This is a genomic window from Cytobacillus sp. BC1816 (assembly GCF_051353635.1).
Taxonomy (GTDB): Bacteria; Bacillota; Bacilli; order Bacillales; family Cytobacillaceae; genus Cytobacillus; species Cytobacillus oceanisediminis_C.
The window spans coordinates 994,009-1,109,351 of the sequence record NZ_CP195611.1 but is presented as its reverse complement, the minus strand read 5'-3'; the positions used below and the strand labels follow the sequence as shown (position 1 = coordinate 1,109,351).

The 115,343-nt window shown below is 42.0% G+C and carries 117 protein-coding genes and 2 riboswitches (2 of these 119 only partly in view); of the genes, 41 read left to right on the top strand and 76 right to left on the bottom strand.

Annotated features, from left to right (window positions below):
- Positions 1–816, bottom strand: the 5' portion of a protein-coding gene (locus tag ACR42H_RS05875) for a glutathione ABC transporter substrate-binding protein (RefSeq protein ID WP_436376856.1). Its footprint begins 747 nt before the window's first position; only the first 816 of its 1,563 coding nucleotides appear in the window; it begins with the start codon at positions 814–816; its stop codon lies beyond the left edge, outside the window.
- A gap of 293 nt (positions 817–1,109) precedes the next feature.
- On the opposite strand from ACR42H_RS05875, the gene ACR42H_RS05870 reads away from it, so the two are divergent.
- From ACR42H_RS05870 to ACR42H_RS05840, 7 genes are all read left to right on the top strand, one after another.
- Complete coding sequence (locus tag ACR42H_RS05870) at positions 1,110–2,015, top strand: ABC transporter permease (RefSeq protein ID WP_113883170.1); 906 nt, start codon at positions 1,110–1,112, stop codon at positions 2,013–2,015.
- 22 nt (positions 2,016–2,037) lie between these two features.
- Entirely contained in the window at positions 2,038–2,958 is a 921-nt protein-coding gene (gene nikB / locus ACR42H_RS05865) for a nickel ABC transporter permease (protein WP_048010379.1), read from the top strand.
- A gap of 20 nt (positions 2,959–2,978) precedes the next feature.
- Positions 2,979–3,995: an ABC transporter ATP-binding protein gene (locus tag ACR42H_RS05860; protein WP_113883169.1), complete on the top strand. Its 1,017-nt coding sequence runs from the start codon at positions 2,979–2,981 to the stop codon at positions 3,993–3,995.
- Position 3,996: 1 nt separating this feature from the next.
- Positions 3,997–4,992 carry an ABC transporter ATP-binding protein gene (locus ACR42H_RS05855; RefSeq protein ID WP_113883168.1) on the top strand — a complete coding sequence of 332 codons (996 nt, stop codon included), beginning with the start codon at positions 3,997–3,999 and terminating at the stop codon, positions 4,990–4,992.
- A 93-nt stretch (positions 4,993–5,085) separates the two neighbouring features.
- A complete protein-coding gene (locus ACR42H_RS05850) occupies positions 5,086–5,856 on the top strand; it encodes a sensor histidine kinase (protein ID WP_436375060.1) in 771 nt (256 codons plus the stop codon).
- On the top strand, positions 5,853–6,545 hold the full coding sequence (locus ACR42H_RS05845; RefSeq protein ID WP_113883166.1) for a response regulator transcription factor: 693 nt from the start codon (positions 5,853–5,855) through the stop codon (positions 6,543–6,545). The genes ACR42H_RS05850 and ACR42H_RS05845 overlap by 4 nt, the downstream gene beginning before the upstream one ends.
- Positions 6,542–7,855 carry a hypothetical protein gene (locus ACR42H_RS05840; RefSeq protein ID WP_113883165.1) on the top strand — a complete coding sequence of 438 codons (1,314 nt, stop codon included), beginning with the start codon at positions 6,542–6,544 and terminating at the stop codon, positions 7,853–7,855. Before ACR42H_RS05845 ends, ACR42H_RS05840 begins: the two co-directional genes overlap by 4 nt.
- 108 nt (positions 7,856–7,963) lie before the next feature.
- Here ACR42H_RS05840 and ACR42H_RS05835 read toward each other — a convergent pair whose 3' ends face one another.
- From ACR42H_RS05835 to ACR42H_RS05795, 9 genes are all read right to left on the bottom strand, one after another.
- Complete coding sequence (locus ACR42H_RS05835; protein WP_243856194.1) at positions 7,964–8,332, bottom strand: cupin domain-containing protein; 369 nt, start codon at positions 8,330–8,332, stop codon at positions 7,964–7,966.
- Between the two features lie 26 nt (positions 8,333–8,358).
- Complete coding sequence (gene allE, locus ACR42H_RS05830; RefSeq protein ID WP_113883164.1) at positions 8,359–9,123, bottom strand: (S)-ureidoglycine aminohydrolase; 765 nt, start codon at positions 9,121–9,123, stop codon at positions 8,359–8,361.
- Positions 9,124–9,147: 24 nt separating this feature from the next.
- Positions 9,148–10,410, bottom strand: a complete 1,263-nt coding sequence (allC, locus tag ACR42H_RS05825) for an allantoate deiminase (RefSeq protein WP_113883163.1) — start codon at positions 10,408–10,410, stop codon at positions 9,148–9,150.
- A 43-nt stretch (positions 10,411–10,453) separates the two neighbouring features.
- Positions 10,454–11,845 carry an allantoinase AllB gene (allB, locus tag ACR42H_RS05820; protein ID WP_113883235.1) on the bottom strand — a complete coding sequence of 464 codons (1,392 nt, stop codon included), beginning with the start codon at positions 11,843–11,845 and terminating at the stop codon, positions 10,454–10,456.
- Positions 11,846–12,026: 181 nt separating this feature from the next.
- Positions 12,027–13,262: an amidohydrolase gene (locus tag ACR42H_RS05815; RefSeq protein WP_436375056.1), complete on the bottom strand. Its 1,236-nt coding sequence runs from the start codon at positions 13,260–13,262 to the stop codon at positions 12,027–12,029.
- 71 nt (positions 13,263–13,333) lie between these two features.
- The gene (locus ACR42H_RS05810) at positions 13,334–14,899 is read right to left on the bottom strand and encodes a glutathione ABC transporter substrate-binding protein (RefSeq protein WP_436375054.1); all 1,566 of its coding nucleotides are present in this window, start codon (positions 14,897–14,899) and stop codon (positions 13,334–13,336) included.
- Between the two features lie 125 nt (positions 14,900–15,024).
- Positions 15,025–16,503, bottom strand: coding sequence for an amidohydrolase family protein (locus ACR42H_RS05805; RefSeq protein ID WP_436375053.1), 1,479 nt, complete (start codon positions 16,501–16,503; stop codon positions 15,025–15,027).
- Positions 16,500–18,008 (bottom strand): amidohydrolase family protein, encoded by a 1,509-nt coding sequence (locus ACR42H_RS05800; RefSeq protein ID WP_436376854.1) that lies wholly within the window; start codon positions 18,006–18,008, stop codon positions 16,500–16,502. Before ACR42H_RS05800 ends, ACR42H_RS05805 begins: the two co-directional genes overlap by 4 nt.
- Before the next feature lie 130 nt (positions 18,009–18,138).
- Complete coding sequence (locus tag ACR42H_RS05795; protein WP_113883158.1) at positions 18,139–18,504, bottom strand: DUF488 domain-containing protein; 366 nt, start codon at positions 18,502–18,504, stop codon at positions 18,139–18,141.
- A 115-nt stretch (positions 18,505–18,619) separates the two neighbouring features.
- Here ACR42H_RS05795 and ACR42H_RS05790 point away from each other — a divergent pair, with 115 nt between their 5' ends.
- Positions 18,620–18,844: a hypothetical protein gene (locus ACR42H_RS05790; protein WP_113883157.1), complete on the top strand. Its 225-nt coding sequence runs from the start codon at positions 18,620–18,622 to the stop codon at positions 18,842–18,844.
- A 39-nt stretch (positions 18,845–18,883) separates the two neighbouring features.
- On the opposite strand, the gene hemG is transcribed toward ACR42H_RS05790, so the two are convergent.
- The 3 genes from hemG to ACR42H_RS05775 form a co-directional block, all read right to left on the bottom strand.
- Entirely contained in the window at positions 18,884–20,269 is a 1,386-nt protein-coding gene (gene hemG / locus ACR42H_RS05785) for a protoporphyrinogen oxidase (protein ID WP_436375050.1), read from the bottom strand.
- A 138-nt stretch (positions 20,270–20,407) separates the two neighbouring features.
- Complete coding sequence (locus ACR42H_RS05780) at positions 20,408–21,475, bottom strand: C45 family autoproteolytic acyltransferase/hydolase (RefSeq protein WP_436375048.1); 1,068 nt, start codon at positions 21,473–21,475, stop codon at positions 20,408–20,410.
- Between the two features lie 164 nt (positions 21,476–21,639).
- On the bottom strand, positions 21,640–22,656 hold the full coding sequence (locus ACR42H_RS05775) for a DUF1835 domain-containing protein (protein ID WP_436375046.1): 1,017 nt from the start codon (positions 22,654–22,656) through the stop codon (positions 21,640–21,642).
- 145 nt (positions 22,657–22,801) lie between these two features.
- On the opposite strand from ACR42H_RS05775, the gene ACR42H_RS05770 reads away from it, so the two are divergent.
- From ACR42H_RS05770 to ACR42H_RS05755, 4 genes are all read left to right on the top strand, one after another.
- Positions 22,802–23,278, top strand: coding sequence for a glutathione peroxidase (locus ACR42H_RS05770; protein WP_113883153.1), 477 nt, complete (start codon positions 22,802–22,804; stop codon positions 23,276–23,278).
- 25 nt (positions 23,279–23,303) lie between these two features.
- Positions 23,304–23,744 (top strand): MarR family winged helix-turn-helix transcriptional regulator, encoded by a 441-nt coding sequence (locus tag ACR42H_RS05765; RefSeq protein ID WP_113883152.1) that lies wholly within the window; start codon positions 23,304–23,306, stop codon positions 23,742–23,744.
- Between the two features lie 86 nt (positions 23,745–23,830).
- Positions 23,831–24,133, top strand: a complete 303-nt coding sequence (locus tag ACR42H_RS05760; RefSeq protein WP_113883151.1) for a DUF5634 family protein — start codon at positions 23,831–23,833, stop codon at positions 24,131–24,133.
- Positions 24,134–24,227: 94 nt separating this feature from the next.
- Positions 24,228–24,644, top strand: coding sequence for a VOC family protein (locus ACR42H_RS05755; protein WP_436375044.1), 417 nt, complete (start codon positions 24,228–24,230; stop codon positions 24,642–24,644).
- A 41-nt stretch (positions 24,645–24,685) separates the two neighbouring features.
- On the opposite strand, the gene ACR42H_RS05750 is transcribed toward ACR42H_RS05755, so the two are convergent.
- From ACR42H_RS05750 to ACR42H_RS05700, 11 genes are all read right to left on the bottom strand, one after another.
- The gene (locus ACR42H_RS05750) at positions 24,686–25,438 is read right to left on the bottom strand and encodes an AAA family ATPase (protein WP_436375042.1); all 753 of its coding nucleotides are present in this window, start codon (positions 25,436–25,438) and stop codon (positions 24,686–24,688) included.
- Between the two features lie 29 nt (positions 25,439–25,467).
- Positions 25,468–26,301: an SPL family radical SAM protein gene (locus ACR42H_RS05745; RefSeq protein ID WP_436376852.1), complete on the bottom strand. Its 834-nt coding sequence runs from the start codon at positions 26,299–26,301 to the stop codon at positions 25,468–25,470.
- A gap of 580 nt (positions 26,302–26,881) precedes the next feature.
- Complete coding sequence (locus ACR42H_RS05740; RefSeq protein ID WP_436375040.1) at positions 26,882–28,348, bottom strand: protein adenylyltransferase SelO; 1,467 nt, start codon at positions 28,346–28,348, stop codon at positions 26,882–26,884.
- 155 nt (positions 28,349–28,503) lie between these two features.
- On the bottom strand, positions 28,504–28,659 hold the full coding sequence (locus ACR42H_RS05735) for a DUF1540 domain-containing protein (RefSeq protein WP_113883146.1): 156 nt from the start codon (positions 28,657–28,659) through the stop codon (positions 28,504–28,506).
- Between the two features lie 104 nt (positions 28,660–28,763).
- Positions 28,764–29,189 carry a hypothetical protein gene (locus tag ACR42H_RS05730; RefSeq protein ID WP_436375038.1) on the bottom strand — a complete coding sequence of 142 codons (426 nt, stop codon included), beginning with the start codon at positions 29,187–29,189 and terminating at the stop codon, positions 28,764–28,766.
- A 291-nt stretch (positions 29,190–29,480) separates the two neighbouring features.
- A complete protein-coding gene (locus ACR42H_RS05725) occupies positions 29,481–30,449 on the bottom strand; it encodes a tRNA dihydrouridine synthase (protein ID WP_113883143.1) in 969 nt (322 codons plus the stop codon).
- Positions 30,450–30,784: 335 nt separating this feature from the next.
- Positions 30,785–32,164 (bottom strand): 23S rRNA (uracil(1939)-C(5))-methyltransferase RlmD, encoded by a 1,380-nt coding sequence (rlmD, locus tag ACR42H_RS05720; protein ID WP_436375036.1) that lies wholly within the window; start codon positions 32,162–32,164, stop codon positions 30,785–30,787.
- A 19-nt stretch (positions 32,165–32,183) separates the two neighbouring features.
- On the bottom strand, positions 32,184–33,065 hold the full coding sequence (locus ACR42H_RS05715) for a DNA-3-methyladenine glycosylase family protein (protein WP_436375034.1): 882 nt from the start codon (positions 33,063–33,065) through the stop codon (positions 32,184–32,186).
- Positions 33,066–33,319: 254 nt separating this feature from the next.
- The gene (gene pdaA / locus ACR42H_RS05710; RefSeq protein WP_217025742.1) at positions 33,320–34,111 is read right to left on the bottom strand and encodes a delta-lactam-biosynthetic de-N-acetylase; all 792 of its coding nucleotides are present in this window, start codon (positions 34,109–34,111) and stop codon (positions 33,320–33,322) included.
- A 118-nt stretch (positions 34,112–34,229) separates the two neighbouring features.
- Positions 34,230–35,783, bottom strand: coding sequence for a fumarate hydratase (locus tag ACR42H_RS05705; protein WP_436375032.1), 1,554 nt, complete (start codon positions 35,781–35,783; stop codon positions 34,230–34,232).
- A 188-nt stretch (positions 35,784–35,971) separates the two neighbouring features.
- Positions 35,972–36,154: an SE1561 family protein gene (locus tag ACR42H_RS05700; RefSeq protein WP_009335760.1), complete on the bottom strand. Its 183-nt coding sequence runs from the start codon at positions 36,152–36,154 to the stop codon at positions 35,972–35,974.
- Between the two features lie 226 nt (positions 36,155–36,380).
- Here ACR42H_RS05700 and ACR42H_RS05695 point away from each other — a divergent pair, with 226 nt between their 5' ends.
- Positions 36,381–36,848, top strand: a complete 468-nt coding sequence (locus tag ACR42H_RS05695; protein ID WP_436375030.1) for a DUF421 domain-containing protein — start codon at positions 36,381–36,383, stop codon at positions 36,846–36,848.
- Between the two features lie 12 nt (positions 36,849–36,860).
- Here ACR42H_RS05695 and ggt (ACR42H_RS05690) read toward each other — a convergent pair whose 3' ends face one another.
- A complete protein-coding gene (gene ggt / locus ACR42H_RS05690; RefSeq protein WP_436375029.1) occupies positions 36,861–38,567 on the bottom strand; it encodes a gamma-glutamyltransferase in 1,707 nt (568 codons plus the stop codon).
- 142 nt (positions 38,568–38,709) lie between these two features.
- A complete protein-coding gene (locus tag ACR42H_RS05685) occupies positions 38,710–39,339 on the bottom strand; it encodes a hypothetical protein (RefSeq protein WP_436375028.1) in 630 nt (209 codons plus the stop codon).
- Positions 39,340–39,508: 169 nt separating this feature from the next.
- Between ACR42H_RS05685 and yfkAB the strand changes: the two genes are divergently transcribed.
- Positions 39,509–40,624 (top strand): radical SAM/CxCxxxxC motif protein YfkAB, encoded by a 1,116-nt coding sequence (gene yfkAB, locus ACR42H_RS05680; RefSeq protein ID WP_436375026.1) that lies wholly within the window; start codon positions 39,509–39,511, stop codon positions 40,622–40,624.
- Positions 40,625–40,915: 291 nt separating this feature from the next.
- On the opposite strand, the gene ACR42H_RS05675 is transcribed toward yfkAB, so the two are convergent.
- From ACR42H_RS05675 to ACR42H_RS05660, 4 genes are all read right to left on the bottom strand, one after another.
- Complete coding sequence (locus ACR42H_RS05675) at positions 40,916–41,737, bottom strand: YfkD family protein (protein WP_436375024.1); 822 nt, start codon at positions 41,735–41,737, stop codon at positions 40,916–40,918.
- Positions 41,738–42,177: 440 nt separating this feature from the next.
- The gene (gene cax, locus ACR42H_RS05670) at positions 42,178–43,239 is read right to left on the bottom strand and encodes a calcium/proton exchanger (RefSeq protein WP_113883133.1); all 1,062 of its coding nucleotides are present in this window, start codon (positions 43,237–43,239) and stop codon (positions 42,178–42,180) included.
- A 512-nt stretch (positions 43,240–43,751) separates the two neighbouring features.
- Positions 43,752–44,894, bottom strand: a complete 1,143-nt coding sequence (locus ACR42H_RS05665; protein WP_436375022.1) for an acyl-CoA dehydrogenase family protein — start codon at positions 44,892–44,894, stop codon at positions 43,752–43,754.
- Positions 44,895–45,039: 145 nt separating this feature from the next.
- Positions 45,040–45,423, bottom strand: a complete 384-nt coding sequence (locus tag ACR42H_RS05660; protein ID WP_113883131.1) for an OsmC family protein — start codon at positions 45,421–45,423, stop codon at positions 45,040–45,042.
- Between the two features lie 160 nt (positions 45,424–45,583).
- Here ACR42H_RS05660 and ACR42H_RS05655 point away from each other — a divergent pair, with 160 nt between their 5' ends.
- Positions 45,584–46,762, top strand: a complete 1,179-nt coding sequence (locus tag ACR42H_RS05655; RefSeq protein WP_436375020.1) for an MFS transporter — start codon at positions 45,584–45,586, stop codon at positions 46,760–46,762.
- A 364-nt stretch (positions 46,763–47,126) separates the two neighbouring features.
- Complete coding sequence (locus ACR42H_RS05650) at positions 47,127–49,049, top strand: heavy metal translocating P-type ATPase (protein WP_436376850.1); 1,923 nt, start codon at positions 47,127–47,129, stop codon at positions 49,047–49,049.
- 410 nt (positions 49,050–49,459) lie between these two features.
- Here the strand turns inward: ACR42H_RS05650 and ACR42H_RS05645 are convergent, their stop codons facing one another.
- Both ACR42H_RS05645 and ACR42H_RS05640 read right to left on the bottom strand, forming a co-directional pair.
- Positions 49,460–50,284, bottom strand: a complete 825-nt coding sequence (locus ACR42H_RS05645) for a YihY/virulence factor BrkB family protein (RefSeq protein ID WP_436375018.1) — start codon at positions 50,282–50,284, stop codon at positions 49,460–49,462.
- 19 nt (positions 50,285–50,303) lie between these two features.
- Positions 50,304–50,684 carry a YtxH domain-containing protein gene (locus ACR42H_RS05640; RefSeq protein ID WP_113883127.1) on the bottom strand — a complete coding sequence of 127 codons (381 nt, stop codon included), beginning with the start codon at positions 50,682–50,684 and terminating at the stop codon, positions 50,304–50,306.
- Positions 50,685–50,936: 252 nt separating this feature from the next.
- Here ACR42H_RS05640 and ACR42H_RS05635 point away from each other — a divergent pair, with 252 nt between their 5' ends.
- On the top strand, positions 50,937–51,167 hold the full coding sequence (locus ACR42H_RS05635) for a DUF1128 domain-containing protein (RefSeq protein ID WP_113883126.1): 231 nt from the start codon (positions 50,937–50,939) through the stop codon (positions 51,165–51,167).
- Between the two features lie 327 nt (positions 51,168–51,494).
- Here the strand turns inward: ACR42H_RS05635 and ACR42H_RS05630 are convergent, their stop codons facing one another.
- The 4 genes from ACR42H_RS05630 to ACR42H_RS05615 all read right to left on the bottom strand — a co-directional run bounded on the left by ACR42H_RS05630 (position 51,495) and on the right by ACR42H_RS05615 (position 55,170).
- Positions 51,495–52,010 carry a type 1 glutamine amidotransferase domain-containing protein gene (locus ACR42H_RS05630; protein WP_436375016.1) on the bottom strand — a complete coding sequence of 172 codons (516 nt, stop codon included), beginning with the start codon at positions 52,008–52,010 and terminating at the stop codon, positions 51,495–51,497.
- An 84-nt stretch (positions 52,011–52,094) separates the two neighbouring features.
- Positions 52,095–52,844, bottom strand: coding sequence for a trehalose operon repressor (treR, locus tag ACR42H_RS05625; protein ID WP_436375014.1), 750 nt, complete (start codon positions 52,842–52,844; stop codon positions 52,095–52,097).
- A 39-nt stretch (positions 52,845–52,883) separates the two neighbouring features.
- On the bottom strand, positions 52,884–53,858 hold the full coding sequence (locus ACR42H_RS05620) for a class I SAM-dependent methyltransferase (protein WP_436375012.1): 975 nt from the start codon (positions 53,856–53,858) through the stop codon (positions 52,884–52,886).
- A 4-nt stretch (positions 53,859–53,862) separates the two neighbouring features.
- On the bottom strand, positions 53,863–55,170 hold the full coding sequence (locus tag ACR42H_RS05615; protein WP_436375010.1) for an FAD-dependent oxidoreductase: 1,308 nt from the start codon (positions 55,168–55,170) through the stop codon (positions 53,863–53,865).
- A gap of 227 nt (positions 55,171–55,397) precedes the next feature.
- Between ACR42H_RS05615 and mnmH the strand changes: the two genes are divergently transcribed.
- A complete protein-coding gene (gene mnmH / locus ACR42H_RS05610) occupies positions 55,398–56,456 on the top strand; it encodes a tRNA 2-selenouridine(34) synthase MnmH (RefSeq protein WP_436375009.1) in 1,059 nt (352 codons plus the stop codon).
- A gap of 180 nt (positions 56,457–56,636) precedes the next feature.
- Positions 56,637–56,960, top strand: coding sequence for a helix-turn-helix domain-containing protein (locus ACR42H_RS05605; protein WP_436375007.1), 324 nt, complete (start codon positions 56,637–56,639; stop codon positions 56,958–56,960).
- A 325-nt stretch (positions 56,961–57,285) separates the two neighbouring features.
- Here the strand turns inward: ACR42H_RS05605 and ACR42H_RS05600 are convergent, their stop codons facing one another.
- From ACR42H_RS05600 to tapA, 6 genes are all read right to left on the bottom strand, one after another.
- Positions 57,286–57,432: an anti-repressor SinI family protein gene (locus tag ACR42H_RS05600; protein ID WP_436375005.1), complete on the bottom strand. Its 147-nt coding sequence runs from the start codon at positions 57,430–57,432 to the stop codon at positions 57,286–57,288.
- A gap of 30 nt (positions 57,433–57,462) precedes the next feature.
- A riboswitch (cyclic di-GMP riboswitch) is annotated at positions 57,463–57,551 on the bottom strand.
- Between the two features lie 166 nt (positions 57,552–57,717).
- Positions 57,718–57,984 (bottom strand): hypothetical protein, encoded by a 267-nt coding sequence (locus tag ACR42H_RS05595; protein WP_436375003.1) that lies wholly within the window; start codon positions 57,982–57,984, stop codon positions 57,718–57,720.
- Positions 57,985–58,360: 376 nt separating this feature from the next.
- Positions 58,361–59,071, bottom strand: a complete 711-nt coding sequence (locus ACR42H_RS05590) for an LPXTG cell wall anchor domain-containing protein (protein WP_436375001.1) — start codon at positions 59,069–59,071, stop codon at positions 58,361–58,363.
- 71 nt (positions 59,072–59,142) lie between these two features.
- Positions 59,143–59,736: a CalY family protein gene (locus ACR42H_RS05585; RefSeq protein WP_436374999.1), complete on the bottom strand. Its 594-nt coding sequence runs from the start codon at positions 59,734–59,736 to the stop codon at positions 59,143–59,145.
- A gap of 85 nt (positions 59,737–59,821) precedes the next feature.
- A complete protein-coding gene (sipW, locus tag ACR42H_RS05580) occupies positions 59,822–60,400 on the bottom strand; it encodes a signal peptidase I SipW (protein ID WP_436374998.1) in 579 nt (192 codons plus the stop codon).
- Between the two features lies 1 nt (position 60,401).
- Positions 60,402–61,256 (bottom strand): amyloid fiber anchoring/assembly protein TapA, encoded by an 855-nt coding sequence (gene tapA, locus ACR42H_RS05575; RefSeq protein ID WP_436376848.1) that lies wholly within the window; start codon positions 61,254–61,256, stop codon positions 60,402–60,404.
- A gap of 257 nt (positions 61,257–61,513) precedes the next feature.
- Here tapA and ACR42H_RS05570 point away from each other — a divergent pair, with 257 nt between their 5' ends.
- Entirely contained in the window at positions 61,514–61,855 is a 342-nt protein-coding gene (locus tag ACR42H_RS05570; protein WP_113883116.1) for a helix-turn-helix domain-containing protein, read from the top strand.
- Complete coding sequence (locus tag ACR42H_RS05565; RefSeq protein ID WP_436374995.1) at positions 61,856–62,467, top strand: class D sortase; 612 nt, start codon at positions 61,856–61,858, stop codon at positions 62,465–62,467.
- Between the two features lie 215 nt (positions 62,468–62,682).
- Here the strand turns inward: ACR42H_RS05565 and ACR42H_RS05560 are convergent, their stop codons facing one another.
- From ACR42H_RS05560 to ACR42H_RS05550, 3 genes are all read right to left on the bottom strand, one after another.
- Complete coding sequence (locus ACR42H_RS05560) at positions 62,683–63,594, bottom strand: pseudouridine-5'-phosphate glycosidase (RefSeq protein ID WP_436374993.1); 912 nt, start codon at positions 63,592–63,594, stop codon at positions 62,683–62,685.
- A 14-nt stretch (positions 63,595–63,608) separates the two neighbouring features.
- Positions 63,609–64,709, bottom strand: a complete 1,101-nt coding sequence (locus ACR42H_RS05555; RefSeq protein ID WP_395858185.1) for a carbohydrate kinase — start codon at positions 64,707–64,709, stop codon at positions 63,609–63,611.
- 139 nt (positions 64,710–64,848) lie between these two features.
- The gene (locus ACR42H_RS05550; protein WP_436374991.1) at positions 64,849–66,234 is read right to left on the bottom strand and encodes an alanine/glycine:cation symporter family protein; all 1,386 of its coding nucleotides are present in this window, start codon (positions 66,232–66,234) and stop codon (positions 64,849–64,851) included.
- 158 nt (positions 66,235–66,392) lie between these two features.
- Here ACR42H_RS05550 and ACR42H_RS05545 point away from each other — a divergent pair, with 158 nt between their 5' ends.
- Together ACR42H_RS05545 and ACR42H_RS05540 are read left to right on the top strand one after the other, a co-directional pair.
- Complete coding sequence (locus ACR42H_RS05545; RefSeq protein ID WP_436374989.1) at positions 66,393–66,821, top strand: MarR family winged helix-turn-helix transcriptional regulator; 429 nt, start codon at positions 66,393–66,395, stop codon at positions 66,819–66,821.
- 54 nt (positions 66,822–66,875) lie between these two features.
- Positions 66,876–68,072: an MFS transporter gene (locus ACR42H_RS05540; RefSeq protein ID WP_436374987.1), complete on the top strand. Its 1,197-nt coding sequence runs from the start codon at positions 66,876–66,878 to the stop codon at positions 68,070–68,072.
- Positions 68,073–68,380: 308 nt separating this feature from the next.
- Here the strand turns inward: ACR42H_RS05540 and motB are convergent, their stop codons facing one another.
- From motB to ACR42H_RS05510, 6 genes are all read right to left on the bottom strand, one after another.
- Positions 68,381–69,178, bottom strand: a complete 798-nt coding sequence (gene motB, locus ACR42H_RS05535; RefSeq protein WP_113883110.1) for a flagellar motor protein MotB — start codon at positions 69,176–69,178, stop codon at positions 68,381–68,383.
- Positions 69,171–69,965 (bottom strand): flagellar motor stator protein MotA, encoded by a 795-nt coding sequence (gene motA, locus ACR42H_RS05530; protein WP_113883109.1) that lies wholly within the window; start codon positions 69,963–69,965, stop codon positions 69,171–69,173. Before motA ends, motB begins: the two co-directional genes overlap by 8 nt.
- 137 nt (positions 69,966–70,102) lie before the next feature.
- Positions 70,103–70,522, bottom strand: a complete 420-nt coding sequence (locus ACR42H_RS05525; protein ID WP_436374985.1) for a hypothetical protein — start codon at positions 70,520–70,522, stop codon at positions 70,103–70,105.
- Positions 70,523–70,663: 141 nt separating this feature from the next.
- Positions 70,664–71,125, bottom strand: coding sequence for an STAS domain-containing protein (locus ACR42H_RS05520; RefSeq protein ID WP_113883107.1), 462 nt, complete (start codon positions 71,123–71,125; stop codon positions 70,664–70,666).
- Positions 71,126–71,155: 30 nt separating this feature from the next.
- Positions 71,156–71,530, bottom strand: coding sequence for a DnaJ family domain-containing protein (locus ACR42H_RS05515; RefSeq protein WP_436374983.1), 375 nt, complete (start codon positions 71,528–71,530; stop codon positions 71,156–71,158).
- 128 nt (positions 71,531–71,658) lie between these two features.
- A complete protein-coding gene (locus ACR42H_RS05510; RefSeq protein WP_243856192.1) occupies positions 71,659–72,246 on the bottom strand; it encodes a peroxiredoxin in 588 nt (195 codons plus the stop codon).
- Positions 72,247–72,322: 76 nt separating this feature from the next.
- Here ACR42H_RS05510 and ACR42H_RS05505 point away from each other — a divergent pair, with 76 nt between their 5' ends.
- Positions 72,323–72,595 carry a hypothetical protein gene (locus tag ACR42H_RS05505; RefSeq protein WP_436374981.1) on the top strand — a complete coding sequence of 91 codons (273 nt, stop codon included), beginning with the start codon at positions 72,323–72,325 and terminating at the stop codon, positions 72,593–72,595.
- Positions 72,596–72,730: 135 nt separating this feature from the next.
- Here ACR42H_RS05505 and hutH read toward each other — a convergent pair whose 3' ends face one another.
- Positions 72,731–74,224 carry a histidine ammonia-lyase gene (gene hutH / locus ACR42H_RS05500; RefSeq protein WP_436376847.1) on the bottom strand — a complete coding sequence of 498 codons (1,494 nt, stop codon included), beginning with the start codon at positions 74,222–74,224 and terminating at the stop codon, positions 72,731–72,733.
- Between the two features lie 347 nt (positions 74,225–74,571).
- Positions 74,572–75,411 (bottom strand): STAS domain-containing protein, encoded by an 840-nt coding sequence (locus tag ACR42H_RS05495; RefSeq protein ID WP_436374980.1) that lies wholly within the window; start codon positions 75,409–75,411, stop codon positions 74,572–74,574.
- Between the two features lie 201 nt (positions 75,412–75,612).
- Between ACR42H_RS05495 and ACR42H_RS05490 the strand changes: the two genes are divergently transcribed.
- The 4 genes from ACR42H_RS05490 (at position 75,613) to ACR42H_RS05475 (ending at position 81,884) form a co-directional block, all read left to right on the top strand.
- Positions 75,613–77,706 (top strand): DNA topoisomerase 3, encoded by a 2,094-nt coding sequence (locus ACR42H_RS05490; protein WP_436374979.1) that lies wholly within the window; start codon positions 75,613–75,615, stop codon positions 77,704–77,706.
- A 99-nt stretch (positions 77,707–77,805) separates the two neighbouring features.
- Complete coding sequence (locus tag ACR42H_RS05485) at positions 77,806–79,119, top strand: short-chain fatty acid transporter (protein WP_436374978.1); 1,314 nt, start codon at positions 77,806–77,808, stop codon at positions 79,117–79,119.
- Between the two features lie 115 nt (positions 79,120–79,234).
- Positions 79,235–80,515, top strand: coding sequence for an MDR family MFS transporter (locus ACR42H_RS05480; protein WP_113883098.1), 1,281 nt, complete (start codon positions 79,235–79,237; stop codon positions 80,513–80,515).
- Positions 80,516–80,651: 136 nt separating this feature from the next.
- The gene (locus ACR42H_RS05475) at positions 80,652–81,884 is read left to right on the top strand and encodes an aminopeptidase (RefSeq protein WP_436374977.1); all 1,233 of its coding nucleotides are present in this window, start codon (positions 80,652–80,654) and stop codon (positions 81,882–81,884) included.
- 232 nt (positions 81,885–82,116) lie between these two features.
- Here the strand turns inward: ACR42H_RS05475 and ACR42H_RS05470 are convergent, their stop codons facing one another.
- From ACR42H_RS05470 to queF, 4 genes are all read right to left on the bottom strand, one after another.
- On the bottom strand, positions 82,117–83,313 hold the full coding sequence (locus ACR42H_RS05470) for a hypothetical protein (RefSeq protein WP_436374976.1): 1,197 nt from the start codon (positions 83,311–83,313) through the stop codon (positions 82,117–82,119).
- Between the two features lie 272 nt (positions 83,314–83,585).
- On the bottom strand, positions 83,586–85,028 hold the full coding sequence (panF, locus tag ACR42H_RS05465; RefSeq protein ID WP_251156875.1) for a sodium/pantothenate symporter: 1,443 nt from the start codon (positions 85,026–85,028) through the stop codon (positions 83,586–83,588).
- Complete coding sequence (locus tag ACR42H_RS05460) at positions 85,025–85,315, bottom strand: YhdT family protein (protein WP_217033490.1); 291 nt, start codon at positions 85,313–85,315, stop codon at positions 85,025–85,027. The genes panF and ACR42H_RS05460 overlap by 4 nt, the downstream gene beginning before the upstream one ends.
- A gap of 158 nt (positions 85,316–85,473) precedes the next feature.
- Positions 85,474–85,971 carry a preQ(1) synthase gene (gene queF / locus ACR42H_RS05455; protein ID WP_026584082.1) on the bottom strand — a complete coding sequence of 166 codons (498 nt, stop codon included), beginning with the start codon at positions 85,969–85,971 and terminating at the stop codon, positions 85,474–85,476.
- Between the two features lie 110 nt (positions 85,972–86,081).
- A riboswitch (PreQ1 riboswitch) is annotated at positions 86,082–86,127 on the bottom strand.
- Positions 86,128–86,269: 142 nt separating this feature from the next.
- On the opposite strand from queF, the gene mscL reads away from it, so the two are divergent.
- From mscL to ACR42H_RS05440, 3 genes are all read left to right on the top strand, one after another.
- Entirely contained in the window at positions 86,270–86,641 is a 372-nt protein-coding gene (gene mscL, locus ACR42H_RS05450; protein WP_019380280.1) for a large conductance mechanosensitive channel protein MscL, read from the top strand.
- Between the two features lie 70 nt (positions 86,642–86,711).
- The gene (locus ACR42H_RS05445; RefSeq protein WP_009334934.1) at positions 86,712–87,353 is read left to right on the top strand and encodes a Bax inhibitor-1/YccA family protein; all 642 of its coding nucleotides are present in this window, start codon (positions 86,712–86,714) and stop codon (positions 87,351–87,353) included.
- Positions 87,354–87,563: 210 nt separating this feature from the next.
- The gene (locus ACR42H_RS05440; protein ID WP_282142131.1) at positions 87,564–88,010 is read left to right on the top strand and encodes a peroxiredoxin-like family protein; all 447 of its coding nucleotides are present in this window, start codon (positions 87,564–87,566) and stop codon (positions 88,008–88,010) included.
- An 11-nt stretch (positions 88,011–88,021) separates the two neighbouring features.
- On the opposite strand, the gene ACR42H_RS05435 is transcribed toward ACR42H_RS05440, so the two are convergent.
- The gene (locus ACR42H_RS05435; RefSeq protein ID WP_436374975.1) at positions 88,022–88,747 is read right to left on the bottom strand and encodes a 5-formyltetrahydrofolate cyclo-ligase; all 726 of its coding nucleotides are present in this window, start codon (positions 88,745–88,747) and stop codon (positions 88,022–88,024) included.
- Between the two features lie 474 nt (positions 88,748–89,221).
- Here ACR42H_RS05435 and ACR42H_RS05430 point away from each other — a divergent pair, with 474 nt between their 5' ends.
- The 5 genes from ACR42H_RS05430 (at position 89,222) to ACR42H_RS05410 (ending at position 93,273) form a co-directional block, all read left to right on the top strand.
- Positions 89,222–89,986 (top strand): gluconate 2-dehydrogenase subunit 3 family protein, encoded by a 765-nt coding sequence (locus ACR42H_RS05430; RefSeq protein WP_436374974.1) that lies wholly within the window; start codon positions 89,222–89,224, stop codon positions 89,984–89,986.
- A gap of 26 nt (positions 89,987–90,012) precedes the next feature.
- Positions 90,013–91,722, top strand: a complete 1,710-nt coding sequence (locus ACR42H_RS05425; protein ID WP_436374973.1) for a GMC family oxidoreductase — start codon at positions 90,013–90,015, stop codon at positions 91,720–91,722.
- Positions 91,723–91,904: 182 nt separating this feature from the next.
- Entirely contained in the window at positions 91,905–92,123 is a 219-nt protein-coding gene (tatA, locus tag ACR42H_RS05420) for a twin-arginine translocase TatA/TatE family subunit (RefSeq protein ID WP_009334939.1), read from the top strand.
- 14 nt (positions 92,124–92,137) lie between these two features.
- A complete protein-coding gene (tatC, locus tag ACR42H_RS05415) occupies positions 92,138–92,866 on the top strand; it encodes a twin-arginine translocase subunit TatC (RefSeq protein WP_217033478.1) in 729 nt (242 codons plus the stop codon).
- A 65-nt stretch (positions 92,867–92,931) separates the two neighbouring features.
- Positions 92,932–93,273, top strand: a complete 342-nt coding sequence (locus ACR42H_RS05410; RefSeq protein WP_282142136.1) for a DUF3243 domain-containing protein — start codon at positions 92,932–92,934, stop codon at positions 93,271–93,273.
- A 41-nt stretch (positions 93,274–93,314) separates the two neighbouring features.
- Here the strand turns inward: ACR42H_RS05410 and ACR42H_RS05405 are convergent, their stop codons facing one another.
- The 8 genes from ACR42H_RS05405 to ACR42H_RS05370 all read right to left on the bottom strand — a co-directional run bounded on the left by ACR42H_RS05405 (position 93,315) and on the right by ACR42H_RS05370 (position 99,756).
- Complete coding sequence (locus ACR42H_RS05405; RefSeq protein ID WP_436374972.1) at positions 93,315–93,638, bottom strand: hypothetical protein; 324 nt, start codon at positions 93,636–93,638, stop codon at positions 93,315–93,317.
- Between the two features lie 15 nt (positions 93,639–93,653).
- A complete protein-coding gene (locus tag ACR42H_RS05400; protein WP_436374971.1) occupies positions 93,654–94,205 on the bottom strand; it encodes a GNAT family N-acetyltransferase in 552 nt (183 codons plus the stop codon).
- Between the two features lie 179 nt (positions 94,206–94,384).
- The gene (locus tag ACR42H_RS05395) at positions 94,385–95,743 is read right to left on the bottom strand and encodes a TldD/PmbA family protein (protein ID WP_436374970.1); all 1,359 of its coding nucleotides are present in this window, start codon (positions 95,741–95,743) and stop codon (positions 94,385–94,387) included.
- Position 95,744: 1 nt separating this feature from the next.
- On the bottom strand, positions 95,745–97,136 hold the full coding sequence (locus ACR42H_RS05390; protein WP_436374969.1) for a TldD/PmbA family protein: 1,392 nt from the start codon (positions 97,134–97,136) through the stop codon (positions 95,745–95,747).
- A gap of 388 nt (positions 97,137–97,524) precedes the next feature.
- On the bottom strand, positions 97,525–97,647 hold the full coding sequence (locus tag ACR42H_RS05385) for a hypothetical protein (protein ID WP_436374968.1): 123 nt from the start codon (positions 97,645–97,647) through the stop codon (positions 97,525–97,527).
- Positions 97,647–99,158, bottom strand: a complete 1,512-nt coding sequence (cls, locus tag ACR42H_RS05380) for a cardiolipin synthase (RefSeq protein ID WP_282142141.1) — start codon at positions 99,156–99,158, stop codon at positions 97,647–97,649. Before cls ends, ACR42H_RS05385 begins: the two co-directional genes overlap by 1 nt.
- A gap of 163 nt (positions 99,159–99,321) precedes the next feature.
- Positions 99,322–99,495: a hypothetical protein gene (locus ACR42H_RS05375; RefSeq protein WP_436374967.1), complete on the bottom strand. Its 174-nt coding sequence runs from the start codon at positions 99,493–99,495 to the stop codon at positions 99,322–99,324.
- 117 nt (positions 99,496–99,612) lie between these two features.
- Entirely contained in the window at positions 99,613–99,756 is a 144-nt protein-coding gene (locus ACR42H_RS05370) for a hypothetical protein (RefSeq protein WP_019382565.1), read from the bottom strand.
- A 133-nt stretch (positions 99,757–99,889) separates the two neighbouring features.
- Between ACR42H_RS05370 and ACR42H_RS05365 the strand changes: the two genes are divergently transcribed.
- A complete protein-coding gene (locus tag ACR42H_RS05365; protein ID WP_436374966.1) occupies positions 99,890–100,390 on the top strand; it encodes an N-acetyltransferase family protein in 501 nt (166 codons plus the stop codon).
- A 38-nt stretch (positions 100,391–100,428) separates the two neighbouring features.
- Here ACR42H_RS05365 and ACR42H_RS05360 read toward each other — a convergent pair whose 3' ends face one another.
- From ACR42H_RS05360 to ACR42H_RS05345, 4 genes are all read right to left on the bottom strand, one after another.
- Positions 100,429–100,755 (bottom strand): SCP2 sterol-binding domain-containing protein, encoded by a 327-nt coding sequence (locus ACR42H_RS05360; RefSeq protein ID WP_436374965.1) that lies wholly within the window; start codon positions 100,753–100,755, stop codon positions 100,429–100,431.
- 142 nt (positions 100,756–100,897) lie between these two features.
- Complete coding sequence (gene ggt, locus ACR42H_RS05355) at positions 100,898–102,679, bottom strand: gamma-glutamyltransferase (protein WP_436374964.1); 1,782 nt, start codon at positions 102,677–102,679, stop codon at positions 100,898–100,900.
- A 138-nt stretch (positions 102,680–102,817) separates the two neighbouring features.
- Positions 102,818–103,390, bottom strand: a complete 573-nt coding sequence (locus ACR42H_RS05350) for a hydrolase (RefSeq protein ID WP_436374963.1) — start codon at positions 103,388–103,390, stop codon at positions 102,818–102,820.
- A gap of 30 nt (positions 103,391–103,420) precedes the next feature.
- On the bottom strand, positions 103,421–103,933 hold the full coding sequence (locus ACR42H_RS05345; protein ID WP_009334951.1) for an acyl-CoA thioesterase: 513 nt from the start codon (positions 103,931–103,933) through the stop codon (positions 103,421–103,423).
- A gap of 145 nt (positions 103,934–104,078) precedes the next feature.
- On the opposite strand from ACR42H_RS05345, the gene ACR42H_RS05340 reads away from it, so the two are divergent.
- Together ACR42H_RS05340 and ACR42H_RS05335 are read left to right on the top strand one after the other, a co-directional pair.
- Positions 104,079–104,651 (top strand): TetR/AcrR family transcriptional regulator, encoded by a 573-nt coding sequence (locus tag ACR42H_RS05340; RefSeq protein WP_282142148.1) that lies wholly within the window; start codon positions 104,079–104,081, stop codon positions 104,649–104,651.
- 75 nt (positions 104,652–104,726) lie between these two features.
- Positions 104,727–105,677 (top strand): SDR family NAD(P)-dependent oxidoreductase, encoded by a 951-nt coding sequence (locus ACR42H_RS05335; protein ID WP_282142149.1) that lies wholly within the window; start codon positions 104,727–104,729, stop codon positions 105,675–105,677.
- 10 nt (positions 105,678–105,687) lie between these two features.
- On the opposite strand, the gene ACR42H_RS05330 is transcribed toward ACR42H_RS05335, so the two are convergent.
- Positions 105,688–106,626: a magnesium transporter CorA family protein gene (locus ACR42H_RS05330; protein ID WP_282142150.1), complete on the bottom strand. Its 939-nt coding sequence runs from the start codon at positions 106,624–106,626 to the stop codon at positions 105,688–105,690.
- A 197-nt stretch (positions 106,627–106,823) separates the two neighbouring features.
- Here ACR42H_RS05330 and ACR42H_RS05325 point away from each other — a divergent pair, with 197 nt between their 5' ends.
- Both ACR42H_RS05325 and ACR42H_RS05320 read left to right on the top strand, forming a co-directional pair.
- Positions 106,824–107,087 carry a hypothetical protein gene (locus ACR42H_RS05325; RefSeq protein WP_258744172.1) on the top strand — a complete coding sequence of 88 codons (264 nt, stop codon included), beginning with the start codon at positions 106,824–106,826 and terminating at the stop codon, positions 107,085–107,087.
- Positions 107,088–107,145: 58 nt separating this feature from the next.
- Positions 107,146–107,820, top strand: a complete 675-nt coding sequence (locus ACR42H_RS05320; RefSeq protein WP_282142151.1) for a TrkA C-terminal domain-containing protein — start codon at positions 107,146–107,148, stop codon at positions 107,818–107,820.
- Positions 107,821–107,855: 35 nt separating this feature from the next.
- On the opposite strand, the gene ACR42H_RS05315 is transcribed toward ACR42H_RS05320, so the two are convergent.
- From ACR42H_RS05315 to abc-f, 5 genes are all read right to left on the bottom strand, one after another.
- Complete coding sequence (locus ACR42H_RS05315; protein WP_009334957.1) at positions 107,856–109,181, bottom strand: polysaccharide biosynthesis protein; 1,326 nt, start codon at positions 109,179–109,181, stop codon at positions 107,856–107,858.
- Between the two features lie 134 nt (positions 109,182–109,315).
- Positions 109,316–110,683 (bottom strand): YjiH family protein, encoded by a 1,368-nt coding sequence (locus ACR42H_RS05310; RefSeq protein WP_282142153.1) that lies wholly within the window; start codon positions 110,681–110,683, stop codon positions 109,316–109,318.
- A 12-nt stretch (positions 110,684–110,695) separates the two neighbouring features.
- Positions 110,696–112,015, bottom strand: a complete 1,320-nt coding sequence (locus ACR42H_RS05305; RefSeq protein ID WP_282142154.1) for an aspartate aminotransferase family protein — start codon at positions 112,013–112,015, stop codon at positions 110,696–110,698.
- A gap of 86 nt (positions 112,016–112,101) precedes the next feature.
- A complete protein-coding gene (locus ACR42H_RS05300) occupies positions 112,102–113,478 on the bottom strand; it encodes a sigma-54 interaction domain-containing protein (RefSeq protein ID WP_282142155.1) in 1,377 nt (458 codons plus the stop codon).
- Positions 113,479–113,708: 230 nt separating this feature from the next.
- A protein-coding gene (abc-f, locus tag ACR42H_RS05295; protein ID WP_436374962.1) for a ribosomal protection-like ABC-F family protein crosses the window boundary here: on the bottom strand, positions 113,709–115,343 show its 3' portion. Its footprint extends 246 nt past the window's final position; 1,635 of the gene's 1,881 nt are visible here — the last part of the coding sequence; the start codon falls outside the window, past its right edge; its stop codon occupies positions 113,709–113,711.

The window sequence follows — 115,343 nt, the reverse complement described above, 5'->3', positions numbered from 1 at the left end:
CATCGAATCAGAAGCCTCTATACGCTCAATTTCTGTAACAGGCACCTGATCATTAATATGCGCTTCCCCAGTTTCAATCATAGCCAGCCGAGTTGCGTCTTCTGGTACAACCTTAAAAACAACCTCATCAATACTTGGCTGTTTTCCCCAATAGTTTTCATTTTTCTTCAAGGAAATTTCCTGTCCAGTTTTCCAATCTTTAAAAACAAACGGGCCTGTACCAACAGGTTTCTCTGCAAGCGTCTCCTGGTTTTCGGCCAGCGCCTTTGGACTCATGATGCTTCCCTCGCTGCTTGCAAGAATAGAAAGCAGTGGAGCATATGGATAATCAAGCAATAATTGTACTGTGTAGTCATCAATTACTTTTACTTCATTAATCATCGCGAATTTCTCGCGCTGAGGCGATCCAGTGTTTGGATCCAGCAACCGGTCAAAGGTGGCCTTTACAGCTTCAGCGTTAAACGGTGTACCGTCATGAAAGGTTACGCCTTCTTTTAATTTAAACTCCCAGGTCGTATCATCAATGACATTCCATTCTGTTGCCAGCAGCGGCTGAATATTCATATCTTTATCTGGTTCCACTAACGTTTCATATACTTTTTGATAAATAATATTTGCTGAAGGAATGTCTGTTATAAAGTGAGGATCTAATTTTGTTGCATCTGATAAACGGACAACTGTCAAGGTGCCCCCATCCTTTTTACCTTCGGATTCATTGCCGGCTTCCTGCTCTGTTTTTGTTTGTGTAGAACATGCTGTAGACAGCAGCATCATTAAGCTTAGGAAAATCATTAGCATTCCCTTTCGAAAGTGCATTCTATCTTTCTCCATTTTTCTCTCCCCTTTTTCGGTAAATAATTCCAGTAATTATTCAATGTTCACCGTCCCTCCGTAAATGCTTATCTGCATTATAGAAGATGATGCATTTAGATATTTACAGAATATTTACCTTATTTTTAAATATTTTGACAACTGTTTTAAAAAATATTTACTTTACAGGTAATTTTGATAATTTTAACTAAACGTTTGCAATCCACTCTTTCTTTTGAAAGGAGGAAAACTGATTTTCATTTTTTGCTAGTAAAAAAATCTTTTAGGGGGGAAATAAGATGACAGTTCAAGTAAAAACGGAGCAGCCAGATATAGCTGTAAAGACATTGATTGGCGGCACAAAAGAATCTAGAATAAAAGATTTTATTTCTACATTGATCCAAAATAAAGCTGCACTGGCTGGAGCCATTATTATTATTGTTTATCTATTAATGGCGGCATTTGCACCGCTGCTGGCTCCATATAGCCCATACGAAATTGATTTGGAAAATAAGCTGACTCCTCCATCTGCAGACCATTGGATGGGAACAGATGATAAAGGAAGAGATATCTTAAGCAGGATTCTTTATGGTTCCAGGCTATCAATGGGGGTTGGATTTGCTGCTGTGTTATTCGGAGCATTTTTCGGAATTATTTTCGGTCTTGTAGCTGGGTTTTATGGCAAATGGGTTGACACCATTATCATGAGGATGATGGATGTTATGCTTGCATTCCCAGGGATTCTCCTTGCGCTAGCCATTATTGCGGCATTGGGGCCAAGCCTGATTAATGTGACTATAGCAGTAGGAGCTTTTTCTGTACCCTTATTTGCCAGAATCGTCCGCGGATCTACTTTAGAAGTAAAGCGCCTTGAGTATATTGATGCAATCCGATCGCTTGGCGCCTCTGATTTTGTCATTATTTTCAAGCACATTTTCCCGAATATCCTTTCACCCATTATTGTTCAAGGGACTCTGCGATTAGCTACTGCCATTCTGTCAGCAGCTGGATTATCGTTCCTCGGCCTGGGTGCACAGCCGCCTTCACCTGAATGGGGAACCATGCTCAGCAGCGGGAGGGATTTCTTATTCTCCGCACCTTATATCGCCTTATTTCCGGGTCTCGCCATCTCTATTCTAGTTCTTGGGTTTAATATTTTTGGTGATGGCTTACGTGATGCGTTTGACCCCAGGATGAAAAAATAAAAGCTTTGAGGAGGTTACATCTATGCTGATGTTTATATTACGCCGGATTTTACAAACCATCCCGGTTATTATTGGAGTTACTTTTGTTGTCTTCTTCATTATGCAGCTCGTTCCAGGGGATCCTGCAGTACTTCTTGCTGGTGAAGGCGCTTCAAAAGAAACAATTGAAGCTATTCGTGAACAGCTTGGATTAAACCAGCCTTTATATATCCAATACTTCGAATACTTAACAAATGTGTTTAAGGGGGATTTAGGTGTCTCCTTAAAAAATAGCCAGCCTGTTCTTGATGAAATATTGGTAAGACTGCCAATTACTATTGAACTCGCCTTCTTTAGCATCATTATCACAATCGTGCTGGGAATGGCAGCAGGTATTATATCAGCTGTTAAGCCTTATTCATTGACCGATGTCAGCGTCATGCTTGTTGCGCTCTTAGGCATATCACTTCCAAGCTTCTGGTTTGGCCTCATGCTTATGTATTTCTTCTCTGTTAAGCTTCAAATTTTGCCTGTTGCAGGATGGGACAGTCTGCTCCATGTCATCTTGCCGGCTATAACCCTTGGAGCAGGAGGAGCAGCAATTGTCGCAAGGATGACCAGGTCGAGCATGCTTGAAGTTATTCGGCAGGATTATATTCGTACAGCACGTGCAAAAGGGCTTCGCGAGCGAATCATTATTTATAAACATGCACTAAGAAATGCACTGATACCAGTGATTACGGTTGTGGGCCTGCAGTTTGGCGCACTCCTTGGAGGTACCGTATTGGTGGAATCGATCTTTGCTATTAATGGCCTCGGAAGAATGATTGTCGATGCAATTAGAATGCGAGATCTGCCAATGGTCCAGGGAGGAGTATTGTTTGCCTCACTTATTTTCGTAGTTGTGAATTTATTCGTAGATGTCTTTTATCGGTTCTTCAATAAACGCATTGAACTAAATTAAGTTAAGGGTGGTGACAGGATATGAAAGAAAGAAACAAGCCAATACTTGAAGTAAAAGGGTTAAAAACCCATTTCACAACAAAGCGGGGAGTCAGCAAAGCGGTTGATGGCATCGATTTTACACTGCATAAAGGGGAAACGCTGGGAATAGTAGGGGAATCCGGGTGCGGGAAAAGTATGACTTCCCTCTCCATTCTCCGCCTTATTCCTTCTCCTCCGGGAAAAATTGCCGGTGGTTCCGTTCTTTTTAAAGGAAGAGATTTAGTTACAATGCCAGAGGATGAAATGAGAAAAATTCGCGGGAATGAAATATCTATGATTTTTCAGGAGCCTATGACTTCCTTAAATCCTGTAATCCCGGTTGGGGAACAAATTGCAGAAGCTTTGAGGCTGCACCAAAAGATGGGGAAAAAAGCTGCATGGGATAAGTCAGTTGAAATGCTGAAGATGGTTGGAATCCCCTCTCCTGAAAAACGGGCGAAACAAGAGCCATTCCAATTGAGCGGAGGGATGCGCCAGCGTGTCATGATTGCTATGGCTCTTGCATGTACACCTGAGGTATTAATAGCAGATGAGCCAACGACTGCATTGGATGTTACGATTCAAGCACAAATACTGGAGCTGATAAAAGAGCTGCAAACAAAGATAGGAATGGGTGTTATCATGATTACCCACGATTTGGGAGTTGTGGCAGAAACTTGTGATAAGGTAGCCGTAATGTATGCCGGCAATATAGTTGAGCATGCATCTACAGAGCAAATATTTGCTGATCCAAAGCATCCTTATACCCAAGGTTTATTGAACTCATTGCCTAAAATCCATGAAGATCAGGAAGAATTAATTACGATAGATGGCAGTGTCCCCAGCCCTTACAATATGCCTGCCGGATGCCGGTTCGCCTCTAGATGCCCTTATGCGGAAGATATATGTGCTGCACACCAGCCTGATCTTGTTTCCTATTCTGAAGATATTAAAGTAAGATGCTGGAAATACACCGACAAGTGGACTGGCAAAAGAGATAAAGAAGGGGTTGTCTAATATGAACACGACCGCAGAAAAAAATATCATCCTGCAAGTAGATCGATTAAAACAATATTTCCCGGTTAAAAAAGACTCTATATTCAAGCCAAAGGCATATGTAAAGGCTGTAGACGATATTTCATTTGAGCTTTTTGAAGGTGAAACATTAAGTATAGTCGGGGAGTCCGGATGCGGGAAATCAACAACCGGACGTGCAATTTTAAGGCTTGATGAACCTACTGACGGAAAGGTTCTTTATATGGGGAAAAATATTCTAACGTTAAATAAAAAGGATATGAGAAAACTTAGAGGTGATTTACAGGTTATATTTCAAGATCCTTTTGCTTCTCTTAATCCCCGTCAAATGGTGAAGCAAATTTTAAATGAAGCCATGGCCATTCAGAATGTGGTTGAAAAATCAAAGCGAAAGGAAAGAATGCTGGAACTGCTTGGATATGTCGGACTTCCTCCAGAATCACTTGACAGATATCCGCATGAATTTAGCGGCGGCCAGCGCCAGCGTATTGGAATCGCCAGAGCATTGGCCGTTAATCCGAAATTAATCATTTGTGATGAAGCTGTATCTGCCCTGGATGTATCTATCCAGGCACAAATTCTCAATTTATTAAAGAAGCTGCAAAAGCAGTTTAAATTGACCTTTCTTTTTATCTCTCATGACCTAAGTGTCGTCAGGCATATTTCAGACCGGGTAATGGTGATGTATCTGGGAAAAGTGGTCGAGATTGCAGAGAAAAAAGAAATGTTCGACTCTCCTCTTCACCCATATACAAAAGCGCTGCTCTCGTCTATTCCAGTTCCGGATCCAACTTTAAAAAGGGACCGTGTCATATTAAAAGGAGATGTACCATCACCTATTGATCCTCCTGGAGGCTGCAGATTCCATACACGCTGTCCTTTTGCTATAGAAAAATGCAAACAGGAGGAACCTCCCCTTAGGGAGCTGGTTAATAATCACTTTGTAAGCTGTCATATCGCTGAAACTCTTCCAGTTTAATACAAATACCTCTATTTTGTATAAAATGTTATATTAAAAAAGGGATAGGTTATGATACCTCCCTTTTTTAATACTTAAGGAGAAACAAACCGCATGCTGCCTATTGAATCATTCTCCATATACATTATGTTTTGTGTTCTGGTTCCGCTGGCAGGAGCCTTTACCCTGCTATTTTTATTTGTTTTTGAAAAAAGAATTGATTTACTTGAGAAGCAAAAAAGAGAAATAGCGTTAGAAAGTGAATTGCAGACAGCTTTATACAATCAGTTAAACCAGGAAATCCAGCCGCATTTCTTTTTTAATACCCTAAACTCCATCCTGGCTCTAGCCAGGCTGGACCGCAAAGAAGAATTGATACGGTCCATTGAAACCCTTTCAAAACTGCTGAAATTTAAATATCGGACTTTAAATAACTTTATCTCTATTGAAGATGAACTTACTTATGTTAATTACTATCTGGAGATACAAAAAACAAGATTTAGAGATCGGCTTCATTATGAAATTCAATTGGACAGCCACGTGAATAAAGCCATTATCATTCCCTTTTTAATACAAACTATTGTTGAAAATGCTTTTAAGCATGCCTTTGAACGACATATTGGCGAGGCTTTATTAAACATACAAATAATAAAGATCGAATCAGCGATTCATGTTTCAGTGTGGAACAATTCTTTAGAGCGCTATGAAACAAGCCCCCTGGATGGCGGGGTGGGGCTTGAGAATATAAAAAGAAGACTTGAACTATTATTTCCCAATGATGAAACTTCTGTTCAATTAACAGACCAGGCGGATGGAACAACTGTTTTGGCTATATTCCCCCACGTTATTATGTCAGAAAAATTGGAAGGAGATTGGATGCAATGAATATTTTGCTTGTAGATGATGAACTTATAGAATTGGAACAGCTGGAATATCTCATCAAAAAGAAATTTCCCAATTGGATTCTTTATAAGGCTCAGGATGCCTCTCAAGCTCTTCAAATTATTAAGAAGCATGACATCTTTCTTGCTTTCCTCGATATTCAGCTCCCAGGCAAATCAGGCTTAGATTTGGCTATGGAGCTTTCCGCAGCTGGCGATATTGACTTAATCATGGTTACAGCCTATCAAAACTTTGATTATATTCAAAAATCACTCAGGCTTGGGGTAGTTGATTATATAACAAAGCCCGTCATTGAAGAGGAATTAATGAGCGTTTTGCGAAGGTATGAACGAATTGGCAGTTACTCTGAGCAAATTGTTAAAGCTTTGCACATCATTCAAAAGGAATACAATGAAAAACTTACTTTAAATTATTTAGCATCTAAAATTCATATCAATTCAGCTTATTTGAGCAGAAAATTTCATGAGGAAGTCGGAATGGGGTTTTCCGAATATTTAAATGACTTTCGATTAAAACAGGCACAGAAAATGCTGATTGAAAGCCCTGAATTAAGCATTAGCAGTATTTCAGAAAAGTGCGGCTTTAACAGCCAGCACTACTTTAGCCAAATCTTTCGGAAAATGACTGGCCAATCACCAAGGGATTACCGCCTGAAGGAGACTTCACAATGAAGAAAACCGATTTTCAATACTATATTGGAGGGGCATTCCAGCTGGGAATCGGTTTTGGTGTTGTGAGTCTTTTGTCCAGATGGGTAACAGGCAATACCATTCTTTCATCGCCTGAAACATTAATAAAGTATGGGCTAACCGGAGGAATCGGCTATTCCCTTATGGGGGCTCTCTCACTCATTTTATTTGGAATATTAGCAAAAAAGATTCGAGATCGGTTTCATGACCATCAAACGATAGGTGATGTATTGCGCGAAAGATTGACCCCACGCGGCTACTGGTTCATGATCTCTATTCTTCTCGTGATTAGTATCCATTCTATATTTGTTCAAGCTATGGGGGCAGGAATTCTAATGCACATGATTTTTCCCCTGCCTGTTTTTTCTGGTATGGTTTTCTTCTTATTGTTTTGTTTTTTTATTGGGGGAGCAGGAGGCATGCAAAGAATCCATCAGCTTGCAGGCATTAATGTCGTGCTCATATTCAGCGCTGTCATCATCATCCCTGTTTACTTTTATATCCAGGAAGGTGTATATCCTGTTTATGAAGGCATTAAATTATATCATCCATATATCCTTTACGTTAAAAACACGGAAGCTATTTTGTTTATATTCACAGCTATTTTAATTGGTTTTGGACAAGTGATTATTGATCGTGCCTCATGGCAAAGAGTTTTTATTATAAAAAAAGAAAAGCTGAGAATTACGTTTACATTAGCGGGCTTAATATGGGCAACTATTCCTCTTGCATTATCATCATTGATCATGATTATTATTTTTGGAAGAAGCTATGATTCCATATATTCTTTGTTATTTGAGTTAATTGGAAAAATCAATTCAACTTTGCTTATTGTTTTATTTGTCCTGTTTTGCTTCAGTGCCATTTCATCAGCAATTAGTGCAGAATTACATGCTGTTGTCACATTAATCATTAAAAATATCGTCGGGATGCTTCGCCCACTCACCAATAAAGAGAAATGGGGATTCACCTATCTGTTTTCCGGAGCCATGTGTTTATTATTACTTGTTATCGTTAGTATCCTGCCTCCATCCCCTATCGAACTGCTGTTTTTTTTCGGTAATACTTATGCTTCCATGATCGCTCCAATGCTGTATATTATACTTGGCAGTAAAACCTTGCCTGCCCTTATTCCCCTTGCATCTATTATTGGGACTGCCGGGGGGTTTGCAGCTTTGCCTATTATGGAAAATCTTCTTGCGATTTGGATCAGCTTTACCCTGTCCTGCTTAATTTGCTTAGGTTATTTCATTTACAATATATTAAGAACGAAGCTGAGTGCCAAAGTTTAGCCGGGGTGCTTATTTTGATGAATAAATTGTGTTCAATAAAGCATATCGCCCTCTTCCATAAAATCCGGCTGAGAGCGATATGCTTTTTATAAAACTAAAGCCCGCAAGTTAATATCTTGTTATATCCATTGGCAAAGAACCTGCTGCAAATCCAACAAATAAAAACCTGCCCTGCCCGGTATTGCGCATTCCATGAATCTGATTAGGCTTAGCAAGGATCACCATGCCTTTACTTATTTGAATTTCATTCTCCAAGTCAGGAAAGTAGATTCCTGTTCCCTCCATACAAACCCACATATCATCTACATTTGAGTGAGAATGCAAGTATACCTCCTGTCCTGGTTCCAGACACCAAACAGCTCCTACTGTTTTATCAGTTTCATAAAAATAGTTCTTTTGCGGTTTCTCAGGATCAAACTTTGCTATTTTATCGATTTCAAAGACTCTTTCTTCCATAATCTTCTGTATGTTTGGCACCGCTATCTCTCCTCTCCTGTAATTTTTTATAGTTCTGCGTCCCGATTGCAATCTTTTGAGTAGACATATGTTAAATTTTCTCGCCCTACAGCATACGCGGCCTGGTGAACATAAGGGCCCATGAAAATATAATCGCCTTTTTTGACTGGGATCCACTTATTATCAAGATTATACATCCCTTCCCCGGAAAGGATATATGCTCCGTGTTCCTGAACATGTGTTTCAATAAACGGGTGGCTCGCAGCAGGATCGAATGAAAGGATATGGAAATTCATATCAAAATCTAAATCCGCAGGCAATAGATCTTTAATGTTTACATTATGCATATCATCGTAGTTCCTGAATTCTATACTATTTGCATGTCCTGATATAACCCAGGGCTTCCGCCCTTCAAGAGGGCGATATTTCTGTTTGTATAAAAAGAGCTTAGAATCCCCATCATTCATATTTTCCAAATACATTTTCACTCCCGGCGGACAATAAAGGTATCCGCTTTCCTCTAAGATAAATTCTTTTTCATCTGCAGAAGCTTTTATTTTCCCCTCTAGTATGTAAACAAATGTCTGCACATCCTCCTGTCCGCCAAAGCCTTCTTTATTTCCTCCTTCTTTTTTCATTGTCACATAATAGTCGACAAAGCTTGCCCCAAGCTTAGGAGAACCTAAAATCGAAATAAGGCAATGATGAAATCCAGGAATAACATTGTTCACTAATCCCTCAGGTGCAAGTAAAGCATATTTTCCATGTTCTATTACAGATCTGCTTGATAATAAATCTTTTGGATAGCCCATTTATAACTCTCCTTTTCATTGATATTATTTATAAGCCAGTTCATATAAAGTGCTGATCAGCGCTTTAACTCCCTCAGCTAAATCAGCAGGCGCAGTATATTCACCAGGGTTATGGCTAATGCCCTTTTCGCTCGGCACAAATAGCATAGCCGCCGGAATGGACGGTGCAAAAATTTGTGCATCATGGCCTGCACCACTATGCATTACTTTATAGCTCAAATTTTTTTCCTTGCATTTCTTTTCAATCAATTCCGTAATTTCAGGATCCATTGGGACCGGATCCGTATCAAGCCATTTTTTAATGACCGTTTCAACCCCATGCTCTCGTGATATATCATTTATGTTTTCTATAAATCTTTCAGTAAAATGGAACATCGTATTTTTATCAATATGGCGCAGGTCTAAAGTAAACGCAGCTTTTCCCGGCACCACATTTGCAATGTTGGGTGAAATATCAATCCTCCCAACGGTTGCTACCAGCGGGTCACCATATTGCTCTGCCATATTAAGTGTTTCATGTATCATTTGGCTGGCAGCATATACAGCATCCTTGCGATATCCCATGGGTGTTGTTCCAGCATGATTGGCTTGACCTTTTACTTCAATTGTAAAACGTCTTTGCCCAACGATGCATTTCACAATACCAACAGACTTTTTCTCCGTTTCAAGGACATTTCCCTGTTCGACGTGGATTTCCACGAATACCTTCAAATCCTGCCGCGGAGATTTGGTTTCATCCTTAAAGGTGAATCCCGCCTCACTGATGGCGTCAGAAAAAATTACTCCATTTGAATCTGCAAGATTTTCAACATCCTTTTTATAAGCGCCTCCTGCAATATTCTTTGAACCCCAAAAGCAATAAGGAAATCTGCTTCCTTCTTCTTCTGCCAGTGAAACAATCTCGAGATTGCGTTTTGGAGTCCCATATTGATCTTTTAAATAAATTAAAGCCAGTATCCCAGCTACAATGCCAAATTGCCCGTCAAACAGCCCGCCATTTTTCACGGTATCTACATGGGACCCAGTTAAAACGGTCTCTGTCTGATTAACTCCCTTTACTATTCCACTCAGATTTCCCACTTCATCAAACTTTACTTCCAAACCCTCAGCTTCCATCCAACTCTTCAAAGCTTGCTGAGTATCCGTCCATTGCTTAGAGTATAAAAGACGGGTAATTCCTCCTTCCGGATCTTTTGCAAATGAACCCAGCCATTCAAGCCTGTTCACAATATGTTTTGCTAAATTTTCATATTCAAGTTTCCCCTGCAAATTGATTAAGTCTGTCATCCCGATTTCCCCTATCTATAATCTTTCTGCGGACTTTTTGATTTCAGATCATATTCATAGTTGACCTGCCATTTTTTAACTTAAGGGCTTTTCCGAGAGGTTTCCCAACAATCCCCTGATCCAAATCATATACAATCTTGCCGCGGACAAGGGTTTTGGTTATCCGGCAATTAATCATCCTTCCAATGTATGGGCTATGCTTATGCCGATAATATAGGCCTTCCTCCTCAACAACATAGGAACGATTAGCATCAATTAAGATGATATCAGCATCCATTGATACTGCTATTTCTCCTTTATTGGGAATGTTAAAACGTTCAGCGGGATTAGAAGAAATCATCCTTGCAAAATGAGTGATTGGCAGCTTTCTTTTCAAAACCGCTTCATCAAACATTAAATCAACGCTATTTTGACACCCTGTGATTCCTCCCCACACTTCGAAAAAATTATTTGAAGAACTATACTTCATTTCAGGCGGACATGGTGAGTGATCAGATGTTAACATATCAATCTTGCCTTCTATTAACTTTTCCCAAAGCTTTTCTTGATCCTCTATACTTCGCAGCGGAGGAGAGCATTTGGCAGCCGGGCCAATTTTTTCGAGCTGTTCAGATGATATCGTAAAATAATGAGGACAGGATTCAAGGGAAACATCCTGACCCGAGCTTCTGGCCTTCATAATTTCTTCTACTGCTTCTGCGGTGCTAATGTGTACAAAATGAATAGGGCACTTCGTTTCTTTTCCAAAATAAAGAGCGCGTTTCACTGCTTCAACCTCTGTTAAAACAGGCCGTGAAAAGACATAATCTGCGGCAGCTGTCCTGCCCTGTGCTTTTAACTCTTCCCCTAACCGATCGGTAATTTGGGCATTTTCCGCATGAATCGATAAAATTTGGCCCAGTTCAGCAATTTTTTTCATCCCCGCAAAAAGGGTATAATCATCCACATTAGAAAAATCATCGGGATTATCTGTTCCACAAGTGGACATAAAGCATTTATAGGCGATAACTCCATCATCTGAAAGCTCTTCAAGTCTTTCAAGATTGCCTGGAACAAGTCCGCCATAAAATGCATAATCAATATAATTTTTCCCCTTGGCTGCTTCTGCTTTTAATTGCAGTGTATTCCTGTCAATCGTAGCCGGAAGGGCATTCAAGGGCATATCCGCATAGCATGTAGTTCCTCCTGCTGCCAGTGCTTTAGTTCCAGTTATAAACCCTTCCCACTCTGTTCGGCCAGGCTCACAAATATGCACATGAGTATCGATCATTCCAGGCATGACATATTGATCAGAGGCATCGATAATCTGCTCAGCTTCATGATCAATGGTTTCCGCAATCGCTGCAATTTTTCCATTTATAATGGCAATATCATTCTTAACTACCTCGTTTTTAAGAACCACTTTGCCGCCTTTTATTAACAAATCATATATCATCGCATTTCCCCCGTTACTTTTAATCTTATTCTGTATTTCGAGGAACCTCATTAACTGATTTATTAAATTGTATAAAAAAATCCAACTATTTTTTTCGGATTCCTTTACTAATTTTTTAGCTTTCTTTACTTCTTCAATTTTTTTGAATTTAAATGAAGACAATAACCAGAGACTGATCTAATCACTCTCTTTTCATCCCTTCTTTATCGCAAACTAAATTCCCCTTGTAGAACACTGCATGGCGTTCCGCTCTTCTAGCCATAGCCTCTGCTGAACAGCTTGCATCGACAAGGACCATGCTGGCTTCATCACCAGGTGCTGGCCAGATCCGGTTTCCCTTCTGATCAAGCGGCGTTTTCCCCCCTGTAATATATCTAAATGCTTGAGAGAGAGACCTTTCATCCGTCCATCTATACCGTTCAATTAAACGGCCTGCTCTTTCCAGGATATCTCCATTACCTATTGGCCACCATGAATCAAAAATATTATCGTTTCCAACAGCCACCTCTACTCCACACTCACTTAACAGATCAACAGGCGGGATTGCCCGGCCAGTCGGGAGGCTAGTAACGATCGAAATACGTGCGTCTTTTAAAATCTCTGCCATTTCAGAGGCTTCTGCCCTTGAAACATCACCCATGCCAAATGCATGGCTAATCGCAACTCTTCCTTCCCAGCCAGCTTCCTTAGTCAGAAAGGCCAGCCTTTTCATAGTAAAAGTACCAAGGTGACCAGGATCATGTAAATGCAAATCAATATCTGCATTGCCTTCTACAGCTAAATCCATCAATTGAACTAGCGAAGCTTCAATATTGTTGTCAACGGTAGCTGGGTCGACCGCTCCTACAATTCCAGCACCATTTCTAATAGCTTCTCTAATAAGCTGAGGTGTCCCTGAGCGCAGCAAGCCATGCTGGGCAAAGGCAACAATCTCAGAGCTGGCATAGCTCGAAAATTCCTCCAAAGTCTGCTGAACTTCATCTAAATTCCGTAATTGGACTTCAGGGTATATATCCACATGGGTTCTAATATGAGTTGATCCATAGGATATTAGCTGCTTAAGCAATGCTTTTGATCGCTGATAGGTACTTGCAGACATAGATAACAATGCATTCTTTTCAATTTCACACCGTTCTATGACACCCGATGCAGGGATGCAGGCCCTCCACTCATCCCCCATATACGTTTTATCAAGATGGACATGCTTTTCAACAAAGGATGGCAATAACAGCAGTCCCTTTGCATCTTTTATAGGCAGTTTATCAGAGGAAGCCTCTAAGTCCTTCGTAATCTTAGCAATGCAGCCGTCCTCTATTAATAAATGAAATCGATCCGTTATAGTACCTGACACTCTATTATTCTCATTTTTGTATCCGCATTCTAATCGCACATTCTTTAACCAATAGCTATTATTCATTTTCATTCACCTTTCCGGCCCCGGACAAGATAAAAGGGTACCCAGAACGGATATCCCTCTTATCTTAGAGCTTATTTAATTGAAATGTCATTGATCTCCAAGTATCCAGATGGACTTATAGAGAAGCCTTTTACATCTTTGGAAATAGCCGCCATATTCTCAATTACACGAACCGGAATATATACGGATTCTTCCATTTCGATTTCCTGGGCTTTTGCATAGAACTCCATCCGCTTATCCGAATCTTTTTCAGCCCGTGCAGCTTCTATTAAGCTGTCCACTTCTTTATTACTGTAGAAGAAGGTATTTCCGGCAGGGCCGTGTGAACTGCTATGGAAAAGGTTATATTGATTATAATCAGCATCTCCCGTCGCATTTCTCCAGCTTAAAATAAACATCTCGGAATCACCGCGGTTTACTTGTTCGACAAATGTCCCATATTCATATACCTGAATGTCCAGTTTGATTCCTATCCCTTTCAGCTGAGATTGAAGAACCTCCGCCATATTAATCCATTCTTTCTTATCCATTGTTTTCAACGTTGTTTCAAAGCCATTTGGGTAGCCTGCTTCTGTGAGAAGCCTTTTTGCCTCATTGAGGTTGTATTCGTATGCTTCGAGGCTTTCATGATATCCAAATACCTTTGGCCCCAGCAGTGAATTGGACTTATTCCCAACATTCTCAAATACCCCCTCCAGAATTGAATCCATTTCAACAGCATGTCCAATAGCTTTGCGGACTCGGGCATCATTGAATGGCTCCTTTTCAACGTTAAACCCAATATATTCTGTGCCAAATCCTTCACTGCGGTAAATTTCTGCATTTTTGGAGTTTTCCACCGTTTCCATCATTGTGACCGAGAGCGGTTCGGCTATATGGGCTTCACCTGTTTCAAGCATGGATATCCTTGTTGTTTCTTCAGGGACGATCTTAAATATTACTTTATCCAGCTTAGATTGAGTCCCCCAATAGGTTTCATTTTTGTTAAAAACAATTTCTTTGCCCGGTGTCCAGGACTCAAATACAAATGGACCTGTCCCAACAGGTTCTTGAATCACTTTCTTTCCATATTTCTCGATAGTTTTTGGTGAGATAATGCCGCCTTCATGATTGGCCAATATGGATAGCAGGGGTGAAAACGGTTCTGATAACTTAAATTGGACAGTAAATTCATCGACTGCCTTTACTTCTTCTACCATTTTGAATACAACAGCTCTTGGAGAGGCAACATCCGGATCTAATAACCGGTCAAATGTTGCTTTCACTGCATCGGCATTAAATGCTGTCCCGTCATGGAATGTTACATCCTCTCTAAGCTTGAACTCCCAAGTTGTTTCATCTAACTGTTCCCACTTTTCAGCCAGCACCGGCTTGATTTCGGCATTTTTATCCCGGCCAACAAGCCCCTCATAAATTTTATTATGTGTAACGCTGGCGGCATTGATTGTCGACATAAAATGATGATCTAAATTTTCTGCGTCAGATAAACGGGCTATAACTAAAGTTCCTCCGTTTTCGGATGCTATTCCCTTGGAGTCCTGACTGCTGTTAACCTGTTTTTTAGTCGAACACCCTGAAATAAGGATTGCGATCAGCAGAGCTGAGATGATTAACCCCATTCTTTTTTTCACTTTCAAATTCAATCCCCCTTTTTTAAGCCCTTAAGCCTTTATCTAATTATATAAAATATTCTGATTAATCTTTTTCTACTTTCTTTACATGTTTTTAAACTTTTTCTACTACTTATACAAAATAACAAACATTATTGCTGATCAATAGAATCAACAAGGCTGAAAGAAGGCGGCAGCAATTCATTCTCAGGAAGCTCCTGATAATCTCTTTTTAAATAACCCTTTTTCATTTTCATGAAATATTCTTGCGCTTTTCCTTTTAGTGCCTCTAAATCATGGTTGGGTAATTTTCGGTCTTTCATGACTACTTTCCCATTAATAATGGATAACTTGACATCTCTTCCAGTTCCGCTTACAATCACTGTTCTTAAGGGATCATCTAATACTCCCATATGGAATCCGGCTAAATCAATTGCAATAATATCTGCTTTTGCGCCAGCACAAAGGCGGCCCAAATCTTCTCTTCCCAGAAACTTTGCAGCACCTAAAGTTGCAGCACGGTAAAGATCTGAGTATGCTGAGTCTTTAACTTCTTTATTTACGATCCGGGAAAGCATGCTCCCTGTTCTGATATTCTGGAACATGTCCGGAGGAAACGTATCTGTACCTAACGCTAAATTAATTCCTGACTGTTTATATTTTGCAAAGGATTCCATTGCCTGCCCGTGCCTTCCAATTATTAATGGGCAATGAATGACCGTTGTGCCCGTTTCCCTCAGCAGTGACAAATCATCTCCACCACCCATTTTTGCCCCACTGTAGCCAGCAATAAAATGGGCATGAGGAATCGCCGTTCTGGATCCTAAAAATCCAAGGTTATATAAATGCCTAATTGGAGTTACGCCATATTTCTCAATCATGGTATGGTATTCAAAATCACCTTGGGCTGCATGCAATTTTATCGGAACTTTATAGTGATCACTATATTGCTTTGTAAGGAGAAGACTTTCTTCCGTTTGACTTTCAATCCGCTCAGGGGCAAGCATTCCCCTGACCAAACCATTAAATGAACCATCAAACTCTTCCAAAAAGCGCACAGCTCTTTTTAATCCTTGCCTTCCAGCTTCTTCATCCCAATGAATCTTAATATTGCCATCTGCCTGGACGACCCTTATCCCCGATTGATAGCTTGGACCCAGGTATATACGCAATCCCAGGTCAGCAGCATGCCTCGCTGCTGAAGCAAGCTCTTCATATGTTTCTGCCCATTTTTTATAATGCACAGAAGTGATTGGCATAGCAGTTGTAATTCCATGAAGGATCAGCTGTGAATAGGCATATAAAGATTTAAAGGCCTCGTCTTCAGCCGTCATAATTTCATGGTGTCCTTGCTTCACATATCTCTCTGACCAAAGCAGATTTTTCTGTCTTGCTGAACTGGCCTCCAAATGCAAGATATCATGATCAATATCGCCTAATGCATTCAAGTCAATGAATCCCGGACTGATTAAAGCGCGGCCGGCATCTATAACTTTATCAGCTTGGCCTGAATACCTTTTTCCAACATAAATGATGGTATCATTTTCAAATACAACCTCAGCATTTTCTATCAGGACATGATCTTTTCCATCATATCCAATTACATATTTCCCCTTTAGCCTGGTCTTCATTGATTTTCCCCTTTCTCCCCAATTGTAGATTCTTTATCATGATCCATTCCATCCCCATAGGTTCGTGTGTGCCCCCAAAAATATTTCGTCTGCTTCATGTATCTTTCAAGACCAGCACGCTTAATTGTTGCGTTAGCTTCTTCATTTGCTTCTTCCAAAACTGACCATTCATCAACGGAGCAGACTGCTCTGTCCTTCATAAGAACCCTGCCATCTACGATAACATGCCCCACATCAGCTGCATAAGCTTGATGGACAAGCCGATGAATATGCATAAATTCAGGTGTTAAGTGCGGCTGATGCATATTGACAGTTATAACATCCGCCTTTTTCCCCGCTTCAAGAGAGCCCAATTCATCATCCCATCCAATACATTTTGCAGCTTCAATCGTAACCATCTCCAGAAGTTTACCAGGAGGTAAGCAATATTCATCTCTATGAGCGGCCTGATGTATAAATTGTGTTTTTCTCATGGCTTGAAACATGTCAAAGCTAGTGGATGGTGAAGTGCCATCTGTTGATATAGCAACTGTTGTTCCCAGCTCGATCAATTCTATCATCGGTGTGCGGGCGTGAATTTGAGAGAATCCAGGAGAGGCACTGACATTTGTTCCGGTTTCAGCTAATATTTTCGCTTCATCAAAGGATATCCCCCGGCAATGCTGAAGATGAACATCAGGACCTAAAAGAGCATTCTCCCAATCCTTTACTGCCAAGTGAATCATGCCTCCAAAAGCATCAGAGTGGATTCTTGTATTATATTTTCTGGCAATTTCTCTGACTTTCTTTGCCTGGTATAAATCATGCTCTGTTAAATGATGAAGTTTCGCAGGTGAAGTTGGACCAGATGGTTCAACTGATGTAACAATTACGAAAGGGGTAATAAATGCTCTTGTCCGATCTTGATTAGCATGGTTTAAAGCTTCAATCACTGCTTCAGCACCATTTAACACTTGCTCGTAGGTGACTTCTTTAGTCATTCTTTGACCGTCTATCCACCTGCTGAATGAATGAGGCCATGGAGGATTGCAGGGACCGGTGCAAACAACCTCCCTGACACCAGTTTCTGCATAGGCTTTTGCATGATTGATGGCAAAAACTGGATCATCTGACCTTGGCATTGAACCAAGAACAGATACACCAGTTGTTATGCCCGCCTTCAGCCGCTCAAGTGCAGAAAGCTTCCCTTCAAAATACCAGAATTCGTCTGTAACAAAATGCTTATACGTATTCGTCATAATAGGCATCCAAAAATCCAAGCTTTCCATTGCAATGGTCTTAAACATCGAATGGCCGCCATGTCCATGTACATCTATTAATCCAGGCAGGATACAATGATGGCTGCAATCTATCACTTCTTTCGCCTCATATTTTTCCAATAGTTTCTCACTCATATCCACATCCAGGATCCTGCTTCCATTTATAGCGACAGCTCCATCGGTGATGATTCGCCTGTTTTGATCCATAGTAATGACAGTTCCATGAATCAGGAGTAAATCAATCATTTCCTTCTCCCTCACTTCTTTTAACATTAAGTATAGGAAAAAAGAAAACACTAAACTTTCAGAATCTTTACATAAAATTAAAATATTTCTACCTATTTTTAATTTTTTTCCTTCCTATAAAATTCAGCTTCTATTTCTCCTTCCTTAATAATTCTTCCAATAATATAATTGCATGGTTATTTACTGTATCTTTTGCAGCATATAGTAGTGTAAGTTTTTGCTTCTTAGATATCTCGTACAGTTCTTCCATCTTGTGAATCTTGTCTGTCTGTGTGCGCAGCTCAATGAGATACTTTTCCCGAAAAATACCGAAAAGTTCAGGTTTATGATTAAAAGATTTTCTAAGCTCGCTGCTTGGTGCAACTTCTTTTTCCCAGGCTGATAAATGTGCATCTTCTTTTTTAATTCCCCTCGGCCACAGCCGATCCACTAATACCCGGTATCCATCAGCCTCTTCATAGGGGTCGTATACTCTTTTTATAGTAATTCCAGCCATTTCTTCACCACCAGATTATTTTCACGTTTCTATCTTACTTGTCATTTGCTATAATTTATACAAATATAAATTATACAAAATTTTCTAATTCAATTAAATGTGAGGTGCAAGGAATTTGACAGGAACAATTGCTGTAGTGATGACTTTCTCTATTCCCATCATCGCCATCCTGACTTTTCATACACAAAGACTGGCAAAAATTAAACACAATATGATAAAAGATGAAATTACCCTGGAAAAGCTGAAACAGGAAAACTATTTGCTTGAAACAGAAAAAATGAAGCTCGAACTGGAGCAAATGAGGATTGAAAGTCCTAAGGACCATACAAAAATCATATAAGCAAAAAAATCCCCATCTTTTAACAGAAGGGGATTTTAGTTATATACGATCAATTATTTTCCTGGCAGTTTCTGCCCCATTTTCAATACAATCTGGTATTCCTACACCATAATAGGAGCAGCCTGCAAGCCATATTCCAGGGTATTCCTGGTCCAGTCTGTTTTCAATTGCTGCTACTGTCTGCGGATGGGATAGCAGATAGTTTGGCATTTTTTCAGTCCACTTCGTCACTTCACTTGCAGTGGGAACAGATGTGATGCCAAGGCTTTTTTCAATATCAGCCAAAGCCGGCTGCAGCAAATCTTCTTCGTTCATTTCCTTTAGAGATGCAAAGGCCGGATGGCTGCTTTTATAAAATAATCGAACAAGCAGATTGCCGCTTTCTGAGGTATGCCTCCATTTGCGGCTTGTCCATGTACAGGCATTGCAGGTCAATTCATCCGTATTTGCAGTTATGAAGCCTGTCCCGTCTTCAGGCAGCTCACTGTCTGGAATATCATAAGCAAGATAGATAGAGATTAAGGAACTGTTCTTCAAAAGTTCGAATTCCGCTACCAGCTCCTCATGATCGAACAGCGCCGCAGCGGCATTATGCGGAATGCTTAGCACCAGATGATCGGCCTCCAGGCTTTCGCCATTCGAGAAATCGACTATATATTTGCGATCACTTCTCTCTATTTTAACTGCCTTCGTGTTTTTAAATATTTCGGTTTCATCCAATTTTTCTTCATAAGCATCTATTAAGGCATCAAGACCTTTTTTAAAGGAAAGGAATTTTTTTCCCCCTCCGCCCTGGAACACCTTTTTATTTTCTTCAAAACCTTTAATAATGCTGCCGTATTTTTCTTTATAATCAAACACCTGCGGAAGAGTCGAAGCAATGGTCAAGTCACTGAGTTTCCCGGAATATACCCCCGAAAGAACTGGCGCAATTTGTTTTTCCACTAGTTCTTTTCCGAAGAAATGCTCCAGGAAATCGCCGATGGAATCGTTTTTTGTAAAGCTATCATTTTTCATATAAAAATCTTTTAGGGCTTCAACCTTCCCTTCTGCTGAAACAAGAGCAGATTTGGCAAGTGATTCAACACTGGCCGGTATCCCAAACACAGAATCTGCTGGTATCAGCTTCAGCTCTCCATCACTGTATATATAAGATCGCCCCGCAGCATTGTAGACAACGTCTTCTTCCAGCCCCAGCTCCTGGATAAAATTCATCGCATTCGCTTTGCGGGCAACAATCGAATCAGCTCCCGCCTCGATTACAAATCCGCCATCTCTGACTGTGCGGATTTTTCCGCCGAGCTGTTCTGCTGATTCTGCCAGCACAAGCCTTATATCCTGATCATTTTCTTTTTTCCACTTATTCAGTTCATACATTGCGGACAATCCTGTTACACCGCCGCCTATGACCAATACTGTTTTCACTCGTATGCACCTCAGTTTACTTCCAATTCATATATAAAGTGTACCATAACATGAAGTGATGAAAGTATGTGATGGTTTGTCCAAATGATGACTATATTTTTTCAAATAAGGAAAAAACGGAGAACGCACCTCTCCGTTTCATCCTTTCTTGAACCAATTCGCCTGTTCATCCATATGCAAAAAAGGAATGTCTGTATCAACTTCACCAGTGATTCTATTCATTTCAATATCCTGGCCATCGAGCCAATGCCCAAAATCAAAAATTACTGGCTCTCTATCGCCGCCGAGCGCAAACCAGGCTTTCATCTCCCCCGGCAGATAGGCTGATGTATGAATCGTCCCTGCCCAGCTTCCATAAAGATCCGAGAAAACGCCTTTATCGCTATCATTCAAGAGACGGAAAGCATCATGTGCATCTAATTGCTCACCCTGACGGCTTTTCATGACATCCAGCCTGCGCATGCTGTCAGCTAGATGATTGCGATTTTCATCCTTCATGATTTCAAAATGGTTTGTACAGGCAGTTGTCTGACGGACCTGTACACCTCTCGGTGATGTTTCCACTGCATAAGTCCCTCCGCTTTTGTCATACACCACATATGTAAAAGAATGGCGGTGCGGTATTTCCTTCAGCATCCCAACCGCTTCTTCCACATTTGCACATGCCTCCAAAATCAGGCGGCCGATCATACAGCAAATAAAGCCATCAGCAGGCTTTTTCCGGTTCATAAAATTATATCCAATCACAAGTCCTTTTTCGTTCATGCCATCCATCCGGCCGGTCACCCTCTGGCTTGGGCCAATCATCGCATATCCCTGATCTGTTGGCTGATAAAGGGTATAGCGCCCTTCATAAGTTTTCGGATGGTAATCATAATTGCGGACCAGGAAATCAGCCCCTGTAAGGATGGAACAGCCCGAGCGGACATAATCAAGGCGATAGCCGCCAAACTCCTTCAAAACCCGCTCCATCGGCCATTGCAATGCTTCCCGTATCCCAAGCAGTTCATCCCAAATACCAGGGGCAAACCTCGTAATCGCTTTTTTCACTTCTGCTTCATTAATTAAAAATCGCGACTTTCTTACCTTCCATTGATCCTCCCGATTTTTCACAGAAAGAGAATCCTTTATAAGTTCTCCCTGCATGAAACCAAAATCAAAGTGGGTTCCGCGGAATTGAATAATATCACTGTAAATCTTTTTCAAGATAAATCCCTCTTCTATTCGTTTCTTTTATTAAGAATAATTGATGCCTGCATGAAATTCCAGCAGTTGGCCCTCAACTACTGCACTGTTGCAGTGTCCACACAGGATGGGACAGGCTCCACTTTTGTCTGGAATTATTGATTTCAGGGAAAAATCAGATTCGTCTATAATTCTTTCAGCTTAATACTATAATGCCTCATACTTTTCGGGATTCCTTTTATGGCAAATATTCCGTTATAAATTAAGGATCTTACTCTATACTCAATAAAGCCATCACCAATAGGCTCATTAAGGTGTCCAATCACTTCACCAATTAATCTGGCTGATTTTATAAAACCTTTATTACTTTTATGGAGCCTTTTAGCTGACTCGATGATATATTCATCAAAATAACTCTCTGGTACACTATGTATTTCATTATCTTCCCATATACGCAATACTTCCCTCGTTTTGGAGAGTGCCTGCCAATCAGATACAAAACAATTTCTTTCTTCTGCAAATAAAGGGCTACCTATGTGTTTTTCCAGTATAACCTTCAGCTTCTCCGGAGTTGCCTCACCTGAGTGCCTTAAAATGCATTGATGCTCTTTCGCTGGGAAAAGCTTCTTATATGACCGAGCAGTATTAATAACACGCACAATATTTTCTTTGTTTCTTAATAAGTGAAGGAAATACCGCAAACCAGTTTGTTCATCTGCATTGTCAGCTGTCCAGATAACGATCGGTTTTCCCGCTGGAATAGAATCTATCTCTTCAAGTGCTTTAGCTATTTTTCTTTCATATCTCATTTCCAGGTAATCTTCATGCATATTAATGTGATCCATCAGCCATTCTAATCTCTTTTTTCTGCCCTCTTCTTCATGCAGCTTCCAGAGAGGTCCGTTACTAAAAAAATCAGGATAGCCAATGACCTTATTTTCTTTACTGAGTCCAACCTTTAAAGCGCCTGCCGGTGATTCTCCGCACACAATGTGGTAAGTTTCATATTCCCGCTCCAATTTTCTTTCTTGAGAATAAAAGAGTATCCTTTTTTGAATATCATTAAGCAGTTCAATGATTTCTTCCTGAGAATCAGCGCTGTTTTTCAATAAGTGGACCCGAAGCAATATGTGGAATAAATAGCTCTTCGCTCCCCTCTCCGGGAGTTTCTCAATCGCTTCCCGCAATTCGTCCATCATCATGATCACCCTTTATAAATGAATTGGAAACCTATCTTTTCTACGTATAAACTTAATGGTAGTTTCATAAAAAGCTGATTTGTTTGCAAAAGGATTTTAGATCGTTTAAGATTAAATCGTACACGATTAAAAGTAGGAGGTATCCTTAATGACAACGGTTTATGATTTTGAAGTCAAAAAAACAAATGGTGAATTGAAATCTTTGAAAGATTATGAAGGCAAACCTCTGATTATAGTAAACACAGCCAGCAAATGCGGATTAACGCCCCAATTCAAAGGACTGCAGGAGCTTTATGAAAAGTATAAAGACAGCGGCGTTGAAATTCTTGGTTTTCCTTGTGATCAGTTCAATAACCAGGAATTCGATAATATTGAGGAAACAACTGAGTTCTGCCAGCTTAATTACGGTGTATCCTTTCCGATCTTCGCTAAAATTGATGTAAATGGTGACAATACTGATCCATTATTTACTTACCTAAAAGAACAGAAAAAGGGAATTCTGTCTAAAAACATTAAGTGGAACTTTACTAAATTCCTTGTGGACCGGAATGGCCAGGTTGTAGAACGGTATGCACCTACAACTGAACCAGGAAAAATCGAGGATGATTTGACGAAATTATTGTAATGCTAGATTAGAATCAGGTGATTATGTGAAAGACTTTTTTACACTGGATAAACAGCTATGCTTTGCCGTTTATGAAACAGCAGGAGAATTTACAAAACTGTATACAAGTGCCCTTCAGCCATTTGGCTTAACCTATCCGCAATATCTGGTACTTCTGGCACTTTGGGAAAAGGATGGCGTGACAGCAAAGGAGCTTGGAGAAAGACTAAATCTTGGCACGGGGACACTTACCCCTATGATTTCCAGAATGATTTCTAATGGATGGCTTCGAAAAGAGCGTTCCAAAGCTGATGAACGCAAGGTGTATATTTTCCTTGAGGAAAAAGCACGCAGGGAAAAGGAGGTTATCACCCAAAATGTCGGAGAAGCCATTCAGGCTTGCAGCATTGAGCTGGAAGAATATGAAGAACTTATGGAGCTTCTCGGAAAAGTTAGATTTAAGTTAAAGAGCAGAGTACCTCGCTAATGGGGGTACTCTTTTCACAGTTCCATGTTTAATCCCTCCAAAAAAAGCCATATTAAGGGATAGATCATTGGAAGGGAGCAATCGTCATGGAGTTTTTACCAAGAGAGCAAGTTATAAGTGCATTGCAGGAGCCATTCCATTCCTATTTAGACAAATATGGAATCGACGATATTGGTATTTTCGAGGAAGAAGGCCAGGACCATCAATGCTATATAGGATACACGGTGAAAAAAGCAGGGAAAACGTATCACGTACATAGTCCATTCATTAAAGATGATAGTGGAGGATTATCTCCTGCAAAAAATGAGTGGACAATTGAATCAGATGAACCTGATAGCAATGACCGAAGAGGCTTCAATAATATAGATCAAGCACTTCAGGAATTATAAAAATTGTTCTGATTTTCACTTTTTGACTTTTGAACTATATTAAATTTAGAATATTTTGTCTATAATGGAATTGTATTAGGAAGGAGTGAAAGGGATGGCTGTTAATGCCTATCTTAATTTCGAGGGAAATACACGCGAAGCAATTGAATTTTATGTAAAGGCCTTTGAACTGGAAATGCCTGAGATTACAACTTTTGGTGATGCTCCGCAAAGTCCTGAATATCCTCTTCCGGAGGAAGCAAAGAATTTGGTCATGCATTCAAGCCTTAACATTTGCGGCAGTAATGTTATGTTTTCAGATACTTTTCCCGGTATGCCATTTACAGTAGGAAATAACATTAATCTCGCAGTTGTCATTAATAACCTGGATAACCTGAGAAAGTATTTTAACAATCTGCAGGATGGCGGCACAGTAACCATGGAGCTGCAGGAGACATTCTGGAGTAAGAGCTTTGGCCAGTTAACCGATAAATTCGGTATTAACTGGATGTTCAGCCACGAAAGTAAATAAGATACATAGATAAAAATGGAGGCATGCGGCCTCCATTTTTCTTATTCATCCAGCAAATGGTGAAGCATTCTTTTTTTATCGTCAAAGAATTGTTTCATGATGCGGTAATGATTCGTTTCCTCCAGCTTCTTTTCTGAAATGCCTTCCTCGCTGAATTCATATATTGCTGCATCCGGATAGGCCATAATGATCGGAGAGTGTGTGGCGATAATAAATTGTGAGTGTTCCCTGACCAAATCATGAATTCTTGTCAGCATTGACATTTGCCGCAAAGGAGAAAGTGCCGCCTCCGGCTCGTCCAGGATGTAGATCCCATTACCGCGAAACCGGTGAAGAAACGTGGAGAAAAACGCTTCTCCATGAGATTGCTCATGTAAAGAACGGCCTCCAAAGGAGTCGATTACTTTTGGTGCGCCACCTTCCCGATCCATTTCTTCAATATTGGAAGCGACATTATAGAAACTCTCTGCCCTTAGGAAAAAGCCATCAGACGGCCTGTCTATGCCTTTTATCACCTTGAGATAATCTCCCAGCACAGAATGCGAATCGAATGTTGAAAAGTTAAAATTGAAAGATCCGCCTTCTGCATTAAATCCTAGTGCAACCGCTACTGCCTCCAGCAGTGTCGACTTTCCCATTCCATTCTCTCCAATCAGAAAGGTTACTTTCGGGTGGAAAGGCACCTCATCCATGGTTTTCAAGCTGGGAAGGCTGAAGGGATACTGATTGAAGGAAGGAATTTCTTCTCTTTTAAGGCTAATACCTCTTACATATTGTGAACGTAACAGATCCATTAAAAATACCTCATATATTTTATAGTCAGCTATTTGCCATAAGGGCTGAAGCCAGCCTTGGATACACCTAATTGAATGGGTGCATCTTGAAACTCCCGGTCCAGCATTTTAAGAACCACTTTATATGCAGATGGATTATACCATTTCCCCAAACCAAGCTCATCAAAAATCTTTCGGATTCCAAGTCTCTCGGTCCTTCGTCCACCGCTTCCATCTCCCATCCAAAAATCGTCAATTGTAACTCGGTTTGCAATAGACTTAAGCTTTGAAGGAAATTCTCTTGAACATGGCAGTAATGGGGCTAATGTTGCTTGAGTTACAATTCCTGCATCTTTTATGTCTTTTAGTGCAGCCATTCTTGCCGGAATGGGAGGAGCCGCTGGTGCAAATGCCTTTCTGACTTCTTCTTTGTCTGTCTCGATTGTCATGGAAATTCTGATACTATCTCCGAATTGCTGAAATAAATCGATATCCCGCTTCACCAATGGCGAACGGGTTTGTACATGTAAAAAGTCAGGCTGATTTTCAAGCATAACTTCCAATAAACTTCTTGTCAGTTTTGAGGTATATTCAATCGGCTGGTAAGGGTCAGTGGAAGAGGACATAAATATAGCAACTTTTCCCCTTTTTTTAGCTTTAGCCAATTCTTTCTCCAAAAGCTCGGCCGCATTTGATTTTATATCAATCCACGCACCCCATTCCTCTTCACGAAAAATGGAAACAGGCAGCTCCCTTACGTAGCAATATTTGCAGCCAAAGGCACAGCCCGCATAGGGGTTCAATGAATGAGTAAAGTTGTCTATCGCACCTTTTGCAGGTGTTAAGATGCTTTTTGAAATAATTTCTTTAATTTGTGTATTCAAGGCAATCACCAAATCGAATGTATGTTCTTGTTCAAAAGTAACACTGTGATTTCCTGATGTCAACAATAAGCACTAACCTCTCCTGCCCATTATGACTCTTCCTTAAAAATTAGGGAACTCAACAATCTGATTACCAGAAGGATCCTCAATAATGAAGTAACGGCCTGGAGGACATGGCTGAGGATTTTCAAAAAGGATTTTCAAAAAGCATTTTCACACCAGCTTCTCTTATTCTGCTAAATCACTTTCGATATCCTTTGAAAGTATCCCAGGCAATACATTGGAGCCCATTTTTTCATCTGCGCTCCAGAACAACCTGTACATCATTATGTACGAGACTGACAATTTTATCTCCATAATGTTTTTATACTTTGAAGCCTAAAACCTCAGTGTGAAAATTCACCGCACTTTTCAAATCCCTTATTTTGATCGTGATCACTCATATTTGGTCCAATATGGAAATTCCCCCCTTTTTAATCATAGAAAAGAATTCTTTTCTAAAAGGAAAATTCTTGCTAAAAAAAATGCCTGACCCGATACTGGGGCCAGGCTTTGCCTATTTATTGGTCATTTCTTCCTATTATGTTCCGCAAAACGTTCGATAAGGCATGCCGGATGGCCCTGGCAGCTTGCAGTATTCTTCCTGTTCTATTGTATAGGCATAAGGATCCTTCAGTGCTGCAAGAAGCTTTTTCATCACGCTGTAATCCCCTTTGTTAACAGCTGCACTCAGAGCTTCCTCAACTCTGTGATTTCTGGGGATGACGGAAGGGTTACTCTTCCTCATTAATTCATTCACAGCTTCTTTCGATTCCTTCTGCCTGCCCAGCCTTTCCTGCCATTGTCCATGCCAGTTTGCAAATTCTTGATCATCAAATATTGAAGTTTCCTCAAGCTTGCCTAAAGTTAATGAACGGAAGGTGTTTGTATAATCTGCTCCTGACTTCTGCATCATCTTTAGAAGGCTGGTAAATAGGGCTTCATCTTGTTCTTCTTCATTAAAAAATCCGAGCTTTGCCCGCATTCCTTCAAGCCAATGATTTTGATATATTTTATTGTATTCGGAAATTGCATCCTGGGCTAAATTTACAGCCTCTTCCTCATTTTCATGCAGCAGGGGCAAGAGGGTTTCAGCAAACCTTGCCAGATTCCATCCGCCTATATAAGGCTGATTTCCATAAGCATAGCGGCCTTCTCTGTCAATGGAACTGAATACGGTTGCCAAGTCATACTTATCCATAAAAGCGCACGGACCATAATCAATAGTTTCTCCGCTAATGGCCATGTTGTCGGTGTTCATGACTCCATGGATAAAACCTGTCAGCTGCCATTTTGCAATGAGTGCAGCCTGGCGCTGGATCACGTTCTGCAAGAGTCCCAGGTAAGGATTTTCATCATCTCTGGTTTCTGGATAGTGGCGCTGAATCGTGTAATCTGCCAGGGATTTAAGCTCTTCAACTGGCCTCCAGTTTGCCGCAAATTGAAAAGTGCCCACCCGTATATGGCTATCAGCCACTCTTGTCAGGATAGCACCTGGAAGCTCGGTTTCGCGGATAATCGCTTCACCTGTTGTTACAACTGCCAGACTGCGGGTAGTCGGAATTCCCAGAGCATACATGGCTTCACTGATGATAAATTCCCGGAGCATCGGGCCTAGAGCCGCCCGCCCATCTCCACCGCGTGAAAACGGAGTTCTGCCGGAGCCCTTCAGCTGAATGTCAACCCGTTTATCCTCAGGGGTTATCTGCTCGCCGATCAGCATCGCCCGGCCATCTCCAAGCATATTAAAGTGTCCAAACTGATGCCCTGCATAAGCCTGAGCAAGTGGTTCAGCTTCTTTTGGAACTTTACAGCCTGAAAGTACCTCAATGCCTGTTTCACTTGTCAATGCATCAATATTTAATCCTAAAGATTTCGCCAGCGGCTCGTTAAGGATCACCATTTCAGGGGATGGTACAGGGTTTGGCTTTACTTTTGAAAAGAATGTCTGAGAAAGCCGTGCATAGCTATTATCAAAATTCCATCCGGTTTCATTACTAGTCGTCATTCTATCTCCTTCCTGTCTGCATGGATTTATTGTCATTTTCATTTATTATACCCTTTCCGGAGAAACTTAGCGGGCTTAATAATCTTCTCTTTTGTATGTAAAAAAAACCTGACGCCGGGTTCTTTAAATACGCCAGCAGTCAGGCCCTCTCACTCTTATTCACTATGCTCAAACGTTTTACAGGCTGTTTCCTCAACACCATCAGCTTCCCGGCCATTCTGGCCAATCACATAAATAGAGTCGGCTACACATTTATCACCTTCAGCCCAATACTTGCAATTCTCTACATTACATAAAACTTCTACTTCCATTCTTGGCCACCTCCTTTTGGGTTACTGATCCATACCCCTTTTCCAAGTGAATTAACCATACGGAATTTAATTCCATAGGCAAATGAAATGGCCAATCGCTGCAGTTATTGGGAGAGAATTAGGCTTCTTAGTTTTATCGTCACTTCTGGAGAGGTCAGGTAAACCGATTCATCTGTAATATACATGAAGGCGCTTTTTTTATTCTCCTCTCCAAGCCATAAATGAATCCCGTGTGAAGGAAGATCTCCTTTGTATTCAACCGCGATATCATATTCAGGTTTACTAATATCTGCATTCCCTGGCTGTTTTACAGCTGTAGTTATTGCTTCTTCAAATGCAGCGATGGATTTTCTGTCATTGAAGGAAAGAAACGTATCTTCGTTAATTTCCCCAACCCCCTCTGATTTTGAAACTTTAATTTCATTGATTTTTTCATCTAAAAGAACCATTTTTTCAGCAGGAGCTGATTGACAGCCTGCTATCATTGCAAAAGAAAATAGCATGAATGTGCATAATAATAAAGCTTTCATCCTCATCCCTCAAGTTTAAAATTTAGGCTCTTTTCGTATAAATTGTTGTTTTTCGCTTATCATTGTTGTCCGTTGATTTCCGCTCCAGGCTGCTCAGCGAACCGCAGGACATTGAATAAGCTCCCTTGAGTAAACACCGCACGAAGAAAATGCGTATGCATTTTCGAGGATCTCGCACCTTCCGCTACAATCAACTCAGTAAATATAATACAAAAAGCAACAAACCTTGTGAATTTATTTAAAAAAAGGAGGATGGACCGCTTGCCCATCCCCCTTTAGAAATCAATTATTTTATTCAAGATTCTTTGACGCAAAGGCATCAAGCAATTCACGCACTTCATCCGTTGACCTAGTGTTCATCAATTGATTTCTTAGTGCACTTGCCCCTGGAAATCCTTTGACATAGATCTTGAAAAAGCGATGAAGAGCCGTGAACGGCCGCAGCTCTAAATGCGAATATTGATCATGGAGATCCATATGCAACCTTAAGAGATCAAGCAATTCCTCACTGCTATGATCTTTCTTCTCCTTTTCAAAGGCAAATGGATTATGGAATATTCCGCGCCCAATCATAACTCCATCAATACCGTATTTCTGGGCCAGCTCCATGCCCGTCTGACGGTCAGGAATATCTCCATTGATTGTCAAAAGGGTATCCGGTGCCACCTGGTCGCGAAGTTTCTTAATCTCCGGGATCAGCTCCCAATGCGCAGGCACTTTGCTCATTTCGTCCCTTGTACGCAGATGGATGGAAAGATTAGCAATGTCTTGTTCCAAAATGTGTTTCAGCCAGACCTTCCATTCGTCTACTTCCGTAAAGCCAAGCCTTGTCTTTACACTTACCGGCAAACCTCCTGCTTTGGCTGCCTGGATCAAGTCAGCTGCAACTTCCGGGCGACGGATCAGGCCGCTTCCCTTCCCATGCTGTGCCACATTGGGTACAGGACAGCCCATATTGATATCCAATCCCTTAAAGCCCAGTTCCGCCATCCCAATACTCATTTGCCGGAAGTATTCAGGTTTATCCCCCCATATATGGGCTACAATTGGCTGTTCATCCTCTGTAAAAGTCAAACGCCCACGCACACTATTGATCCCCTCAGGGTGACAATAGCTATCTGAGTTTGTAAACTCAGTAAAAAACACATCAGGTCTGGCTGCTTCACTCACCACATGGCGAAAAACAACATCCGTCACCTCTTCCATTGGTGCCAGTATAAAAAATGGCCGTGGTAACTCACGCCAAAAATTTTCTTTCATCTTTTCGTTCCAATCCTCTCATTAAGGGATACCATTCTAACTCCATATCCCAAAATTAAAAAGCAGCGTAACCCTGCTTCTTTTACACTTATACCATGCATAAGCACTTTTTATCAAACTGATTGGAAATGTAATTTTTAACTGTACAATTTTTGTACAGCCAAAATATCTCCAGCTGACATCCATCATATTAAACAGTATTCCACTTACTGAGCAAAAAATAAAGCTTTGCAAAACATCCTAAAAAACTGCAGGGGTTAACAGAAAAAAGACCCCAAAACCGCAAAAATATTTTTTACGAAATCAGGGTGTATTTAGCAAAGCTTATGTTTGGGTTATCTTAAAACTAGTTGTGTCACACTCTCCACGTGCGCGGTCTGCGGGAACATATCCACAGGCTGTATACCATTTACTTTATATTTGGGGCTCAGGACCGAAATATCCTTTGCCAATGTTGATGGGTTACATGAGACATAAACCACTTTCTTCGGCTGGACTTTTAAAATCGTTTTTAACAGCTGTTGATCAAGTCCTGTTCTTGGCGGATCGACGATAATAACATCCGGACGCCATCCATCTTTTGTCCATTTAGGAAGCCATTCCTCTGCTTTGCCGACAACGTATTGGGCATGTTTAATTCCATGGCGGGCAGCATTTTTCTTTGCATCCTCAATCGATTCCCTGATGATATCCATGCCGCGGATTTCCGCTGCCTGATCTGCTACCCATAATCCGATCGTTCCGACGCCGCAGTATGCGTCAGCTACTTTTTCTTTGCCGGTTAAAGCCGCTGCTCTTTTGACTTCATTATAAAGCTTAACGGTTTGTTCAGGGTTCAGCTGGAAAAATGTCCGTGCAGATAGTTCAAACTGCAAATCTCCGAGTGTTTCCTGGATAAAGTCGCTTCCGTCCAGATTCAGGGTTTCCTGTCCAAAAATAAGGGAGTTTTTTTCACCATTCACATTTTGGATGATTGATTTTACTTCAGGAAGCTCAGTTTTGATTTTTTCTATAATGATCTCTTTCTTTGGAAGCTCTTTTTGAGTTGTGATCAGTACAATCTGAAGCTCTCCTGTCCGGATTCCCACCCTGGCAACTATTGTTCTTACGATGCCTTTTCGGCTTCTTTCATTATAGATTGGGATTCTCAAATCCTGGAGAATACGTTTCACTGTTTCAGTCGCCTTTGTTGTTTGCGGGTGCTGTACTGCACAGTGCTCAATATTTATCAGGCGGTGCGAATTCATGCCATATAATCCGGCAAGCACCTTTCCGTCTTTTTGGCCAACCTGGAACTGGCTTTTGTTTCTGTAGCTCCAAGGATCATCCATTCCAATGGTTTCTTTAATATCAAGCTTCTCAGGATTCAGCTTAGTATGACGTTCTAAAGCTTGGATGATGATATCCCGTTTCTCCTTCAGCTGCTGATCATAGCGGAGATGCTGCAGCTGGCAGCCTCCGCACTCATGATATACCGGGCATGGCGGCTGGACACGGAACTCCGATTTCTTACGGATTTTCTTTATTTTGGCCTCAGCAAACTTTGGATTCACCTTTGTTGCTTCTGCTGTGATTTCCTCGCCAGGCAGTGCTCCTGGAACAAATACGACCTGCCTTTTAAAATAACCGACACCTTCCCCGTTGATGCCAAGCCTTTTGATTGTCAGCGGGAACGTTTGCTTTAGTTTTAATTTAGCTGTTTGTTCTTGTTTCATGGTACTTCATCACTCCAAATTACTCGATACTCCTCCACAAATAAAGAGAAGCATAGCTCAAATAGGGATTCCAGCTCTTCGAGAATGTCTCCATTTCCTCAAGAGTCGGTTTCGCTTCCAATTTATATAGTTTTTTTAAGGCATTCTGGATGCCAATGTCTGCAGCTGGAAAAAGATTTGGCCGGCCAAGTCCGAACATTAGGAAATTCTGAACAGTCCAGGGTCCAACACCACGCAATTTGATAAGTTTATCATATATTTCTTCATCTGAAAGGCTTTTAAGCTCGTCAAAGTTTAATTTTCCCGAGGCCGTTTCTTTTGCGATGCCAATTACATATTCAGCCTTCCGACCGCTGAACTGCAGCTCCCTCAGGTCTTCCACCTTAAGTTCTGCCACTTTTTCAGGAAGCGGATAAAACCACACTCCATCCCTTTCGAACCCAAATGCTTTTACAAACCGTTCTGTTAATGTGTGTGCAAAAGCAAGATTAAGCTGCTGGTGAATAATGCATTTTAATATACAGCTATACGGATCAAAGTCCAGAACAATTGGAGTTCCATAATGAGCATCGAATATTGGCTGTAATTCCGTGTTTTGAAAATGTTTATGAATCCTCTCAAGAGGCAGATGCCATTGAAAAATTTCCGATAAGCGCTCTGCTGCTTTTTCTTTAAGAGGGCCATCCGTTCCGGTTATAAAAAATTCCGGCTTATCAGTCGTTCCTATTGCTTTTACTTCTGCCACAACCGGCTGATGGCTGAGCAGCATAGGCACTTTCACAGACCGATTTTCTATATCAACCTGATTAAGAGGATCATTCGAAAACCTGTCCAGTACCAGATCAAAATTATAAGGTCCTTCTACCTGAATCTTTTCCAAGAAGAATCCGTCCTTTATCATTTTCCCCGATTATAGCATTTTTTAAGGAAGTTTTACTAAATAGGCTGTAAAAATAGCAAGAAACCCGAAGAATGGGTATCCCCGGGTCTTTGCTGAATAAAATTTTCCTTAGATAACGGTCAGAATTCCATTTTTATCGGTCAGTTTGTACTGTTTATCGGCCTGTTTTCAAATATATCGGTCACTTTTGGAAGTTTATCGGTTAAATATCCGATTTATCGGTCACTTGTTGATTTACCGGGCTTTGAAAAAATTCAGTACAGCATCCTCTCCCCAATTGCCTGTTCCCATGTCAGGTCATCAAGGCTCTTAAAGGTGTACCCGCGTTTTTTCAGATCCTGTATGGCCTTTTGGAGAGCATCAGCATTGTCTTTTGAAACAGTGTGCAATAGAAGGATACAGCCTGGATGGATCTGGCGCATAATATTGTCGTAAGAATACTGCCAGCCCTTCTGCCGGTCTGTGTTCCAGTCGACAAATGCCAATGACCAGAAAACATGGGTGTAGCCTTCTTTTTTCGCTAAAGCCAAAGTGCGTTCACTGAAAATGCCGCGAGGCGGCCGCAAATAAGCCATATGCTTAACACCTGTAAGCTTTTCGTTTTCAGCGCGGACCATTTCAAGCTCTTTAATAAATTTCTCATCGCTCACTCTTGTCATATCAGGATGATGCCAGGAGTGATTGCCTATGATATGCCCTTCATCCGCCATCCTCTTTACAAGATCGGGTGCGCTTTTTAAATAATGTCCCGTTACAAAAAAGGCAGCAGGAACGTTTTCCTTTTTCAGAACATCTAGAATTTGCCCTGTATAGCCATTTTCGTATCCATTATCAAATGTTAAATAAATGTCTTTTTTGCTTGTATCGCCTTTATAATAGGAACCATGTCTTTCAAGCAGTGAGTCGAGCGGCTTTCCTGCTTCGGCAGGCACCTCATTTTTTGCTTTTTTGAATCCCCAATGAACCGGAGAGTTGCCATAATTCGCATAAGCTGTTCCGGAAAAAAACAAAATAAAAACACTCAGGAAGATACTTAATTTTTTCATCTGAGCTCCTCCAATATTTTTTTCTTAGTGTTTGTGAATGAAATAAAAACATTCGCAGGGTTTTTTGGCAATAAATGCACAAAAAAGAGAGAGACTGTAACAGCCTCTCTCGTTCGTATTAAAATACACGCTCTTCGAATTGAGCCAATTTCTCAAGTGAAGATTTATCTACATCCCTATGAAGACTGTTTCCGTGGGAATCCATCGTCACAACTGCAGTAAAGCCTTCAACCTTCAGGTGCCACATAGCTTCCGGAATACCGAATTCCATGAGGTCCACGCCTTCAACCGACTTGATGCAGTCAGCATAATATTGTGCCGCTCCGCCGATTGCGTTTAAGTAAACGCCGCCATGTTCCTGGAGTGCTGCCAGTGTTTTCGGACCCATTCCGCCTTTACCGATAACAGCACGGATGCCAAACTTTTTCATGATATCGCCCTGATATGGCTCCTCACGAATACTTGTAGTCGGTCCAGCAGCTTTTACATGCCACTTGCCGTCTTCATCCTTCATCATGACCGGGCCGCAGTGGTAAATAACCTGCCCATTAAGATCAACTGGTGCATCATGGTCCATCAAGTGGTGGTGGATGGCGTCACGGCCCGTGTACATCATGCCGTTGATTTGAACCACATCACCGACTTTAAGATTGCGTATCTGTTCTTCAGTGATCGGCGCCTGCAAGGTCACGATGTTTGTTTGCTCTGCTGTTTCTGCTGTTGCCGCTGTCTCCAGTTCGGCTTCAGAAGCACCAAAGTCGATATGCTCGCCCTCCTGGTACATCCATTCATTAATTTCGCCTGTTTCCATGCTGATTGCTGCGCCAAGGCGGCGGAACGCCCAGCAATTATAGGCAACAGATACGAAGAAGCTTGCAGGAATACGATTCATAACACCGACTTTACAGCCTAAAAGGGTGGTTTCCCCGCCGAAGCCCATTGTTCCGATTCCTAACTCATTTGCATTCTCCATCACGTAATCCTCGAGTTTGCGGAGGTCTTCATTAGGATTCACATCATCTACAGAACGGAACAGCTGCTCTTTCGCCAGGTCATAGCCTGAAGAGCGGTCTCCCCCGATGCCGACACCGATAAAGCCGGCGCTGCATCCCTGTCCCTGCGCCTGGTATACAGAATGCATGATGCATTTGCGGATTCCATCAAGGTCTCTTCCAGCACGGCCAAGGCCTTCAAGTTCGCAGGGAAGGCTATATTGGATATTTTTATTTTCACAGCCGCCGCCTTTAAGAATCAGCCTGGCATCAATATAATCTTTTTCCCATTGTTCAAATTTAATGACAGGCGTCCCAAAGCCAAGGTTGTCCCCGCTGTTGGCGCCAGTTAAGGAATCAACAGAGTTCGGGCGAAGCTTTCCGTCCTTAGTTGCCAGGGTGATTGCGTTTTTGATCGCTTCCTTCATGACAAGCTGATTAGCACCGACTGGCGTCTTGATTTTGAACGTTGGCAATCCGGTATCCTGGCAAATTGGCGACACATTATCATCAGCCATTTTAATATTATTCGTAATGGTATCTAAGCTCATCGCTGCTCTAGTGCCAGCATTTTCTCTTTCTTTCGCTGATTTGATTGCACGGCGCACATCACGCGGAAGATTAGTGGATGTCTCAACAATCAGCTGATACATGCTTTCCTGAAATTTATCGATATTCATTGCTTTAGTCCCCTTCCCTTTACTCCCTATATAACTTATATCTTTTATGAAAATTACGATTATTAATCGTCTACCATTATACTCCTATCTGATGCGTATTTAAAGACACAGGTTGCAATCGTTTACAGGATGAAAGAGGAAATTTCCAAAGCTATTCCCATAAAAAAAAGAGCCCTCAGGCTCCTGTATTAATCGCGGTTATTAAATTCACGGCATTTGGATTCGAGGTCATCGATCATAGCAATTAAACGGTCGATGTCTTCGATTTCAGTGTCTTCCGGCTCAATAGCTTCCAGTACATCCAGGAACATATTTAAGCGCTGTTTTAGAAAAGTAACCTGTGAATTCTTATCTTGAATCGGACTGCCCAAAACGTTCTCTCCTTTCGTCTCGATTACATCCTACATGAAATTAGTTATTTCAGCAAATAAGTATTTTTAATTAATATGCCCTTCTATTGGCTTCCAGCAACATAAAAGAATCATTAATCGTCCGTTTACTGCCTTCCTATAAAAGGAATAAGAACCATAAAGAAGGGAGGCACTCATGCTTTTTTCCAGCTGGCAAGATTTATGGAGAGTTCTTTCTATTGGAGCTGTGAGCTATATTTTTCTGATTTTGTTCCTGAGAATATCAGGAAAACGGACCTTAACAAAAATGAATGCATTTGATTTAGTGGTAACAGTTGCCCTTGGGTCTACTCTGGCGACTATTTTCCTTAACAAACAGGTTTCACTTGCAGAGGGGCTGACTGCATATGTTCTATTAATTGGCATGCAGTATACAGTAGCCTGGCTTTCTCTTCATTCATCTAAATTCAATGAATTCATTAAATCCTGTCCTGACCTGCTATATTATCAAGGACAATTCATAGAGTCAGCCTTAAATAAAAACAGGGTTTTGAAATCAGAAATTATACAGGCTATTCGTTCCAGTGGGTATTCCTCAATGGAAGATGTTGAGGCAGTTGTATTCGAGACTGACGGCAGTATGTCAGTCATTAAAAGGAGCAGCTCAAACAGCACTGCGAGTACATTATCAGATATTGACCCAAAGAAAAGCTGATGCCAAGCAGCATCAGCTTTTTATTTGCTCCTCTGTAATTCCGGCTGCCTTTCCTTCACGGCTGGAATCAGCAGCACCATATAGACGGCCTTTCTCTCTGTCAATCTGAATGGCCTGAACATTCCCGATTCTGCTTGGATTATCTCCAAACTCAAACCCTCTTGATTCCAATTCTCCTTTGGACTCCATGCTAATCCCTGGCTCCCATTCAATGAGTGGGCCTGTGGTGGCAAAAATCCTTGGTTCTTCAATAGCTTCTTTTAAATTCATTTTATGATCAATGATGTTCACAATCGTCTGAAAAACCGAGCCAATAATGGTCGGTCCGCCTGGAGAACCTAGAGTTAGAACCGGCTGGTCATCCTTAAATAAAATCGTCGGGCTTTTGCAGCTGACTGGCCTTTTGTCCGGTTTGGGCTCATTGATTCCGCCAGGGTTGGCATCAAGGTCTGTGAGCTCATTGTTTAATAAAAACCCGTAGCCTTTTACCATAATTCCTGACCCAAATGGATGCTCAACAGTTGATGTACATGCGGCAATATTTCCCCATTGATCGACAACTGTGAAATGGGTAGTTTCACTTTTCTCTAAATCATCCGGCTGCCTGATAATCTGATTAGGCTCACCGTCTTGATATTTCCATGGGTTACCAAAGTCTATTGCATCATTTCTTCTTTTAAAATTAATAGCTTTGACCCTTTCAGCAATATAATCATCATGAACCAGGCCTTCAATAGGCAGATCAGAAAATTCAGGATCACCTGAATAGGCAACTTTGTCCGCAAATGCCAATCGCATGGCTTCAGTGATCAGATAGTACTTTTCCCAGGACTTTGCCTCATATTTGCTCAAATCAAACTTCTCCAGCATTTTAAGAATTTGGATAACAGTTACCCCGCCTGCACTTGGAGGAGCTGACGAAGCAATCTTATAGCCTTTATACTGGCCCCATATCGGCTCATCAATGGTAAGCCGGTAATTCTTTAGGTCCTCAACCGTCATAAAGCCGCCCTCTTCATTTAAAGATTCTACGATGGCTTCAGCTATCTCTCCTTCATAAAAGGAGGATATTCCTTCTTTTTGCAGGATCCGGAATGTCTTCGCTAAATGATCTTTGACTATACTGTCACCTTCCTTTAGAGATTTGCCTTCCGGAAAATAAAAGGCTTTCGCTTCCTCACCCAGTCTGTAATGAAAGTTCTGAAGTGCCTCTTCCATCACCCAATTCACTTTTACACCGCTCTCTGCTGCATCTATTGCCGGCTGAATCAAATCGGCCAATGGCTTGGAACCATGCTCCTTTAGAGCTGTATCTATTGCTTTTAATATTCCCGGAATCCCTACAGCTGTTCCATGTGTGGAGCGTTTGCGAAAGTCGATTACTTCCCCATTGTCATCGAGGAACATTTCCGGATGAACGCCCTTTGGCGCCCTTGTGTGGCCATCATATATTTTTACATCTTTCTTTTTATTGTCGTAAACCATTAAAAATCCGCTTCCGCCAATGCCTGTCATCATTGGTTCCACTACATTTAAAGCAAATTGGATGGCAGCTGCAGCATCTACTGCATTGCCGCCCTCCCGCAGTATTTTTTCACCTATATCTGTGGCAGCTGAATGAGGACTGACTACCATCCCCGCAGTTCCAACAGCTGTTTCTCTTTCGTAAGACTGTTTTTCCATATCCTTTGATAATGATTTCCCTCGTCTATAACCCATAAATGTAACCTCCAAAAAATGTCCTATACCCTATAGTTAAGGGTTACCCCCTCAGTGTATATATAAAACAACCATCATTAGGAAACAAAACCAATAAAAAATCCCCCACTCATATAAGAGCAGAGGAAATTTTATATTATTATTAAAGGTTATTGCTGTTCTTTTGAGTCTCAGGACTATAGGTGACTGCACTTTCGCCACGCTCTACCGGAAAAGCGGTGTTTGAACTGCTCACTGAACTTGCTGCCTGATAGTTTGAGCCTGTGGAATTTCCACCGTTTTCAACAGGGCTTTCCATTAATTCTGAACCTGCTTCCTTTACTTTTGACCCGATATCAGCCAGTTCGCTTTTCGCTTCCTTTGCTGTTGACATGGCTTCGTTAGACACTTCTTTTACCATATCCATGTTGCCGAAAACATCTTCGTTGACACGCTGGTACAAACTCTGGGCATCTTTAATGGCCTCTTTAAGAGTATTGGAAGCACTCTTAAACTGGTTAATCATATTTTCCTTTATATCACCAGGATTTTCTTTCACTTCTGAAATAAGATTTGCAGAAGAATCCTTTAGATCCATCGCTTTCGTTTTTACTTTTGTTCTTGTTGTACTATCCAGCATTGCTAAAGCCCCGCCAATAATACCGCCAATGACAATCCCTTTCATCAGCTTGCTGTTTGGTCCGTTATCATGGTCATAATTCATATCCTGTCCATAATCTGACCTCAAAGCATTTGTTGTGTTTGTTGTATTATAAGTGTTATTCTGTTCCATGTTAAATCCTCCTCTTAAGTTAAAAAGTGTTTCGCGTTTGTTATTGAGTTAATTCCCGCAGGAGGAGAAATTAAACGTTTTTATATCATTTTTAGTCCAAACTATCGATTGACAAGAAATTTGAAAGATTAAATAATGACAAAGGACTTAGATTTAAAAGGAGATACATATGAAAACACAACTTTCACCTATCACACCGGAAAATGATCCATGGGAAGCGTATTCCGATATCGATCAGCACGGAAAATTGGTGCTTTCAAATATTGAATTCACAACCACTGTATTATGCAACATGCGCTGTGAACACTGCGCTGTCGGCTATACACTTCAGCCCAGGGACCCAGATGCCCTGCCCATTGATTTGATGCTTAAGAGGCTGGATGAAATTCCTCATTTAAGCTCACTGAGCATTACCGGCGGGGAGCCGATGCTTTCAAAAAAATCGGTTAAAAATTATGTTGCGCCGCTGCTTCGCTATGCGCACGATAGAGGGGTCAGAACACAGATTAATTCTAATCTGACACTGGAGTTAGCCCGTTATGAAGAAATCATTCCATACTTGGATGTCCTTCATATTTCTCATAACTGGGGAACTGAGGAGGATTTTATTGAGGGCGGCTTTGCGATGATGGAGCGAAAACCGACGATAGAGCAGCGTAAGCGGCTCTTTTTCAGGATGATTGAAAACAGCAGGGAGCTCGTGAAAGCGGGAGTAATGGTCTCTGCTGAAACAATGCTCAACAAACGGACATTGCCTTACCTTGAAAAAATTCATAAACAAATTATAGAAGAAATGAACTGTCAGCGCCATGAGGTCCATCCAATGTATCCATCAGACTTCGCCTCTTCATTAGAAACTTTAACTCTTGAAGAAATGAGATCGGCCATCCATCATCTGCTGGATATACGTGATGAGAATACATGGATGCTGTTTGGCACCCTGCCCTTTTATGCCTGCAGCAGCAATAACGAAGACCTGGAACTTTTAAGAAGACTGCATTCATCAAATAATATAACAGTCCGGAATGACCCTGACGGAAGATCACGGCTGAATATAAATATTTTCACCGGCGATGTCATTGTCACTGACTTTGGCGATACACCGCCGCTGGGAAATATCCAAACCGATCAGCTTGAGGACATTTATCAAAAGTGGAGCAGAACAGAACTCGCTGATTCACTTAACTGTCATTGTGCGGAGGTTAGATGTCTTGGCCCAAACGTTCTTGTAAAGAACAGCTACTATAAAGAAACAGATTTTAAAATAAGACGCTCCAATATCTAATAGATTAAGCCAGCCTAGATGTAAGGCTGGCTTTTCTTACAAAAAAGCATAAAACTTTGCACCGTCGATAACTGTCTAGCACCTGCGCCTCCCCCCTCGAGGTCACAAGCCATTCCTCCGAAAAGGCAAAGAACGCCTTTCCGTGAGTTTCGTCTTATGCTTGAGGCCCACAGGACAAGGAAGGAAGGCTTTGTCAGCATAAACATCGCACGACCGAAAACGTTAGTTTTTGTGAGGACGTGGCGTTCTTGGTCTGCGTTCCTTTGTGGGCAGGCGCTTGCGCTTTTCTTATTATCTAGGCCTTTCGGAAACAACAAACCCAAACGTCACATGATCCTGAATCGGAATCCAGGCACCTATTCCCTGTGAAGTGACATTTTTAATGACAATCATTTTCTTGCTGCCTTTTAGCATTAAATATACTTCTCCATACGTTACTTTCCCCTTTTCGTTGATTGCAGGGGCATAGCCGTATAGATACCCTAATCTTTTGGGCGGAATGTTATAGATATGATCTTTTTTGGTGCCTGCGCCAACAATCGTTTCAAAAGCAAGAGGCAGACCGGATTTCTCCATGGCCTTGAGAAGCATCATCTTTTTTACATCCTCTGCATTGGGAACCTTGGCAGTCAGACCTCCGCGGACAACCTTTTGGGCTTCCTGCACATAATGAATCTGGTAAGGGGCCTTGCCGCCGCGGTTGTCGAAATAATTCGTATTAATCCTCTGATATTCCCAATTAGGGGAGGTTTCAGCAGACTCATAATTTAGCGGCCACTGACCGAGATATACGATGGCTCTGTATCCAAGTGCGAACGGAGTGCTGCTTACAGAGGTTTCATTCAGCATCCGAATGAGATCCGGATTTTCGATTTTAACCTTGGATGAATCAATGAGCTGCTGGGTTAATTCACTTGGCTGGAGTGTCGGCATATCCTGAGCCGGATTCGGGTACGTATTTTCCTTTGTAACATTCAGCACCGAATTAGGGACAGCAATGGCTTTCGGCGGCTGTTTTGCCGATTTCTCAGCCCCTTTCTGCGCTTCTGCGGCCGGATGGAATGACAGCATTAATATAAGACCTAAAAAAAGAATGCTAACGTATTTTTTCATGATGTCTTTCTCCTTTCAAGTCACAATCTTTTTAGGTTGATATTAGTTTTTTCGGAGAAAGTGGATATTATCCGTCCCGTGAAAAATAAGGGAGGGATTTGAGGAGGAAACAACTGCAAAATTATTTCATTTGTAATGGTTTTGTAAAAATCTGAATATTTACAAATATCTAATAATGTATTATAATAGGCTTACTAAACAAAAGGAGGGCAGTTGAAATCAACCCCACTACTATGTAAAAGGAGGAGAATAGTTTTTTTGTTAAGTCATCTGCAAGTAAGGTTAATGGTCAAAAATCAGCGTAAAGGTTGGTGATCAATGACTGAAAGCGAACAGAACCATTCTCTGAAAAACATAATCCTTTAAAAAAGTACTTAAATACCCATATAAATAACCGGCCCTGAGATTTTATTCAGAGCCGGTTTTCTGTTTGGTCATAACTATAAAAGATAAAATCCGATTCCCATTATAACGTAAGCTGCCAGCAGAGTGGCGCCTTCGAACCAGTTGGTTTCTCCATCATTGCCAATGACAATCATAAGCAGCACCGCTGTAACCATGGCAATTAACTCAGGCAATGTAAAGACAAGAGGCATTGCAGCCGGGAACAGCAATGAAAGCAGTACAAGGACAGGTGCTACAAACATCGCAACCTGCAGCGTGGAACCAACAGCGATTTCAACAGCTATATCCATTTTATTTTTATAAGCCATAATGATGGCAGAAGCATGCTCAGCGGCATTTCCCACGATCGCCACAATGACCACCCCAATAAACAGTTCTGTCCAGCCAAACGCTTCTCCAACTTCTTCGAAGGTGTGAACCAGATTCTCTGATACATAAGCAACAGCAATGGTCGAAATGGCAAGTACAGCAATGGCTTTCCCTTTGCTCCACTCCGGAGTTTCCTCCTCATGAGAACTTCTGTCATCCTCTTTAGACTGATAGACACCCCGGTGAGTGACCAGTTTGAAAAACAAAGCTGCTAAGTAAAGAGCGATTAAAATGACTGAGATGCCTATGCTGAAAGTAATCGTTTCAGCTTCATCCATGGTCATTGAAAAAACTTCAGGAATCACAAAAGCCACAATGACGGCAAACATCAGGAGTCCTGAGTTATGACGTGCATCATAGACATTAAAGGACTGGGTCTTATATTTAACTCCGCCAATGAAAAAAGAAAGGCCTGCCACTAACAGTAAATTCCCCAATACAGATCCTGTCAGTGATGCAAGAACAACACTAATCAGGCCGGCTTTTAAAGCAAAAATCGAAATGATCAGTTCAACCGCATTTCCAAAGGTGGCATTCAGCAACCCTCCAATTCGGGGTCCGGCTACTATGGCAAGGCTTTCTGTGGCCCTTCCCATATAGCTGGCCAATGCAATAATGGTGATGCAGTAGATCACAAACAGCAAAATATTGGACCAATGCATCAATGTACCGATGACAGACAGCGGCACACCTGCAAACGCCAATACCATGAAAACTTTATTTGTCATATCTTTTTCTCCTTACGTTTTAATATTTTTTAGTATTGCCTGCTCATTCCTTCATATGTGATTATATGCAGTCAGTTTATGTAAAACGTTCTTTCTCTTTAGCCGATTTCGAAATGATTCAAACTTGAAGCAGGATTTAGGCATTTTAAAAAGCAGGGAACCCCATTCCAGAAACTCTGGTTTAGTAAAATCATGGTAATTCCCTATAGATGTAGGTAATGATCGGGACTGAATGAACAGAAATTTAGCTTTTGCTGTTTGAACTCTGGGGACACAAATCACGGTTTTCCATCTTTTTCCGTCCGAACTCAGGGCGGCTTCGGACCCAATCCACGGTTTTTTCTCTTCTCTTGTCCGAACTCGGGGAGACTTTATCACGACTTGTGCTGTCCGAAACTTAAAGCTAATTCAGACTTGAAGACAACAAAATACCCCAATCACCAGGCGATTGGGGCTACAATGATATAAGTTTTACCCAATAACTAAGACTGCTAAGACAGCAGCCTTCCAGGTTACTTTATAGCTTTTTTTGCTAAGGCCAAAATCGTCATATCATCCATTGGCGGATTATGCAGACCGGCACGCACATCCCTGTAATAGCGCTGCAGAGGATTTTTTGCTGATAAACTGCGGGCACCTGCTACCCGCATGGCTAAATCGACTACTGTAATGGCCGCATTTGTTACAGCCAGCTTGACGGCTCCCAATTCAGGCTGCATCCTGTTTCTGGTTTCATCGTTTGCTTCATCCCATTTTCTTGCAACCGAATAGAGGAAATGGCGTGCACTCATGAGTTCAAGTTCCATCTCGCCAATTTTTTGCTGAACGTTGGGCAAATCAATGATGGCACCGCTAATGCTGTTCGGGGAATAATTTTTGGCGAAGGTAATGGCATAATCTTGAGCCGCCTGTCCAATGCCTAGATAACAGGCCGGTATATGGAGAAGCCAGCCAGCCGCTCCCTTTTTGCCGGGCTGAAACAGCTCGACTAGCACGTCCTGCTTCACTCTTACATTTTTTAAAAGAAGATCATGGCTCCCCGTTCCTCTCATGGCAATGCTGTCCCATGTTTCCTCTATCTCCAAGCCTTTGGAACTTCTCGGAATTAAGAAGTTTCCTATTTCTCCGCTCTCTTCAATCGTGGCGCTCACATTGAAGTAATCAAGTACAGGGGCCATGGTCGTAAAGCTTTTCCGGCCATTAATGATCCAGAAACCTTCTTCTTTTCTGGCTGAGGTAACTGGCTTTCCTCCCCTTGTAGGGCTGCCTGTCTGCGGTTCTGTTGCACAGTTATTCATTAAAGCCCCCTTTTTTACTTCTTCACATAAAGCCTTAAATACGGATTCATCCCAGTTGTTTTTCTCGCCAAGGCTTTTGATAATGCCCATATGCCAGCCAATGGATAAGGCTGTGGAGCCATCTCCTTCAGCAATCTTTTCCTGGAGCCGCAGAAATTCAGAAAGGGAGATTTCCTTTCCTCCATATCTTCTGGGGACTGTTAATGATGTATATCCTGATTCTTTGAGTTCTTTTATATTTTCATAAGGGAAAAGACCCTCTTCATCATTTTTGCCAGCTCTTGATAAAAACGTTTCGGAGAGTTTTTCCATGAGCTGGATTCTTTCTTCGGCTGTATGCAAGTCTTGGAATTTCATTGCGGGGCACCTCACTTCTATTATTTAATTCTTATTATTTTTATAGGAATTATTATACTATTTTTCATTCCCCCATCACAAAGATACTGATGAAAAGCTTGGACTATAAAAAAAAGAAAGAGGCATCCTCTTCCTTGTTTGCGTTTTAAATAAGTTCAAATGTCTCTTCTATTTCAATGCTATCTTCCACTGAGCGCACCATGGAACAATTCTTTCTAGTCAATTCCAATGCTTTGTGAAGCTTCGCCTCATTTAAGTCAGTTCCTTTTATGATGAAATGAATATGTACCTTCTCTACACGGTCGGCAACTTCAGGATTTCTTTCCACATTGGTTTTTATTTCGATGTCTTCAAATTCCATGCGCATTTTTTTCATGATCTTTCTCAAAACACCCCCGCTGCACACAGCCAGCGACGCGACAAGCAGCTGGTACGGTCTGAAGCCATACTCTTCATCCCCGGCAACATCCAGGCGTCCAAATGGCAAATCGGTATAGAAGCCTGCTTCTTCCTTCATTTTAAATTCCATGGTATTCGCCCCTTTTTATCTTATTAATATTAGAGATTACACTATTTTATCTATAAACAAAAATATTATGACCAGCAACTTTCTCTTGCCAAGATTCCCTATTCCCGATACCATCATTTAGGAGACATTTATATTTCACGTCAGAAAATGAGGTTTTAATATGAATAAAGAAACAATGCGTTTTTGGATTCTCATCAGCATTGTTGCCATTTCAGGTTTCAGCCAGGGAATGCTGCTTCCTTTAATTGCGGTTATTTTTGAAAATGACGGCATTTCCTCCAGCTTGAATGGTTTGAATGCAACAGGTTTATACATTGGGATTCTGCTCATCTCTCCTTTTATGGAATATCCATTGCGCAAATACGGCTACAAGCCTGTTATTGTCCTTGGAGGCTTATTAGTGGTGGTTTCTCTCATCCTGTTTCCTCTCTGGAAATCCTTTTGGTTTTGGTTCATTCTCCGGCTGTTAATTGGAATTGGAGACCATGCACTGCACTTCGGAACACAAACATGGATCACGTCCTTTTCACCTGAAAACAAACGCGGCCGGAATATATCATTATATGGACTTTTCTTCGGGGCAGGATTTGCTGTAGGGCCATTAATGGCCCCGCTTGTCAAAATTAATGAAACCATGCCGTTTGTCCTTTCTTCCATGCTATGTCTGATTGCCTGGCTTTTCTTATTTACATTGAAAAATGACTTCCCTGAACAGTCCATTGAAATCAACTCATTCAGGGAAACAATGAAACGTTTTTCAAAAGCCACAAAATATGGCTGGGTTGCCTTCTTGCCTGCGTTGGGCTATGGGTTTCTTGAAGCCTCCTTGAATGGCAGCTTCCCTATCTACGGCCTGCGCATCGGGCTGGAAGTTTCAAGTGTTTCCCTGCTGCTGACTTCATTTGCAATCGGCGGAATCATATTCCAGCTTCCTTTAGGAATCATGAGTGATAAATTTGGAAGACGCAATGTGTTAATGAGTGTTCTTTTTATCGGGTTTATCAGCTTCGTCGCTGCAAGCATGCTCGAAGAATTGGTTTTTGCTCTGACAGTTTGCTTATTCATTGCCGGCATGGCCGTCGGATCAACCTTTTCACTTGGCATCACCTATATGGCAGACTTAATGCCAAAAAACCTGCTGCCAACCGGCAACCTGCTATGCGGAGTAGCTTTTAGCCTCGGCAGCCTGATTGGCCCCTATTTCGGCGGACTGTTCATTGAATTATTCAAATCCATAAGCTTCTTCAATATTATCAGTGTCATGCTTTTGATTATCTTTGGCGCAGTCACATTGTTTGGGAATAAACAGCAGGTATTGGAAAAGAGCCAGTCATTCTAAGCATTGTAAAGTAGTTTAATATTAGTGCGGGGTTTTTAAATGCAAATTAAATTACTCTGAGTTGATTGGAGTGGAAATCAAGTTCCCGCAGCGGAAATAGACGTGCAAAATTCATAAGCTAAAATTAATTTATTTAATTTTTATAGAGACCGTTTAACTTTTCTTTTCATAGGCTATATAGTAAAATAAGTGTAATAGAATACAATATTTGCATAATGCTAGCTGCATTACCTGATATGACTGGATTTTAACGCTGTCACCTAATTGGTGGCAGCTTTCGTCGTTTTTTAGGGGTATTGAATGTGATTATTCTTCTCAATAAGACAACTGAAAAAACATTAAAATCATTTTAGGAGGACACATGATGAGTATGGAGGCAAAGGCATTGCTTAAAAGCAGCACTGCATCTGAAGAAAACCTTTTAGAAAAAATCAAACCACATGCTGAACTGATTGCCGCTCTTTTAAGCGGTGTGTTGATTCTGGCAGGCTGGTTATTAGACCGAAGCAATATGGAGGCTGCATCGATTGCCGCTTACCTGCTGGCTTTCATTATCGGCGGCTTTGCGAAAGCAAAAGAAGGCATCGAAGAGACCATTGAGAATAAAGAGCTGAATGTTGAAATGCTGATGATCTTTGCTGCGATCGGATCAGCCATTATCGGGTATTGGACAGAAGGTGCAATCCTGATATTTATCTTTGCGGTCAGCGGTGCTTTAGAAACATACACCATGAACAAGAGCCATAAAGAAATTTCTTCCCTCATGGAGCTTCAGCCGGAAGAAGCCTTGAGGATCATAGACGGGTCCGAGGAACGTGTGCATGTTTCTGAGCTGGAAATTGGGGATTTAATTCTGGTGAAACCAGGTGAACGTGTTCCATCGGATGGAACGATTGTAAAAGGCCATTCATCATTGGACGAGGCAGCCATCACGGGTGAATCACTGCCAGTTTCCAAAGGAGCAGATGACCAGGTATTTGCCGGTACTGTGAATTTGAACGGATCGATTACAGTTGAAATAACAAAACCAAATAACGAAACCCTTTTTCAAAAAATCATTGAGCTGGTCCAATCAGCCCAAAGTGAGAAATCCCCTTCACAGCTTTTCATTGAAAAGTTTGAAGGAACCTATGTCAAAGTGGTTTTGGCTGTTGTCGTTTTAATGATGTTTGCTCCTCACTTTCTTTTGGGATGGAGCTGGACAGAAACCTTTTATCGGGCAATGATTCTGCTTGTCGTCGCTTCACCCTGTGCCCTGGTTGCATCGATCATGCCGGCGACTTTATCAGCCATTTCGAATGGTGCGAAGCACGGAATTCTATTTAAAGGAGGCGTGCACCTCGAAAACTTAAGCCACCTTAAGGCAATCGCCTTTGATAAAACCGGCACACTGACAAAAGGAAAACCGGAAGTAACCGATGTAATAGTCAAGGATGGTCTTTCCAGGGAAGAGCTGCTTCTAAAGGTAGCTTCCATTGAGAGTCATTCAAACCACCCGCTTGCAAATGCCATAGTCAAATATGCCAAAGAAACACTATCAGAATCCCTTGTTCGTCCGGAAAGCATTGAAGATGTTACTGGATTTGGAGTCAAAGCCAAAGTTGATCAGGATGAATGGAAAATCGGCAAAGCCTCTTTTGTAGGAAAAGCAGAGGCCAAGGCGTTTGCAGAAGCTGCTGCCGATCGCATGGCAAGTGAAGGGAAAACTGTTGTGTTTGTACAGAAAAATGAAGAAGTAATCGGCCTTGTTTCCCTAAAGGATGTTGTCCGTGAAGAAACCAAACAGGCTATTGACCTATTGAAGCAGCAAGGAATTTACACCATTATGCTTACTGGAGACAGCCAGACCACGGCCGCAGCGATTGCCAGCGAAAGCCATGTTAATGAACATATTGCCGAATGCCTGCCTGAAAACAAAGTGGAGCATTTAAAAAAGCTGAAGGAAAAATACAGCAATGTCGCCATGGTCGGTGACGGAATTAACGATGCCCCTGCCCTTGCAACGGCAAATGTCGGAATTGCCATGGGCGAAGGAACGGATGTAGCGCTCGAAACAGCTGATGTTGTCTTAATGAAAAATGACCTGCCAAAAATTGCAGAAGCCATTGAACTTTCAAGCCGAATGAATCGCATCATCAAACAAAATGTCATCTTTTCTATAACAGTCATTATGTTTTTAATTGCATCCAACTTCCTGCAAATACTTGACCTTCCTTATGGAGTAATCGGCCATGAAGGATCTACCATTTTAGTTATTTTAAATAGCCTAAGGTTATTGAGATCATAAGAAAAGCCTGGGAACTCAGTTTCCCAGGCTTTTCTTCTGTCTGGCGCAAGCAGCCTACCCCCTCGAGGTCACAAACCAATCCTCCCAAAAAGGCAAAATACGCCTTTCCGAGAGGCTCGTCTTGTGCTTGGGGCCCCCAGGATGGGGGTCATGCAGACGTTGCCACAGGACGTGGCGTCATTAGTCTGCGGTCCTACGTGGGCAAGGCACTTCCGCTTTTCTTTTTAATGGTAGCCGTTCTGCCCGTTAGCAGATCCGGATGTTTTTTGTTTAGGTTTATTTTTGCCTTTTTGCTTTGTGCCGCCATCTTTTTTCGTGTGTTTTGTCATATCGATGCCCTCCTGAAAATTCATTTTCCCCCATTACTATTGTGCTACGGAGAGAATGTTTTTAAGAAGGTAACTTTTTCATCAGCAATCCTCTTTATTGATCCTGGAATTGATGGCATTGATTTCCCCGCCAATAATGATGATAATGCCGGATATGTAAAACCAGATCATAAGTACAATAATAGCCCCAATGCTTCCATATGTAGCGGAAAAGTTGCCGAAGCTGCTGACATAATATGAAAAGGCAAGTGATGACAGCACCCAGCCGACTGTTGCAAAAATGGCTCCTGGCACAACACTAATACACTTTAATTTTTTATTGGGGGCAATCCAGTATAACCCTGTAAACACCACAAATAGGATGAATGGACTCACTAACCAGCGGATCATATTCCATATCGCCAGAAATTGGCCTGATAAACCAAATTCCGAAGATAAAAACAAACCAATCTGTCTTCCGAAAACAGGAAGGAGCAACGCCAGCACAAACACAAAAATCATCGCAAACGTCAGTAATATCGCCATCCCGCGTGCAATAATAAAATGACGGGTTTCCTTTACGTCATACGCCTTATTAAAAGCCTTCACCACGGCATTGATTCCATTTGAAGCTGACCAGAGCGTAGCGATGATCCCAAAGGAAAGCAGCTTTCCATTTCTTTGCGTAATTTCATAGATATTGGTTTCGATGAGCTTCATGGTCTCTCCTGGTGCAAAGTCGCGAACAACATTTAAGATATCCTGCTGTGTGATCGGCAAATAAGGAACGAGTGTGACCAGGAAAATTAACAGTGGAAAAAGAGAGAGAAGAAAGAAATACGCCAATTGGGCAGCAAGTCCAAACACGTCATCTTCTTCTGCTCTCCTCCATAAGTTTGGAATCAGAGCCGAAAAAGTTCGTCCCATTCCAACACCTCACTTGTTTTTAATGTGGAATCTGAACTGAATCGTCAGCAGATTTTTCCGGCAGTTCGCTTGATCCCTTCAGCTTAATATCTGAAAAGGCCTGTTTTGTATTCTGGACAATCTGTGTTACTTCCGGTGCCATTTCTTTTATTTCTTCTACTGTCCCAGTAATAAAAGCTACGTCTTCACTAACCTGGTCAATAGCTGTTTTGACTTTGTTGGAAACATCCTTTACCTGATTCACTGCTTCACTTGGGTGTTTTAAGTAATAGCCGACATTGGTGGACGTATTCCGGCAATTATTCAGAACGGTTTCCCTTGTGGATTTGTCAAGAAGGCTTAGCGCACCGCCTGCAAGTGCTCCAAATAGTACACCTTTCCAAAACAATGATTTCCCCATATTTTATTCTCCTTTAGCAAAATTATTATATGAAAATTTGGTTCAATTTTTCCCTATTTTCCGGCTGACGAAACCTGACTCGTCCTTTTCTTGTATTATCTTATGTGATTTGTACAAACTTCTCCTTTATTTTCTACTAATTTCCATGGTACATGCAAGCCTAATTTATATTGACAATTTGTTGATATCGTGGAAAGATGATAAGAAAAGTGTGTGCGTCCAAATACATAGCTAAGAGAGGGTGTCTCCGAAATGAATAATTTGTCGGAAAAATCGGTTGAGAATGTGGAGTTTATGATTGAGGCTATTAAGGAAAAGCTGAAGGTTTTAAACTTAGGTGCTATAAAGCCTTCCCACTTTGATGAGGAAATGTATGAGGAATTGAAGGATATTTATGATCTTGTTATGAAGAAGAATTCTTTTAGCCCAAATGAGATGCAGGCGCTGGTTGAAGAGTTGGGGAATTTGAGGAAGAATAAGTAATTATGAAGCAGCCTTTTGAGGGCTGTTTTTTTGATGGTTTTACTATGCCTATGACATAATTTGCAGCTGGTGACCTAGGGTGCTGATTTCCGCTGCAGGGACTCGTTTTCCGCTGCTCCCGCAGGACATTGAATAAGCTTCCCTGAATGAACACCGCACGAAGAAAATGCGTCAGCATTTTCGAGGATCGAGTCCCTTCTGCTCCAATCAGCACGGTATTTACAAGAATTTTAGGAAATCAAAACGCGAATGGATAATCCCCTTAAAAAATCAATTAATCAAATATTAAAAACCCCCTGCCAATCAGGCAGAGGGCTGTCAATTTTATTAACCTAACAACTTAAGCGATTCACGTGTAAATGCCGGAATATCATCTGGCTGGCGGCTTGTTACTAACTGGTTTTGGCAGACGACGACTTCTGAGTCCTGGAATTTGGCACCTGCGTATTCCATGTCGACTTGGATGGATTTGTAGCCGGTTGCGTCGCGGCCTTCCAATGTTTTAGCTGTCAGCAATAGCTGCGGTCCGTGGCAGATGGCGAATACTGGTTTCTTTTCGTCCATGAAGGATTTTGTAAATTGAACAAAACGGTCATCGGCACGAAGCTGATCCGGTGAAAATCCGCCTGGCAGGAACAGGGCATCAAAGTTCTGCGGATTTACGTTATCAATGCTTTGATCTATTTGAACAGTGGCTTCACCCTGTTTTCCTTTAACGGATTTGCCTTGTTCCTTTTCAATTGTCACGACTTCATGGCCGGCTTCTTTAAATGCTTGGGCAGGTTCCGTGTATTCACTATCTTCGAACATCTCGGTAATTAAGCATGCAATTTTTTTACTCATTTATAACATCTCCTTTGAAAAAATCTTCACATAAGGAGATTTCCCTGAATGGACAATCTTAAACGTAAAAATACATGTTCACCTTTAAAACACCCCGCTGTCCATTCTTCTTGCAAAGTCAACAAACCTGAATTTGTCCGGTCTGTGTCTGGACTCTGTGTATTGGAAAAGGGTAGCATCGTCGAAGTAGATATAATTTTTCACCACCACAATAGCATAGAATCCTTCCATATCAAGGAGCCTGCGATCTTCGGCAGTTGGTTCTTCCACTGTAAATTCCTTTTTGGCAAAGCTGATTTTTTTTCCGAGTTCGCCCTCAATATAGGCAAAAATAGAGCTCTGGCAGATTTCTTTGGTCAAGCCAGGGACATATTTCTCAACTAAAAAGTCTTTGTCCAAAATAATCCGCTCATCTTCAATTTTCCGGACACGAAAGACTTTCCATACCTTTTCACTTTTATCAATATGGAGGTGTTTCATCTTTTCTGCGTCAGGCTGGATGAGTGAAAATTCGTCCACAACCGTTTCGGCACGCTGACCCATCTTCCCGGCCAGCTCTTTAAAGCTGACTAGACCCGATATGGGGAACTGAAGCTTTTTCAAATCAAGGACCATCGAGCCTTTCCCGCGGATTTTCTGGATAAAGCCGTTTTGTGCAAGCAAATTCAAAGCTTTGCGGATGGTTTCCCTTGAAGTGGAATACATCTCCGTCAATTCATGTTCAGATGGCAGAATGGATCTGGCGGGATACTTGCCTTCCTGAATTTTTTGGGCAAGCTCCTCATAAATCACTAAGTATTTATTATTTCTCATTTCAATCACCATTTCAGTCATGTTTTACACCATTCTACCATTTATTGTGACTGTTTTCATTTACCTGTTGGACAGCTGGATAAAATACCATCCTCCTTCGGTTATGACCGGCTTGAAGGTTTTTACTTTTAGCTTCAGCTCTTTAGCGATCTGATGTATATCCTCCTCGGTCGGGGTAGGATAGAGGTTTTCAAATGCAGAGAAGAAGCTGTTAAAAACACTTGAAAACTCTTCCCCTTTCTTCGAATGAAGAATGGGCGTGATAATAGTTATGGATCCTTTCCGGCTAAGCCATCTTTTCAAGCGGGATAGCAACTGCTTGCGATCCTCCGGCTGGATATAGTGCAGTAAATTATTGACCATAATTAAATCAGCCTGCTGATCAGGTGAGTATTCATGAACATCCGCTGTGACAATTTTAATGTTCGGAATATCTTTGCAATTGGTTCTGGCGGAATCTGCCACCTCTTCATTAATTTCAATGCCTGCCAGTTTTGCTTGGGGGAATTTTTGACTGATTCTGCTTAAATAGCCGCCTTCCCCGCAGCCAATGTCGATGATCCTTTCCATTTTGTTTTTTTTTATAGTTTTCATCAGACGCGGCAGTGCAAGCTGTTCAAGCAGTGACGACGTTCTCGCTACGGTAGGTCCATGCTCTTCATGATCAAAAGTGTTTTTCTTATTGGAACGGAGCAGTTCTGGATAAGAGAGTAGAGTCGGGATATGCAATTCCATCATTTCCTTCAGGATGATTCCTGTAGATCGGGGGTTTTTCGGCGTGGACGGAAGGCTGAATTTAGATGCTGTCTTAATTTTATCCTTTCCTTTCTTTTTCAAATGGCGGATCGAAAGCCCCACCTCCACCCACCTTAAAAGCAGCTCCTCCTGAAGATTTCTGCTTGATGCCACCTCTTTTACCGTTTTCCAGCTGCGGAACTGGGAAAAAAGGTCAAGCTCGAAGCCTACATACGCATGCCAGCTGTACAAAAACGGCTGGTTCTTTTTCATCCAATTTCGTGCTTTTAGTAATCTCACATATTCATTTATCATACTGTTCAACCTTCTTCCAGGGATAGTCATCTTTTTCTGTATAAAAATAATGGCTTTTATCCGCCGCTGATAATTCTGTTCTTCTTGCCGGCAGCATACCTGCCTGAATCAATCGATCCCACAGGCTCTCTGGCCAATATCCGAGGCCTGAAACATTCAGCATTTGCTTATATTGCAGGGTTTTATCTCTTTCAATCTGCTTCAGGCCTTTACGGCGTATTCCAGTAATAACCCGGTTAGAATAGGAATACGCTATGGCGGATAAATGGCTGAGACTGATCATATTTTCAGCCCGGGGCTTCCGGACTTTTTCATACCACTTAAGCTTGTCCGGCGAAATTCTTCCGCTCGTATACATCTCAGCAAGCAATTCACCAAGTATATCCGCATCCTGAATCGCCATATTCATTCCTTCACCTGCCATCGGGTGGACCGTATGGGCCGCATCCCCCAAAATGGCGAGTCTTCCATCCACATATTTATCTGCATAAAAGGCTGTCGGAATCATCAGCTGAATATCCTTCCAGTTTTTCAGTCTGGTCACATACCCCTCCAATTCCGGCAAAAGCTCTAAATAGTTTTTATGGAAATGGTGAATTCCTTTCTGGAGATGTTTCTTATAAGTGCCCTCAGGAATTAAATAGACTGACCGTACTTTCGCATCCGGCAGTGGAAATAAGCCAAGGAACCGTTCATCCTTAGAAATGATCTTCCCTTCCTCCAGTGATTGAGGCCGGGGGAACGTGACAGTTAAAAATTGATGATTATACTCAATCTTTTTAATCTTACTGTTCATTACTTTTCTTGTTATGGAATTCCTTCCCTCAGCACCTATAAAAAAGTCAGCCTTCACTGTCAGCTGCTCCTTTACATCCTTCCGCTTAACTATTAATTCTCCATTGTCATATTCTTTTGCCAGGGTCCCTGACAAATAATGAAAGTTTGGAAATTGGAGCGCCCGTTTAAGAAGGATTCCTTTCAGCTTTTCATGCTCGATCATGAGGGAGTAATCAAAATCCCCCGGCAGAATGCTGTAATCCATGGCAAACTCTTTTTCCCCTTCCACAAACGCAATTCGGGAAAATGAAAAGCCATTCTCGCGGATTACATCCAAAGCATCTAGCCGCTTAAAAATTTTCAGGCTCTTCGGCTGCAGGAGTTCGCCTTTATAAACGGAAGATGGGGCATCCAATTTCTCCAGAACGAGGACATCAATATTGGCTTGGGCAAGCTTCAATCCAAGCGTCAAGCCTCCAATCCCTCCGCCCACAATTGCAACCTCTGTATTCAAGGACATGTTTCCACCACCTTTGCCTTTTATTTAACCTCCTTTTTAAAAAACAAAACCAATGGATATGCTGATATTACAATGTCTGGAAAAAATTATTAGAACAAACTTTTGAAAATAGGAGTATGATTGTGGGAGGCACCTATATTTTTCAAAATCCTGTATAATAGAGAGAGTAAAATCAATTAACGTTCCTTTTAGGGCGATATATAGCAATATTTTTTGGAGGCAATAAAATGAGAGAAATAGCAGTCGAACAATATATCCAAATGGACAACGCAATTCCGGTCGATGTCAGGTCTCCAATTGAATTTGAGGAGTGCAGCATTCCCGGTGCTGTCAATGTGCCGCTTTTCACTAATGAAGAACGTGTGGAAATCGGAACACTATATAAAAAAGAAGGATCTGATGCGGCTAAGTGGAGAGCGATGGAAATCGTTTCACCTAAAATTCCGTCCATGATGCAAAAAATCAGAGACCTGAAAGATGATGGCTTCCAGCCTGTCATATACTGCTGGCGCGGCGGCATGCGCAGTAAAGCGGTCACTACTTTTATCACATATGCCGGTATTTCAATCCCTCGTTTAACTGGGGGCTATAGAGCTTACCGTCAATATATACTTGAAAACACAGCAGACTTAATTCCTGAAAAAGCAGTTGTTCTGCACGGAATGACCGGCGTCGGGAAAACGGATGTGCTGAAGGTGTTAAGCGAAAAAGGATATCCTGTTATTGATCTTGAAGAAATGGCAGGACATCGCGGATCGATCTTCGGCTCTTTTGGCATGGGGGACGGCAGCACACAAAAAACATTTGATGCACTATTGTATCAAGCCCTTTCAGAGGTTAAAGGTTCCCCATTTATTATTATGGAAGCTGAAAGCAAACGAATAGGCAAGGTTGTTCAGCCGGACGAGCTGCTTGATACAAAAAAAACCGGTATTCACATTGATATGTTCGCAAGCATGGATTCCCGTGTGCAGCGTATCCTCCGGGACTATGTTGAACCTTATCACAAAGAATACTGGTTCAAGCCGAAAGTTGATGAGAGCCTTGTGTTTATCAAGAAACGTCTGAAAGATACTGAAATCCGCGAGCAGCTGGATCAATCAGTTGAAGCAGAAAACTACGAGCTATTTATCAAACTCTTATTAGAAAACTATTACGATCCGCGCTATGCCTTTAAACAGCATGAATATGAAGGCCAATTCCACCATGTGAATGCGGATGATGTGGAAGCAGCTGCACAACAAATTATTGACATTATTGAAAAGCAAAATGCTCCCGTCCTCTGACGCGGAGCATTACTTTTTGCGAGCGACAAAAGATATATTTTTATAAAACATAGATAACTAACTATTTAATTCGGTTAACACTGTGGTATGATGATAATAATATTGAACAAATCGTTCTTAATATGGAACTCTATATATGATATAATCCTATTACATACAAAATAAGGTGTGTGGTATACGATGATCGGTGATCGTGTAAAAAAACTTCGCCAGGAAAAGAAAATGTCCTTATCCGAGCTTGCGGACCAGGCCGGTGTGGCAAAATCGTATCTAAGTTCGCTTGAGCGCAATCTGCAAACCAACCCATCGATTCAATTTCTTGAAAAAATTGCGGGTGTGTTGAATGTTCCTTTGGACCATCTAATCAACGAGCAAATCAATAAGGACGAGCTTGACAGTGAATGGATGAAGATCGTGAAGGAAGCTATGGAGTCTGGGGTTTCGAAGGAGCAGTTTCGGGAGTTTTTGGATTTTAATAAGTGGAGAAGCGGACAAAAATCATAGACGCAATGAGCCTGAATGTACAGGCTTATTTTTTTTGGAAAATAAGGATCTTTTCTCATAGGTGTTGTTTTTGCTTATTATTCTGCCCGTTGATTCCGCTACCGGAACTTGCTTTCCGCGAGGAGGAACAGGAGCCTCCTCGGCTTTGCCTGCGGGGTCTCCCGCTCCCTCTCCTCCCCCAGGAGTCAAGTCCCCTCCGCTCCAATCAACTCAGTAAATTTAATCAAGTTATTAAAAAGCAACAAACTTTACGAAAACAGCCAAAATAAAAAGCATTTCCGTATATAGAGATACCTCTAACAGAAATACTTAGCCATACCAAATATTAAGCTTCGATCAGAAGCTCTTTGGCTTTGTTATTATGTAAAAACTCTCTAATTTCTTCCTTTTGCAGGCCTAAGTTCTTTGCTTCCATAATTAACTGCAGCCACTCCAAATCAATTCCTTCGACCTTTACATTTTCCTCTGTCAAAATTCTTCCCCCCAGGATACATATCGTATTCCAGGCAACCCAGCCATCTTAGTATTTTTCAATACCTTAGACCCGTGACTTTGCGTCCTCATCTTTCAATGAGTTTGCCTTTTTCTGCGCCTATCGGCTCAAAGAAATATTTTCCATAGATGTATTCTACTATGGGCGTATTGCTAACGTTGTCAGATTTTGTATTCATTGTTAATTATTTTAATATTAAATTTTTTTATTTTCGACAAAGCCCTAAATACTGTAGTTGTTTTAGATTACCATTACCCTCACCTTTTAAAGGAAGTTGTTGTTAATGGTCGAATTCTTTTTTGAGTAGTAGGAAAGTCCGATTCTTTTTCTGTAGTTTTTGCTGATTTGTATTATTGAATAGGTGTGCGGAGTTTTGCTTTTATAAAAGGCCGTGTGGACTGGTTCAAGGGTCATAGCATCCTGAAAGATTTCATTCGTTAAATCAGTTCCGCAAATCGGGCATAGCCAGCCATCCGATTCACTGCTGCTATATGAAGGTTTGTGGCATTTATGGCAGTTCTTTCGGTACATTTACAGCCTCCTCATTTGACTAAGAATAGTATATTTACTCAATCGGTTCTCAAAGATAGAGCTTCATAAATCCATAAAACATGAAGTACTAATATTAATGAATAAAGATAAGCTGCACCTTTTGCCAATACCTTTACTTTAGTTTCTGGCGGAAACTTAATCGAACTTGAAAGCAGGATTAAAAAGCCTGAAAGAACAGCTTTATTAGAAAGAAATAATTATAGGGGTTCTATAGTATATAGAAAATTGGCAGAATTTTTTTCTTAAGTTCCCCGCTTAAGGAGTAGCTTTTTGATTATATTCATTAACTGCTTAGATAAGTTCTAAACGCGAATAAAAATTAAGGCCTTATAGAATCAGTTCCTCAGGCCTTAATCTAATGTTCACTCCGCATCCTTCTATAACGCCATAACAAAATAACGCTTCCGGCACCTAAAAATAGTGCACCGATTAGTAATAAATTATAATTATTTGTTGCGGTATTGGGGAGCTTGTTAACTTTCTCTGGGATTACAGTTGCATCAGTGGATGGTGGCGAATTAATAGTTCCCCCTCCAGAATCATTATTATCACCTGAGCCGGGAGTCTCATTGTCAGTTTCAGTGTCACCTGTTGCCTCGGCAAGAAAAATGATTTCAACCTCTGCGGATGAGTTTTGAAATTCATTCCCCAAATGCTCTGGCATTGTTACTTGGAAAAATAGGGTTTCATCTGTTCCCTTCGCTAATTCTCTGGGAGTGAAACCTTTAAAATCTTTAAGTTTTCCTTCGTAAAGCATCTTTGTATCTTTCTTAACCTCAAGCTCTAATTCCTCAAAAAGTCTTTTAATAGACTTCGATTTTCCAATGTTAGAAGTATATTTAAAATCCTGTTTACCATCATTTTTTATGGTTATATTTCGGGGCATCCAGTCCCCTGGTTTTAAATTTTCTACTTTAAATAGATATCTATTTGAGTCTTCTAAGTTCGTATTAATATCAATTTCCTTATCTACTGCTATTGCAGTTTCGTTTCCAAAAACCATTAAGAAAAGAAAAATATATATAATAAATTTTACAGGTTTTGCCAGCAAACTTTTAACTTTCATGGCATTCCCTCACAACGATATATTTAACAAAAGGCGGGAAACTACTTCCCACCCTTTGGTTTGAAAACCTATTATCTTGCAACACCAGCGCCTTGCTTACCATCAAATGTCCATTTCAGTTCTAAAGAATCCCCTTGGAATTCGTTTTGATCAGCATTGTTTTCTACAAACTCATATTGTACATAAAGAGTATCAGAAGTACCTGCTGCTAAATTTCCTCCATTTTCTGCAAACCAACCACTCCAGAAGTTTCCAGCAATAACATCAGGGCTTGCATTTTTCAGATCATAAAGTGTAGTTGACCAGATTGGCGCGTCTAATTTATCAGCATTAATTAAGAAATTAACACGAATATGTTTCCCAAGATCATCCCCATTATTTCCATTTGCGTCATTAACTTTATAATCAGTCATTAAATCAATTGTAGCTATATCCAAGCTGCCACCATTAACTAGTTGGAATGAACGGAGCATAGTATCTCCAGGTTTAATATTATTCACATCAATAATGGTTGTTGGATTTACACTTAAATCCAATGTTCCAGCTGCAAATTTAGCAGTAGCTTCTGCACTGTCACTAAAGTATGCAAATGTTCCCCCACCAACTAATGAAATTCCTAATGCGGCTGATGCAATTCCCATACCTAACTTTTTCTTAAGATTCATAATAAAGCTTCCTCCTCTTACCCCTTTTTGGGTATGTATAATTTTATATATTGACCCCTGCATAACTACAGGGAGTGCAACCAAGTTAAGCTGTTTTTTCTTCTGAATCCGTTTTACTGCTTTTAGGGTCAATTTCTCTAATAGCCTGGAAGATGCTGAATGCTGCATATCCTAGGAGTAATAATCCCGGGCCAATAAGCAAAATCGCACTTCCCTCTTTCGATTGAGCAAAATCTATAAAATATCCCACATAAGGAATAGTGAAGCCGGTATAAATAGCTCTTACATTCTCAGATAGCACAGGTTCCATGTCTGCAGTCTTGTTGTTATCTCCCTTTGTTTCATACAGGACATGATCTCCGCTGCTGCTGACACCGATTATTCGGTGAGTAATTAATTTTTCTTCGCTTGCCTGAAATGTAATGACATCATCTTTCTTAAGAGACTTGCTTTCTTCCGAGCTAAGCGGCTTTACTGCAATAACAGAACCAGTTTGGAAGGCAGGCTCCATAGAGCCTGATAACACTGTCTTCAGCTGATATCCAAAGGCCTGCGGTTCTCCTCCTGATGCTTTGGAGGAGACCACTAGGATGGCCATCAAAATTAAATTAATGAATAGAACCGCAGTTATAATGTTGCTTATAACTTTCAATGCTTTTTTCAAGCTATTCACCTGCCTCGTCTGTGCTTTTTTCAGAATTAACCGGAGCTTCCGAAGCCTTAACCTTGCTATCTTCCGGCTTTGTTTCTTCTATTGGTTTCTCTTGTGGCTTTTCTTCAACTTTAGACTGTTCTACTTTCTCCTCTTCTTTCGGTTCTTCTGCTGGCTTTTGCTCTGGATTCTCTTGAGGTTTATCTTTTGTTGGTTCGGCTGCTTCTTTGCCAGTTTCCTCTGTCTTATTGCTTACTTGTTCCTTGGCAGCCTCTTCTGTTACATCTGCTTTTTGTTCCGTTTTTTCTTCTTCCACGATGGAAGCTTCACCTGATTCTAAAGTAACTTTTATCTCTTCACTCCATAGTTCCCCATTTCCAGGGTGGTCTTTGTGCTGATAAGCTTTAAACATATATGAACCACTTTTTTGAGGAATAAAGGATAATTCTACTTTTTGGCTCTCTTTAATAGGGTCAAAAGCTATTACTCCTGCAATAGACTCGCCTTTTTTGGCATTGTCATTCTCGCTGTAGTAAATTTCATATCTTCCAGCTGACTTCATATCGGAACCAGTATTTTGGATGGTTGCATATACCTTCTGTCCATCATATTTTTGTCCAATGAATTTTAGAGAGCTGCAATCCCATTCACCATGCTTCTCACCTTTAGAACACCCAGGCTCTTCTGTCTCCCAGGTACCGGCTTGAATGATCCCAGTTACTGCATCCCTATCACTAAAATAAGCATTCGTCTGGCCAGTCAGAGTTGCCGACATCCCAATAAGCAGATACCAGGCAGCCACAAACTTAAATGCAAGCAATAGGATTTTATTTTTCTTCCCAAATTTCCTAGTTCGTTTGTATCGTATAAGAACCCCCTCCTAGTGAGTTGATGTTCTTTGGATTTATCCACTTCGTTCTTTTTATCGAACCGATAAGTCGAGTATAGTTCATCCGTCTTATTTTGAAAAATTCCAAATTCAGCCGTTTTTTCGTTTTAAAGAACACTTTTCGTTCTTTTTCTAAGAATATCTCGAGAATTCTCATTATTTTGTATTTTTTATTGAACAATTTGTTCGTTATAATGAAAATATCTTATATTTTATGATAAGGGAGTATTATGCCTATGATAGGTGGCCGGATTAAAACCTTAAGAATTAAGAAGGGATACTCAATTAATGAGCTTTCTGACAAAGCGGAGGTATCCAAATCGTATTTGAGCTACATTGAGAGAGGCATACAGGAGAATCCTTCATTGCAGGTTTTATCGCGAATCGCCAGGACACTGGATGCTAATCTTGAGGATCTGCTGGAAGAGAACAAAGATGAAATTACCGACTTGTCTAAGCTGGATGAGGAATGGGTTTCCCTTGTCAAAGAAGCTATTAGACAGGGAATCACGAAAGAGGACTTTGCCTATTATCTGGAGTTCATTAAATTTAAGAAGATGAAGGGAGGTAAAGCATAATTGAAGGTCAGAGGCCGTTTGCTGATTATTGCTGCCTCCTTCCTTATCCTAATCGGAGGCGGATTGGTCCTTTTCTCGCTGCAGGAACTGTATGCTCAGGAGAAAAAAACCAATGATTCCTTAGCCCAGGCACAAGAAAGAATTCAAAGAGAAGTGAACAAAGAAAGCAAAAGTGTTCTCCAAACAGAACACCCAATTGATGTTTCCTTCGAGCAGGGTGAAGCCATTGGCATTTTAAAGATCCCCCGCTTGAAAGCTGAACTCCCGATTATAGAAGGAACAGATGAGGATGAGCTGGATAAAGGGGTCGGTCATTACTCCACAACTTTATTTCCAGGGCAGCCTGATCAGATTTTATTATCAGGGCACCGAGATACGGTATTTCGCAGCCTCGGCGAACTGGAAATCGGGGATATTTTTCAAGTCAGCATGCCATATGGTGAGTTTACTTACGTAATTACAGATTCAAAGATTGTAGATGCGGATGATACCACCGTGATCCGTTCTACCGCTCCCGAAGAAATCCTTACCGTTTCCACCTGCTATCCATTCTCTTATGTGGGCAATGCCCCCTCCCGGTACATCCTGAATGCCAAAAGAACTCAAAATTAAGAGGCACTTCCAAAGGAAAGTGCCCTTTTTACTGCATATAGACAAACACCCTTCCCCCATGTAAAAACCTGTACATATCCTTTACTATATGGGTTTCCAGAAGGGACAGATCCTAATAATCAATTTCTTAAGATTACTATTATATTTAGACATTATCATCACAGCTATCATTCTATCAGTATAAAAAGCCAGACTCTTTGAGTCTGGCTTTCTCTTTACTTATTCAAGCTAACAGCAATCTTGGAACCCACTTCGGCATTATGCTTCACTAATGCAATGTTCGCTGTCAAACTTCTTCCTTCTGTTAGTTCTTTTACCTTTCCTAGAAGGAATGGGGTTACCTTTTTGCCGGCGATATTGTTTTCTTTTGCTTCTTTTAGGGCAGATTCTATCACGTTTGTGATAAACGCTTCTTCCAGCGCATCTGTTTCAGGAATTGGGTTGGCAATGACAACGCCGCCTTTTAGGCCCAGTTCCCATTTAGTGCGGATCATTTCGGCCGCTTCTTCTGCATGGTCCACCCGGTAGTTCACGCTGAACGGACTTGTGCGTGTGTAAAAGGCAGGCAATACATCTGTTTCAAAGCCAACGACCGGAACGCCGTGCGTTTCTAAATATTCAAGCGTCAAACCGATATCCAGAATGGATTTCGCACCTGCGCAGATAACGGCAACATTGGTCATCGCAAGCTCTTGAAGGTCAGCCGAGATATCCATTGTAGTTTCAGCTTCACGGTGCACTCCGCCAATTCCGCCTGTGACAAAGACTTCAATGCCGGCAAGCTCTGCACAGATCATGGTCGCAGCAACGGTAGTCGCACCATTTTTCTTTTTCGCTACTAAATATGGAAGGTCACGGCGGCTTGCTTTTTCAACGTCCTTGCTTTGGGCCAGGAACTCCAGCTCCTCATCTGACAGGCCGATTTTAATTTTTCCGTTTATAATGGCAATCGTTGCAGGAACAGCACCGTTTTTGCGGATGATTTCCTCTACCTCTTTTGCTGTCTGAACATTTTGCGGGTATGGCATTCCATGTGAAATGATTGTGGATTCAAGGGCTACAACCGGTTTATTTACTTTCTTTGCTTCTAATACTTCTTCTGAATACTCAAGCCATTTTTCTAACATGATGTCACTTCTCCTTAGTCGAAATATTGTTTGAATGTTTCCTGCAAGCGTGTGTTGTTTAGATTCGGGTTAACGGTTTCAAGGGACTGCAGAGCCAGCATGGAGCAGGACATGCCGATTTTACAGGCATCCTCTGTGCTCAGGCCCTTTAAATGGGCAAAAATAATTCCTGATACAAGCGAATCGCCCGCACCTGTCACATCAGCAATTTTCACCTTCGGAGGAAGCTGTACACCTGCTTCACCTGTGTTTGTAAAGTAAATCAGCCCTTTATCTCCCCGGCTGATGACGACTTTTTCAACACCTTTTTTCATAATTTTCTGTGCCGCTTTAAAGAAGTCTCCTTCATTGCTGATCTCTATCCCCGTTAGTGCTTCTGCCTCATTTTTGTTGGCAATCAGCCACGTAACACCCTTCATATCTTCCGGCAGATTTTTTATTTTTGGTGCTGAAACAGGAGTAATGCAAAGCGGAATGTTCTCTTCATAACACCTTGTAATAATCTGTTCTAAAACCTTTGGCGGGAAGTTTGTATCCAAGATCACCATTTCAGAAGATGCCAGGTAACCCCACTTTTTCTCGACAAATTCTCTGTTAACGCTTTCATAAATGGACATATCAGCGAGTGCTACAGCCATTTCTCCTTCAAGGTCAAGCACTGCTGTATAGGTACCGGTGGTGGACCCTGCCAGCGACTGTGAAGGAGTGACATCAGCAAAAGCTTTCGTATATTCAAGAAGCCATTCTCCTTCCGGATCATCACCCACTACTGTCATCAAACCTACATCACAGCCCAGCCTGCCAAGATTTTCAGCAATGTTGCGGGCCACTCCGCCGCAGGATTGGGAGCTTTCTGCAGGGTTCGATGTTCCGTATTGGAGCTGCCCTGTTGTCTGGATTTTTCTGTCCACATTGGCCCCTCCAACACAAAGCACTTCTTTCTTTTGCGGCAGGACATAAGCTCTGCCAAGAATTTTCCCCTGCTTGGTCAGTGAAGAGATATAGCCGGCTACAGCGGACCTGGAAAGTCCCGTTTTTTCAGCCAGCTCGTTTTGGGCAATAAAAGGATCCTCTTTAATCAGCTGCAAAATCAATATTTCTTTATCATTCATCATTGATCAGCCCTGTCTTTTTAAACTTTTGTCTATATTATAGACACTTGTTCAATTGTGTTGCAAGTATTATTTTTCTAAAAATTAACCTAATTTAGAAATCAATAAAAAAAGCCTCCCGCCATTAGCGGAAGACCAAACTTTACGCAGCATTATCATCTTTTTTAATATCCTTTAAATAATACTTTTCCGAAGTAAAAAACTCATTTTTCAGCTGTTTAACCTCTTTGCTTAGAAGGAGAACAGCCACGATGTTCGGTATCAAAATCATGGCAAGAGCCAGATCAAGGAACTGCCAGATTGTTTTTGCTGCTCCCACTGACCCAAGAACAATGGCAGCAATGTAAACGACTTTGATGGCTTTTCCGGCAAAAGAACCAAATAGGAACTCTGCCATTTTGGATCCATAAAAGACTACGACAATAATGGTTGAAATGACAAAGAATACCAGTGATACAGCAACAAGAATACCGCCAAATGATCCAAAGTATTCCGTAAATGCCGCTGCTGTCAGGGCTGATGGATCTTGCATTGCTCCTTCCCTTGTCCACACTCCGGAGGATAGGACGACAAATGCAGTTGCAGTACAAACAATCAGCGTATCAACAACGATTCCAACAATTGCCCAAAATCCCTGGCGCACAGGGTGATCGGTTGTGGCTGCAGCATGGGCAATCGGAGCGGTTCCAAGTCCTGCCTCATTGGAATATAATCCTCGTGCAAATCCCCAGCGAATGATTTCGCCAATTGCCGCTCCGGCAAATCCGCCCATTGCAGACATTGGCTGAAACGCATAAGTGAAGATTAATTCCAACACTTCAGGAAGTTTGCCCAGATTCATAAATAAGACTACTAATGCCGCACCTACATAGATGAGAGCCATAAAAGGAACAAAGATTTCAGTGACCTTGCCGATTCTCTGAATCCCGCCAAACACAACTAAAGAAACAAGTACCGCTACAGCAATTCCGGTATACAATCCATCAATCTTAAATGTCTCTCCAACCGCAGCTGCTACTGCATTTCCCTGTACCATGATGCTTGGAATCAGTTCAATCATCAGCGCGAATGCAAAGATCACACCAAGCCACTTCATGTTAAGCCCTTTCGTCATGTAATACATAGGGCCGCCCACATATTCCCCATCTTCATTTTTTTCTCTGTACTTAATGGCTAATACACTTTCCGAGAACTTGATGGCCATTCCAATGAGCGCAATAACCCACATCCAGAATACGGCACCCGGACCGCCAAACATGATGGCTGCCGGAACACCTACAATATTTGCGGCACCAATGGTGGAAGCCAGCGCTGATGTGAGTGCCTGCAGCGGTGTAACGGTTCCTTTTCCCTTCGGCTTTTTAAAAACACTTCCAAATGTTTGCTTAAAAATATAAACCGGATAACGGAACTGGAAGAAACCAAGCAAAAAGGTTAAATACAGCCCGGTTCCGGCTAATAATAGGATGATGGGATATCCCCACAGCCATTCTGAAATATCTCCTACGACTTCTAATAACTTATCCAAAAAAATTTCCCCCTTATTGTTATGCACAGTTGCCCTTGTTACTCCATTCCCTTTCATTTGCCAGTTAAACACTTAGTTAGCAAAAGAATATGTAGGTAGACATATTCTTATTTTTCATGTATAGTTAGCTAGGTAATTAATTTAAGCAGGTGAATACAATGCACCCTAATCAAAGTGAATTTTTTCATTCCATTAACCAATTTACACGCCATTTTTCCAAAGTACTTAATGAAAGTTTAGTGCCGCTTGGTTTATATGCTGCTCAATGGACGATTATTTACCGTCTGAAAATTGGAGGCCCGAGCACTCAAAAAGAGATTTCTTCTTATCTGGGAGTTGAGGCTCCGACCATGACCAGGACATTAGCCCGTCTTGAGAAATCGGGCTGGATCACCAGAACGGCAGGAAAAGACAAACGTGAAAAATTGATTTCACTGACTGATGCAGCCATCCGGGAATACGACAATTGGCTTTCTGCCGTGCGATTAAGTGAAAGCAATGTCCTGCAGAATATTTCGGAAGAAGAAATCAGCACGATGATCAGACTTATGGCAAAAATGAGAGAAAATATGGTACCAGGCACCTAGACCAGTTCACCAAATTGGTCTGAGTACCTGGTACTTCATTGTTAGGAGGACAACATGAAGAAACAGCCATTATGGACGAAGGATTTTTTGAGTATTTCTATTACGAGTTTTTTCTTATTTATGGGGTTTTATGTTTTGCTGACTACGCTACCTCTTTATATTTTGGATGATTTAAAAGGGGACGAAACACAGGTAGGCCTGATTATTTCGGTCTTTCTGATTGCGGCAGTAATCAGCCGGCCATTTACAGGGAAATGGATTGACGAGGTTGGACGCCGAAAGATCCTTCTGGCTTCCCTGATTGTGTTTGCCGTATCTTCCCTGCTTTATTTCTGGGCTGACTCTACACCTGCTCTTTTAACACTGCGATTCCTGCACGGAGTTGGATTTGGCATGGCCACCACAGCTACTGGGGCTATAGTTGCTGATATTGTTCCGAATGAACGCAGAGGCGAAGGACTGGGCTATTATGCGATGTTCATGAATCTGGCCATGGTCATTGGCCCGTTTGCCGGTTTGACAATTGTTCAATATGCAAGCTTCACATGGATTTTTGCTTTATGTACCGTTTTATCTTTTATTGCTATAGTGCTGGGTGCTTTTGTTAAGATACCGCAAAAAGCAGACAGTTCTGCGAAGCATCCAAAATTTACACTTTCAAGCTTATTTGAAAAAAATGCGGTTCCTGTGGCGATTTCGGCAGGCATCCTCGCTTTCGCTTACTCTGGAATTCTTTCCTTTATTTCTGTTTATGCGAAAGAGCTTGATTTGCTTGAAGCTGCCAGCTTCTTTTTTGTGGTATATGCGGCATTCATTATTATGTCCCGCCCATTTACAGGCCGCTGGTTTGATGCGTACGGAGAAAATAAAGTTATCTATCCGGCCATTATTCTTTTTGCCGCAGGGTTATTTTTGCTCAGCCAGGCAAACAGCACCTTTGTGTTTCTACTGTCAGGTGCGATAATCGGGTTGGGATATGGCACCATTGTTCCGAGTCTTCAAACTGTTGCAATCAAGCAGGCGGATCCCGCTAAACGCGGGCTTGCTACCTCGACCTTTTTCACACTCTTTGATACCGGAATTGGACTAGGATCCTATGTGCTTGGAATACTTGCTGTAAAAACAGGCTTCGCTTCACTTTATTTTATGCTTGCGGGCGTAGCACTGTTTGGATTGCTTGTTTACTACCTGCTTCATGGAAAAAAGACAGAGCCAAAAACCATTCATTCAGAAGCAGATCTTCCATTATAAGAGCCCATTTGCGGCTCTTTTCTTTTTGTCAATCTTAAGTTATGTATGTTTTCTGAATATTATTTGTCTTTCTTGTGAACGTTGACATATAATATAATTAATACCTTTTGGGGAGGTTTGCTAATGACCATTGTTCATGTATTGAATTTTTCTATCCCAATTGCCTGTGTATTTCTATTTGGTGTAATGGTGGATCGCATGTGCAAACCGGATGGCACGGAACAGGAAGCAAATGAATAATGATTTTACACTTCAGAGCGGCTGGATCACAGCGCTTTTTTTTATTTCACTGCAAAAAAACCAGCCCGCTAAGGCTGATTTCCCGTTCTTGGCAATATTAAAATTTCTACCCGTCTGTTCTTTGCTCTGCCTTCCCTGGTATCATTTCCAGCAACCGGCTGGAATTCCCCAAACCCTTTGGCACTGAACCATTTAGGGTCCAGCTGGTCATTTTTCAGGATTATTTTCATAAAGTTGACTGCACGCATCACACTGAGCTCCCAGTTGGACTCGAAGTTTGAGTTGCGGATCGGGACATTGTCTGTATGGCCGCTTATGATTATGTTTCTTGGTGGGTCCATGATGAGAAGCTCCGCGATTTCACTTGCCATATTTAAATCCTGCGCACGGACTTCTGCACTTCCTGAGCCGAACAGGACATTATCCCTGATAGACACAAGCAGTCCTTCTGTGGTTAAAGAGGTTTCCAGTTTATCCGCCAGGTTTTGATTTTCGATAAAGGCGTTGACTCTTTGCTGCAACTCTGCCAGTTCTTCCTGATCGGCAGCCTGCTTCAGCTTTTCTTTCTCTAATTCATCCAAAGCTGCCATCTCCTCCAGATCCTTGCTTGGCTTTTCGGACACCGCATCAGTGGATTGCATTTGGCCTTCTGGCATTGGACTTGGGAATTCAAATACCCCTGTTCCCCCTGAAAAGACATCGTTGAATGCCTTTGAGAGCTTCTGAAATTTCTGAGCATCTACGGAACTCATTGCGAATAGGACAATGAATAGGGCCAGAAGCAGTGTTAATAAATCAGCATACGGCAATAGCCACGATTCATCTACATGCTCCTCATGGTGCTGCTTCTTTTTCCGCCTACTCATCCTTTGCCACGCTGCTTTCTTCAAGGAATTTCCGGCGTTCACCGGCAGGAAGGTAGGAAGCAAGCTTTTGTTCTATTACCCGGGGAGCCTCCCCTTCTAATATTGAAAGAATTCCTTCGATCATCATGCTTTTAATCTTAGCTTCCTGCTTGGATTTTCTCTTTAGCTTATTGGCAAACGGATGCCAAAACACATAACCCGTGAAAATCCCCAGTAAAGTCGCTACGAATGCAGCACTGATGGCATGACCGAGACTGGTGGTGTCATCCATATTTCCCAGTGCTGCAATTAATCCAATTACTGCTCCCAGCACTCCAAGGGATGGGGCATAGGTGCCTGCCTGGCTGAAAATTTGGGCTCCGGCCTGATGTCTTTCTTCCATCGCTTCGATTTCTTCGCTTAATACATCACGTATATAATCGGCACTTTGCCCATCAACGGCCAGAGATAAGCCGTTCTTTAAAAAAGTATTTTCGACTTCGTTCGTTTTGACTTCAAGTGCAAGTAACCCTTCTTTTCTTGCCAGCTGGGCCCAATCCGAAAACATCTTAATCATCTCAGCCGGGTTCATCAGCTTTTCTTCTTTAAATAAAATGCCGAAAAGCTTAGGCACCCGTTTGATTTCATTTGTTGGAAATGCAATAGCCACTGCTGCTGCAGTTCCCAGGATAATGATCAAAATAGCGGCCGGATTAATCAGAACAGACGGGGAAACACCTTTAAAAACCATCCCTACTCCAACTGCTATAATCCCTAAAATTACTCCTATAATCGTTGTTTTATCCATGCAAGCCACACCTTCTATGTAGTCTGAAAATCTCTATTCCCTTCTATTATTAATTTCGGATGATTTTTACAGTTCTTTAGGAATTTTTTCATATATAAAAGGCAGAGGTGCTTCCCCTGCCTTCGTTTTCATTGTTTTTAGATCCAGCGGCATCCGCAGAAACCTCTTCTTCTGCGGTCATCGTCATCTCGGCGGCGTCTGCATCCTCTTCCAGATCCAGCTAAATCTCTGTTGTGCCATAAGTCGCCAGCACCGCGTATATCATCGCGGCGATGCCTTCTGCGGTCGTCTTCTGATCCGCCCACACTGTCCCTTCTACAGCCGCAATGTCTTCCGCGATTATCTTCGATACCAAATACATCGTCATCACGGTGGTGCTTCCTGCGGCGGTCTTCTGCTCCTCCTACATCATCTCGGCGGTGCTTTCTACGGCGGTCTTCCGCTCCACGTACATCATCTCGGCGGCGGTCATCATCTTCTTTTACAATAACTCTTTCGGCTCTGATTTCCACTTCATCTGCATTAATCTCAAATCTTCTTCTCCAATCTCTCGACATAAGTCTACCTCCTTTCTCATGGATACTATAGAATATGTGCCACAGATGGTTTTCGCATGGACAAATCCCCAATCGGAAAGAAAATGTGCCTGTTTAAAGAAAAAAAAAACCTGTCCTATTCAGGAGAGGAGTTTTGAGAAATTATATTTTTTGAAAGACGAGGCTATTTATTTTCATTAAATGCTTTAAGGCCGCCTGGAAAGTAGCATGTGTTTCAGCATTTAATTCAATGCCGGATAAAACGATTTCCTTTATCAGCTGCGGGGTCATTCCTACAAAGTAAGGCTTTACTCCCATGAGGTTAATGGAATCAGTCAGGTTGCGGATTTGCTGTCCAAGTTCGGAAAGGCACATCTGCTCTAATCGGTCGACTGTAATATCTGTAAAGTCTATGATGGCAAATTCAGTGTCATGCTCTTTAATATGATTCAGGACTTTAGCCGTAATTTTTTCGAATCTTTCTGCCATGAGCAGGCCTGTAATCGGCACCAGTATCGTCTGGGGAATGATCGATGGTATAATCGGTGCGGTCATATCCGCTATGGCTGCCTCATATTCTTCCACTCTTTTTTCAAGGACCTTTATATATTCATCTTTGTTCATGTATTCTCCTCAATTCCAACATCTAATCCATTAGAATAATTTATTGTTAATTTTCTCTTCGTAGTTTTTAAAAAGGGATGAGTTGGTGTTTTGTCTTCTTTTCGAGATCATGCTGTTAAAGCGGAGCATCTTTTCGTTAAGCTTCTTCTGCAACGCTTTTTTCTCTTCCTGATCCTCACATTGTTTAATCAGATCTTCGATCGTCAGCATTTCCTTCTTCATTTGGTTTTCTTCATCAGTGAATCCTGCATTCTTCATGATGCGGTAGGCCATGCGCAAATTCTCAGGGACGGAAGACAGGTCATCGAACGGAAGCGGTTTCCCATAGCCTGGCAAATGATCAAACTCGCCATCCTTGTACGCTTTTTTGATGCGATCTTCAGACAGTATAGAAAAGAAGTCCAATCTCAAGTTCCCCCTTCACTTCATTTGTTACTTATTATTATATATTTTCAGCGCTGCTTATTAAAGTAATTATCTATATGATATGGAGGACTGCAGAAAAATCAAGAGAAAGCTTGCGCCTCCTCCCGTCAGATTTTGCCTATTAAGTTCGGATCCATGTTAATCCCAGTCTGGCCAGGCTGCCAATTGGCGGGTACACCTTTTCCTGTCTGCTGTGCATATTGAATTCCCTGCATGATTCTGACATGCTCATGCAGATTTCTGCCGACTTCTCCAGGGTAAATGAGCTTCGCCGCAATAATGCCATGAGGGTCGATAAAAACGGATGCCCTGATTGCCGCTCCTGAACTTTCGTCCAAAACCCTATAAGCTCTGCTTATTTGATGGGTTCGATCGCTTACCATTGGATAATTTACATTTTTCAAAGAGGGAGATGTTTCCTTAAATACTTTATGGGCGTATACACTATCCGTGCTGATGGACATTACTTCACAGTTTAAGGCTTTTAAATATGGATTCACAGCGGCGACCGCCGCCAATTCTGTCGGTCAGACAAACGTGAAGTCACTCGGATAAAAAAACAGCAGCACCCATTTTCCAATATAATTCTCCAAAGTGACCTTTTTTATTTGATGATCAATGACAGCATCTGCCGTAAAAAAAGGAGCTCGGTCTCCCCGGCCCGCACAGAATACGGAACCATTCGGATCGTTCATGGCTATCCCCCTCCCTTCCACTTTTATCTCTGCTATATATACTTATGCGAACAAAGGTAAAATTGAACGGAAAATATTGAGTGAAACAGCCGTACATAGTCCAGGTGTCAAAGGGAAAAATAGTGAAAGAATAATATTCAAGAATGAAAGGAGCATGATTATGTCACGCGGAGTCCATTTTAATCATAAGAGAAAACATCACCCCGGGGAATTTCCTGAACATACAATGGTCGAGCGCCACACTACTGAGGCACAGGAAGACGAAGAATTTATTGTGACTCAGGAAGCATTTAAAAACCGCTTTGAAGAAGATGAAGCAAAGGAACTTGAGGAAAGAGCCAAAGAATAAGAAAAGCGGAAGCCCCTTGCTCACCCCCGACACCTCGAGGGAGCAGGTGCTGGAGCTAGACTATTATCGACGTTCATAATTATTTCTTAATAAATTTTATAATAGGGGCCTGAATAACATTCAGACCCCTGCTGCTTATATTGCGTCTACTTCCACTTCTTTCAGCCAGGACGCGCATGCTTCAATATCCTTTGAAAATACGCGGTCTTTTTTAATGGAAGGCACCACTTTTCTTGCTTCTTCGTAAAAACGTTTTGTTTTATCAGCCATTTTTTCTGAACCTCGGTATTCTGCTGCCTGCAGCGCGCAAATCAGTTCAATTGCAAGTACTTTATTAACATTTTGGATAATCTGATATGCATGTCTTGATCCAATGGTTCCCATGCTCACATGGTCTTCCTGATTCCCGGATGAAGGAATCGAATCCACACTTGCGGGATGGGCAAGTGTCTTATTCTCCGAAACAAGTGAAGCTGCAACATATTGGAGAATCATCGTACCAGACTGCAGTCCAGGTTCCGGGCTTAAAAATGGCGGCAAGTCACTCAGCTGCGGATTAACTAGCCTTTCAATCCGGCGCTCTGAAATATTGGCCAATTCCGCAACCGCAATTTTCATGAAGTCCATTGCAAGTGCGATTGGCTGCCCATGAAAGTTTCCGCCGGATATGACACTTTCCCCGTTTTCAAAAATCAGCGGGTTATCCGTGGCTGCGTTCATTTCAATTTCAAGCTTTTCTTTTACATAATCAAGCGCCTGCCAGGATGCTCCATGCACTTGCGGGATGCAGCGGATGGAATAGGCGTCCTGCACCCGGATTTCTCCCTGTCTTGTGATCAGGCTGCTGCCTGACAGGTATTCCCTCACTCTTCTTGCTGTATCGACCTGCTGCTGATAGCCTCTTGCCTGATGGATATTCTCATCAAACGCATCAATAATGCCGTTTAGGCCTTCCATTGTAACTGCAGCGATCAATTCACTTTGATAAGCGATTTTTTCCGCTTCCAGATAACCAATGACTCCCATTGCCGTCATCGCTTGAGTACCGTTAATCAGGGCAAGCCCTTCCTTCGCCTGTAATGTTAAAGGCTCGATTCCCTCCTGAACAAGCACTTCCAGCGCAGGTTTTCTTTCACCCTTAGAAAACACTTCCCCTTCTCCCATTAAAACTAATGCCAAATGGGAAAGAGGAGCCAAATCGCCGCTTGCTCCAAGCGATCCCTGCTGCGGGATAACGGGATGGATTTGTTTATTCACAAGCGCTAAAAGAGTTTCTATCACGACAGGACGGACTCCTGAGAATCCTTTCAATAAAGCATTTGCTCTTAATAGAAGCATAGCTCTCGAAACAGCCTCAGGGAATGGTTCCCCTACACCGCAGGCATGCGAGCGGATTAAATTCAACTGAAGATCCTCTACATCTCCCTGATCAATTCTTACATCGCTGAATTTGCCAAAGCCAGTGTTAATGCCGTAAATAACCTTTTCTTCACTTACAATTCTCTTAACGGCTTCACGGCTTTTTTTTACACGCAGCATGCTTTCCTCCGATGCTGCAGCCTTTACTCCTTCAAAAAGCACTCTTTTGACTTCAGACAAAGTAAGAGTATTTCCATTTAAAGTAACCACTTTGTTTTCCTCCCCGCGAGTTAAAGTCATCATCGAATCTGTCAATTTTTCCATTTCATATCCTCCCCGGTACGTTAGCGAGATAAAGAAAAGGCTGTATCTCAAACACAGGTTTGAAATACAGCCTTTTTAAAAAGATTATTTGCAGTATCAGTTTTTAGATGCCTCATCTTTATCACAGCCTAATTTTGATATATTTTCTGAATATAATTAATTCTATGTGCCATATGAGAGGATGTCAATTGATTTTTGCCATTTTTTAACAAGTTAGATTGTTAGAATGGTAACACAGTAAAGCGTTTTTATTTTAGCCATATAAAAAAGCCGGCATTTCTGCCAGCTAGGTTTCATTCAATGTCTTGTCTTTTCAGTGCTTGCTTCAATGTACCGTAAGTATTAATGCCTGTGAAGTCCAGGCCAAGCTGAATGGAAGTCTGGGCAACTTCAGGGCTGATACCGGAGATGGTAGATTTTACCCCCAGCAGCTTTAAAGCTGTCGTTAAAGAGAATATTTGATGGGCAACCATCGTGTCGATGATGGCCACACCTGATAAATCAATGAATAGATGTTCCACATCTGCTTTTGCACATTTTTTCGGAATTTCCTCGAGCAGGATTCGTGCACGTTCCGTGTCAATATTGCCGATAAGCGGCAGTACAGCTGTATGGTCTTTTACAGGAATGACCGGAGTCCCAAGTTCATTAATCAGACTTTGCTGGGCAACAAGCCGATTGGTCGTCAGTTCATAATATTTCTCTGAAAATTTATTGATGAGCTTATCAAAAGCCTTGTTAATGATCGTGCTCCATTTCAATACATCATCTGCTGTGACTTCAGACTTGTTTTCGTTAATGAACTTTTCAACAAAATGCCAATAGGTTTCCCGCACATTGCTTAAAGCTTCCAGTACTTGAAAAATGGGCGTATTAGAATCCACTCTGCTCTCCGCTACTGTAATGGCCCATTCTTCCATATTCCTCTTAAATGTCTCCTCATCAATCAAAGCTGCTGAAACGGTGCGGTTGGTAAACGTATTTTGTTCTCTCAGGAGCTTCTCATAAGCGGGGTCTGCATCAGCAGAATAAATGGAGCCTTTCTGTTTATCCCTTAAAGACAGCCACGTATCTGTGATATTTATTGAATTCTCCTGAATGTAATCATAAAGAAGCCGATTTTTTGCATTCATTCATTTCACCTTGTCTCTTTCTATTTGTAAACAAACTGGTAAGTTCATTGTAGAATGATTTGTGACTAATGAAAAGCAATACAACTTAGGCAGTTATTCACTTCACTGCCCGGCAAAATTTATCCCATTACAAATATTGAAGATTTTCAGCTATACTTAGTTTGTACAGAAATGGATGAATGTAATTTGAAAGGAGTTCTTATGAAATCACTTGTTCTTGCTGAAAAGCCCAGTGTTGCCCGTGAAATTGCACGGGTTCTGGGATGCCGGCAATCTCATAAAAGCTATATGGAAGGCGATAAATATATCGTGACATGGGCTCTTGGCCATTTAATTGAGTTAAAGATGCCTGAGCATTATGACAGCAAATATAAAAACTGGAATCTGGAGGATCTGCCGATTATTCCTGACCAAATGGGCCTTAAGGTGATGAAGCAGACCAGCCACCAGTATAAAGCCATTGAGAACCTGGCAAAGAGGAAGGATATTAAAGAAATTATCATTGCTACTGATGCAGGACGCGAAGGGGAGCTTGTCGCACGCTGGATTTTGGAGAAAATCCGATGGCGCAAGACAATCAAACGCTTATGGATATCTTCTGTAACGGACCGCGCCATCCGTGACGGCTTTCAAAACCTTAAGCCAGGAAAACAATTTGAAGATTTGTATGAATCGGCTGTTTGCCGTGCAGAGGCCGATTGGCTCATCGGGCTGAATGTCACAAGGGCTCTGACTACTAAATACAAGGATCCCCTATCCGCGGGCCGGGTGCAAACGCCGACACTGGCACTCGTGATGGAAAGGGAAACATTCATTCAAAAATTTGTTCCAAAAGAGTATTGGACGATTTACGCACAAATTGGCCCCTTGCAGGCTGACTGGGAGAAAAATGGTGAAAAGCGCATCTTTTCAAAAGAGGCAGCTGAAGGAGTCCTTTCTAAAGTGAAGGGGCAAAAAGCGGTTATCCAGTCCATTAACCGGAAGGAAAAAGCAGAGCCGCAGCCGCTTCCTTATGATTTGACTGAGCTGCAGCGTGACGCCAATAAGCGTTACGGCTTCTCCGCCAAGAAAACGTCAAATGTACTGCAGAAACTTTATGAGCAGCATAAGCTTGTCACCTATCCGCGGACAGACTCACGCTATTTGACAAAAGATATGGAAGCCACCATGATGGATCGTCTTCATGGCATTGCAGCTTCCTATAAGGACGAAGTGAAGCCGATCCTTGCGAATCAGGGCAAGGTCCTGGCAAAGCGAGTCTTTAATAATGAAAAAGTAACTGATCATCATGCAATTATTCCCACTGAAGAACGTGTACACCTCGGTGATTTGTCTGCTGATGAGCGAAAGCTGTACGAATTGATTCTGCGCAGATTTCTGGCCATCTTCCATAACCCTTATAAGTATGAAACCATCCATGCTTCGATTGATGTAAACGGTGAGACATTCACAGCTAAGGAAACAGCAGTTATCGACCTGGGTTATCGCAAGGTTGAACGAAGCAGTGATGAAGAAACAGGTAAACAGAGCCTGAAGAACATCTCAAAAGGACAGAGCTTTACGGTACAAACGGCTGAATTGTCCGCCAAGCATACTGAACCTCCTCTTCGCTATTCCGAAGCTGACATTTTGACACAGATGGAAAAATACAGCCTGGGAACACCTGCGACAAGAGCGGAAATCATTGAACGGCTCCTTGATACGGAAGCGATTGAAAGGCAAAATGGACGTCTGTTCCCGACTAAAAAGGGCAAACAGCTGATGGACCTCGTGAATGAAGATCTGAAATCACCTGAACTGACTGCTAAATGGGAACAGGAATTGGAGAAAATCGCACGAGGAAAAGCAGATCCCAAAGAGTTTCTGCAGAATATCCGCAAGCAGACACGGACATTGGTTTCAGAAATTAAAAAGAGCGATAAATCTTACCGTGCCCACAATCTCACGGGCTCAAAATGTCCAGAATGCGATTCCTTCTTAAAAGAAAGGAATACCAAGGACGGAAAAATACTTGTCTGTTCTAATCTTGATTGCAATTTCCGAAAGCGCAAAGATCCAAAGCTTTCAAACCGCCGCTGCCCTCAGTGCCGCAAAAAAATGGAGATCCACCAGGGCAAAGCAGGAGCATACTTCCAGTGCCGGCCATGTAATGTGGTGGAAAAAGCCCAGGACAAAAAGAAAGCCATCAACAAACGGGAAGAACGAAAACTTGTTCAGAAATACACCCAGAAGGAAGATTCCTTTGGAACAAGTCTTGGTGATTTGCTTAAGGCTGCCATGGAAGATAAGGATTAATATATAGCCCTGGCTGATGCCAGGGCTCTTTCTGTATGAACAGTCATACTCAGCTTGTCCTCTCCATAGCATGTACTATACTGAAAGGAGAGTGATAAGATGTTAACCAGAGTGGCAGACCGTTTCTCCAAGCTTGTGGAAAGGTATCTCCCGGACGCCTTTGTCATTGCGGTATTAATGACTCTGTTTGTGTTTATTGCAGGGTTTTTCATGAAGCCTTCCGAACCTGTTGAGCTGTTTAAATCCTTCGGTGACGGCTTCTGGGTGTATCTTGCTTTTACTATGCAAATGGTGCTCCTCTTAATGACAGGCATGGCGCTTGCTTCTGTTCCTTCTGTACAGCGTATACTTGAAAAGCTGTCCTCCAAAGCGAAGACAGCCAACCAGGCCTACGTGCTGACTTTTCTCGTTTCATCTGCAGCTTATTATATTAACTGGGGCCTTGCTGTTGTCGTTGGCGCCATTATTGCCCGTGAAGTAGGGAAAAGAAATCAGAACGCACACTTCCCCCTATTAGTGGCTGCAGCCTATGCACCAACTGCTCTTTATACTGCTGGATTATCAAGCTCAATTGGTTTGACTGTTGCAACCAAGGGCCATTTTCTGGAGGAAGTGGCTGGCGTCATCCCAACTTCGGAGACCATTTTCCATCCTGGAACAATTGCTATTTTAATTGCTCTTGTTATTACTATGCCGATTTTCATTGTGCTGATGGCACCAAAAAAAGACATTATCTCATACGTTCCCCCTGAGGCACCCAAGCAGGAAGCTGAACAGAAGGAAGTTTTAAAAACTCCCGCCGGAAAGCTCGAAAGAACACCCTTTCTCGGGATCATTACCGGATTAATCGGGTTAATCTATGTCATATTTGAGTTTGTAAACGGGCGTGACCTTGACTTGAATATTATCAATATTGCCTTTCTATCGTTAGGACTCATCCTTCACAAATCGCTCGTACAATACGCCAATGCTTTTAAAGAAGCGGGTTCTGCCATTTCCCCTATCATTCTGCAATTCCCATTTTACGCCGGCATTATCGCCGTTCTCGGCAGCTCCGGGTTAGCAGAGTCTATAATTAATGGGATGGCATCTATAGCAAGTAAAGACACCTTTGATATATTCACCTATTGGGCCGCCGGTCTCGTTAATATTCTTGCTCCTTCAGGCGGCGGACAGTGGGCATTGCAGGGGCCGCTTCAAGTGCCTGCCGGTCTCCAGCTTGGTGTGGATCCCGCCATTACTGCTATGGCTGTAGGCTGGGGTGATGCCTGGACGAATCTGATCCAGCCTTTCTGGGCCCTTCCTATACTAAGTGTGGTCGGCCTCCATATTCGTCATATAATGGGCTACTGTGCATTGCTGGCCATATGGGTGGGCATTGTTACTACGATTTTGATGTTTTTTGTATATTGATTAAGAAAAGCCAAGCCTAATCAAGGTTTGGCTTTTTTGGAAAAAGTCTTCTTGTGTTTCTTACAATTTTGGTAGTATGATATCGTTATTCTGAGATTGAAGTTGGGGAAACAGCATGAAAATAAAAGATTGGGATAAGAATTTAAAAGTAAGGTTATTTGGGGAAGCGCTTATGAATATTACATTCTGGATGTTCTTCCCGTTTTTAACGATTTATTTCGCGGATGAATTCGGAAAAGACAAGGCTGGCTTATTGCTCATTTTTTCTCAGGTATTCTCCGTACTTGCCAACTTAATGGGCGGTTACACAGCTGACCGCTTTGGCCGCAAGAAAATGATGGTTCTCTCTGCATTCGGACAGGGACTTTCATTTATCATTTTTGGATTTGCCAGTTCACCCTGGCTGAATTCTCCGGTGCTTGGATTTATCTGCTTTGCTTTTGTGGGAATATTCGGTTCATTTTATTGGCCGGCAAGCCAGGCAATGGTTGCCGATGTGGTGGAGGAAAAGGACAGAAGCCAGGTATTTGCTATTTTTTACACTTCAATTAATATTGCAGTTGTGGTGGGTCCCATTTTAGGAGCTATTTTCTATGTCCATTACCGTTTTCAGCTTCTTATGGCCGCCGGCATTATCTGTATTCTGTTATCTTTCATCCTTTTCCGGTGGACAAGGGAAACATTGCCAATACAAATACATACAGAAAGCGGAAATAGTAAATGGCATGCAGTTTTATTAAAGCAAACGAAAGATTATGGCATTATCTTCAGGGACAAAACCTTTCTCCTTTTTATCATAGCAGGTGTTCTGGCTGCACAGACTTTTATGCAGCTTGATCTATTAATACCTGTCTATACAAATGAAGCAGTTCATAATCAGTCTCTTTTTAAATGGAATGACTGGTCCTTTTCTGTTCAGGGAGAACAGGCTTTTGGCATTCTGCTGTCTGAGAACGGTTTCCTCGTAGCCTTATTTACCGTAGCCGTAACGAAAATGATGTTAAAGTACAAGGAAAGAAATGTCTTTATCTTATCATCTCTTACTTATGCAGCAGCCATCATCATGTTTGGGCAAACGCAATGGATATGGGGATTAATTCTGGCTATGGCCGTTTTCACTATGGGTGAATTAATGACAGCTGGCCTTCAGCAGAGCTATGTATCAAAAATTGCTCCAGATCATATGCGGGGTCAGTACTTTGCAGCTGCCTCCCTTCGATTCACAATCGGGAAAACCATTGCACCTATCTCCATTCCGCTTACAGTCTGGATCGGATATGACTGGACTTTCTTAATACTGGCGCTGCTGGCTGTTGTAAGTGCGTTTTTGTATTGGCTGATGTTTGCTTTACCTGAAAAAAATAATGCATTCCATGCCAAAAAGGAATCTGTATAAGGTTCCTTTTTAATTACGTCTCCATCCACAGATGGAGACCCAAGGTTCTTGGGCACGATTTTCAGTTCAATAGGTTTCTTTTTGCAAACAGAACAGCTACAATGAAAATGAAGATTCTGACAAAGGAGAATACATAATGAATCAATTTCAAACGAATTTAGAGAAATATGCAGAGCTTGCCGTAAAGGTCGGTGTAAATGTACAAAAAGGACAGACCCTTGTTATTAACACAACACTTGATGCAGCTGAACTGGTTCGTACAATTGTTAAAAAGGCCTATGAAGCGGGAGCTCATAACGTAGTTGTGAACTGGAGCGATGATGCAGTTACTCGCACAAAGTACGATTTGGCACCGGATGAGTCTTTCTCCGAATACCCGGAATGGCGTGCGAAGGAAGTCGAAGATTTAGCTGAAAAGGGTGCGGCATTCATGTCAATCGTTTCAGCAAGCCCAGATTTGCTGAAAGGCGTGAAATCAGAACGAATCGCAAGCTTCCAGAAAGCTGCAGGAAAGGCGCTTGCAAAACACCGAAAATTCATCCAGTCTGATAAAGTAAGCTGGACTGTCATTGCAGCTCCATCTCAAGCCTGGGCAAACATGGTATTCCCTGACGCACCGGAAGAATCGCGCGTAGAAATGCTTTGGGAAGCTATTTTCAAAGCAACTCGCGCTGATTTGGATAACCCGGTTGAAGCCTGGAAAAAGCATGATGAAACACTTCATGAAAAAGTGGATTATTTGAACAGCAAGCGATATCAGAAGCTTCATTATAAAGCTCCAGGTACAGACCTGACAATCGAGCTTCCAAAAGGCCACTTATGGGTCGGGGCAGGCAGCATTAATGAACAGGGACACGAATTCATGGCTAACATGCCAACTGAAGAAGTGTTTACGGTACCTTACAAGACAGGTGTTAACGGCACGGTTTCCAGCACAAAGCCTTTAAGCTATGGCGGAAATATCATCGACAAATTCAGCCTGACATTTGAAAACGGCCGTATTATCGATGTGAAGGCCGAAGAAGGCGAAGAGATTCTTAAGCAGCTTGTTGAGACAGATGAAGGCTCCCACTATCTTGGTGAAGTGGCTCTGGTTCCTTTCAACTCGCCAATTTCACAGTCCAACCTGCTTTTCTATAATACTTTATTTGATGAAAATGCTTCAAACCACCTTGCGATCGGCAGTGCGTATGCATTCTGCATTGAAGGCGGCAAGAAAATGTCCAGTGAAGAACTCGCTGAAAACGGCTTGAACGAAAGCTTAACACATGTTGACTTCATGATCGGTTCCGCTGAAATGGATATCGATGGAATTACTGAAGAAGGCAACGCTGAACCCGTGTTCAGGAAAGGTGATTGGGCATTTTAAAGCGGAAGCGCATTGCCCACGAGGGAACGCAGACTAAGTACGCCACGTCCTGTGGCAACGTCTGCATGACCCACATCCTGTGGGCCTCAAGCACAAGACGAGCCTCCCGGAAAGGCGTCCTTTGTCTTTTGGGCGGCTTGACTTGTGACCCCGAGGGGGTAGGCTGCTTGCGCTAGACGGTTCTTGAAGTTCAAAGTATAATGCTTTCTTATTTTACAAAAAAATCATGCGGTCATTGTGCCGCATGGTTTTTTGTTTTCATCAATACTATTTCACTAACGTTTCCTTCTAAATCAGAAATGAATTCTATGGAATATTTATCTGCCAGGTAGGTGGAAATGGTTTTACCTGACAGCACCTCTTCCCTTACTTCAAGAGGAGTGCCAAACATAGCAGTAATCTCGTCAATGAAAGTTCTCACCCGCTGTCCAGGAATAGAAATTGCGGTTACATTTCCGGTTTCCCGTTCAAAATAATAGGTGATTTCAGGGTACATGACAAAAGGGCTTCCATTTTCAAACCCTTCCTTAATATAATTTGGATCTGACTTCTTAATTTCAGATATGTTTGTGCCAATTGGATAAGGGCTTCCGAGCGGAATTCCCTGTTTGGCTTTTTCAATGGCATCCACGCTGAGTGCCAGGTTTTTAAAAGGATAGTATAGGGCTTCCTCTTTTAACCACAGATTCATCCAGTCGATATCAGAATGATCTTCTTTGTTCAGCTCTATTCGGTCATGAAGGCTCATTGAAAGGGTTTCTTCATTAAATAGCCATGTTGAAATAACCCATCTATCATTCTTATTTTGGGCAGTTTGAAGATACTTCTGATTAATATTTTTTATTTTCGCTTTGGAGGAAGTGATCACTTCTTTTTCTGTATTGATTTTAAGCACTTCTCCATCTTTAATCGCCAGCAGCTGGCCCTTAACCGCATTTTCCCCCTTGGACTGAAAAATCGAAATGATGGTTTTGTTCCTCATTTTCTGAGTGTAAACCTGCTCCTTCGAAGGGTTAAATGACAATTCAGCACTGTTATTCAAGGCTTCCTGTCTATAAGCCTCTTTCGACCCTTTCTCAGCCAGGTAAACTGAGTAATGTCCTGTAAAATAAGAATCGCCTTTCTTCCCTTTCGCACTGTCCTCTTCCAGGATGGTTCTTCTTTCATCTTCAGCATATAGATAAACTGTATATTTCATTTTTCCATCTGCTGCGTCCACCTGGAATAGTGACTTGCCTTCAAGCCAAACAGTATCTTTTTTCTCTTTCCCGACCTCTTGTACAGCTGATGTATTCTGTTCAGCTTCCACTTTATCTTCTTTTTCAAATTTTATTTCTTCTGTATTTAAAGATGCATTTATTTCATTTGAGCATCCTGCTATAGCGGATGACAGCATGGCAATCATGATCATATTTATAAAATTTTTCATTATATTCTCCCTAATGTTATAAAAACATTTCCATTTAAAGTCAAATGTTACAATTACGTTTCAACTAATTAAGTGTAACAAATAGGGATCGTTTCTACAAACCTATCAATATGCTCATTTTTTTACAAAAACAAGGGTTTCCTCCCGTTTCCTTTATATATGACTCTTCTCCTGCTTTACTTATACGGTTGAATAAAACGCCATATGCCCTATTTATCAGCGTTTTACAGTAAGAGACAAGAGGCCCCGGAATAGTTTCCGGAGCCTAATGCTTATATTTCTGCTGGTGCCGATGCATGTTTTTCGGTCAATAGACTTACAGATACGTAAGCAGCAAGTGACAAAGCAATAGGCAATACGACTGTATTCATGCCTAATGCATTTGGATAAAAAGTATGGAATAAAATATACGAAGCAGTTCCGGTTATCATCGAGGCCACAGCCCCATATCTATTTCCCTTAGCCCAATATAGGCCCAGCACAACTGGCCATATGAATGCTGCTTCCAGTCCCCCAAAAGAAAAGAGATTCAGCCAGATCAGCAAATCGGGCGGACTGAGAGCCATGATGCAAACCAGAATTCCAAGCAGGGCTGTAACCGCAAAACTCAGTTTCTTTATGGCAGCTTCTTTGGCATCAGGCTTAATGTAATTAATATAGACATCTTTCACGATCGCCGAGCTGACCAGGAGGAGCAGGGAATCCACTGTTGACATGATGGCAGCCATCGGTGCAGCCAGTACAATTCCCGCAAGCCATGGAGGAAGAACTTCCATGGCAATCAACGGCATAACTTTATCTCCCACTTCAATCCCCGGAAGAATAGGACGGGCAAATACGCCAATTAAATGCATGCCAAGCATGATAAAGCCGACTACTATTGTTCCGATTATAATGGCCCTGTGCATGGCTCTGGCATTTTTATATGACATGGCCCTCACTGCGACCTGAGGAAGGCCTACAACTCCAACTCCCACCAGAATCCAGAATGAGGATACATATAAAGGAGTCAATCCGCCATCAAAGCCAAACGGTGTAATCAGATTCGGATTTTCTGAAGACAGGTCGCTGATAATATTCGGTATTCCTCCACCTGCCACAATAACAGCAACCAGAAGGATCATGGTGCCGATGAACATGATTCCGCCTTGGACAGCATCCGTTACGGCAACAGCACGGAAGCCGCCGATGACCACGTAGACCATAACAGAAGCCGCAAAAATGAATAAAGCAGACAAATAGCTTAATCCTGTCAGTGACTCAATTAATCTTGCTCCGCCAACCCATTGGGCAGCCATGGCAGAAAAAAGGAAAATAATGATGCTGAGAGAGGATAGCCAGACAACCCATCTGCTGTTATATCGTTCTTTTAGAAAATCGATGAGCGTCACAGCATTATACTTTCTTGCTGTGATGGCAAACTTTTTCCCCAGCACCATGAGAACGAAATAACCTGTGACAACCTGTGACATCGCAAGCAGCACCCAGCCAAGCCCCTGTGTGTAAGCAACGCCGGGACCTCCAATGAAACTGCTGGCACTTCCGTAGGTTGCAATCATCGTCATAGCCAGAATAAAACCGCCAAGCTGCCTTCCTCCAAGAAAATAATCCTGCAGGAACGAACTCCCGGTATCAATCTTTCTGCTGGACCATAAGCCTACGAGAAAAATAATAATTAAAAAGATGAGAAGAGGAAAAATTACCTGCCAATTCATTCAGATTCTCCCCCTTCCCCGTTTTCTTCAAACGGCACTTCTTTAAACAGGAACTTAACAGCTGCTGTTACCAGAATCACCATTACGGCAAATCCTGCTACACAGCTCCAGAAAAACCAGGCAGGCAACCCCCAAATATATGTATACTCACCAGCAGGCCCAGACCCCATCCCATAGGCAAACCCATACCACCATACAAAATTGAAGAGCACCAGACCAATGCCAATCCACGCCTCTCTCTCTGCGATTTTGAAGCGCGGATCTTTTTTATGTATGCCTTTCTTCATTTTGTCCCCCTTCAGAGCTTTATTATAGTAACGTACCCTAAAATACAGAATATTCCCTGAATATAATCGCACTTATGTATATTTTCTGCAACAAAAAAAGCAGATTGCTCTGCCTTTTTGATATTATTTTAAAATTTCACTTTAAGCAAGCTATGATCTTAACGATTGTCAATTGTCTCCGGGTAAAGGTCATGGTTCATTAAACGGTAATCTGCCATTTTTTCATATTTCGTCCCCGGCTTGCCGTAGTTGCAATACGGATCAATGGAGATTCCGCCACGTGGCGTAAATTTGCCCCAAACCTCAATATAGCGCGGGTCCATTAATTCAATAAGGTCGTTCATAATGATGTTCATGCAGTCTTCATGGAAATCGCCATGATTTCTAAAGCTGAAAAGATATAGCTTTAATGACTTGCTCTCTACCATTTTCTGATCCGGAATATAGCTGATATAGATGGTCGCAAAATCCGGCTGTCCTGTTTTCGGGCAAAGACTCGTAAACTCAGGGCAATTAAACTTTACAAAATAATCGCGGTTTGGATGCTTATTGTCAAAAGCCTCCAGAATCTCAGGCGAGTATTCAAAAAGATATTTTGTACCCTGATTTCCCAATAGCGTAATATCCGTTAATTCCTCATCTTTTCTTCCTGACATAAAAAAGCCTCCCTTTATACGATCCCGCTGATCCTAAGAAGAGGTCCAAAAAGTACAGCTTAAAAAATAAAAACCATATCCTCTTATGGATATGGTTGATTATTATAATCAAAGCCATAGTTTTTTATAGAGGGTGAAGCTATGAACCTCTCCCGCTCACACGGGAATATTCGAAATATAATTGTCATTGTTACTATAGTGAAAAAGCCTGTTTCTGTCAATAGGGGCTTCTTTATCTGGTTTTCATTTATTCTTTTATAGTATAATTACGTTAATTTTCTTAGAAAGGTGACATGTTATGTGGAATGAATTTAAAAAATTTGCCCTGAAGGGAAATGTGCTTGATTTGGCTGTCGGGGTTGTTATCGGAGCTGCCTTCGGAAAGATTGTATCTTCTCTAGTAGATGATATCATCATGCCGCTTGTGGGATTGCTGATGGGCGGAGTTGACTTTACGGATCTGATGGTAAAAGTCGGCGGGGCTGAGGTCAAATACGGTTTATTCATACAGAATGTGGTTGATTTCTTCATTGTGGCATTCTCTATTTTCATCTTTATCAGGATTATCAACAATCGTTTTAAAAAGAAAGAAGAAGCAACTCCTGCACCAGCTGTGGATAAAAACGTTGAGCTATTAACGGAAATAAGAGACCTTTTAAAAAACCAATAAATGATGAAACTTATATAATAGTTCTGACGTATATACATATACAAATGATTTTAGGGGAGAAATGAAAAAAATGTATGTACAGCAAACCGCAAATAATAGTTATTTGCCTTCAGTTTTACGGGCATTCGCCTTATCATTGGGTATTGCTTTTATCGGAACGATGGCGGGTGTTTTCGTCCCTCCAGCCCTGTTTTTGCCGCTCATGATTCTTGAACTCGGAATGCTGCTTTTCGCTTTCCTGCTTCGCCGCAAAAAGGCCATCGGGTATCCATTCCTGTATGTATTCACATTTATTTCAGGGATGACGACCTATCCGATTGTTGCCCATTACCTGGCTGCCATTGGCCCGAACCCCGTACTGGTCGCACTTGCAGCGACAACGGTTGTGTTTACAGGCCTGGCTGTATACGCTACGACAACCAAGCGGGATTTATCTTTCCTTGGCGGCATGCTGATGGCAGCATTGCTTGCCCTTATTGCAATCTCTATTTTCAGCATCTTCTGGCCGTTAAGCTCTAACGCTATGCTTGCATTCTCCTTTATCGGAGTGCTTGTATTCAGCGGATATGTGCTATTCGATTTCAACCGCATGAAGCATTATGGAGTTTCACCAGAAGAAGTGCCTTTAATGGCTCTTAACCTATACCTTGATTTTATTAACCTGTTCATTAATATTCTTCGTATTTTTGGAATTTTGGGGAGCAGGGACTAAACAGGAGTGCGAACTCCTGTTTTTTTATGTGCAAGCTTCATTTCTTTATTCCTTCAAAAAGATTAGGTATGATCAGAAGTAAATCCGAAAGGCGGGATAATAATGAATTATATTTTGGAAACCCAAAATCCCGATAAAAATATTACGCTTGAACAGGCCATTAATGGCCAATATATAATGGCTGTTTTCGTCCGCCATCTTGGCTGACCGGTGTGCAGAGAATATCTTGCGCAGTTGCGCGAGCGCATAAGTGAATTGGAAGCCAGAGGTTTTCAAGTCATTGTCATTGCTCCTTCTAAAGGAACATTCATCAATCAATTCCTTGAGCAATTCGGCCCGTTCCCTTTTCCAATCCTTGGCGATCCATCCCGGGAAGCTTATAGAGGAATGGGGCATAAAACAATGCCAAAGTGGAAGCTTCTTTCAAAAGCAGCATTTGGATTTATAACAGGAAAAGTCGGCGGCTTTATCCCTAAGGATGAAAAACAAAAGGAGTTTGTCATGAAGTCCATGAAAACTCAGGATGTCTACATTCAAGGCGGGACATGGCTTTTCTCGCCACAGGGAAAGATTTTATGGAAGCATATTGATGAATCCCCTGAAAATCATGCAAAGATTGACGATGTTTTAATGAAAATGGATGAAGTGAAAGCTTAAAAGGCAGTCAATTACTTGGCTGCCTTTCCTTTTGTGATCTCCCATATTTCACGCAAAACCGGCATCTCTTCCATTTCCTCCTTGGTTACAAGATCCCATTGAATGCCGTTCGGCTTTGAATATGGCGTATTTGTTTTGATCAATTCCTTCTCGGTTGCAATCCAGTCGACAGTCAAATCATATGGGTCCCTCGGGATATCTGCCTCTGTAACCTGGGCGCTATTCACTGTTCCAATTACAGGGATTTCAGGATTTCCCAATTCTCTGATTATCGCATATTCACGGTCGGCATAGCCCTCCCCTTTTCCGACACGCCGGCCATCCCGGTGAAGGCCCACTGATCCGGCAAAAAACAAATCAATTTTCGGCAATTCTGTGAGAGGAACTTCTTTACCATATGAGTGGATATGCTTAAGGCTCGCTGCTTTTCGCTCCTCCCCGGCTGGGACCCATTCCGGCTTTACCATAATAAATCCTCCTTTCAGCCTTGGAGTTGGAACCAGCAATGTCTTTCCATCTTTCAAAATTTGTGCACGGACCGGCAGCTGCGGAGAATCAGGATTTACCTTAATTACCTTAGCCTCTTTATACTCAGGCATAGTAAAAACAAATGCAGCCGCTTTTTCAGCTCCTTTGAAATTGGGAATTCTATTTTTTAAAGGAAACGGAAAGCGGCCAAGCTTGTTCTCCTCAAGAAAATTCCATATGTACTCACGGATTTCTTTCTTCGCATTCATTGCGTTTCACTTCCTTTCTTTTATTTTATCCAAAAGGGATAAAACTGAATAGAAAAAGAACTTCATTTTTTAAAAGAAATAGGTTTTAAGTCAAGATCTCGTGGTAAACAAATAATGCAAGGCCAATAACAAAACAGAAGGGACTGGTTGACGATGAAAAGCGTAACAGCGACTTCAAGGTTCGTCATTGGCATTGCAAGAAACCAGGGAGGGTTTGCAGAGCGTTCGAAAGGCACTCTCGTCTATAACCGATATATTTAAAATCGGTTCGGCCCTATGCAAATCATAATCCTCAGGTTGTCCGTCATCGGACTTAAAAAAGGTGCAGACCAATCGGTTTGCATCTTTTTTAATGCCTTAAATCCCCTAAAACCCCTCTTCTTTTCTCCCTATCTGCTAAAAAAAATTACTGATCATTGTTTAGACATGTATTTTTTTCACCATAATGGCAAATAAAAGGAGGTTTCTAGATAAATGTCTGAACATGAACAAAAACAAGAATCAACCATGTCCCGGAGGAGATTCATCCGCAATTCCGGGTTAGTTGCCGGCGGTTTGGTAGGAGGCGGCATTCTTGGCGGCTTAATTGGCGCAAACATGAATAAAGACGGTACAGCAACGGAGGAGAATGCCCATACAAACGGGCATGATCAGGTTGCCTATCAGCAGTCACCTTTATATTTCACAAACCCCGAGATATTCGGAATCCTTCAGGCGGCCGTTGAGAGAATCTATCCAAAGGATGAAAATGGCCCTGGCGCTAATGATTTGGATGTTCCATTTTTTATTGACCACCAGCTTGCGGGCTCATGGGGAAACAATACAAGGGAATATATGCTGGGCCCATTCTTCCCAGGCTCAAACTTTCAGGGTTACCAGTCCCCTTTAAAACGGCATGAAGTCTTTGATGTCGGCCTTGTTGCCCTGCAGACCTACAGCAATGATAAGTTCAATAAGCCTTTCGCTGAACTGGAGGGTGAACAGCAGGATGAAATCCTTACCGCTTTTGAGGAGGATAAAGTAGAGCTCCGGGGTGTTACTTCCAGGACATTTTTTAATATTCTCCGGGCAGCAACTATTGAAGGCGTTTACGCAGATCCTGCCTATGCCGGAAACAAGAATATGGAAGGCTGGAAAATGAAAGACTTTCCTGGCCATCAGATGAGCTATATCAATCAAATTGAGTCTGAAAAATTTGTGGAAATTGAACCAAATAGCCTTCATTCATATACGAAATAGTACTATCTCTTAAGGAAGTGATAAAAATGGCTAAAACATTGCCTAAAACAGATGCAGTCATTGTAGGAGTTGGATGGGCCGGCGGAATCATTGCGGCTGAACTAGGGAAACAGGGATTAAAAGTGGTCGGCCTGGAGCGGGGAAAGGAGCGCGGCGTCAAGGACTACTATGTTGTCCATGATGAACTTCGCTATGGAATCCGCTATGAATTAATGCAGGACCTTTCAAAAGAAACGATTACCTTCCGTAACCAGGGGAAAGAAAGAGCTCTTCCGATGCGCCAGCTTGGTTCCTTTTTGCTTGGTGAAGGCTTAGGAGGATCCGGTGTCCACTGGAATGGCCATACTTTCCGCTTTTTGCCTTATGACTTCGAAATTAAATCACAGACGGTTAAAAAATATGGAGAAGCAAAGATTAAGGGGCTTCAAGTTCAGGATTGGGGCATTACATACGATGAATTGGAGCCTTATTTCTATGAATTTGAGAAAGCGGCAGGAATTGGCGGTGAGGAAGGTGAGCTAGGGCCAAAGAGAGCAAATCCATTCCCAAATCCTCCAATGAAGGAAACACCCATTACATCGAGATTTAAAGAGGCAGCGAAATCATTGGGTATGAAACCTTACCATATGCCATCCGGCAATATGAGCCAGGCTTATGAAAACCAATATGGCGCCAAGCTGGCTCCATGTCAGTATTGTGCGTTTTGTGAACGCTTTGGCTGTGAATATGGTGCCAAGGCAGATCCGACCGTTGCCGTCATTCCGTTTGCCAAAGAAACTGGCAATGTGGATATCCGCAACTTTTCGAATGTAACAGAAATTATTCACGACGGCAAAAAAGCAACAGGAGTACGCTATGTGGATGTGCAAACTAAGGAAGAATTCATCCAGCCGGCAGAAATGGTTATTCTGACAAGCTATGTCATGAACAACACCCGCCTGCTGCTGACATCCAAGCTGGGGCGTCCATACAATCCTGACACAGGGTCAGGGGTTATTGGAAAGAATTATTGCTACCAGATCCTTCCCGGATCAGCTGGATTTTTTGATGAAGAACAATTCAATACATTCATGGGTGCCGGTGCTCTTGGTGCTACTGTGGATGATTACAATGGAGACAATTTTGACCACTCAGATCTTGGCTTTATCCATGGGGGCTCCATTTCCCTCAACCAATCAGGATACCGTCCGATTCAATATAATATGGTTCCGACTGATACACCGAAATGGGGCAGCAAGTTCAAGGAGAATTCCATTAAGTATTTCACAAGGGCTTTAAGCATTGGGACACAGGGAGCTTCCATGCCTGTGCAGCACAATTATATGGACTTAGACCCTTCTTATAAAGATGCCTACGGGCTTCCTCTGCTTCGTCTGACATATGATTTTACCGAGCAGGATAAGAACCTTTATAACTATATTGGAAAAATCACAGACAAAATCATGAAGGAGATGGGACCGGCAAAAATTAATGACCGGCAGCAGCTGGAGCACTATGACATCGTCCCTTATCAGACAACACACAATACCGGCGGCGTGATCATGGGGGCTGAGCCCGAAACATCAGCTGTAAACAACTATATGCAGATGTGGGATGCAGAAAATGTATTTGTCATTGGCGCATCCGCTTTCCCTCACAACGGAGGTTATAATCCGACAGGAACAGTTGGTGCACTCGCCTACCGTGCTGCTGAAGGAATCATTAAATACAGCAAAGAAGGCGGCCTGCTTGCATAAGAAAGGCGGAAGCGCCTTGCCCAGAAAGACACCTGTGGGGGCCGGCGCTCCTCCTAAAAGCTATCGCTTTTAGTCGTGCGATGGTAACCTGTCGAAGCGTTCCTTGTGGAGCCAGACATATCTTGAAGTTCAAACTAATACTTGCTCACCTTTTTAAAAATCCACAAAAAGGAGTGAACATCATGGGGCTTTCAAATATCGGAATTCCCGGATTAATTATCATCCTTGTTATTACCTTAATTATCTTTGGTCCTAAAAAGCTTCCGGAAATCGGGTCTGCCTTTGGAAGAACCTTATCAGAATTCAAGAAATCAGCCAGAGAAATTATGAGTGATGATGAGGAACCCGATTCAAAAAAACGTCCAATCGAAACGGCTGACCGGAAGGATAAACCGCTTTAATAGGAGGGTTTAGATTGAAAACGGATGAACAAACCCTTGTCGAGCATTTAACAGATCTGAGAAAAGTGCTGATCCGATCACTGATTTTCTTTATAGCCAGCTTTGCCCTTTGTCTGTTTTTCATCAACAGACTGATCCCTATGCTCGCGAATGATCATGAGCTTGTCATGCTTGGACCGCTGGATGTGATTAAGCTGTACACGGGAATTGCAGGAAGCATCAGCCTTGGGCTTTCGCTTCCTTTTATCTCTTATCAGGTCTGGCTATTTGTGAGGCCCGCATTAACGGAAAAGGAAAGCAAAGTATCATTGATATTTTTTCCGGCTATTCTCTTCAGCTTTATCGGCGGCCTTTGCTTCGGCTTTTTTATTATATTCCCTGCTATTTATCAGTTTTTAATGCTATTGGGTGAATCACATTTTGCGATGATGATCACTGCCAGGGAGTATTTTTCTTTTCTGCTGATGTCGACCATTCCTTTTGGTTTTCTGTTTGAAGTGCCTTTGCTGTTATTGTTTCTGACAACCATCGGCATTGTTACCCCAGCCATGCTCAGCTCGATGCGAAAATATGCTTACTTGATCATGGCTGTTGTATCAGCTCTAATTACACCGCCTGATTTATTTTCACAGATTCTTGTCCTTGTGCCCCTTATCGGGCTATATGAAATTGGCGTTATTATGTCAAAATTAAAATTCAAGAAATTGAAAGCTGTTCAGGAATCTCCATCCAGCGAGATATAAACAAGTTTAGGTTGGCCCCCAAAAGGATATTTAATAAGAAAACGTTCTTTTGGGAGGTCTGTTAAATGAATGAACAGGATCATGTAATCAAACAAGATGGTGAATTGGATACAAAAAATATCAAGAATACAATGGATAAGATGTCAAATGAAAGGGCCGAAGATATTTTAAGCAATTTCGACGAGTTTAAAAGCTATCTGGCTGAAAGAATCGAGCTTGGCAAAAAGCTGGGATTAAACGAGGAACAGCTTGCGGTAACAGCGGAAAAGGTGGCTGGCTACCTGGCTGAAAATGTGGAGCCAAAAAACCGCGAGGAACAGCTTCTGAAAGAATTATGGAAAGCTGGCAATGATGAAGAAAAGCATAAGCTGGCCCATATGCTTGTACGACTGGCCGAAAAGGCTTAATAACAAAGCCGGAATTGCTGTGTATGACAATTCCGGCTTTGTTACTTTTTCAGGTCTCTATAAAGACTTATAAACTGGTTTGGCTCAGACTTTACTTGAAAAGAGAATAGTCCCCGATTGGTATGAAGATAGAGAAAACCAATTTCACTATTGGAAGATCTGTATGACATATCCCAAACTTCATCAAGGAGAAATTTATCCGTTGGCGAAAGGATGTGATCCTTAAATAAATGAAGATAAAGTTCCTTTTCAATGTATTGCTGCTGATTCCAATCGATCTTCCGGCTGACTGTTATAAAAGGATGGGAAGCAATGATCCTCACATGAACCTCCATATAAAAAATGATTTGCTTCCATTGAAACATAATGCGGATCGGGATTCAAACGGCTGCACCATCCCCTATATATTCCTCCAGCAATATCGCATAATAAGTCAGGTCTACCGGCCTGCCGTCTTTCATTACATGCTGGCGCAAAATTCCTTCATGCTTCATTCCTGACTTCTCCATAATCCTCCATGATCCAGGATTGTCTGTAAAAGCAAGGGCATAAATGCGGTTATGATTCAGCTCTTCAAATCCATATTTAATAACTGCCCTGGCTGCCTCTGTACCATACCCTTTTCCCCAGAACGGCTTGCCGATCCAATAGCCGATTTCTGCTCTTCTGTTTGCATTAGTGCCTGTAATATTGATGAGTCCTAATAAGCTATTATCCTCTTTTTTCGTTATGGCGAAAATCGCAATTTTACCGTTTCTCTCTGCTTCCAGGATGCTTGTAATAAACTCCCTTGCTCCCCCTTCCGGATAGGGATGGGGAATATTTAGTGTTGTTTTGGCCACATCATAATCACTGGCATATTCTTCTACTTGGGGTGCATCGTCAAGGGTAAGACTGCGAAGAATTAGGCGGCTGGTTTCAATTAGGTTCATCTCATTGCCTCCTTTTTTGTTTAACAGCAATATTTCTATTCTTCGAAAGAATATCCTTTATTTTTCCAGAATATTTTTCAGCTTATCCAGCAACATATTATTTATATCTAGGTACATTTAATTCTCACACAATTAAGAAAGCACACCACGTATTACAGTAGTGTGCCATTATCTTTTAATTATTCAACCGTCACAGCCAGTTCCCTGATTAATAAAGATGGCGAACCAATGTAGCCTGTGGCCATGAATCCCATCGAAAATTCCAGGTCTGAGCCGATGGCTTCAATATTATTCAATAGCTCATAGAAGTTTCCGGCAATCGTCATTTGGTTTACTGCATTTTGCACTTTACCGTCTTTGACATAATAGCCATTAGCCGCAATGGAGAAGTCCCCTGATACGGTATCAGTTCCGGAGTGAAGGCCGGATAATTCGGTTATGATCATCCCTTCTGAGATCGATGACACCAGCTCATCATAGCTTTGATCAGTTGGAATGACATGAAGGTTCGTTGGGGCTACCGTTAAAGCGCCCTTATAAGAAGCTTTGTAGGCATTGCCCGTCGATTCGACACCATCTTTTTGAGCTGTTTTGCGGTTATGCATCAAGGTAACAAGCCTGCCCTCTTTCACAATATCTTTCCTGGCAGTGGCGACCCCTTCGCCATCGAAATTAGAGCTGAGCAGACCTTCTTCTAAAAATGGATCATCTATTATATTCAATGACGCTGCAGAAATGATTTCACCTGTTTTGCCCTTTAAAGCCGATTGCCCTTTTTGGGTATTTTCCGCTGAGAAGATAGGGATGTATGTCTGAAGCATGGCGCTGGCTGCATCATTTCTCAATAATACAGGATATTTTTTGCTTTCAGCACTTCTGGCATTAAGCTGAGATAAGGCTTCTTCTACTGCATGCTTGGCAATTTCCTCAGGCTTAAAGATGGAAAAGTCTCTCGTAAACTTGGAGTATTCACCATTTTTCACTAAATCTCCCTGCTTAACGATAACTGATACATAAATGCCGGCATGATTGTTCTTTTCGCTGAGATTCAGGCCTTTGCTGTTGAGAAGAACCCTTTCCGTTTCACCGCTCCTCAGCATGAAATAATCAGTCCCGGTTACCCGCTCATCATATGCATAGATGTGTTTTTCTATTTCCTTTAGCAGGTTCATTTTTTCAGGGATTGTGACCTCCGCAAGATTAGCTGAATAGTAGCTTCCTTTTTCATACCTTTCGCTGCCGGCAAAGATTTCTTCCTGTACTTCATCTTCAATAAACTGAGAGTTTTCCTTTGCATTCTCGATCAGAAAAGACAGGGAGTCCTCATCCAGTTTCTCCGTAAAAGCATAGCCCATCCTGCCTTCGTAAAGGCCTCGGAAGGAGGTTCCGAACACTTCGGAAGTATCGTAGGAATCAATTTCCCCTTTGTAAAGCTCGCAGGCGAACTTCTCCTCTCTCTCATAATACAGCTCCATATCTGTAAAACCATGCTGCTCGCCAAGCTGAAATAGCTTTTCCTTAAATTCCTGCAGATTCATATTATTCCCCCCCCTTTGTTCCGCCAACAGTCATTTCGCTTACGCGGATCATCGGCTGGCCAACATTGACAGGGATACTTCCGCTCAGGGAACCGCACATGCCTGCACCATGATCAAGGTTATTCCCCACCATATCAACCAGCTGAAGCGTTTTTGGGCCATTCCCTATTAAAGTAGCACCTTTTAACGGTTTGCCGATTTTTCCATCTTTCACAAGGTACGCTTCCATAACGGCAAAATTATAATCACCAGTTGTTGTATTGACCTGGCCGCCACCCATGTATTTTGTATAAATTCCGTACTCTGTATTTGATACGATTTCTTTCGGAGTGGACTTGCCATTTGCGATATACGTATTGGTCATCCTTGAAGTTGGCGCAAAACGGTAGGACTCCCTTCTGCCAGATCCGGTTGATTCCATACCCATTCGTCGTCCGCCCAATTTATCAATCAAGTAACCTTGTAAAATACCATCTTCAATCAGTACATTTTTACAGGCTTTTTCCCCTTCATCATCAATGGTAATGGATCCCCACTCATTGGAAAGTGTGCCGTCATCAATATATGTAACGACATCTGAAGCCACTTTTTCACCAATCCGATTTGTAAATACAGAGTTCTCTTTCGATACAAATGTGGCTTCAAGGCCATGACCGCATGCTTCATGGAAAATGACGCCGCCGAATTCATTATCGATAATGACAGGGAATTTTCCGCTTGGGCATGGGTCTGCACCAAGCATCGTAACCGCGATGCGGGATGCTTCTTTTGCATAATGTTCAAGGTTAAGGTTTTCCATGAATTCAAAGCCTTTATGGGCTCCAGGTCCATAGAAGCCAGTCTGCATTTGATTTCCTTCTGCAGCAATCGACTGAATGGCAAGGCGGCTTCGCACCCGGCGATCTTCAACAAACTTACCTTCCGAGTTGGCAATCAGCACATTCTGTTCTTCATCCAAATACCTGACCGTAACCTGCTGGATGCTGCTGTGATAGTTTTTCGCAATTTCGGATGCCTTTTTCATCACATCTACTTTGCGGATCTTCTCCACTTCGCGCGGATTCAGAGATATAGGATGTGCTGCCGGAATAATTTCCTTTTGCAGCCGTGCAGGCTGAATGGTTTTCTCACCTCTGATCGCCTGGGCAGCATTGCCCGCAGCTTTCAGCAAACCTTCCTTTGATCCATCCGTTGTGTAAGCATAAACACTCTGCAGTCCCTTAAACACGCGAATGCCTATCCCATAATCCCTGCCTGATAAGCTGCTCTCAATTTTCCCTCCCTGAAGTGCAAGGTTATTGGTGAAACGATCCTCAACAAACACTTCCGCAAAATCCCCGCCAGTTGCCAAGGCTGCTGTAATTACATCATGAATGACTGATTGTGAAAGCATAAAAACCCTCCTTCTTTCTAACTTTTCAAACTATTCTAATCATATCGTACTGATCTTTATTTTAGTATGTTTTTTTCCTTTTTTGACCAATAAGGAGGATGATTATGCCTCAGTCTGGAGACTTAAATGGGTTATTGGCAAGTTCGGATTTCTATTTGTACGGGGCTTGGTCTATTTGCAGGTTTACTTATTTATTTGCTGGGTTGGTTGCTCTATTTGCGGGTTTACTTATTTATTTGCTAGGTTGGGTGCTCTGTTTGCAATTTCGTTATTTATTTGCAAGTTCAGCCGCTTTATTTGCAATTTCGTTTATTTATTTGCAAGTTCAACTGCTTTATTTGCAGCTTCACCTTTATTTGTTAGTTATGTCGCTCTATTTGCGGCCTTACTAATTTATTTGCCAATTCAACTGCTTTATTTGCAATTTCACTAATTTATTTGCAAGTTCAGCTGCTTTATTTGCAAAGCTGTTTTCCACACAAAAAAAGCGCCACATCCATGGCACTTTCATTATAAGACCCCGGAAAACAGCCGGGCGAAGGATTCCTTCGATCTTTCCGCCAATCCGCGTTTATAATACTGGACGGGGCTTATTTTTTCGCTTTCTTCCAGATCCTCCTCATAATGAGCGACAAGATCACGGATGGAGCTTGTACCGTATAGGAAGACGTTGACTTCAAAGTTCAAGTGGAAGCTGCGCATATCCATGTTCGCAGTTCCTATTGAAGCGAGGATTCCGTCAACTATAATGATCTTCTGATGCAAGAAGCCTTTTTTATAGGAATAAATCTCGACGCCATATCGAAGCAGTTCTGCAAAATAGGACCGGCTTGCGTATTGTGTCAGGAAGCTGTCATTGATCTCAGGGACCAGGATGCGCACTTCCACTCCTTTAGCCGCAGCCACCCTTAATGCAGTGCGAATGGATTCATCAGGGACAAAATAAGGTGTGGCAATCCAAATGGATCTGGTCGCGCAAGATATCATTGAATAATATAAATCGCTCATAATTCCCTGCTGTGTGTCGGGTCCGCTGGCCACCACCTGCACGGCACCATCGAGCACATCATCATCTATGGGATATTTTACATTTCTGTATTCCTCCAGCACATCTTCCTTGCTTACATATTCCCAGTCCAAGAGAAAGACCGTATGCAGTGTGTACACAGCCTCCCCCTTCAGAAGCATGTGAGTATCCCGCCAGAAGCCGATTTTTTCATTTTCGCCCAGGTATTCAACGCCCACATTCAGTCCGCCCACAAAGCCGACTTTCCCGTCTATAACAACTATCTTTCGATGGTTTCTAAAGTTGAATTTCTGATTGAAAAAACCGTACTTCAACGGAGAAAATGGACGTATCTTAATGCCTGCATCCTCCATGGACTGCAAATCCTCCAGTGTAATCCCCATGCTGCCTGCCGCATCAAAAATAAACAGCACCTCCACACCCTGCCTGGCTTTATCCATCAAAATATTGATGATTTCCTTGCCAAGTCTGTCAGAGCGGAAAATATAGTACTCCATATGAATAAACTCTTCTGCTTCATGCAGCTTTTTCTTGATTTCATTAAAAGTCTCTTTGCCATTTTTGAGAATTTTTGCCCTTGAATTTGTGCTTAGCGGAGTCAGTGCTACATTATTGGCGAATTTTGCAAAGCAGTGCTGGCTGTCCTGCAGGAATGATATATCAGGCGTGTCTTCTCTTTTCATCAGCTTCTTCCATTCATCCCTGTCTCTGCTTCTTTTGCTTTTAAACAGGTAGCCTTTCAAATAAAGCTGTCCGGAAAACAAATAAAACAGATAGCCGGCAACCGGAAAAAATACAAGCACATACATCCACAGCAAGGTCTGGTTAGGGCTGCGATTCTCAAGCATCAAGGAATAGGCGCTGATAAAAATAACAATTGCATAAAGCAGGACAGCACCGATTTTTATTGGCGAACCGGCATCCGTGAAAAATATCGTATACACAGATGCAATTAGAATAAAAACAAATAGGGATTCCACTCTTCTTTTTTTCATAGCCCACTTCTCCAAATCTAAAAAGGTTACAATATGTATGTTTCCTTATACCCTTTTTGATGCCCTGTAGAAACCAGGCAACCTTAGCTTTTCCCATTTTCAGGAGAAGAAAGCATGATCCGGAAAAAAAGAAGAGCCTTGCTGATAACGCAAAACTCCATGGCTATTGTCCGCCTCCGGTATAATGATTATCACCCATCGTATAATTCGTGCTTTCCCCCGGTTTATCACTTGGGCTGATTCCTTTTTGGGTCGTATTATTTATCTTTTTCCTTCTTCGGTCGATCCCATAAGCGAAGGCCAGAGTCGCGATAATTAAACCAAACAGCACTCCCATTCTGCATCCCCCTTTTTATATGTATATTCAATAGGAGTAACCCATTGCTTACTATTCGGGGCGGGAGTCATTTTTCCTTTTTAAAAAGAGAGCTATTCTTCATAGCTCTCTTAAAACTTACTTCCTCATATTCTCCTGGTCCTTCAAACGGTTTTGCTGATCCGGCTTACGCTCCTGATCTTTCAATGACTGTTCTTGTTTCTGCGCGGAATTCTGCCCTTTTACAATATCCTTTAAGTCCTTGCTGTTTTCCTGAGACATTCCAATCCCTCCTGTACTTTTTTTATCCTGTTCCCTTATACAAGCAGAAAAAAACTTTTCCTAGAAAAATGTTAAAGGAGTTTGTCCTGTTAACTAGAATCTAAAGGTTAGGAAAAATAAAGGAGTGTCCAGGATGGAAATTAGGCTTCTTCGCCCGGATGATGCTGAACTATACAAAGAGATAAGATTGGAAGGGTTAAAAAAGAATCCGGAAGCATTTGGTTCAAGCTATGAGGAGGAAGCCGGGAGGCCTCCTGAAGTGTATGGTGAAAGATTTAAGGGGGATAACTCCTTTCACTTCGGCGCATTTGAAAATGGAAAACTTATAGGCGTAGTCAGTTTAGTACGAGAAACCGGACTGAAAGTAAATCATCGGTCCAATATTTATGCGATGTACGTTACAGAGTCATGGCGTCAGAATGGCGTTGGCAAGGGCCTGGTCGGCAAAGCTGTGGAAAAGGCCCGCTCATGGGATGGGGTTGAACAAATCCACCTGGCTGTAATGTCTGAGAATATTCCTGCTAAAAAACTTTATGGTTCTTTTGGCTTCGAGGTTTATGGAAAGGAGAGGCACGCTCTTAAGATTGATGGAAAGTACTATGATGAAGACCTGATGGCACTGTTTTTATCATAAAATAAGGCAGCTTCCTGTTTGAGGGGGCTGCCTTATTATCATTGATATTTCTTTACAATTTCCTGCAGCTTCAGGGCCAGCCCCATTTTACCGTCTACTTTAAGGCTGCCTGTCATAAATGCCATCGTCGTGTTGAGATCATCTTTTAATAACTTAGAAAAGTTTTTGTCTGACAGTTTCAGTGTCACTTCAGGCTCATGGGAATCCCCCTCTTCCACTATGACTTTTCCCTCCTTTAATAAAATCTGGATTGGGCCGCTTTCCTCAAGGTCCACCTGAAATATCCGATTTTTCTCATCCTTGATATGAACGGGATCAGCGTTCATTTTATCTGCCAGCTGGTATAATTCATCTTTGACTGCCATGGCATGTTCCTCCTTCTTTTATGAATCCCTGTTTAAATTATATTTCAACAGATAAACATAAATTCCTGCCGTAAAATGAACCACTATTCATTTCGCATCAAAAGAATAGCACCTTATTGATAAGGCGCTATTCTCACAAATCTTATTTGCTTTTCTCTTTTCCTTTCAAATCAACACCAATGGCAGCACCATTGCGGCTTGAATCTGCCACACCTTTGAAAATTCCTTTATCCCGGTCGATCAAAATACTTTGGACGTTTCCAATCGTGGTCGGACTCGGACCGAAGCTATGCCCCATCCCTTTTAGCCTATTAATAACTTCTGAAGGAATGCCCTCTTCATAGCGGTAGGAATTCAGGCTATTTGTATAGATTCGCGGTTCTTCAACTGCTGCTTTTAGCTCCATGTCATATTCAATGGCGTAAAGAATCGTCTGCAGTACAGATGTTATAATCGTTGGGCCGCCTGGTGAACCGACAGTCAGAACAGGCTCTCCATCTTCAAAGACAATCGTCGGTGTCATCGAGCTTAAAGGCCGCTTGTTAGGCTGGACTTCATTTGCCCCGCCCGGTACGGCATCAAAATCTGTCAGCTCATTATTCAGCATCAGCCCGTAGCCAGGAACCATGATTCCTGTTCCGAATACCTGTTCAATCGTTGTGGTATAAGAGACAACATTTCCCCATCTGTCCGTTACGGAAAAATGGGTAGTCTCACCGTATTGGCGGTCATTCGGCTGTTCAGCTGCTTCATAATTGGCTTCACTGTTCTCATATTTCCAAGGGTCTCCCGCTTCCGGGCTTGGATTCACTTCATTCAGGCTGATCAGTTCCTGGCGCTCCTTAATATAATCAGGGTGAAGCAGCCCAGTGACAGGGACATTTACAAACTCTGGATCTCCTGCATATACGGCGCGGTCTGCATAGGCAAGATGCATGGTCTCAGCAAGCAGGTGATATTTCTCCCAGGATTTTAAATCATATTGTGATAGATTAAAATCATCCAGAATCTTCAGCATCTGCAGCAAAAACACTCCGCCAGAGCTTGGGGGCGGCATGCTCGCAATTTCATACCCCTGGTAATCTCCCCAAATAGGCTCATCAATAGTCACTTCATATCCCGCAAGGTCTTCAGGTGTCATAGATCCGCCAAACTCCTGCACCACACCAGCAAGAGCTTCTGCTATTTCCCCATTATAAAAAGCGTCTGTCCCGCCAGCACGTATCATCTTCAGGGTTTTTGCAAGATCCTTCTGTACTAGACGCTCCCCTTCTTCAATAGGTTCGCCCTTAGGCAAAAACACTTTGCCGGCAGCCGTTCTGCCAAGCTTGTCCTGATTATCGGCAATCGCATCGGCTAATACAGAATCTATTGGGAATCCTTTATCTGCCAGCTTAATGGCAGGGCCGATCAGCTGCTGCATAGGGCGTGTTCCCCATTTCTCAAGGGCCGTTTCCAATCCTTTCAATGTTCCGGGCACACCGACTGCCGTACCGCCAGTTGAACGCTCCGCAAATGGAACCGGCTTTCCGTTTTCATCCAGGAACATATCTGGTGCAGCACCTGCTGGAGCGCGCTCACGGCTGTTAATAATGCTGGTTTCTTTCGTTTTGCCATCATAGACCATCATGAAACCACCCCCGCCAATTCCGGACATCATTGGTTCCACAACATTAAGGGCAAATTGGACTGCGACAGCCGCATCGATGGCATTACCGCCCTTTTTCAATACATCTGCCCCAATTTTCGATGCCAGCGGATGGGCTGAAGCCACCATTCCGTCCTTGCCAACATCAACCTGGCTATAGCCGCCATAGCCATCATCAGGCTTCGGCTTTTTCGCCTGCCCGGTTAAAGGCATGGTTCCGGCAACTAGTAAAATACTTAAAAGCATTAGGACACTAGCTTTCAAAACTCTTCTCATATTCATCCTCCTTCAGTTATGTTATACACGTCTAACTTAAGAGGAAGGAAAAGGATTATCAAGAAATAAGAGTTAATATTCTGAAATTTAAATCTATTTTACTAGATTATGTGATACAAGCTAGGAAGAAATGAGGAGTTAATTTTTTAAAAGCAAGAGTTTCTTCAACTCTGCAATCCCCAGCTCTGCAGAGGTTTCAACGTATCCGACAATCTGCTGAAATGTAAACACTTCAAGGGGCTTTTCAGCGTCCTTTTTATCGTATTCAAAATCGTTTAAAACAAATGGAAGAAATAAGCTGACTTGTTTGGAAGAAGTTTCTTCTAAGTCTGGCAGGTTCATGTCATTCCTATCAAATTTCACAGGGCCGTAATGTTCAGAGAGCTTTGCATTACACAGGCGAAAATCATTATGATAGCGGGTAAAGACCTCGTCATCTTTTTCCATTCTGTTTTTCAGCCAGGGAAGATAGAATCCTGTCAGCCAGACATGGTCTGCAATTAAGTGGATGTAATAGTCGAGGATGTAAGGTGAATGACTTATATTCCTGTATTTATAAACAATACTCTTATAATCATCCGTTCTCCCTTTATAAAAATGGGAAGGATCTTTGGGAGAAACAGCGTCTGGCGCTATTCCCCCCAGTAAAAAAGCTGCTCTGTCCTCTATTTTCATTCTGGATGCAATTTCGTTGTTGATGATGCTATACATCACTCTGGAACCCATTATTCTGCCCCTTATTTACCAGGGCAGACCTGTACCGTATGTCTTTGCCCTGGCTTCACTGTCCTTTCTCCGTTTTTTGCGAATTTCCGCACGTTCTTTTGCTGATTCATATAAGCTCTTTTCTTCATCTGTCTCAGGCACAACCGCCGGCACCGGGGTCGGCTTTCCATTCTCGTCAACCGCAACCATTGTCAAAAAGGACATAGCACACACATTTCGGTCCCCGGTCAGCAGGTCTTCTGCAATTACTTTTACAAAGATCTCCATTGATGTCCGGCCTGTATAGGTCACAAAGGCCTCCAGGCAGACTGAGTTGCCTTCATAAACCGGATGAAGAAAGTCAACAGAATCTGTAGAAGCGGTTACGACATTTCTTCTCCCGTGCCTCATCGCCGCGATGGCGGCCACATCATCAATATAAGCCATTAGCTTGCCGCCGAATAATGTTCCATATGTATTCGTGTCTGGCGGAAGCACAATGCTTGTTTTTACCGTAAAAGATTCTCTGCATGTTTTTGTTTCATTCATGTTGTTCCCTCCTGTTTTATTAAAGCATATCAAAAGCTGATGGCTAATAAAAATAATTTGGATAGATAGTAAAAAAACATTGCCAAAAATATCCTCTTCATCATATAATTTTATTGACCAGTGTTCAATAATGAAAGGTGATTCCATGAGTCCAAGAAAATCAGCCCAAGACGAACTAACAAAAGAAGCCATTATTTCTGTAGCACGTGACCTGTTTGTTCAGGAAGGATATGCCGCAGCATCCATGAGAAAAATTGCGGACACCCTTCAGTGCAGCCATGGTGCCATCTATTATCATTTCAAAAACAAGGCTCAATTATTTTATGAAATTGTTGAAGCCGATTTTCAAAAACTTGATCAAGTCCTCGACAGTGTCCTGAGAGAATCTGCAGATAGCAATGAACAAAAGCTTTTCAGCATTTTTTACCGTTATATACAATTTGGCCTGACCCATCAAAAACATTATGAGCTGATGTTTTTAATTCGTGATGATGATGTGAAAGGCTATCTAAATGAAGGACCAAACAAAAGCTACCTGCATTTTGCACAAGCGGTTAATTCACTCGCTCCCAAATCTCTCTCCATAAAGGAAATTTGGTCTGTATTTCTAAGTCTGCACGGCTTTGTCACACATTATTGCAGAACGGAAACTACTTTTGAAGAAGTGAAGGAACTCGCCTCTTCACATGCACAATTTTTAATAAAAGCAATTTGTTAAAGAAATGTTATTGCATTTCTTTCATTTTTCCACCTAATTGAACAGTGGTCAATTAAATGAAAAGGATGATGACAAATGATGAAAACAGCAGCAGTATTAGGAGCAACAGGCGGAATGGGCTATGCTCTGACAGAGGCATTATGCCGCAGAAATATTAAAACTATCGCTTTTGCAAGGTCTGAAGAAAACCTGCTTAACTTCAAAAAAAGCTGGGGACAAAATGCTGTTATCCATGCTGGTGATGCCTTGAATCCAGATGAGGTTGAGAAAGCAGTTTCCGAAGCAGATGCAGTGTTTCATGCCATCAATATCCCTTACCCGGACTGGGATCCCACACTCTCAATTATCTTAAATAATATCCTGCAGGCCTGCAGCAAACATCATAAGCCTGTTATATATGCTGATAATATATACTCCTATGGTCTTCAATCCAGCCCTGCAAACGAAGTTTCTCCCAAGAATCCGCACACGAAAAAAGGCATGCTGCGCCAGGACTTGATTGAGATTATTAAAAGATCTGGCGTACCATACATTATTGCCCACTTCCCTGACTTTTACGGCCCTAATACAGGAAACACACTTTTACACTATACTCTCAGCCAGATCATTGAAAAGAATAAGGGCATGTTTGTCGGCAAAACTAATATACCGAGAGAATTCATTTTCATTAAAGATGGAGCAGAAGCATTAGCCGAGCTTGCATTGAATGAAAACTCATATGGTGAAGCTTGGAATATCCCTGGTGCAGGAACCATTACCGGAGAAGAAATAGCCAGTATTGTTTCTCAGCATCTTACAAGATGCGTTACCTTCAGACCTGTCCATAAGTGGATGATTCGTGCCATCGGTCTATTTGATCCCATGATGAGGGAATATACAGAATTGATGTATTTGAATCAGACGCCTGTTATATTGGACGGCAGTAAATATGAAGCGAGAATTGGCACTCTCCCTAAAACACCATACGAGGCTGGGATTAAAGTGACACTGGATCATTTACTAAACGAAAGGAATGCCGCATTCTAACGGCATTCCTTTATTTAAAGAATGAATTTTTCTTTTTTCCCCTTAGGATATCACCCATCCAGCCTTTTTTTACTAACATGATATAAAGACCAGCTGTTGAGGCAGCGATGATGAGGATCGAGAACAAATACCCGTACTTCCACTCCAGTTCGGGCATAATTTTGAAATTCATGCCCCAGAGTGCTCCCCAGGTTGCGATCGGAGTCATGAGGGTGGTTATGACCGTGAGCGTCTTCACGATTTCATTTCCCCTGTGCATGGATACCATTTCTTCAAAATTTACCAGGTCATCAATTTCCTGCTGATACTCCCGCACCAGCGTATAGCCCCTTTCAATTCGCTTGCACGTTCTTTTAAATTCAGTTCCATCGGTAACACCTTCACCAAACGTCTCTTCTACACCCAGCCTGATTTCCTTAACAGGAATCATGATATTCTTCCAAACCAGGATCTGGTGGCGGAGCTCATAGATTTCCTCCAGGCGGTTAATATTATTTTTCTCTTTTATTTTCCATAGCAGCTCATTTAACCGTACTTCAAACTTATCAATCTTCTGGATGTTATCACTTAGGATCTCGCCTAAAATCACGAAAAATCCATCAATGGCATTATGGGTATAATCCATTTTTTTTAATAGCAATGAATCATCAGACTGAATGACAGATGAATCAAAGCTGACAGTGATGAGAAAATCCCTTGTCAGAAAATAGTGGAACAAACTATTTTCATGCTGCTCTTTGACTTTCTGCTGATAAATGAGGGAACCGCTTAGAAATTCCTTTTCACGTTCTGAAGTATCTATTTTCATTACATTTGTTCGGTTCTCGGAAGTATTCTCGGCCCATTCCTGTATAACCCCTTTATAGTCGCCAGCCTCATTAAACTCTATTTCATCCAGATGATCGTAACGGTACCATTTCCAATTATCTTCACTATATTCTTTTTCCATCCCCATCTTCCTCCTGGAATCCTATTCCTTTTTAATAAATATTTCCCCTCTAACGGCCTCAATAAAACCATGTAGAAGGGGTAATTATTTCTATTGCTGGAAACAATGTTATTAAGACTAAATGTTTGCATTTCAATATGCCGGGTAAATAAACACCAAGACATACAAATCCAATTATTTGAAGGAGGAGCATAATCATGAATTCTCGTCCGTTAAATCCATATCTATTAGCCGGTGTTGGCATTACAAGTATTTTATTGCTGGCAAGCAAAAATAATCGAAATAAGGTTCAGTCTCTTGCAGTTAAGATGAAAGGCATGCTTCCGAACCGATTTATAAATGATACAGTGCCTGAAGAAAAACTTGGCCACCCGGACCCGCATAATATTGAAGATAATAAAATGGTTGACGAAGGTGCCATGTATTCAGTGAATTACTATAACGAAACCGTACAGCAATGACCTAAGGACTGGCTTCCTTAGGTTTTTTACATAATTCTAAATTTTCGGAGGAAGCAAGATGGGCGTTCTTTTCATCCTGATTTATTTGGGAATCGTTTTGGCTGTTATTGAAATTCATACACTGATCTTCACATATACCGGGCTGGATAAGCCTATTGCGAGATTTCAGGTGATCAGCATGCTGACAGGAACCGGTTTTACAACCGGGGAATCTGAACTGATTATCGACCATCCAATCCGCAGAAGATTCGGAGCCTTTTTAATTTTATTTGGCGCCTTTTCATTGGCAGTAATCATTTCGGCAATCAGCAGCATCCTCTCAGATGAATTCTTTACTGCCAAGATCTCGGTCGTTGCCGCTGTCCTGATCCTGGTTATTTTTATTTTAAAGATGCCTAAAGTGCGCGATTATCTTTCGGGGAAACTGGAGCATGAGCTCGAAGAACATTATGATTTTCGCGATCTCCCGATAAGAGAAGCGCTGCTTACGGATGATACGGATCATGTATTGGACTATACCATCAATGAATCATGCGATTTCATTGGTAAAGAATTAAGGGAATTGATTGAAGATGACGAAGATATTAATGTGCTGTACATCCAAAGAGGTGAAATAAAGATCAGAAAAGACCGGCTTATCACTGAGCTTCAGGAGGGAGATCATATCATCCTGTACGGAGATGAACAAACGATTGAGAGCAAATTCGGGGAAAAAAATGAGGACAAAAAATGAAGCATCTGCCCATGACGGGAGATGCTTTCTCATTTTCAATTAAACTGCTTGGCTGGCGATAGATAGAGTGTCAGGCCAATTTTTCTGCATACTGTTACATAATGCATCATGGCCAGGAGGACAGCTCCCATATTCATGCCCATTATGATACCGTCCATCTGCAGGCTGTGCATGGATCCAAGCACGAACATGGCTGTAAATGAAACAACAGTTGACCATACTGAATGATAAAACGCATCTTTCATGAGGCCCAGGCCGATTAAATAAGCCTGCATCGGGATAATGAAAAAGTGGAGCAGAAAAAATGGCCACAGCAGCTGTAAATAAACGGCTGCATCTGTGGAGTGGAAAAACACCTCGGTCAGCGGCCGTGCAAAAAAATAGAAAAGAACGACCGATGGGATCCCGTATAAAAAGGTGACAAAGAACACCTGCTGAAGAAGTCTCCGAAGCTCCTCCAGATTTTTATCCGCATATTCTTTGGAGACTGTCGGGATCAGCATGATTAAAAATGAATGGGCAATAAAGGATGGAAAAAAACCGATCGTCATGGCGACACCAGCAAGCATTCCAAAATGTTCTGTTGCGACTTCGCCCGGCACTCCTGCCTTTAAAAGCGCCCCCTTAATCAAGAATGGCTGAACAGCATGTGTCAGAGCATGGAAAACTCTCAAAGCAGTCGTCGGCACTGAAACAGAGATTAAGTTCTGCCTGACACTACTTCCGCTTACAAATTCAGATGGCTCTTTTTTAATACGGTGATACTGGATAATAAACATATTCAGCAAATAGAGAAAAACAACAATCTCACTTCCTACAAACGTACAAAATGCAATAAAGACTGCTGTATTGACATCAAATTGAAAGGCCTGATAAAGAACCACGAGCAGAAGGAGCTGAACGGATTTGCGCAGAAAATTGGAGGCTGCAATTTTCCCCATTTGATGCTTGCCCATGAAAAAGCCTCTAGCAATTGAGGAAAAAGACACGATTGGGATGAACCCGATCACAACCCATCTCAGGAGCGGATGGTACTCATTAAAGACACTGACAAACGGAATGATTGCCGCTGCAATCGGAACCAAAACCGCTGTAAAGATAATGGTCAGCTTGATGACATGATGGAGCATACTGAGATGATACCTTTTATCCTTTTCAGCTATGAACTTGGAAATAGAGATTGGAAGCTCAAAACTAGCCAGCAGCACAATCAGAAATATGGTCGGCAAAATCGACATGTACATGCCGAGTCCCCTCTCCCCCAGTTCCCGGGCAAGCACCATATTTACCACAAACTCTATACATTCGCTTGCAAAAGCAGCCAGTGCAAGCAATATGACTCCTTTGAAGAATTTACTCATTGCGCCTCTCCTTATATAATGCAGATTCTATATAAGATATGAGACATGCCCCAATAATATATTGCCCTTTTTGAACTTTTAAGAAAATTAATATAACGAAAAGGAGGGCAGGCTACCTGCCACCCTCCTTCCAACTAAAATACAAAAACATGTGCAATCAGTACAATAACAGGTAACGTAATAACCGTTCTTTCAATAAAGATAACGAATAAATCCAAAAAGCTCAGCGGAATGTTTGAACGCAGGATCAGGATCCCGATTTCAGACATGTATACTAATTGTGTTAATGACAAGCCCGCCACGACAAATCTTGTCAGCTCGCTCTCAATCCCGCTTCCGATCACGGCAGGAAGGAACATATCAGCAAAGCCAACAAGCATAGTTTGTGCTGCTGCTCCTGCTTCCGGCAATTGCATAAACTCCAAAACAGGAATGAGCGGGTATGAAATAAACTCAAATACAGGCGTGTATTCCGCAATAATCAGGGCTGCTGCTCCCAAGCTCATAACAAGCGGAATCAGTCCCATCCAAATATCTAAAACGGTTTCGATCCCATTGGTTAATAGCTTTTTGGGACCCGGGGCATTCCTGGCTTTATCAATTGCCTGCTCCCATCCCCATTTCAATTTCGAAACCCCTTCCGGAATGGTTTCATCAATCTGCTGTCCTACTGGCTCATAATAGGTATCCGGCTTCCGGGATAATGGCGGAATTCTAGGCATAATCAATGCTGCCACGACACAAGCTGCAGAAACGGTTAAATAAAAGGGAATGAATAAATGCCCAAGGCCAACCACATTCGCAACAACAAGACTGAAAGCAACTGATGCAATCGAAAAGGTCGTCGCAATGACCGCTGCTTCTCTTTTTGTATAAAAGCCTTCATCATATTGCTTCGTCGTAACCAAAACACCTACAGTTCCTGCGCCCATCCAGGACGCAAGGCAATCGATAGATGACCGTCCGGGAAGTGTAAAAAATGGTCTCATAAATTTTTGGACAAGTGCCCCAATGAATTCCATTAATCCAAATTCCACTAAAAGCGGCAGAAGGATGCCGGCAAAAAGGAACCACGTAAGCAAAACGGGAGCCAGGTCATAAAGAACCACTCCGCCAGTATTCCGTGACCAGATAAATTCAGGCCCGATCTCAAACAAAGTCATGATTCCTACTGCGAATCCAAGGATTCTCATGGTTAATCCAAACTTGCCGGTATCAAATAATCCTTTTAAAAACTTATTATCCAGTATAAATGCGGGTTTTGCTGCTTTTGTCAGGATGGAAAGAAAAGCCGATACTCCTAAAATGAAAATGATAATGGCAGGCATCTGCTCACTGAACGCATTACCTACTAGTGATGCTAAAATACCAACACCAATGGTTACGTCTCCCTGAAATTTAACTGGAACCAGAAATAGGAGCGACCCAATTAATGATGGAATGATAAATTTCCAATACTCTCCTGTGGCGGCCTGCGGCTTAACCCTTGTCTCAGCTTTCATTCTCATACCTCCTTATGAATTGGAAACAACTGCTTCATGCTCTGTAAGTGCTTCTTCCAATACTTTCAGTCCCTGGTCAATTTGCTCCTTTGTTACGATAAGCGGCGGAATCATCCGAATCACTTCCCCTGAATTTCCGCAGAGATAGAAGAGGACGCCTTTATCAAGTGAAGAGTTCAGAATATCCATTACCGCATTTCCATCCGGTTTTCCGGTTTGCGGGTCGATTATTTCAATGCCGATCATCAGCCCCAGCCCTCGAACACTGCCAATTGCAGGATGTTCGGCTTTCAAATCCTGTAATTTCTTTAATGCATACTCTCCCATCTGCTTTGCATTTTCCAAAAGGTTCTCTGTTTTTAGTACTTCAAGAGAAGCTAAAGCTGCAGAGCAGGCAATCGGATTTCCGCCGAAGGTTGTTCCATGGGCACCAAGCGGCCATTTTTCCATCAGTTCTTTTGATGCTGCAGTTGCGCTTAATGGCAATCCTGCCGCGATTCCTTTTGCAATCGCCATGATATCCGGCACAACATCAAAAGTCTGAGCGGCAAACCATTCTCCAGTACGCCCAAAGCCGGTTTGCACTTCATCAAATATCAGCAGGATACCATGCCTGTCACAGATTTCCCTGATCTTCTGCATCCATTTCTTCGGAGGAATGATATAGCCTCCTTCTCCTAGAACCGGTTCAATGATCATGCAGGCAACCTCTTCAGGGTCCACCTGATGCTTGAACAGTGTTTCAGCATCCTTTTCCAGTTTTTTTGGGAAGAACTCCTCAGGATCTTCACCAAAAGGGCAATCCCGCTCATCCGCATATGGAAGCTGGTAGGTCAGCCAGGACGGCTGCTGAAACTTGCGGTATTTGCTCTTCGATGTTGATACACTGAGTGCCCCCATCGACCTTCCATGGAAACAGCCTGTAAAGGAGACAACATAGGGCCTCCGCGTGACATACTTTGCAAGCTTAATAGCTCCTTCGATTGCCTCAGTCCCGCTGTTCGCAAAGAAAAAGCAATCCAGATTTCCCGGCGTAATTTTTCCTAGCTCATCTGCGAGCCGCAAAATCGATTCATAGATGATAACGCCTGACGGGCCGTGCACCAAATGATCTGCACTGTCTTTAATGGCCTGTACAACCTTTGGATGGCGATGTCCGACATTTTCCACTGCGATGCCTGATGTAAAATCCAAATACTCTTTTCCGTCGACTCCGTAGTAATAGCAGCCTTCCGCCTTGACCACCGGCAAATTCGGATGGTCCTTTGCCATGCTTGGCGCCAATAAGTTTGAAATGTTTCCGACAAGATGACTCCAATTTTCTCCGTTCATACTTTCCCCTCCTGAATCCTGCATTAGATGTAAATGCTATGTTTGCTCTGCTATTCTTTAATGCAATATTCATGCCAAAGTATGTATTAACAATCATATTTTTTTAATTTTCTTACTACTGAAGGCTGACTGATCCCCAATGCCCCCGCTATTTCAGTAGTGGTTCGGTAACGCTGCCTTGCATTGATTAATACTTTCCTCTCTACATCTTCCAAAATAGCAGGAAGAGATTGCCCCTCAAAATCTATAAAACCATCTTTTTTTTCTTGCATATGGTATTCATAAGGCAGGTCCTGTTTCATGATCATCGGGCTGGTGCTTGTCACGATAAGGCGTTCCATCAGGTTTTCAAGTTCTCTTACGTTTCCCTTCCATTCCAGCTGCAGCAAGTGATCGACCAGGGGTCTTTCCAGCTGCCTTTCCCGATTATGCCGTTTGGAGATAGAGTGGAGAAAATAATGAATGAGCGCAAACAAATCCTCTTTCCTCTCCCTTAAAGGCGGTATCTTCAATGGCACCACGTTCAGCCGGAAGAATAAGTCCTGCCTGAAATCCTTGGATTCAACTGCTTTCTCGAGATCCTTATTTGTAGCCGCAAGGAGCCGAAAGTCTGCCTGAACAGGCTTTGTTCCTCCCACTCTATAAAACTGCTTGTCTTGTATGAATTTCAGCAGCTTTGCCTGCAGATGGGCTGAAAGTTCGCCAATTTCATCAAGAAATAGCGTGCCTCCTTTTGCCATTTCAGCAAATCCCATTTTTCCTTTATTCTTTGCACCTGTAAAAGCACCGCCTTCATACCCGAAAAACTCAGCTTCAAAGATGGATTCTGGAATGGCACTGCAGTTTACTTCTATGAACGGTCCGTCTTTTCTCGTACTGTTTTGATGAATCCATTTGGCGAGAGCAGATTTTCCGACACCAGATTCACCCAGGAGCAGGACTGTGACATCTACATCCCGGATTCTTCTGATGGTTTCGGCTATATTTCTCATCGCCAGACTGTCAGCTATCATGCCATCCAATTTGATGCTCTTATTGCGCAGGAGATCCAGCTCGCTTTTCACCCTTGCCATTTCTTCTTCGACACTGTTCAGGTATTCTTTTATAACAAGAAGCTCTGAAACATCGTAGGAATAGCTGACAATATGTTCGATTTTTCCAGTTTCATTGAATACGGGAATACCAGTAACCAGAATCTTTTTTCCTGAGCCGGCTTTTTGCACCAGAATGACTTTTTTCTTTTTCTTTAATACTTCAGGAGTAATCGCAGGCTTGAAGACCCCCTTTCTTTCCAGATCATAAACAGATTCGCCGAGTAGAGATTCTGGTTCAACGCCATAATGACTGCCGCTGCCTTTACTGACTTTTATAATTATGCCGTCTGCATTAGTAACCATAATGTCTTCTTCCATTGAAGATATGACTTCTTTGTCATTATTCCAATCCATGAAAAAGCTGTTCATTTGGGTCCTCCGAAAAAATTATTCAATATTGAATAGCGGTTCTTCTTTTGAAAGATCTTATTATTAAAAGAAAATCTCGTGAAATTATTCAGATTTAAATAATTATTCAAATTTGTATATTACTATACAGGAAATAGATGGAAACTGAAAGGTTTATTTGAAATAAATTTATATTAATTCGATAATATGCATAAAAAAAGGCTAACTCATTTGTTAGCCTTAACTTTTCTTTATAAAATAGCATCAAATTTCCTGTACAGCTCTTCCCTCTTCTTTTCAAGCTCTTCTTTTTCATTATAAAATGTTTGCAGTTTCTCCAGGTCCATTTCCGATTCCAGAACCGTTTCTAATTTCATAAGAGTTGTTTCAAGTTGTTCAATTGCGTTTTCCAATTCCTCTGTTTCCTGCACTTTATCCTTTTTCTTCGGAGAAACAGCTGCTATTTTAGCCTTTTTCACAGGAGGAACTTCCATAACTGCTCTCCACTTCTCCTCCATTTTCTTTCTGGCCCGATCATAATTCCCTTCATAGTAATGAAGTTCTTTTTGATCAATCCAGTATATTTTGCTGAATATTCGATTGATAAAGTAACGGTCATGGGATACAGCCAAAATGGTTCCATTGAATTCTTCCAGTGCCTCCTCGAGTACCTCTCTAGATTCGATATCAAGATGATTGGTCGGTTCATCAAGAATAAGAAAGTTAATGTCCCTGTGCATAAGCTGAGCCAGCCGAAGCCTCATTTTTTCACCGCCGCTCAATTGTGAAACTTTACGAAAAACAGTGTAGCCATAAAAGAGGAAACCGGCCAGAATATGGCGTGCCTCTCCCTCTGTTACAGCAAGCCCTTCCCTAAAGGCTTCCATCACCGATTGATCATCTGCATCTGCGAAAACATGCTGTGACAAATAGCCAACTTTCAGGTTGCTACCTCTCCGACTTTCCCCAGCATCAGGTTCTAGCTCTCCCAGGATCATTTTGACCAAAGTCGATTTTCCTGATCCATTATCCCCCACAATAGCTGTCCGGTCGCGGAATTGGATGTGCATGCTGACGTTTTGGAATAAGTGCTTACTCCCAAAAGACTTGCTTACTTCTTTCATCAAGACCACATCTTTTCCGCTCCGCTCCGATGCTTCAAGATCCATATTCATTTTTTTGCGGTTTAATACAGGGCGATCCAGCTTCTCCATCCGATGGAGGGCTTTTTCCATGCTGCTTGCCCGTTTATGAAGGCCCGCGTTAGGCGGGGTGCATTGATTGGCCCACTCTCTTAACCTCTTGATGGCTTCCTTCATCTTCTTGATTTTTTTTTGCTGTTCCTCATATTGATGAAACTCTCTCATCAGCCTTTCCTCTTTCTCTTTTACAAAGCCTGAATAGTTTGTCTGGTAAAGGGTGATTTCTCCATCTTCCAAATCCAGAATCTTGCTGGCCGTTTCATCTAAAAAATACCGATCATGTGAAATGAGCACTACTGTCCCTTCATAATTCTTTATAAAATCAGCCAGCCATTCGACTGCCTTTATATCCAGGTGGTTGGTCGGCTCATCCAGCAGAAGCAGATTCGGGCTTTTCAGCAGCATGTGGGCGAGGCATACCTTTGTTTTTTCACCACCGCTTAGATTGCTGAAATCCTTGTTCAGAAGACTGCTGATATCGAGGCCATTTGAAATGCGGTCTATCCTGCTATCCATTTCATAGCCATTGTTCAGTGCAAACTGATCCTGCAGCTTTCCGTACTCTCCAATAAGTTTAGTTAATTGATCCGGAACCGTTTCATTCGCCATTTGCTTTTCCATTTTCTTCATCGTTTTTTCCATCTCCAGCAAATAAGTAAAAGCTGTTTTTAAAACATCAATTGC

Coding starts and splice junctions, on each gene's coding strand:
- ACR42H_RS05870 (WP_113883170.1), top strand. CDS start 1,110: ATGACAGTTCAAGTAAAAACGGAGCAGCCAGATATAGCTGTAAAGACA.
- nikB (WP_048010379.1), top strand. CDS start 2,038: ATGCTGATGTTTATATTACGCCGGATTTTACAAACCATCCCGGTTATT.
- ACR42H_RS05860 (WP_113883169.1), top strand. CDS start 2,979: ATGAAAGAAAGAAACAAGCCAATACTTGAAGTAAAAGGGTTAAAAACC.
- ACR42H_RS05855 (WP_113883168.1), top strand. CDS start 3,997: ATGAACACGACCGCAGAAAAAAATATCATCCTGCAAGTAGATCGATTA.
- ACR42H_RS05850 (WP_436375060.1), top strand. CDS start 5,086: ATGCTGCCTATTGAATCATTCTCCATATACATTATGTTTTGTGTTCTG.
- ACR42H_RS05845 (WP_113883166.1), top strand. CDS start 5,853: ATGAATATTTTGCTTGTAGATGATGAACTTATAGAATTGGAACAGCTG.
- ACR42H_RS05840 (WP_113883165.1), top strand. CDS start 6,542: ATGAAGAAAACCGATTTTCAATACTATATTGGAGGGGCATTCCAGCTG.
- allE (WP_113883164.1), bottom strand. CDS start 9,123: ATGGGCTATCCAAAAGATTTATTATCAAGCAGATCTGTAATAGAACAT.
- allC (WP_113883163.1), bottom strand. CDS start 10,410: ATGACAGACTTAATCAATTTGCAGGGGAAACTTGAATATGAAAATTTA.
- allB (WP_113883235.1), bottom strand. CDS start 11,845: ATGATATATGATTTGTTAATAAAAGGCGGCAAAGTGGTTCTTAAAAAC.
- ACR42H_RS05815 (WP_436375056.1), bottom strand. CDS start 13,262: ATGAATAATAGCTATTGGTTAAAGAATGTGCGATTAGAATGCGGATAC.
- ACR42H_RS05805 (WP_436375053.1), bottom strand. CDS start 16,503: ATGAAGACCAGGCTAAAGGGGAAATATGTAATTGGATATGATGGAAAA.
- ACR42H_RS05800 (WP_436376854.1), bottom strand. CDS start 18,008: ATGATTGATTTACTCCTGATTCATGGAACTGTCATTACTATGGATCAA.
- ACR42H_RS05795 (WP_113883158.1), bottom strand. CDS start 18,504: ATGGCTGGAATTACTATAAAAAGAGTATACGACCCCTATGAAGAGGCT.
- ACR42H_RS05775 (WP_436375046.1), bottom strand. CDS start 22,656: ATGATGATGGACGAATTGCGGGAAGCGATTGAGAAACTCCCGGAGAGG.
- ACR42H_RS05770 (WP_113883153.1), top strand. CDS start 22,802: ATGACAACGGTTTATGATTTTGAAGTCAAAAAAACAAATGGTGAATTG.
- ACR42H_RS05760 (WP_113883151.1), top strand. CDS start 23,831: ATGGAGTTTTTACCAAGAGAGCAAGTTATAAGTGCATTGCAGGAGCCA.
- ACR42H_RS05755 (WP_436375044.1), top strand. CDS start 24,228: ATGGCTGTTAATGCCTATCTTAATTTCGAGGGAAATACACGCGAAGCA.
- ACR42H_RS05750 (WP_436375042.1), bottom strand. CDS start 25,438: ATGGATCTGTTACGTTCACAATATGTAAGAGGTATTAGCCTTAAAAGA.
- ACR42H_RS05740 (WP_436375040.1), bottom strand. CDS start 28,348: ATGACGACTAGTAATGAAACCGGATGGAATTTTGATAATAGCTATGCA.
- ACR42H_RS05735 (WP_113883146.1), bottom strand. CDS start 28,659: ATGGAAGTAGAAGTTTTATGTAATGTAGAGAATTGCAAGTATTGGGCT.
- ACR42H_RS05730 (WP_436375038.1), bottom strand. CDS start 29,189: ATGAAAGCTTTATTATTATGCACATTCATGCTATTTTCTTTTGCAATG.
- ACR42H_RS05725 (WP_113883143.1), bottom strand. CDS start 30,449: ATGAAAGAAAATTTTTGGCGTGAGTTACCACGGCCATTTTTTATACTG.
- rlmD (WP_436375036.1), bottom strand. CDS start 32,164: ATGAAACAAGAACAAACAGCTAAATTAAAACTAAAGCAAACGTTCCCG.
- ACR42H_RS05715 (WP_436375034.1), bottom strand. CDS start 33,065: ATGATAAAGGACGGATTCTTCTTGGAAAAGATTCAGGTAGAAGGACCT.
- pdaA (WP_217025742.1), bottom strand. CDS start 34,111: ATGAAAAAATTAAGTATCTTCCTGAGTGTTTTTATTTTGTTTTTTTCC.
- ACR42H_RS05705 (WP_436375032.1), bottom strand. CDS start 35,783: ATGAATATCGATAAATTTCAGGAAAGCATGTATCAGCTGATTGTTGAG.
- ggt (WP_436375029.1), bottom strand. CDS start 38,567: ATGGGTTATAGACGAGGGAAATCATTATCAAAGGATATGGAAAAACAG.
- ACR42H_RS05685 (WP_436375028.1), bottom strand. CDS start 39,339: ATGGAACAGAATAACACTTATAATACAACAAACACAACAAATGCTTTG.
- yfkAB (WP_436375026.1), top strand. CDS start 39,509: ATGAAAACACAACTTTCACCTATCACACCGGAAAATGATCCATGGGAA.
- ACR42H_RS05675 (WP_436375024.1), bottom strand. CDS start 41,737: ATGAAAAAATACGTTAGCATTCTTTTTTTAGGTCTTATATTAATGCTG.
- cax (WP_113883133.1), bottom strand. CDS start 43,239: ATGACAAATAAAGTTTTCATGGTATTGGCGTTTGCAGGTGTGCCGCTG.
- ACR42H_RS05665 (WP_436375022.1), bottom strand. CDS start 44,894: ATGAAATTCCAAGACTTGCATACAGCCGAAGAAAGAATCCAGCTCATG.
- ACR42H_RS05660 (WP_113883131.1), bottom strand. CDS start 45,423: ATGGAATTTAAAATGAAGGAAGAAGCAGGCTTCTATACCGATTTGCCA.
- ACR42H_RS05655 (WP_436375020.1), top strand. CDS start 45,584: ATGAATAAAGAAACAATGCGTTTTTGGATTCTCATCAGCATTGTTGCC.
- ACR42H_RS05650 (WP_436376850.1), top strand. CDS start 47,127: ATGAGTATGGAGGCAAAGGCATTGCTTAAAAGCAGCACTGCATCTGAA.
- ACR42H_RS05645 (WP_436375018.1), bottom strand. CDS start 50,284: ATGGGACGAACTTTTTCGGCTCTGATTCCAAACTTATGGAGGAGAGCA.
- ACR42H_RS05640 (WP_113883127.1), bottom strand. CDS start 50,684: ATGGGGAAATCATTGTTTTGGAAAGGTGTACTATTTGGAGCACTTGCA.
- ACR42H_RS05635 (WP_113883126.1), top strand. CDS start 50,937: ATGAATAATTTGTCGGAAAAATCGGTTGAGAATGTGGAGTTTATGATT.
- ACR42H_RS05630 (WP_436375016.1), bottom strand. CDS start 52,010: ATGAGTAAAAAAATTGCATGCTTAATTACCGAGATGTTCGAAGATAGT.
- treR (WP_436375014.1), bottom strand. CDS start 52,844: ATGACTGAAATGGTGATTGAAATGAGAAATAATAAATACTTAGTGATT.
- ACR42H_RS05615 (WP_436375010.1), bottom strand. CDS start 55,170: ATGTCCTTGAATACAGAGGTTGCAATTGTGGGCGGAGGGATTGGAGGC.
- mnmH (WP_436375009.1), top strand. CDS start 55,398: ATGAGAGAAATAGCAGTCGAACAATATATCCAAATGGACAACGCAATT.
- ACR42H_RS05605 (WP_436375007.1), top strand. CDS start 56,637: ATGATCGGTGATCGTGTAAAAAAACTTCGCCAGGAAAAGAAAATGTCC.
- ACR42H_RS05595 (WP_436375003.1), bottom strand. CDS start 57,984: ATGTACCGAAAGAACTGCCATAAATGCCACAAACCTTCATATAGCAGC.
- ACR42H_RS05590 (WP_436375001.1), bottom strand. CDS start 59,071: ATGAAAGTTAAAAGTTTGCTGGCAAAACCTGTAAAATTTATTATATAT.
- ACR42H_RS05585 (WP_436374999.1), bottom strand. CDS start 59,736: ATGAATCTTAAGAAAAAGTTAGGTATGGGAATTGCATCAGCCGCATTA.
- ACR42H_RS05570 (WP_113883116.1), top strand. CDS start 61,514: ATGATAGGTGGCCGGATTAAAACCTTAAGAATTAAGAAGGGATACTCA.
- ACR42H_RS05560 (WP_436374993.1), bottom strand. CDS start 63,594: ATGTTAGAAAAATGGCTTGAGTATTCAGAAGAAGTATTAGAAGCAAAG.
- ACR42H_RS05555 (WP_395858185.1), bottom strand. CDS start 64,709: ATGATGAATGATAAAGAAATATTGATTTTGCAGCTGATTAAAGAGGAT.
- ACR42H_RS05545 (WP_436374989.1), top strand. CDS start 66,393: ATGCACCCTAATCAAAGTGAATTTTTTCATTCCATTAACCAATTTACA.
- ACR42H_RS05540 (WP_436374987.1), top strand. CDS start 66,876: ATGAAGAAACAGCCATTATGGACGAAGGATTTTTTGAGTATTTCTATT.
- motB (WP_113883110.1), bottom strand. CDS start 69,178: ATGAGTAGGCGGAAAAAGAAGCAGCACCATGAGGAGCATGTAGATGAA.
- motA (WP_113883109.1), bottom strand. CDS start 69,965: ATGGATAAAACAACGATTATAGGAGTAATTTTAGGGATTATAGCAGTT.
- ACR42H_RS05525 (WP_436374985.1), bottom strand. CDS start 70,522: ATGTCGAGAGATTGGAGAAGAAGATTTGAGATTAATGCAGATGAAGTG.
- ACR42H_RS05520 (WP_113883107.1), bottom strand. CDS start 71,125: ATGAACAAAGATGAATATATAAAGGTCCTTGAAAAAAGAGTGGAAGAA.
- ACR42H_RS05495 (WP_436374980.1), bottom strand. CDS start 75,411: ATGAATGCAAAAAATCGGCTTCTTTATGATTACATTCAGGAGAATTCA.
- ACR42H_RS05490 (WP_436374979.1), top strand. CDS start 75,613: ATGAAATCACTTGTTCTTGCTGAAAAGCCCAGTGTTGCCCGTGAAATT.
- ACR42H_RS05485 (WP_436374978.1), top strand. CDS start 77,806: ATGTTAACCAGAGTGGCAGACCGTTTCTCCAAGCTTGTGGAAAGGTAT.
- ACR42H_RS05480 (WP_113883098.1), top strand. CDS start 79,235: ATGAAAATAAAAGATTGGGATAAGAATTTAAAAGTAAGGTTATTTGGG.
- ACR42H_RS05475 (WP_436374977.1), top strand. CDS start 80,652: ATGAATCAATTTCAAACGAATTTAGAGAAATATGCAGAGCTTGCCGTA.
- ACR42H_RS05470 (WP_436374976.1), bottom strand. CDS start 83,313: ATGAAAAATTTTATAAATATGATCATGATTGCCATGCTGTCATCCGCT.
- panF (WP_251156875.1), bottom strand. CDS start 85,028: ATGAATTGGCAGGTAATTTTTCCTCTTCTCATCTTTTTAATTATTATT.
- ACR42H_RS05460 (WP_217033490.1), bottom strand. CDS start 85,315: ATGAAGAAAGGCATACATAAAAAAGATCCGCGCTTCAAAATCGCAGAG.
- queF (WP_026584082.1), bottom strand. CDS start 85,971: ATGTCAGGAAGAAAAGATGAGGAATTAACGGATATTACGCTATTGGGA.
- mscL (WP_019380280.1), top strand. CDS start 86,270: ATGTGGAATGAATTTAAAAAATTTGCCCTGAAGGGAAATGTGCTTGAT.
- ACR42H_RS05445 (WP_009334934.1), top strand. CDS start 86,712: ATGTATGTACAGCAAACCGCAAATAATAGTTATTTGCCTTCAGTTTTA.
- ACR42H_RS05435 (WP_436374975.1), bottom strand. CDS start 88,747: ATGAATGCGAAGAAAGAAATCCGTGAGTACATATGGAATTTTCTTGAG.
- ACR42H_RS05430 (WP_436374974.1), top strand. CDS start 89,222: ATGTCTGAACATGAACAAAAACAAGAATCAACCATGTCCCGGAGGAGA.
- ACR42H_RS05425 (WP_436374973.1), top strand. CDS start 90,013: ATGGCTAAAACATTGCCTAAAACAGATGCAGTCATTGTAGGAGTTGGA.
- tatA (WP_009334939.1), top strand. CDS start 91,905: ATGGGGCTTTCAAATATCGGAATTCCCGGATTAATTATCATCCTTGTT.
- ACR42H_RS05410 (WP_282142136.1), top strand. CDS start 92,932: ATGAATGAACAGGATCATGTAATCAAACAAGATGGTGAATTGGATACA.
- ACR42H_RS05405 (WP_436374972.1), bottom strand. CDS start 93,638: ATGTTTCAATGGAAGCAAATCATTTTTTATATGGAGGTTCATGTGAGG.
- ACR42H_RS05400 (WP_436374971.1), bottom strand. CDS start 94,205: ATGAACCTAATTGAAACCAGCCGCCTAATTCTTCGCAGTCTTACCCTT.
- ACR42H_RS05395 (WP_436374970.1), bottom strand. CDS start 95,743: ATGAATCTGCAGGAATTTAAGGAAAAGCTATTTCAGCTTGGCGAGCAG.
- ACR42H_RS05390 (WP_436374969.1), bottom strand. CDS start 97,136: ATGCTTTCACAATCAGTCATTCATGATGTAATTACAGCAGCCTTGGCA.
- ACR42H_RS05385 (WP_436374968.1), bottom strand. CDS start 97,647: ATGAAAGTGCCATGGATGTGGCGCTTTTTTTGTGTGGAAAACAGCTTT.
- cls (WP_282142141.1), bottom strand. CDS start 99,158: ATGAAAAAAAGAAGAGTGGAATCCCTATTTGTTTTTATTCTAATTGCA.
- ACR42H_RS05375 (WP_436374967.1), bottom strand. CDS start 99,495: ATGGGAGTGCTGTTTGGTTTAATTATCGCGACTCTGGCCTTCGCTTAT.
- ACR42H_RS05370 (WP_019382565.1), bottom strand. CDS start 99,756: ATGTCTCAGGAAAACAGCAAGGACTTAAAGGATATTGTAAAAGGGCAG.
- ACR42H_RS05365 (WP_436374966.1), top strand. CDS start 99,890: ATGGAAATTAGGCTTCTTCGCCCGGATGATGCTGAACTATACAAAGAG.
- ACR42H_RS05360 (WP_436374965.1), bottom strand. CDS start 100,755: ATGGCAGTCAAAGATGAATTATACCAGCTGGCAGATAAAATGAACGCT.
- ggt (WP_436374964.1), bottom strand. CDS start 102,679: ATGAGAAGAGTTTTGAAAGCTAGTGTCCTAATGCTTTTAAGTATTTTA.
- ACR42H_RS05350 (WP_436374963.1), bottom strand. CDS start 103,390: ATGTATAGCATCATCAACAACGAAATTGCATCCAGAATGAAAATAGAG.
- ACR42H_RS05345 (WP_009334951.1), bottom strand. CDS start 103,933: ATGAATGAAACAAAAACATGCAGAGAATCTTTTACGGTAAAAACAAGC.
- ACR42H_RS05340 (WP_282142148.1), top strand. CDS start 104,079: ATGAGTCCAAGAAAATCAGCCCAAGACGAACTAACAAAAGAAGCCATT.
- ACR42H_RS05335 (WP_282142149.1), top strand. CDS start 104,727: ATGATGAAAACAGCAGCAGTATTAGGAGCAACAGGCGGAATGGGCTAT.
- ACR42H_RS05330 (WP_282142150.1), bottom strand. CDS start 106,626: ATGGAAAAAGAATATAGTGAAGATAATTGGAAATGGTACCGTTACGAT.
- ACR42H_RS05325 (WP_258744172.1), top strand. CDS start 106,824: ATGAATTCTCGTCCGTTAAATCCATATCTATTAGCCGGTGTTGGCATT.
- ACR42H_RS05320 (WP_282142151.1), top strand. CDS start 107,146: ATGGGCGTTCTTTTCATCCTGATTTATTTGGGAATCGTTTTGGCTGTT.
- ACR42H_RS05315 (WP_009334957.1), bottom strand. CDS start 109,181: ATGAGTAAATTCTTCAAAGGAGTCATATTGCTTGCACTGGCTGCTTTT.
- ACR42H_RS05310 (WP_282142153.1), bottom strand. CDS start 110,683: ATGAAAGCTGAGACAAGGGTTAAGCCGCAGGCCGCCACAGGAGAGTAT.
- ACR42H_RS05305 (WP_282142154.1), bottom strand. CDS start 112,015: ATGAACGGAGAAAATTGGAGTCATCTTGTCGGAAACATTTCAAACTTA.
- ACR42H_RS05300 (WP_282142155.1), bottom strand. CDS start 113,478: ATGAACAGCTTTTTCATGGATTGGAATAATGACAAAGAAGTCATATCT.